Genomic DNA, 81,082 nt, shown 5'->3' on the forward strand with positions numbered 1-81,082 from the left:
TGCCGCCGGGCCAGGTGCAGCCGGGACTTCACAGTGCCCACCGGCACGTCGAGCAGCGCCGCGATCTCGGGGTAGCTCAGCCCGAGGACGTCGCGCAGGGCGATCACGTCGGCGAGGTCGGGGCGGACCGCGTCGAAGGCGTCGAGCAGGTCGAGGCGGGTGCCGGCGACCACACTGGTCCGTCGGGGGTCGGCCTGGTCGGGCACCGGTACGCCGCCGGCCTCCAACCGGCAGCGGCGGCGCAGCGTGCGGTACGTGGAGCGGGCCCGGTTGGCGGCCAGCCGGTGCAGCCAGGTGCGGAACGAGGAGCGCCCCTCGAAGCGGGTGATTCCGTTGGCCAGCGCCAGCAGGGTGTCCTGGCAGGCCTCCTCGGCGTCCTCCCGGTTGGGCAGGAACCGTGCGCACAGCCGCAGCACCTCCGGGCGCACCGCGACCAGCAGGGCGGTCAGCGCGGCCGGGTCACCGTGCGCGGCGGACCGGGCCAGGGCGTTGATGTCGTCCGCGTCGGGCATGCCGGATGTCCAATGCTCGCCGGTGCCGATCCCTGAGCGTACGACCGGTGTGGCCGCCGCGCCCCGCTACGGTCCGGCACCCGACGCGTCACTCGAAGCGGGACACGTCCCCGGCGCCCCGGCGCAGGATCTCCGGCTCGGGCCCGGACAGGTCGATCACGGTCGTCGGCTCCTTACCGCAGTCACCGGCGTCGAGCACCGCGTCGAGTTGGTGGTCGAGCCGTTCCTTGATCTCCCAGCCCTGGGTCATCGGCTCCTCGTCGCCGGGCAGGACCAGGGTGCTCGACACCAGTGGCTCGGCCAGCTCGGCCAGCAGCGCCTGGGTGACGGTGTGCCGGGGCACCCGCACGCCCACGGTCCGCTTCTTCGGGTGCAGCATCCGGCGGGGCACCTCACGGGTGGCCGGCAGGATGAACGTGTAGCTGCCCGGGGTGGACGCCTTCACCAGCCGGAAGACCGAGTTGCTGATCTGGACGAACTGGCCGAGCTGCGCGAAGTCCCGGCAGACCAGCGTGAAGTGGTGCCGGTCGTCGAGGTGGCGGATCTGGCGGATCCGGTCCAGCCCGTCCTGGTTGCCCAGTTGGATGCCGAGCGCATAGCAGGAGTCCGTCGGGTAGGCGACCAGCCCACCACCACGGATCAGCTCGGCGACCTGGCCGATGATCCGGGGCTGCGGGTTCTCCGGATGCACGTCGTAGTACCTCGCCATGCTGCTGAGCCTAGGCGCATTCGTGGCGCCGAGCAGGTGCGGGTACGAGTAGCCGCTGTCGTGCGGCTCCCAGCCCGCCTTGGGCATCGTTCGCTCCGACATCAGCGACGACCGTCCGCGGCGGACCGGGGTGCTGGCGTACAGCCGGATGAATTGCCGCGACCGGAGTTGGACAGAGCCATTCAATAGGGCAGCGAGTTGCTGCACGGCAATTAAATAGAAACGTCGCGCGCTCAATCTCCATCCGGAACGTGTTCTGAATATTGCAGAATGTGACGGACTCGCGCCGCGTCCACCGCCCCGGTCGGTCTTAGTGGTGGTGACGGTGGGTGCCGGTGGGTGGGAACCGCCCTGTTCAGGTTCCTTTCAGGGGTTACCCAAAGTAGCGCTGGGTGGTGCGGTTGACACGACCTGTCAATGATCCCTACCTTCATCCCACTTGAACACGGGGGAGGGCGACGTGCGAGGTCACGTTGTGGATATCGGCATCTACCAGCGGCTCGGGTGCGCTGGTGATGAGCCGGTCAGGCGAGATCCGAGCAGTCGGGCTTCGTCACCATTTCTTGGGCGGACCGGCAAGCGCCCATTCCGCTGAGCCTCTCGGCGACGGTTTGAGCCCTACTCTGGCGGCTTGCCGCGCTATCCGAAACGCCTCAATGGTGAATGGGTCGTGGCCGACCTTTCGTGAACGGCGTGGCCGCGAAGCTTTCCAACCGGGTAACCATTTCACTGTCCCGATGCGCTGACCGGCGTCATCGGCAGTCGGTCGTCGTACAGGACGGCCTCCCTGGCCTTCGGGCAATTCCACCGTGGGTGAAACCTGCGGCGAACACATCACTGTGACTCAGGAGATTTCGAGTGCAAGAACCTCATACAGCCGCCGTCGCTGCGTGGCGTCGGCTGGGGATGACCGTGGTCGCCACCGTGTTGGCCATGTCCACCGCTGCGGTCACGCCTGGGTCGGCCAGCGCGCGGGAACCCTCAGTGTCGGCAACCGACACAGCGAGCACCGAGCTCTCCGAGCCTGAAGCGATCGCCGCTGCGACGCGGTCGGGTCGGGCTGTCGAAGCCTCTCGTCTGAGGTCGGAGAACTCTCGCGTACTGGCGACGCCACAGGGAACGCTGGTCCTGGAGTCGTACGCCACCCCTCGCTGGACGAAGAAGTCCGATGGCGGCGGGTGGCGGGACATCGACACCGCCTTGCAGCGCAACGCCGACGGAACGGTCGCCCCGGTGGCGACGTTGGCCGACGTGTCCTTCTCGGCGGGCGGGGCCGCTCCAGCGGTTCACCTGCCGGTCGGGTCGGGGCAGGTCTCGCTGACGTGGCCGGGCACGCTTCCCGCTCCGCGGATCGAGGGCGACACCGCGGTGTACGAGTCGGTGCTGCCGGAGGTGGACCTCCGGCTGCGGGCCCTGGTCGACGGATTCACCTGGGTGCTGGTGGTCAAGTCGCAACAGGCGGCGGCCAACCCGGCGTTGGAGGCGCTGCGGTTCCGGCTCGACACCCCGGGGCTGACGAAGCGGGAGCGCGCCGGTGGAGGCTTCGAGGTCGTGGACACCTCGGGCCAGCCCGTGCTGTCCGCGGGTAGCGCACTGATGTGGGACTCCTCCGGTGTCACACCTGCGAAGGCGGCGCCGAAGGCTGGCGGCGCGGCGTCGAGGCTTCAGGCAGACCGGGAGGTCGTACGGTCGGCACCGGATCTGGCCCGCAAGGCGGAGTTGCCGGCGAGGATCCAGGGCAGCGATCTCGTGATCCGGCCGAACCTGTCCCTGCTGCGGAACAAGGACGCGGTGTTCCCCGTCGTCATCGACCCATGGTCGACGATCAACAAGTTGCGCTGGGGCTACACCGGTTCGGAGAACGCGACCCGGGACGACGGCGTCGCCCGGGTTGGGGCGGACCCATCCGGTAGTGGGACTTTCCGATCCTTCTTCGCATTCAATCTCTCCTCTCTGGGCGGCAAGAACGTCCGGTCCGCGAAGTTCCTGACTGAGATGACCCACTCCTGGGACTGCGCGAACACGCCAGTCAACCTCTGGCGGTCGGCCGACCTGGCCAGCGCCGGCAAGCAGAGCTGGGATGGTCCCAACCTGGCGCTGTGGCTGGAGGAACGGTCCGGGCACGCGCACAAGCCGGGAGGAGGAGCGGGGTGTTCCAACGATCCGCAGCCGGACCTGCCCATGGAGTTCTCGGGCAGCAAGCTGGCCGCGGACGTTGCCACCGCGCGAGGTGAGGGCAACTACACCCTCGCCCTGTCGACCCGGCAGTCGGACGGTTCCTCGGAGTCGACGAGCAACTGGTGGAAGAAGTTCGACCCGGGTGTCACCAAGCTGTCGGTCGAGTACAACACCAACCCGAACACGCCGACCGCGGCTCAGTTGACGACGCACGCGAGTTACACCGGGCCGGAGCAGTCCTGCGTCACGGGAACCTCGCGGCCCATGGTGCGATCGGACTACCCATGGCTCAAGGCGACCGTCTCCGACCCGGACGGCAGCAACGGCGGGTCGCTGAGCGGAGTCTTCACCCTCCAGAAGCTTGTCAGTGGCGCCTGGACCGGCGTGACCGGCTGGCCGAAAACCGATTCCGGAGTGGCGCCGGGAGCAACGGCGGAGGTGCAGCTGAGCGTCAAGACCACCGACGGCGAGGTCTACCGATGGCAGGTACAGACCAAGGACACCCTCGGTGGCGCGTCACTGGGCTCACCGTGGTGTGAGTTCTACATCGACTACTCGGCGCCCGCCCAGAAGCCCAGGGTGACCTCAGCCGGTGACGTGCCCTACCTGGAGTCGCCGCCCATGGGCACCAACCAGGACGTGCAGGGGTCGGTCGGCCTGTCCGGACGATTCACCTTCTCCGCGAACGGCGCTTCAGACGTCTACGACTACGTCTACCGGCTCACAAAGGGAAAGGAGATGACGGTGAGGGCGGCCACGCTGGGCGGCTCGGCTGACGTGTGGGTGACGCCGAATGTGATCGGCGAAAACGTTCTCACTGTTTACAGTCGCGACCAGGCGGGCAACTCGTCGGCCCCCTACGACTACAAATTCCTGGTCGAGAACTATTCGGCGCCGAAGGCCGTCTGGAAGATGGACGAGGGCACCGGCACCACGGCCGCCACGACGCCGGCGGGCGGCCCCAGCCTCACCCTCACCAGCAATGTGGGCTGGACGGGAAGCTGGACGTACGGCACCCGCAAGAACACCACAGCCGATCGCGCGTTGGGTTTCGGCACCAACAAGGGCTGGGCGGCCACCTCGGCGACTCCTCCGATCGATTCGTCGCGCAGCTTCAGTGTCGCGGCGTGGGCACGCATCACCAGCACGAGCACCTTCGGCTCGGTGGTGGCCGTGAACGGCACCAACAACGGTGCCTGGCAGTTGCAGAGGGACAAGGGCGGCAGCTGGTACTTCCACACCTTCTCCGCCGACAGCACCACCCACACCCGTACCTCGGTCGTCTCGAAGGAATGGGCGCCGATCGGCGTTTGGCAGCACATCGCCGGGGTGTACGACGCGGGCGCGAAGGAAATCCGGATCTTCGTGAACGGTAAGAAGGTCGGCACCCAGCCACTGAGTTCGCTGTGGAAGTCCACCGGCATCATGCAGGTGGGGCGGGTGCGCTACAACGCCGTCGAGAGCAACTACTTCGACGGCGACATCGACGATGTCCGGCTGTGGGACCGGGTCGTCGACGAGACGGAACTCGGCGAGGTCGTCAAGCCGAAGCTCACCGGCGAGTGGCTCATGGACGACCCGGATCTGGCCGCGGTCCAGCAGCAGGGCGACTCCTCGGGTTACAACCGACCGGTCAGCCTCACTGCTGCCCCGAGCGCGACCGTCTGCGAGAACGCCGGCCCGAACGGCGCCTACGCGCTCTGTTTGGACGGGATCACCGGCACCGCGAAGACGCAGGGTCAGGTGCTTCGGACCGAGGGGTCGTGGACGGTCGCGGCGTGGGTGAAGCCGTCGGCGTTCACCGGCTTCCACACGGTGCTCTCCCAGTGCGGGGTGTCGCGCTGCGCCTTCTACCTGCAACGTCAGGCCGGTTCCGTACCAGGTTGGGCCATCGTCGTGCCGGACAGGGACCAACTCGAGCCGAACGTCGCCTACACCACCATCAAGTGGAGTGGCACGCCGGTCCTGAACCAGGGCGTCCACCTCGCCGCGACCTACGAGTCGGGCACCAGGACGCTCGGGCTCTACATCAATGGCGTTCTCGTCGGTGAGAAGGAGGGCATTGCGCCGACCTTTGCCACCACTGGTTCCCTTCGCATCGGCTCCTCCGACAGCGGGGACTACGTGAAGGGCGCCATTGGCCGGGTCCGGGTGTGGCAGGGCGCCCTCAGCGCTGAGGAGATCCTCCCCCTCGCCAACGAGGCGTAGCGCTTCCCGATCGATCCGCGCCGGGGCCGCCTGCACGCCGCTGCCGGCCCCGGCGCAATCCCTTCCGCGCATGCCCTGAACCCCTAGACAGGAGTCCGCAGTGACGTTCCCTCGTGCACGCATCCGTGCCCGGTCGCGGAAGGGAGGGTACACACTTCTGGCGGCGGCGATCGCCGTCGCTGGTGTGGTCTCCGTACCGCAACGGGTGGAAGCCGGACCGGCGGAGCCCTCGCCCAACGCACCCCCGGTGGCTGCCGAACTCTCCGAATCCGAGGCTCTTGTTGCCGCCAAGCGTTCCGGCCGCGCCATCGAGGTAACGACGCTGAAGTCGGAGAACTCCCGAGTTCTGGCGTCCCCCAACGGGTCTCTGGTCCTGGAGTCGTATCCGGTTCCACAGTGGGTGAACCGCCGAGACGGTACGGGGTGGCGCACGATCGACACCTCGCTCCGGCAGGCGCCGGACGGGTCTGTCACACCGGTGGCCACGTTGGCGGACGTGTCGTTCTCTGCCGGTGGTACGGCTGCGGTGGTACGACTACCGCTCGGCGGTGGGGAGATGTCCCTCTCCTGGCCGGGTTCGCTGCCCCGACCCCGGGTCGAGGCCGACACCGCCGTCTACGAGTCGGTGCTACCTGACGTGGACCTGCGGATGCGTGCTCTGCGCGACGGTTTCAGCTGGGTTCTCGTGGTGAAATCGGCCAGCGCGGCGATGAACCCCGCGTTGGAGACGCTGCGGTTCCGCCTCGACACCCCCGGCCTGTCCAAGCGGCAGCGCGCCGGCGGTGGCTTCCAGGTTGTGGACGGCTCGGGGCGGGAGGTGCTCTCCGCCGGCAACGCGCTGATGTGGGACTCGTCCGGCCTCACGACGAAGGCCCAGGTGAACACCAACCGGACGTTGGCGACCTTCGCGGCTCAGGAGAGGCAGGATGCGCTGCGCACGGTGCCGGATCGGGCGCGCAAGGCAGAGCTGTCGACCGAGGTGCGGAACTCCGATCTGGTCATCCGTCCGGATCTGACACTGCTGCGGGGCAAGGACACCGCCTACCCGGTGGCCATCGACCCATGGACGACGATCAACAAGGCGTTGTGGGGATATGCCGGTTCGACGAACGCCACCCGTGACGACGGAGTGGCCCGGGTGGGAAAGAACCCGGACGGCTCCGGAAACTTCCGCTCGTTCTTCCGGTTCAACCTCTCGTCGCTCGCGGGCAAGACGATCCGGTCGGCCAAGTTCCTGACCGAGATGACGCACTCGTGGTCGTGTGGCTCGACGCCGGTCAACCTCTATCGCACCGCCGAACTGGGCGGCTCCGGAAAACAGACGTGGGACGGCCCGAACCTGGTGGTCTGGTTGGAGGAACGGTCCGGCCACGCGCACAAGCCGCCGGCCACGCCGAGCTGCTCCAACGACCCGCAGCCCGACCTGCCTATGGAGTTCTCCAAGCTGAAGGACGACGTCTCGTCGAACCGCGGGAATGCCAAATACACACTGGCCCTGTCGGCTCGGCAGGCCGACGGCACCTCCGAGTCCGAGTCGACCTGGTGGAAGAAGTTCGACCCCGCGCTGACCAAGCTGTCCGTCGAGTTCAACAGCAACCCGAACACGCCGACGGCGGCTCAGTTGTCCACGCACGGGGACTACACCGGAGCGGCGCAGGCGTGTGTGACCGGTGCGGCACGACCGATGGTGCGGTCGGACTACCCGTGGCTGAAGGCCACCCTCAGCGACCCTGACGGCAGCAATGGCGGCAGCCTGTCCGGCGTGTTCACCCTGCAGAAGCAGGTGAGCGGCACCTGGACGACGGCGACGGGCTTCCCGAAGACCGACGGTGGCGTCGCCCCGGGAGCCAGGGCCGAGGTCCAGCTGACCACCAAGACCGCCAGTGGCGACGTGTACCGATGGCAGGCGCAGACCAAGGACACCCTGGGGGGCAGCTCGGAGCAGTCGCCGTGGTGCGAGTTCTACGTCGACTACGCCGCGCCCACGTCGAGGCCGATGGTGGCCCCGGCGGACGGGCTCTACCTGCAGTCCCCGCCGCTGGGCACCAACCAGGACGTGCGCGGCTCGGTCGGCTACTCGGGTCGGTTCACCTTCTCCGCCAACGGTGCCGCCGACGTCTACGACTACGTCTATCGGGTAGACGGCGGCGCGGAGCAGGTGGTGAGGGCAACAACGCTGGGTGGATCCGCGACGGTCTGGGTCACCCCGGACTCGATCGGCGAGAACGTGCTGAGCGTCAGGAGCCGCGACCAGGCTGGCAACAGCACGGATGCGTACGACTATGTCTTCCTCGTCGACAGCCCTTCGGGGGTGAAGGCCCACTGGGCGATCAACGAGGGCACGGGGACGACCCTGGCCAACAGCGTCGAAGGTGGGCAGTCGGCCACTCTGACCGCCAACCCCTACTGGGCCGACTCCCGTCTCCGCGGCGCGCACCGGAGCCGGGGCAAGGACTGGGCGGTCAAGCTGCGCGGAGCCGCCGACTACGCCAGCACGTCCAGCTCGGTGATCGACACCTCGCGTAGTTTTTCGGTTGCCGCCTGGGTCCGGGCCGACGCCGTCGGCGGAGTGGTCGTTTCGCAGCCGGGCACGAACAAGAGCCCCTTCGAACTGCAGTACTTCCCCACCAAACAGCGCTGGTGCTTCGTCACCTATGGTTCGGACTACGCGAGCGCGGGCGCGACAGCGGCGCCCGCCTGCACGACCGACCCTGTCCAGGTCGGTGTCTGGACGCACCTGACCGGCGTATACGACGCCGGCGCGGCCAATCAGCTGAGCCTGTACGTCAACGGTGTTCGCAAGGGCACAGGTTCGACGTCGCCCGTCTGGTCCTCCAGCGGCCCGCTGCTGATCGGTGCCGGCCGCGCCGGGCTCCTCACCGGCTGGTTCAACGGCCCGATCAGCGAGGTCCGGGTCTGGGACCGCGTCGTCGACCCGGACATCGATCTGCGGCCACTGGTTGAACCCGTGCTCGTCGGGCAGTGGGAGATGGAGGACTACGACTACGACGCCCCGCGTCAGGAAGCGGACGGCTCCGGTTATCAGAGGCCACTCAACCTGAGCGATGCTCCCTCAGCCGACTGGTCAGCAACTGCGGGCTACAACTTCTCCAGCGGCCTCGCCGTCGACGGGCTCTCCGGTCAGGCGGTCACCGCAGCTCCTGTGCTACGCACCGACCAGTCGTACACGGTCTCCGCGTGGGCGCGCTGGAACGGCGGAGTCGGCCCTCGAACGGTCATGGCCCAGGACGGCGGCCAGATCTCGGGCTTCTTCCTGACGTGTCGCAACGACCCCAGCGGTCGTCCCAAGTGGTCCCTGTTGAGTCGGACCATCGATTCGACGTCGAGCTCGTCCCGGATCGTCTACGGCAGCGACTGCGTCGCCAACAGCTGGGTCCATCTCACGGCCGTGCAGGACGTCACCGCACAAAACCTCAGCCTCTATGTCAACGGACAACTGTCCGGCGCCGTCAGCGCCCCAACCCCGTGGAGCGCCGAAGGTGCCTTCACCGTCGGCCGCGCCAGATACGGCGTGCTCGCCGACTACTTCACAGGTGACATCGACCGGGTCCGTGCCTGGCAGGGCGCCCTCTCCGATGCCGACATCGCGGCGCTGTTCGCGGAGGCGTAACCGCGGCTGAACGGCCGAGGTGGAGTGGCGTCGCCCTCCACCTCGGCCGCCCCTCTGTCCACCGCGCCGTCCGACCCCCCGACGGCGTGATGTCACCCCTGGAAAGGAAACGATGAATACGGTCAGATCCAGTCGATCAAGCCGCCCGTGGCGGCGCAGACCGACGTTCGGCGCCGCGAGTGCGAGGGGCCGGAAGGTCATCGCCGCCGGCCTGCTCGCAGTGCTCGCCAGCACACTCACCGGTCAGGTGCCCGCACAGGCGCAGCAGGTCGCCGAGACCAAGCGGCTTGAGGCACAGCGGTACGAGTCCGTACCTGTGCAGGCAGTGAAGCCCACGAAGCCCGGCCCCGAGCCGGAGGAGGCCGCGGCCAAGGTGCGGCGCCCGGCGCCGGTCTGGCCCGCCGCCGGTGCCGCCGAGGTGAGCCTGGCCTCGGGCATTGGCGCCCGCACGACCGGGGCCGCCGTAGCGGCCCAGGCTGGGGCGCTGCCGGTGACGGTACGGCCGCTGAACACCGCGGCTTCCGCCCGGGCCGGGGCGGCCCCGCCCGGCAAGGTACGGGTCGAGCTGCTGCCAAAGGCAAAGGCCGAGGCGGCCGGCGTGCGTGGCGGCCTGCTGCTGCGCGTCGGACGCACGGACGGCGAGACGTCGGCCGGTCAGGTCGAGGTGGGCGTGAACTACGCCGGCTTCGCCTCGGCGTACGGCGCTGACTGGTCCTCCCGCCTGCGCCTCGTGCAGGTGCCGGAGTGCGCTCTGACCACGCCCGGCGCCACGGGTTGTGAGCTGTCGCCGCTGAAGTCGCGCAATGATGTGCGGTCCGGCACTGTGTCGGCCGCTGTGGCAGCTTTGCCAGTGCGGGCGGCAGTGTCCGCGGCGGACGCGCGACGGTTCGGAATGACGAGCACGGCCGCGACTGCGGGCACGCTTGTTGCGCTGGCAGCCGGTCCTTCTGGAGGTGCGGGAAGCTTCGCCGCCTCCGACCTTTCGCCAACCTCCCAGTGGAGTCACGGCGGCTCGACCGGGGGCTTCCAGTGGTCGTACCCGATGCAGGTGTCGCCGGGGCCGGGCGGGCCGACTCCCAGCATCGGGCTCGCCTACTCCTCGCAGTCTGTCGATGGCCGTCACGCCGCGACAAACAATCAGCCCGGAGCGATCGGTGAGGGTTTCGACTACTCGCCCGGCTTCGTGGAACGGCGGTACAAGGCGTGTGCCGACGACATGGGCAGCGGTGCCAACAACACCGTTGAGACCGGCGACCTCTGTTGGGGCCCGGACAACGCGGTGCTTTCCCTCGGCGGCTCGACAGTCGAACTGTTGAAGGACAGCAACGGAGGGTGGCACCCGCGTAAGGAGGACGGGTCGAAGGTCGAACTGCTGACCTCGCCTGCCTTCAGCAACGGCGACAATGACAACGAGTACTGGAAGGTGACCACGGCCGACGGTACGCAGTACTGGTTCGGCAGGCACCAGTTGCCCGGTTGGTCCGCCAACCGACCGACGACGAACTCGGTGTTGACGGTGCCCGTCTTCGGCAACAACACGGGCGAGCCGTGCCACGGGAGCACCTTCGCCACCTCCGACTGCGGGGGAAAGAAGCAGGCCTGGCGGTGGAACCTGGACTATGTCCAGGACGTTCACGGCAACACGATGTCGTTGTGGTGGACGAAGGAAACGAACCACTACGCCAAGAACAAGGTGTCCGGTACCCCGGTGGCCTATGACCGGGCGAGCTACCTGACTCGCATCGACTATGGCACCGACAACCGGGATGGCACCGAGTATTCCGCAACCTCCCCGTACATTCAGAACGCCCCCGGACGCGTCGACTTCACCCACCTCGAGCGGTGCCTGGCCAACTGCACCACGAAGAACGCCACCACCTGGCCGGACACCCCCTGGGACCAGGAGTGCACGGCGAACACCGCATCGTGCCTGAACGGCGCACCCACGTTCTGGTCGGCGAAGCGGTTGAGTGTCGTCACCACCACGGCGTGGAAGGCCACCAAGTCGGCCTATCAGCCGGCGGAGTCCTGGACGTTGCGGCAGAGCTTCCCAGATCCCGGCGATGGCACCCGTGCCGGCCTCTGGTTGGACGGGATCACCCACCGAGGCCTCAACGGAACGACGGTGACCGCTCCGGAGGTCACCTTCAGCGGTATGCAGATGCAGAACCGCGTCGACGCTGCGGGCAGTGACTGGGCGTTGGCGATGAACTGGTGGCGGGTCAACTCGATCCGTACGGAGGCCGGCGGCGAGATCTATGTGACGTACACCGGCAAGCAGTGCGCCAAGGGCGGGACCATGCCTTCCGCCCTGGACAACAACTCACTGCGCTGTTATCCGGTCAGGTGGGCTCCGCCGTCGTACACCGACCCGATCACCGACTACTTCCACAAGTACGTGGTGACCGAGGTCCAGCAGATCGACCACTCCGGTGGGTCCCGCCCGGTGCGGACCACCTACGAGTATTCCAACCCGGACAACTTGCCGCTCTGGCACCACGATGACGACGACGGTCTGTCCCCGGACGATCAGAAGACGTGGTCGCAGTGGCGTGGCTACCCGACCGTGGTCACCTACCTCGGCGAAGGCGCAGACCGGATCAAGACCGAAACCCTCTATTTCCGGGGCATGCACGGAGACAAGCTCGCCTCGGGCGGTACCCGTACCAGCACGGTGCAGGGTCGTGAGGGCGGCGCGGCGAACGACTACGACGAGTACGCAGGCACGCCGCGAGAGCAGATCTCCTGGTTGGGCTCGACAATCACGTCGGCCTCCGTCAATGAGATGTGGCGTTCGGACCCGCCCAGCGCGACCCGCGCCGGCACCCCTGTCGCCGAAGCTCGTTTCTCCCGAGTCAGGGCTGTTCAGAGTCGCACCACCACTGACAGCGGGGTTCGGCGAAGCACCACCACGACCACCTTCGACGGCTACGGCATGCCGACCAGCGTCGAGGACGGGGGTGACGCCGCCAAGACGGGCGACGAAGGATGTGTCAAGACCGAGTACGCCCGTAACACCACCGCCTGGCTCCTGACCCCCGTCATGCGTACTCACGGTTACGTCGGCACCTGCGCCTCTTCGCCTACCACTGCGCAGCAGATAACCGCCGACACCCGGTTCCGCTTCGATTCGCTCGCCTACGGTGCCGTACCCCAGAAGGGGTTGGTCACCGCTACCGAGGCGATCAAGAGCTTCACCGGTGGCACCCGTGAATATCAGCAGACGTCGACGACCACCCACGATGTGAGTGGCCGGGCCATCGAGTCCACCGACGCTGCCGGGGAGAAGACCACGACCGAGTACACCCCGTCGAGCGGGGGCCCGGTCACCAAGGTCGTCACCACCAACCCACTGCTCTGGACAACCACTGTCGAACTCGACCCGGCCTTCGGGCAGGCGGTCAAGACCACTGATCCCAACGGCCGGGTCACCGAGATCGGCTATGACGCGCTGGGTCGGACCACGGACGTCTGGGAACCTGGCAGGTTGCGAGAAACCTACCCGTCCGACCCGTCGACCAATTACAGCTACGCCTTGTCGAAGACGTCGGTCTCGTCGGTCACCACCCGGACGATCAATGCCCTCGGCGCATATGACACTGCGTATCTGCTGCTGGACGCGCTCGGTCGTCCCCGGCAGACGCAGGCGTCCGCGCACGGCGGCGGGCGCATCCTGACTGACACCTTCTTCGACGCGGCCGGCCGGGCCTACAAGTCCAACAACGCCTACTACAACGCCGGTAACCCGGGGACCACTCTGTATTCGGGCCTGGATCGGGATGTGCCGAGCCAGACTCGGACACTCTTCGATGCCACCGGCCGACCCATCCACTCACTCCTGCTCGCCTCCGAGGCGAGTGTGCAGGTGGAGTTGACCCGGACGTCAACGACCTACTTCGGTGACCACGTAACCGTCGAGCCGCCGGTCGGCGAGGCGGCCAGCACGGTGTGGACCGACGTCCAGGGACGAACTGAAAAGATCCGCCAGTACCACGGACGCTTCGCCACTGGCACGTATGACGACACCAACTACACCTATCACCCGACCGGTCAGATCGCCACGGTCAAGGATGCGTCAGGCAACAAGTGGTCGTACGAGTACGACCTTCAGGGCCGCTCGGTCTCCGTGAGTGACCCCGACTCGGGCGTCTCGACAATGGCCTACAACTCCGTGGGCGACCTGGAGAAGACGACCGATTCTCGGTCCGAGACGCCCGACCTGTACAACAGCTACGACCGGTTGGGCCGGTTGCTGACGGTTCGGGAAGGAAGCCTCACCGGGGCGAAGCGGGTTGAGAACACCTACGATCTGCCGCTCAAGGGCCTGACCAAATCCACCTCGCGGTGGATCGGGTCGGACGAGTACCGCGACGAGGTCGTGACTGTCGACGCGCAGTACCGGCCGACGCAGACGAAGGTGACGCTGCCGGCGACCCAGGCTGGTTTCTGCGGCGTCACTGCCACGACGTGCAGCTTCACGTCGAAGGCCACCTACCGTGCTGACGGTTCGCCGAACACGTTGACCATGCCGGCGGCCGGTGGCCTGGACGAGGAGGTGCTCACCTACAAGTACGACTCGACGGACGCGCTCCCGAACCAGTTGGCCACCAACTACGGTGACGTCAGCTACTACGCCATCCAATCCGGATACACGAACCTGAACGAACTGAGCACCCTGACCCGGTCGACCGAACTGACCGGGGCGAAGTTCGTTCAGTCGACGAACCGTTACGACAACGCGACCGGTCGGGTGACGAGCAGTGCCATCTTGCGCTCGACCTCGCCGTCGTACATCGCCAACACCTTCTACGAGTACGACGCCACCGGCAACGTGCTCAAGATCGATGACAATTCGGGCAGTCGTCCTCGCGACACGCAATGCTTTACCTACGACCACCAGCGGCGTCTCACCAAGGCGTGGACGCCGGCCTCGGCCGACTGTGCTGTGGGCCCCACCGAGGCGGGCCTGGGCGGACCGGCCCCCTACTGGAGCGAGTGGGACTTCGGCGCACCTGACGACCCCCGAGGACGGGTCGGCAACCGACTGACCCAGACCGAACGAGCAACCGCCACCGGAACGGTGACCACCAGCTACTCCTACCCGAATGCGGGCGCAGCGCGGCCGCATTCGCTCTCGGGTTGGAGCCGGACCGACAACACCGGCACGACGACGGGTTCGTACACCTACGATGCCGCCGGCAACACGGTGAGTCGCCCGGGGCCGTCGGGGGGTAACCAGACCCTGACGTGGGATGTTGAAGGTCGCCTGTCCACTCTGACGGACAGCGCGGGCGGCAACTCCTACATCTATGACGGTGGCGGCAACCGACTGATCGCGAAGGACAGCGCGAGCAGCACGCTCTTCCTTGGATCGACGGAGATCCGGCGTAACACGAGCACGGGCTCGATCAGCGCCACCCGGTACTACAGCTTCAACGGGGAGGTCATTGGTCAGCGCACGACCACCGGGATCACCTGGTTGGCCAGTGACCATCAGGGCACGGCGCAGGTCAGTGTCGGAACCGACGCCAACCAGACGATCGTCCAGCGCAGGCAAACGCCCTACGGGTCGACGCGCGGCGCAGGGGTCACCTGGCCGAACAAGCAGGGCTTTCTCGGCGGCTACCAGGATCCGACCGGTCTGACCCACCTTGGGGCTCGGGAGTACGACCCCAAGGTCGGCCGGTTCATCTCGGTGGATCCGGTGAACGACCCGGGGAACCCACAGCAGTTGCCCGCGTACACGTACGCCGCCAACAACCCGACGACCTTCAGCGATCCGAGTGGCAGGATCATCGCGGAGTACGCCGGCGTCGACACTCCGACAGGGCTGTGCCCGCACGGTTACGCGGGCGCGGCCTGCCAGGAGTATGTCGAGGGCAAGGACGGCGACACGAGCGCGCCGGTCCACAAGACGACCCGTCGTGATCCGGGGATGTTCAACAACAAGACTCTTCACGAGACTGCGACGGCCTTCTTCTGGATCCCCGGCGTTGACATCGCGGATGCCGCTCTGTATGTCCGTGAGGGCGACATGGACAGCGCCATGGAAACCCTCATGCCGGGGCCGCCGGGCTGCAAGGTGCTCAAGAGCGTCTGCAAGATGGCTGGTGACTGGCTCGGGAAGCTGGGCAAGGAGGCCCGGGGAGTCAGGAAGTTCCAGAACTTCAAGGTCAAGATCAACCCCGCCCAGGATGCGACGGAGATGGCCGCGATCAAGTCGGCCATCCGGGACAAGGTCGGTGTTGCTCCCACGCCGAAGCTCCCCAAGCCGCCGGACAAGAAGGCGGGTGGCGGCAGCGGCGGCGATACGCCAGATGGCGAGGTTGGTGCCTCGCTGCGTGACATCAACCCCACCGGAGGAGACAAGAACTGCGTCAGGTGCTCCATCGAGACCGATAAGATGTTGGCCGGCGAGTCGTGGTCGCCCGCGCCTACAGGTGGACCTTTCCCGACTGAGGAGATTACGACCTACTCGCGGGGGATTTTCCATCGGCGATCAGTGGACGATATCGTCAAGACCATGGCGAAGTTCGGCGACGGCAGTCGCGGCATCGTTGTTGGGGGACGAGGTCCGGGTGTTCTCGGTCATGCGTTCAACGTGGTGAACCAACGAGGGGTCGTGCGTTTCCTCGACGGGCAGTCGGGCACTGCCGCGAATTTGGATGACGGATTCATCGAATTCTGGGTGACTTTCACGCAGAAGGGCGCGAAGGGGAAGAAGTGAGTAAATTGGCGCGGGATGAGGCCCGCTTGTTGGCGGAACGCTTTCTGGATGAGCAGTTGCGCGTTCGCTTTCCCCACGAGATCGTGATCGTCGATTCCGGCATCAAGAAGGTGGACGAAGGTTGGTTGTTCCCCTACGACGGTAAGGCTTATGTCGAATCGCATGACGTTCGCGAAATAATGGCGGGCAACATCCCGCTCATCGTCAATGAGGTTTCCGGCGAGGTCAAGTACGCCGGCTAGTCGGCGAACTGCTGGTTGCATGAGGCGTTTCGCGGTGGGGTGGCCCCGGTTTGTGTCGGGGTCACCCCGCTGCCGTTGATATCGCCTGCCGCGGCGGACGTGGATGGTCGCCTCCCGGCCCGTGGTCGAAGCCGAGTTTCGAGGTGCTGCGGTCGAGGTCCACTGTGAGAACGGGTGCGAGCGGGCGACCGAGGAGACGAGGACCACGACCGTCGGCGCGGACGGTGGAGCCGCCGAGATCACCTCGGTAGGGTAGGTCCCGGTCGGCTCCGACCAACAAGATCCACACCGCCGGGGGGCGCCAGGCATGGCCGATTCGTTCGCGCATCTGCACGTGCACACCGAGTACTCGATGCTCGACGGAGCGGCCCGCCTCAAGGACCTGTTCGCCGAGGCCAACCGGCTCGGCATGTCCGCCGTGGCGATCACCGACCACGGCAACATGCACGGCGCGAACGACTTCTACAACCAGGCGATGGCCGCCGGGATCACCCCGATCCTGGGCGTCGAGGCGTACGTGGCGCCGGAGTCGCGCTACCACAAGGCGCGGGTGAAGTGGGGTCGCCCGGAGCAGAAGAGCGACGACATCTCCGGTAACGGCGCGATCACCCACAAGACCATGTGGGCGAAGAACGCGCAGGGCCTGAAGAACCTCTTCACCCTCAACTCGCGCGCCTCCATGGAGGGGCACTACGTCAAGTGGCCCCGGATGGACATGGAGCTGATCGCCGAGCACGCCGAGGGGATCATGGCGACCACCGGCTGCCCGTCCGGCGCGGTGCAGACCCGGCTGCGGCTGGGCCAGTTCGACGAGGCCCTCAAGGTCGCCGCCAGCTACCAGGACATCTTCGGCAAGGACAACTACTTCCTGGAGATCATGGATCACGGCCTCTCCATCGAGAGCCGGGTCCGCGAGGGGCTCACCGAGATCGCCCGCAAGCTGGACATCCCGCCGGTGGTCACCAACGACTCGCACTACACCCACGAGGCGCAGGCCACCGCCCACGACGTGCTGCTCTGCGTGCAGACCGGCAGCAACATCGACGACCCGAACCGGTTCCGGTTCGAGGGCGGCGGCTACTTCATCAAGAGCGCCGACCAGATGCGCGCTGTGGACTCGTCCGAGCTGTGGCAGGAGGGCTGCCGCAACACACTGCTGGTCGCCGAGAAGGTCGACCCGAAGGGCATGTTCGAGTTCCACAACCTGATGCCGCGCTTCCCGGTGCCCGAGGGGGAGACCGAGGAGTCCTGGTTCCGCAAGGAGACCTTCGCCGGCCTGGCCCGCCGCTATCCGAACGGCATCCCCGAGGGGCACGTCGTCCAGGCCGAGTACGAGCTGGGCGTCATCAACCAGATGGGCTTCCCGTCCTACTTCCTGGTGGTCGCCGACTTCATCCAGTGGGCGAAGAACCAGGGCATCGCTGTGGGTCCGGGCCGTGGTTCGGCCGCCGGGTCGCTGGTGGCGTACGCGCTGGGCATCACCGACCTGGACCCGATCCAGCACGGCCTTATCTTCGAGCGGTTCCTCAACCCCGAGCGCGTCTCGATGCCGGACGTCGACATCGACTTCGACGAGCGTCGGCGCGGTGAGGTGATCAAGTACGTCACCGACAAGTGGGGCGACGACAAGGTCGCCCAGATCGCCACCTTCGGCACGATCAAGGCGAAGGCCGCGATCAAGGACTCCGCCCGGGTCCTCGGCTTCCCGTACGCGGTCGGCGACCGGATCACCAAGGCCATGCCACCGGCGGTGATGGGCAAGGACATCCCGCTCACCGGCATCTTCGACAACAAGCACCCCCGCTACGCCGAGGCGGGCGAGATCCGCGGCCTGTACGACTCCGACCCGGACGTCCGCAAGGTGATCGACACGGCCAAGGGCATCGAGGGGCTGATCCGTCAGACCGGTGTGCACGCCGCCGGCGTCATCATGTCCGCCGAGCCGATCATCGAGCACATCCCGCTGATGCGCCGCGACGCCGACGGCGCGATCATCACGCAGTTCGACTACCCGACGTGCGAGTCGCTCGGGCTGCTGAAGATGGACTTCCTCGGCCTGCGCAACCTGACGATCATCGACGACGCGGTCAAGAACATCGAGCTGAACCACGGCCGGAAGCTCGACCTGCTGGGCCTGCCGCTGGACGACAAGGCCGCGTACGAGCTGCTGGCCCGCGGTGACACCCTGGGCGTGTTCCAGCTCGACGGTGGGCCGATGCGGTCGCTGCTGCGGTTGATGAAGCCGGACAACTTCGAGGACATCTCCGCCGTCCTGGCCCTGTACCGACCCGGCCCGATGGGCGTCGACTCGCACACCAACTACGCGCTGCGCAAGAACGGCCTCCAGGAGATCACGCCGATCCACCCGGAGCTGGAGGAGCCGCTGCGGGAGATCCTGGCGCCCACCCACGGCCTGATCGTCTACCAGGAGCAGGTGCAGCGCGCCGCGCAAATCCTCGCCGGCTACACCCTCGGTCAGGCGGACCTGCTGCGCCGGGCCATGGGTAAGAAGAAGAAGGAGATCCTCGACAAGGAGTTCATCCCGTTCCGGGACGGCTGCCGTGAGCGCGGCTACTCCGACGAGGCGATCCAGGCGGTGTGGGACGTCCTGGTGCCGTTCGCCGGCTACGCCTTCAACAAGGCGCACTCCGCCGCGTACGGCCTGGTCTCCTACTGGACCGCGTACCTGAAGGCGCACTATCCGGCCGAGTACATGGCCGGGTTGCTGACCAGCGTCGGCGACGACAAGGACAAGATGGCGCTCTACCTGGCCGAGTGTCGCCGGATGCGCATCCAGGTGCTGCCGCCGGACGTGAACACCTCGGCCGGGCCGTTCACCCCGGTCGGCAAGGACATCCGCTTCGGCCTCGCCGCCGTCCGCAACGTCGGGGCGAACGTGGTCGCCTCGATCATGCGCTGCCGGGAGGAGAAGGGCGAGTACGCCGACTTCTACGACTTCCTGTCCAAGGTGGACGCTGTTGTCTGCAACAAGAAGACAATCGAATCGCTGATCAAGGCGGGTGCTTTCGACTCCCTCGACCACCCCCGCAAGGGCCTGCTCGCGGTGCACGCCGACGCCATCGACGCGTACGCGGATGTCAAGCGCAAGGAGGCGGTCGGCCAGTACGACCTGTTCGGCGCCGGCTTCGGTGACGCCGACACCGGCAGCACCACAGTGATGCCGACCATCGGCGACAGCGAGTGGGACAAGCGCGACAAGCTGGCCTTCGAGCGGGAGATGCTCGGCCTGTACGTCTCCGACCACCCGCTGTTCGGTCTGGAGCACATCCTCAACGCGGCGGCCGACACCACGATCGCCTCCCTGGCCGAGGAGGGCGGGGTGCCCGACGGGGCGGTCATCACCCTCGCCGGCATCCTCTCCGGAGTGCAGCGCCGGGTCACCAAGCAGGGCCGTGCCTGGGCGTCGGCCACCCTGGAGGACCTGGCCGGTGGGGTGGAGACGCTGTTCTTCCCCAACACCTACGAGGTGATCGGGCAGTACATCGCCGAGGACGCCATCGTGGTGGTCAAGGGGCGGGTGGACCGCCGCGACGACACCCCACGGATCATGGCGATGGACATGTCGATGCCGGACGTCAGCACCAGCGCCACGAACAAGCCGGTCACCCTCACCATCCCTGTGCACCGCTGCACACCACCGCTGGTGGAGAAACTCAAGGAAACCCTCGTGCTGCACCCCGGTGACACCGAGGTGCACGTCAAACTCCAGAACGGCGGGCGCACCACCACCCTGCGGCTGGGTCCGTTCCGGGTGGCGGCCACGACCGCGCTGATGGGTGACCTGAAGAGCGTCCTCGGCCCGGCCAACGTGAGCTGAGAACGCATCGGTCCGGCCGGCCTGCGCCGGCCGGACCGCCGGGCTCACACCCGCTCGGGGGCGCTGATCTCGCGCAGCTTGCCGTCGGCCAACCGCAACCAACGCTGCACGCCGATCTCGGCGAGGAACCGTTCGTCGTGGCTGACCACCACGAACGCCCCCTGGTACGCCGACAGCGCGCTCTCCAACTGACCCACGCTGACCAGGTCCAGGTTGTTCGTCGGCTCGTCGAGCAGCAGCAGTTGCGGCGCCGGCTCGGCGCAGAGCACACAGGCGAGGGTGGCGCGCAGCCGTTCACCGCCGGAGAGCACCCCGACCGGCAGGTTCACCCGGGCACCTCGGAACAGGAACCGGGCGAGCAGGTTCATCCGCTTGGCGTCCGGCAGGCTCGGCGCGTACGCGGCGAAGTTCTCCGCCACGGTGCGGTCGAGGTCCAGCAGGTCCAGCCGCTGTGACAGGTACGCGATCCGCCCGTCGCCGCGCTTCAACTCACCGCCGGACGGTTGCAGGTCACCGTTGACCAGGCGCAGCAGCGTCGACTTGCCGACGCCGTTCGCCCCGGTCAGGGCGATCCGCTCCGGCCCCCGGATCACCAGGTCGGCGCCGTCGCCGCCGAACAGCTCCCGGTCGTCGAAGTGGGCCCGCATGCCCTGGCCGGAGAAGACGGTGCGCCCGCCCGGGACTGTGGTGTCGGGCAGGTCCACGACGATGCGGTCCTCGTCGCGTAACGCCCGGCCGGCCTCGTCGAGTCGGGCCTTGGCCTGACCGAGCCGGGACGAGTGCGTCTCCTGCGCCTTGCCCGCCGACTCCTGCGCGCTGCGTTTGAGCCCACCGGCGACGATCCGGGCCAGGCCGGCGTTCTTCAGATTCTTGGAGGCGTTGCTGGCCCGCCGGTCGGCCCGTTCCCGAGCCTGCTGCATCTCCCGCTTCTCCCGTTTGACCTCCTGCTCGGCGTTGCGCAGGTTGCTCTCGGCCACCTCCCGCGCCGCGTGCACCGCCTCGGTGTACGCGGTGAAGTTGCCCCCGTACCAGCGGATCTCGCCCTGGTCCAGCTCGGCGATGCGGTCCATCCGGTCCAGCAGTTCCCGGTCGTGGCTGACCAGCAGCAGGCACCCGGACCACTCGCTGAGGACGTCGTAGAGCTTGTGCCGGGCCTCCAGGTCCAGGTTGTTCGTCGGCTCGTCGAGCAGCAGCACGTCCGGGCGGCGCAGCAGTTGCGCCGCCAGGCCGAGGGAGACCACCTGGCCGCCGCTGAGGGTGTGCAGCCGGCGGTCGAGCGACAGCTCACCCAGGCCGAGTCGGTCCAGCTCCGAGCGGGTGCGCTCCTCGATGTCCCAGTCATCGCCGATGGTGGCGAAGTGCTCCTCGCTGGCGTCGCCGGCCTCGATGGCGTGCAGCGCCGCGATCCGCTCGGCGACGCCCAGCACCTGCGCCACGCTCAGGTCGCCGACCAGCGGCAGCGTCTGCGGGAGGTAACCGAGCACACCGTCGACGGTGACGCTGCCGCCGCTGGGCCGCAGCTCCCCGGCGATCAGCCGCAGCAGTGTGCTCTTGCCGGCGCCGTTGGGCGCGACAAGGCCGGTGCGCCCGCCCGGGACGGTGAAGGACAGCTCCGAGAAGACCGGGGTGTCGTCCGGCCAGGAGAAGGACAGGTTCGAGCAGACAATGAACGCATCAGACATGCGAGTGACCTCAAAGGGTGGGGTGGGCGCGCCTCAGCCGCCCGACGACAACGGGAACCGGTGGAACGACAAATGGCCACCTCGGCTGCGCGAGAGGCGCGCCGAACCGATGGCCGAACACGTCCGGTCTCACCCGGAGATGTCGTCGTCACCCGCCATGTCTGGTCTCCCTGGTCGTGCCACCAACCCAACGCGCCAAGTCTAACAACGGATCTTCGCCCCGCCACCGAGTTCGCCCCAACCCCGTCGATCTTGCACTTGCTGTCGGAGAAATGTCGCTGTTACCCCCAAAGGTCCCAGCAGTAACTGCAAGATCGACGCGGTGGGGGGCGTTCAGCGGGGGCGGTATTCGACCTCGGGGCGGCCGGGGGTGCCGTAGCGGGGGGTGCGGGCGGCCCGGTCGACAGTGACCAGGTACTCCAGGTAGCGGCGGGCCGTTACCCGGGAGATGCCGGTCAGCGCGCTCACCTCGGTCGCGGACAGCCCGACCCCGGCGCGGGTGCCGTCGGTGAGCGCGGCGCGTACCCGGTCGAGGGTCTGCGCGTCGAGCCCCTTGGGCAGGCTGTGCCCGGCGGCACCGCGCAGAGTGGCGAACATCTGGTCCACCTCGTGCTGGGCGGCGACCTCGCCGTCGGCGAGCGCCTGGGCGCGGTAGTCGGCGTAGCGCTCCAGCTTGTCGCGGAACGCGGCGAACGTGAACGGCTTGAGCAGGTAGTGCGTCACCCCGAGGGACACCGCGGTGCGCACCACCGCCAGGTCCCGAGCGGACGTCACCGCGAGCACGTCGACGCTGCTGCCGGCCGCGCGCAGCGCCCGGCAGACGTCCAAGCCGTGCAGGTCCGGCAGCCGAAAATCAAGGAGTACGAGGTCCACGTCGCCGCCGCCGCCCGCGCGCAGGGCCGCCATCGCCGCCCGCGCGGTGTGCGCCACCCCGACCACCACGAAACCAGGAACCCGTTCGGTGTACGCGCTGTGCGCCTCGGCCAGCAGCGGCTCGTCCTCGACGACCAACACCCGGATGGCGGTCATGACCGCTCAATTCTGCTCGGCAGCCGGACGGTGAACAGGCTGCCGCCGTCGTCGGAGCGACACACCTCGGCGCTGCCACCGTGCCGGCGTACCACCTGCCCGACCAGCGCCAGGCCGAGGCCCCGGCCAGTGCTCTTGGTGGACCAACCGCGCCGGAACGCGTCGGCGACCCGCTCCGGTGCCAGCCCGGGGCCGTTGTCGGCCACCCGGACCACCAGCTCGTCGTCGGTCGCGCCGACGAAGACCCGCACCCGGCGCGGCGCCGGCGTACCGGCCACCGCCTCCAGGGCGTTGTCCACCAGATTGCCGACCACCGTGAGCAGATCACCGGTCGGCAGTGGACTGTCGTCGAGGCGGCAGTCCGGCTCGACGACCAGATCCACCCCGCGCTCGCCAGCCTGTGCGGACTTGCCGAGCAGCAGCGCGGCCAACGCCGGCTCGGTCACCGCGCCGACCACCCGGTCGGTCAGCTGTTGGGCGAGCGCCAGGTCCCGGGTGCCGAGCCGGACGGCCTCGTCGGCGCGGCCCAGCTCGACCAGGGTCAGCACCGTGTGCAGCCGGTTGGCCGACTCGTGGGTCTGCGCCTGCAACGCCTCGGTCAACGCGCGCACCGAATCCAGCTCGCTGGCCAGGGTGCGCAGCTCGGTCTGGTCGCGCAGGGTCAGCACGGTGCCGAGCACCGCACCTTCGAAGCGGGTGGTCCGCTGGTTGGCGACGAGCACCCGGTCACCGGCGACGATCGGCTCGTCGCGGGCGTCGCGGCCGGAGTCGAGCAGCTCGGCCGCCGCGGGCGGCAGGTCGATCCCGGCCACCGGCTGGTCGATCACCGGCGCGTCCGCGTCGAGCCCCAACAGCCGGCGGCCCTCGTCGTTCACGAGCGCCACCCGACGATCGGTGGTCAGCACGACGAGACCCTCCCGTACCGAGTGCAGAACGGCGTCGTAGTACTCGTACATCCGCGTCATCTGGGCCGGCCCCAGACCGTGCGTCTGGCGGCGGAGCCGGCGGCTGAGCAGCCAGGAGCCGGTCGCGGCGAGCGCCAGAGCCGGCGTGACCACACCGAACAGCACAGGCAACTGGCCGAGCAGCTTCTTGTCGATCTCACGGGTGGTGATGCCCACCGAGACCAGACCGACGAGGCGTCGCCGCTCGTCGTAGACCGGAACGACAGCGCGTACCGACTCGCCGAGCGTCCCGACGTTTGTGGTGGTGAACGCGCGGCCCGCCAGAGCGGGCCCGATCTCACCGACGAACGGCTCGCCGATCCGGTCCGGGGTCGGGTGCGAGAAACGGGTGCGGTCGGGGGCCATCACCACCACGAAGTCGGTGCCCGTTGCCTGCCGGGTCGATTCGGCGTACGGCTGGAGCACCCGCGCGGGGTCGACGGTGGTGAGGGCCGCGCGGACGTCGGGGGAGCCGGCCACTGTCTGCGCCACGGCGAGCACCTCGTCCTGTGCGGCCTGGCGGGAGTCGCTGCGGGCCAGCCAGACGGCGCCCGCCGCCCCGGCCAGCACGAGCAGCGTCACCACCATCGCCTGGAGTGCGAAGAGTTGCCCCGCGATGCTCCACTGCCGTCGGGCCACCTCCACCACCTCCTCGTCGCGCCACCGTTCGCGCCACCGCGGTGAACAGAATGACCGCAAGGCTGTCAACGGGTGAGACGCGCTTCACATTGTCGACATGGACACCACCGCATCCGCCACCACCCCGGCACCGGCGGTCCGCCGGGACCGTACCCGTTACCTGTATCTGGCCGTCATCGTGGCCGTCGTCGCCGGCATCGTGGTCGGCCTGGTCGCCCCCGATTTCGGCAAGGAACTCAAGCCGATTGGCACCGGCTTCGTCAACCTGATCAAGATGATGATCAGCCCGGTCATCTTCTGCACCATCGTGCTCGGCGTCGGCTCCGTCCGGCAGGCCGCGAAGGTCGGCAAGGTCGGCGGCCTGGCCCTCGGCTACTTCCTGACCATGTCGACAGTCGCGCTCGCCATCGGCCTGGTCGTCGGCAACGTCATCCACCCCGGCTCCGGCCTGAACCTCGGCCCGGACCTCGCCGGCTCCGGCAAGGCCGCCGCCGGTGACGAGGCCGCCGGTACCGCTGACTTCCTGCTCGGGATCATCCCGACGACGCTGCTCTCCTCGCTCACCGAGGGCAAGGTGCTCCAGACGCTGCTGGTCGCCCTGCTGGTCGGCTTCGCCGTGCAGGCCATGGGTCGGCGGGGTGAGCCGGTACTCAGCGCCATCACCGTCATCCAGCGGGTCGTCTTCAAGGTTCTTGCCATGATCATGTGGCTGGCACCGATCGGTGCGTTCGGCGCGATGGCCGCCGTGGTCGGCGCGACCGGCGTGGACGCCCTCAAGAGCCTCGCCCAGATCATGGTGGGCTTCTACGCCACCTGTCTGATCTTCGTGCTGGTGTTCCTGGGCGCGCTGCTGTGGTTCGTGGCCCGGATCTCGATCTTCTCGTTGCTGCGTTACCTGGGCCGTGAGTTCCTGCTGATCCTGTCGACCTCGTCGTCGGAGTCGGCGCTGCCGCGGCTGATCGCCAAGATGGAGCACTTCGGTGTGAGCAAGCCGGTCGTCGGCATCACGGTGCCGACCGGCTACTCGTTCAACCTGGACGGTACGGCGATCTACCTGACCATGGCGTCGCTGTTCATCGCCGACGCGTTGGGCAAGCCGCTGGCCGTCGGCGAACAGATCTCGCTGCTGCTGTTCATGATCATCGCGTCGAAGGGCGCCGCCGGGGTCACCGGTGCCGGGCTGGCCACACTGGCCGGCGGCCTCCAGTCGCACCGGCCGGACCTCGTCGACGGGGTCGGACTGATCGTCGGCATCGACCGGTTCATGTCGGAGGCGCGGGCGCTGACCAACTTCGCCGGCAACGCGGTGGCGACCGTACTGGTGGGAACCTGGACCGGCGAGTTCGACAGGGAGCGGGCGGCCGGTGTGCTGAGCGGCAATGACCCGTTCGACGAGGCCACGATGGTCGACGAGCACGACGACGACGAGGCGGCGTCCCGCCCCGACGAGAAGGAGGCCACGCCGGCCGGAGCCACGGCCGGAGCCACGGCCTGAGCCCGGCCTGAGCCCGGCCTGAGCCCGGCCTGAGCCCTGGCCTGAGCCCCGGCCGGAGTCACGGCCCGAGTCACGGGCCGGAGCCCCGGCCCGAGTCACGGCGTGGACCGGGGTCGCGGCGGCGCAACGCCGCGGCCCCCTCCGGCGGTGATCCACTCCGCTTCCTGAAAGTCGGGGCGTCCGAGCCGCCGGGACACCGCGACGTCCTGAAAATCGAGTTGATCAGGGGGCGGTGGTCACCGCACCGTGTTGCCGTGTCTGCGTCCAGGCCGCGCCGGCCGCGACCGCTGCGGCGGCCACTCCGAGTATCTCCACCACGAGCATGCTTACCGACCATCGGGTCGCCTGCGCCCTATTCGACAGCGATCGTTGGGCGTACCAGGCCCGTTGGGCCTCGAGACGGCCGGTCAGGTACGCGGCACGGCGCTCATCGAGGGAGGCGGTCCGCAGTCTCCGCATTCCTTCCGTGATCTGTTGCCCAGCCACCGCTGGGGCCGCCAACGAGGCGGCCGACATGTCTCGGGTCAGGCCCAACAGTCGGTTGGTGAATTCCTCGGCGCTGTCGGAGTCGCTCCGGGTGCGGGGAAATGGGTCGGCCGCGATGGTGAATCACCACGTGAGCGACTTGATGGATTCGGAGAGGGCTCTGCCGACGTACCACCGTTCATTGGGTCGATTGGTGAGGAGGAAGACCTCGACGATCGCGGCCACCAGGAGCAGGGACGCCCGCAGCTCGACCACCGTTGGGGGGCGGACGACGATCCCGGCGAACAGCCGGTTCGTGGGCGGTCTAGACGGTAGACCCATCCGTCCACCCGGGCCGTCCGAGCGTGTGGGGCTAGGACGTGGCGGCCTTGTCGCAGGGGACGCCGATGCCGAGGTCGACGCTGTCGTTCTGGCCGTTCGACGTCACGATGAGCGGTACGCAGGCGGCCTGCGCGACCCAGGTGCCGCCGACGAAGGCCATCCACTGGGCCTGCCCACCCTCGGGTGTGCAGGCGTGCACCGTGACGGCCGCCGCGGGCGTGCCGGTGCCGCCCCAGCCGAGCCGGGCCCTGTCCTGCCAGCCCGGCGCCACCCGCAGGTCGACGACTGTGCCGGCGCGGACGATGAGCCCCCATTTGGCGAACAGTCGTGCCGCTGGCTCGGTCTCGCCGGAATCTTCCGCCGACATCACGGGGGCGTCGGGCACCGCCACGTCTTCGCCCACCAACCGGTAGCCCGCCGGCGGTGCTGGCAGCGTGTCGACAGATGGTGTGCACGGCGGCCCACCAGTGCTTGTGCCGGTCGTCGGCGCCGCGGGGTTGGCCGGCGGCGTGGCGTGCCGGCGTGGGTCACCTGGCGGTGTGCAGGCGGCCAGGACCACCGTCAGGCACAGGAAGCCCCACCCGGCCGTGGTCCGGCCGCTCCGGCGTTCGGCGGAATTCGAATTCATTCGATATTAATAGCAGGTTACCGATATACGCGTCGGTAACGTTGCGGTGGGCGACAGTGCTCGTGCCGATAGTGGAGTTATGTCTCAATGAACGATCGGTCAGCAGTCGATCTTGCGTGTGACATATCCGACTACCGCTTTTCCAGCCCCCACAGAAATTGGGCACGTAAACCTCGGCGGGTACCTTCCTTTCGTGCCAGACGCCTCTCGACAATTGATTGCCGACCGCTATCGGCTGGTCCGTCCGCTCGGCCAGGGCGGGATGGGCCGCGTGTGGCAGGCCCGCGACGAGACGCTCCAGCGCGACGTCGCCATCAAGGAGTTGGTGGCGCCGCCCGGCCTGCGTGACGACGAACGCCGCGAGATGCGCGAACGGTCCATGCGCGAGGCGCGGGCCGTCGCCCGCCTGGGCCACCCCAATGTGGTACGCGTCTTCGACGTGCTGCACGCGGGCGGCGACCCCTGGATCGTGATGGAACTCGTGCCGTCCCGGTCCCTGCAACAGGTGCTCGAAGCCGAAGGGTCGATGCCGGCGGACCGCGCCGCGCGGATCGGGCTCGGCATCCTGGGTGCGCTGAGCGCCGCGCACCGGGCTGGCGTGCTGCACCGGGACGTCAAGCCGGCCAACGTGCTGCTCGGCGACGACGGCCGGGTGGTGCTGACCGACTTCGGTCTGGCCACCCTCCCCGGCGACCCACGGATGACCCAGACCGGGATGGTGCTCGGCTCGCCGGCTTTCCTCGCGCCCGAGCGGGCCACCGACGGCGACGTGGGACCGGCGGCCGACCTGTGGTCGCTCGGCGCCACCCTCTACGCGGCGGTCGAGGGACGCACCCCGTACCACCGCTCGTCGCCGATCGCCACGCTGGCAGCCCTCGCCACCGAGCCGCCACCGCCGGCACAACGAGCAGGTCGGCTGACCCCGCTCCTGGAAGGACTGCTGCGCCGTGAGCCGGATCAGCGGATCAGCGCCGACGAGGCGGATCGTCTCCTGCGGGAGGCCACCGCACCGGACGTGCCAGCCGCCGAGGTGAGCACCACCGGTGGCGGGCCGTTGACCCGGATCACCGCCACGACCGCCACCGCCGACGATGGGCCCCGTCCGACGATCGTGCCCGAGTTCGTCACCGCCGAGCCCGGTCCCCCCGCCGCACCGGCCGTCCCCGCCGCGCCGGCCGTCACAGCCGCGCCGGCCGTCACAGCCGCACTGGGTTCCGGGTCGGGGCGCAAGCGTCGGGCTCGGCTGATCGGGTCGATCGGGGCCGCCGCGCTGCTGGTCGTCCTGCTGGTCACCGCGTCCCTGCTGAACGCCGGGCTTTTCGGTGGCGCGGGTGACGGCAAAGTGCCGGCACCGGCAGTGAACCCGTCGCCGATCGCCGAGACGCCGGTGTCCAGGGTGCTGCCGCCGCCGCCCGCGGGTTGGCGCTACTACCGTGACGATCCCCGCTTCCTCGTACCGGTGCCCGACGGCTGGCAGGCGCGGCGCGACGGTGAGCGCGCCGCGTTCCGCGAGCCGGACGGCAGCCGCGTGCTCGTCGTCGACGAGCTTCGGTCCATCCCAGCGGACCTGGTCGCCGAGTTGCGGGAGCGGGAGGGGTCGCAACGAGGGCGGTACGCCGACTACCGGCAGGTGCGGCTCGGCGCGTTGCGCTACCAGTTGCGGGCAGCCGAATGGGAGTGGGCGTACACCGACGAGGACGGCACGCCGATGCACACGTTGAGCCGTGTCTTCGTCGGCCACAACGGGCACGCGTACTCGATCGACTGGACCACCTCCGCCGCCGAATGGTCCGCGAGCGCGGCCGTCCTGGCGCTGATCACCGATGGTTTCCAGGGCCTGCCGGTGGCCGGTGTCCCGCCGTCCCGACCCGCCGGACCGCCACCGTCGGCGAGCGTGGGGCCGCCGTCGCCAGGGACGGGCAGCGGCACGACGACCGGCCCGGGGGATCCGACGCACCAACCGGCTGCCCCGCCGCCGCCGTCCCCCACGCAGGGCAGCACGCCCGCCGGGAAGCAGATCTCCAATTTCGCCAGTGACCGTTGCATCGACATCCCGGACGGCAACGCCGTCGCCGGTGCGCGGCTGCAGATCTGGGACTGTCGGCGGACCGCGAAGCAGCTGTGGACCTTCCCCGCGGACGGCACCGTCCGTTCGATGGGCAAGTGCCTGGATGTCGCGGGCCACTCCACGGAGGACGGCGCTGCCGTTCAACTCGCCGAGTGTTCCGGCGCGGCGTCGCAGAGGTTCACCCTCAACAAGGCGTACGACCTGGTGAACACCAGGGCGGACAGGTGCGTCGACGTGCTCGACTCGAACCCCGACAACGGCGCCCGGCTGCAGATCTGGCAGTGCAGCGGCAACGCCAACCAGAAGTGGCGTGCCAACTGAGCGCTGACGGCAGGGGCTGAGGTGGTTACGGTCGTGGATGCCGAGGTTCCCGACCGTTCGAGGAGTGATCGCATGCCCCCCTCTCCGTCCCGGCTCTTCGCCGAGATAGCGACGGCCGAACCGCCCGCCGAGACCAGAGTGGTCATGCGACGGGCGGTGGTGCTCGGTGGCAGCATGGCCGGGTTGCTGGCGGCTCGGGTGTTGAGCGACCACGCCGAGGAAGTGCTGATCGTCGAACGGGATCCGTCCGATGTCGGTGCCGGTCCACGGCCGGGCGTGCCCCAGGGCAGTCAGGTGCACGCGCTGCTGCCCGCCGGTCAGGTCCAGTTGGAGCGCTGGTTTCCCGGCATCGCCGACGAGGCGCTGACGCTCGGTGCCCCGCCGCCACCGCGTGACCCGGGCACGGCGAAGGTGTTCGTGAACGGCATGTTGGGTCTGCCGCCCGCGGCGACCGGCACCGGGCCGGCGCTGATCACCACGCGTCCGTTCCTGGAGGCGCTGGTCCGCCGACGCACCCTCGCCATCGACAACATCCGCATGGTGTACGGCCGGGCGGAGGGTCTGCTCTTCGACCAGCGGCGGGTCAAAGCCGCCCGCTACGTGCCCGAGGGCGGCACCGAGCCCGTCGTCGAGGCGGCGGACCTGGTGGTCGACGCGATGGGGCGGTCCAGCCGGTTGAGCGACTGGCTGGCCGAACACGGGTGGCCGCGCCCGCCGCTGCACCGCATGCCGATCAAGCTGAACTACGCCACGGCGCTCTTCACCCGCGACGAGAAGGTCAGCGACGCCTGGGTGGCGGTGTTCCACACCATGGCGGGCAAGGGGCGTACCGCCCGGATCGGTGGGATCAACTCGGTCGAGGGGGACCGCTGGATCATGCTGGTGGCCGGGTACGACGGTGACCGGCCCAGCCGCGACGTCGCCGACTTCACCGCCCGTTGCCGGGAGCACTATCCGCAGATGTTCGGCGACATCGCCGAACACGGGGAGATGCTCGGCGGGGTGGTCACGTACCACCAGGCGGACAGCCGACGCCGTGACTTCCACAAGCTCGACCGTCTGCCCGCCGGGTTGGTCGCCGCCGGCGACGCCGTCGCCTCCTTCAACCCGGTGTACGGCCAGGGCATGACCTCCGCGGCACTGCACGCCTCCTGCCTGTCGAAGTACCTGCGCTCCGGTCCCAAGCCGCACGACGAGCCCGCGCACGCGTACTTCGACCAGGTCCGCGTGGTGGTCGATGCCGCCTGGCAGATCTCCACCACCGCCGACATCGAGCTGCCGCACGTCGACGGGCCGTACCCGCCCGGTTACAAGGTCACCAAGTGGTTCGGGGACCTGCTCTTCCGGGCGTCGCTGACCGACCCGGTGCTCAACGCCCGACTGGGTCGGGTCACCACAATGCTCGACCACCCGGCCGCCCTGAGCCGCCCCGGCACCCTGTTCCGGGCCATCCGGCTCGGCCTGCTCGGCGGCTCCCGGCGGTGATTCGTCGGCAAACCCGCCGCCGATGGCGGGGTGCGGTGGAGAATGGTGGGCCGGGGAGGGGTGCTGCGACGAACCGGGGGAGCGGGCGTGCTCGGAACCAGCCTCCTTGGCCGGCTTCGCCGCCGTGACCCGGGTGACGCCATCCTGCGACGCGCGGCCCGGCTGACGCTCGTCGCGTCAGTCGTCTTCTACGGCTGCCAGTACGGCGCGGGCAGCTCGACGCTCGCCACGTACGCGTTGTTCGGCACCATCGCCGCCGGGTCGTTCGCCCAGCTACCCGGTCCGGCGCCGCAACGGGCGCGGATCCTCGTGCTGTCGCTGCCGGTGGTGTGGGCGCTGATCGCGGTGGGCTCGCTGTTGGCCTGGAGCACCTGGGCGGCGGCCGGTGGCATGCTGGTCGTCGGTTTCGTGGTGGCGTTCGCCGGGGTCGGCAACCCGCGCCTGGTGGGGTTGGCCAGCGCGTTCCAGCTCTTCTACATCCTGGCGTCGTTCCCGCCGTACCAGCCGGGCACCCTGCCGGAGCGACTCGGTGGGGTGACCCTCGCTGTCGTGCTGCTCGCCGCGGCCGAGGTGTTTCTCTGGCCCGACCCGGTGCCGGTCTCCTACCGGCAGCGCCTGGCCGAGGCGGCGGACGGCGTCGCCGCCTTCCTCGACGTCGCCGCCGAGCGGTTGACCGACCCGCACACCGCTGTGAGTGAGCGGGACGCGCGGCGCGAGCGGGCGTACGACGTGGTGGCGGCGATCGAGCTGAACCGCAGCCCTCCGGCGTGGGCGCCCACCGCGGCGGGTGCTCAGGATCGGGCGTTGCGGATCTGCGCGGCCGCGTTACGGGAGGTGCTCGCCGAGGCGGACCGGTTGGCGGCGGACGCCCCGCCGGAGCCGATCCCGGACCTGGCGGCGGCGCGTCTGCTGCGCTCCTGCGCGAACACCACCCGCGCGGCCGGCCGGAGCCTGTCGCCGGGTGCCCCGGCGGTGGCCCCGGACGACCTGGATGTGGCGGTCGGACGAGCCGAGGCGGCGTATCCGGTGGGATCCGGCCAGGTCCGCGACGCGCCGGACGTACCCCGGTTGTGCCGGGACGCGACAGCGCTGGCCCTCGCGGACCAGGTGCGGGTCTTCGTCGTCGGTTCCCGGGTGGCGACCGGGGCGCGCCTCGGCGGCGGCGACGCCTCCTCGGAGCTGTTCGCCTACGCCCGGCGCAGCCCGTGGACGCTGTACTGGTGGCAGTTCCGCTCCCACCTGGCGCCGCGCTCGGCCCACCTGCACAGCTCGCTGCGGCTGGCCGTGGCGCTCGCCATCGCCCGGGTGGCCGCCGGGGTGTTGCAGCTGACCCACGGCTTCTGGGTGCTGCTGGCCACCCTCACGGTTCTGCGCACGTCTGCCGCCGACACTCGCACGGCGCTGCGGCCGGCCGTGCTGGGCACCATCGTCGGCGCGATCGTCAGCGGCGGGGTGATGCTCGTCGTCGACGAGCCGATCGTGTACGCCGTCGTCCTGCCTGTCACCCTGCTGCTGGCGTTCGGCGTCGGCCGCCTGCTCGGTCCGGTGTGGCAGCAGGCGCTGTTCACAGTGCTGCTGACAGTCGTCTTCGCCCAGCTCAGCCCGGCAGGGTGGCGGCTCGCCGAGGCCCGCCTCGTCGACGTGCTGCTCGGCGCGGTGATCGGCGTGCTCGCCGGGGTGGCGATCTGGCCGCGCGGCGCGGGCCACGATCTGCGGTACAACGCCACCCGCTACCTGGCGGCCAGCGCGGACGCCGTCGAACAGACTGTCCAGTCGATGCTCGGTGACGCTCCGCCACCAGCGGGAGCGCTCAGGCGGGTACGGCACCGGATGGTCCTGATCGACTCGTCGTACTGCCAGTACCACTCGGAGCGGCACGATCCGCACCGTCAAGAGGTGAACTGGGACGCCGTGCTGAGCGCCGGGCACCATGTAGTGCCCGGAGCGGAGTCGCTGCTGCGCCGCAACCCGCCCGGCTGCCTCGCCGGTTGGCCCGGCGCGGCGGCGCTGCTGCGGGACTCCACCGGGCGTCTGCGGTCGGCGTACGACGCCCTCGCCGACGAGGTCGCCCACGGCCGGACACCGGAGCGGGCGCCGGTCCCGACCAGCTGTGTCGACCAGTTGGACCGGATCCGCCCGCTCCTCGGCGAGGCAGACCATCGGTCGGTCCGGCACCTGGTGGAGGTCGACAGGTGGCTCGCCGGCCTCGCCGACAGCCTCGCCCGGATCCCAGTGCCCGCCGCCGACGAGTCGGTCGGGCGCCGACGGCAGCCGTGACACCGGTGCCGCCGACGTCGATGTGACCGATCCGGTGCCCCAACCAGTCATGACCTGTGGAAGCCCACCGGGGCCACGGGAGGAAACATGGATCAGAACCTACGGGCGCTCTTCGACCGCGCCGTCGCCGACGAGCCGGAACTACCCCTGGTCGACCTGGTCGGTGACGCGGTGGCCGCCGGCACCGGCCTGCGTCGACGGCGGCAACGGCTGGTGGCGACAGGTGTTGCCGCAGTGATCGCCGTCGCTGCGGTGGGGGCGGTGAACGTGGCGACACCGCCGCAACGATCGGCGCCGCCACCGACGACGGTGCCGGCAGCGTTCGGCATGCTCGTGAACAGGGCGTGTCAGGCCCCCGCTGACGAGACCGCGACCGACGCCGCGGTCTACCTCGCTCCCGAGATCACCGACCAGCAGCGCAGCGCGATCAACAGCGCGCTGGACGCGGACCCGGCGGTCGGGACAGTGGCGTATGAGAGCCGCGAACAGGCGCTGGAGAAGTTCAAGAAGCTGTACGCGGACGCACCCGAACTCGTCGGCAACATCGTGCCCAGCCAACTGCCGGAGTCATTCCGGATCACGCTCGTCGTGCGGTCGAAGTACGTGGAGCTGGCCGAGCGCGTCAAACGCCTGGACGGGGTCGACGAGATCATCGGCATCGACTGCCCTGCCGGCACGAGCGCGTCGGCGGTCGACTGATGGCGGCTGCCCGCTGGGGCGCGGCTCGACGGCGTGAGCAGACCGCCCAGCAGGCGGAGTTCAGCGCCTTCGTCGAGACCACCGCACCGAAGCTGCGGCGTACCGCCTACCTGATGTGTCGCGACTGGCACCTCGCCCAGGACCTTACCCAGACGACCTTCGCGAAGATGTACGCGAACTGGGGCCGGATCCGGCACACCGCGAACCTCGAGGCGTACAGCCGTCGGGTCCTCATGAACGCCGTCTTCGACCAGAACAAGCGGCGCAGCACCGCCGAGGTCGTGCTCGCCGAGCTGCCCGAGGGGTCGCCGCAACGGCCCGACGACACCACGGAGCTGCACGTCGTCCTGCTCCAGGCGTTGGCCACCCTGCCGATCCGCGACCAGGCCATCGTGGTGCTCCGGCACTGGGAGGATCAGAGCGTCGAGGCGGTCGCCAGCACCCTCGACGTCTCCGTGTCGGTGGTCAAGATGCAGAACGCCCGCGCGTTGACCAGGCTGCGGGCGTTGCTCGGTCAGGACTTCGTCCGCATCTGACAGGCCGCCGATCGCCGATTGGCAGTGCCCGTCGCGCGTCGTTCGGCCTAGCGTCGACGGCATGGAGATCGAGCAGGCGCAGAAGCTCTGGCAGCCGGAGCCTGGCTGGTTGAACACCGCCAGCTACGGGTTGCCGCCGGAGCCGGCGTGGGCGGCGTTGCAGGAGGCTCTCGCCCTCTGGCGGGTTGGTAGTACGTCGTGGGAGGGCTGGGGCGAGTCGACGAGCAGGGCTCGTGTCACCTTCGCGGGCCTCATCGGGGTGCCGGTCGGTGACGTGGCGGTCGGCGCGGCGGTGTCCCAGCTCTTCGCGCCGGTCGCGGCGGCGCTGCCCGCCGGTGCCACTGTGGTGGTCCCCGAGGTCGAGTTCACCTCGAATCTCTTCCCGTGGCTGGTTCAGCAGGAGCGTGGCGTCACGGTCCGCACCGTGCCGCTGGAGTCGCTGGTCGACGCCATCGACGCCGACACCGACCTGGTGGCGTTCAGCCTGGTGCAGTCGGCCGACGGGGCGGTGGCGGCGTACGACGAGATCGTCGCCGCGGCCCGCGCCCACGGCGCGCTGGTGGCGGTGGACGCGACCCAGGCGTGCGGCTGGCTGCCGTTCGACGGCAGCCGGGCCGACGCGGTGGCGGTGGGCGGCTACAAGTGGCTGATGAATCCGCGCGGGACCGCGTACGCCTATCTGGCCCCCGGGCTGCGCGAGCGGCTGCGTCCCGACGCGGCCGGCTGGTACGCGGGCCGCGACCCGCACGCCTCCTACTACGGACCGCCGCTGCGGTTGGCCGACGACGCCCGCCGGTTCGACATCTCACCGGCCTGGTTCAGCTGGGTCGGTGCGGCACCCGCCCTGGAGGTGGTCGCCGAGATCGGCGTGCCGGCGATCGGGGCGCACAACGTGGCGTTGGCCAACCGGTTCCTGACCGGGCTGGGCCGGGCACCGGGGGAGAGCGCCATCGTCAGCGTGGACGTGCCGGACGCGGAGCAGCGCCTCGCGGCGGCCGGCATCCGGGCGGCGGTGCGCGCCGGACGGGTCCGGGCCTCGTTCCACATCTACTCCACCGAGGCCGACGTGGACGCCGCGCTGACGGCGTTGACCGGCTGACCCGTCGCCGAGGACGGCCGGCGCGCAGCCGGCCGTCCTCAGCGGCATCACGAGCAGACGCTGAAGGTCGCCGCCGTGTACGAGAGGGTTCGCCACTCCAGGCCGACCCCGAGGCTCATGTCCCACGTGCCGTCGGCGAGGCGACCGAAGTGAAGGATGTTGGTGCCGGCCCCGTCGTAGTAGAACCAGCCCTCGCCCTCGTACACGGCGAGTCGGGTCGCCGCCCTGGCCAGCGTCCGGGGGCCGACGACGCCGTCACCGACGAGGCCCCGGGCGGTCTGCCACTTCTTCGTGGCGGCGGTCGTCCCCGGCCCGAACCGGCAGTCGACGCCCGAGCGGGCGAGGTAACCATCCGCCCAGAGGATCAACTGCCACATCGCGACGACGTTGTTGTACGAGCGGGTCGTCGCCGAGATCGGGCCCTCGTCGCCCCAGTCGTCAGTCCAGGTGCCCGAGCCCATGACGTACCCCTGGCTGACGTTGGCCGATGCCGGCGCGGCCGGGATGGCGACGGCGCCGACCGTGGCGACGACGATCGCCGTCGCCACGGCCCTGATTCGTAGGTGCATGGAACATCCCCCTTTGGCTGAGTGGCAGCTGTCATGGGGGTAGATGGCCGGCGGGCCTACTTTGTTCACGAGGGCGGACACGATGTCAGGCCAGGTGGCCACCGATCTTCGTGTAGCCGCGCAGCAGGTCCCGCGAGATGATCAGCCGTTGCATCTCGTCGGTGCCCTCGAAGATCCGGTAGAGCCGGACCTGCCGGTACCAGCGTTCGATCGGCAGCTCTCGGGTGTAGCCCATGCCGCCGTGGATCTGGAGCACCCGGTCGACCACCCTGTTGACCATGCCGGCGCCGTAGAGCTTGCCCATGGACGAGGCGTGCCGGGGGTCCAGGCCCGCGTCGACGGTCCACGCCGAGCGCAGCACCAGCCAGCGGGCCGCCTCCAGCTCCGTCTCGGAGTCGGCGATCATCCACTGGATGGCCTGGTTGGTGCCGATCTTCGTGCCGAAGGTCTCCCGGGTGTTCGCGTACTCGATGGCCATCTGCAACACCCGCTCGGCGATGCCGATGGCGTGCGACGGGATGGTGTAGCGCCCCTTGCCGATCCACTCCATGCCGAGCGTGAAGCCCTGCCCGATCTCACCGAGGATGTTGCGGTGCGGCACGCGTACGCCGTCGAAGATGAGGGACGCGGGCCCGCCCTCGCCCATCGTCTGGATGAACTCCGAGCGCCAGCCCATCGACCGGTCCACCAGGAACGCTGTGGCGCCGCCGTTGCGGGCGCCCTTCTCCCGATCGGTCACGGCGACCACGATGGCGAAGTCGGCGTCGTGACCGCCGGTGATGAAGGTCTTCTCGCCGTCGAGGATCCAGTCGTCGCCGTCGCGGCGGGCGGACAGCCTGATGTTGGCGGCGTCGGATCCGGCGCCCGGCTCGGTGATCGCGAAGCAGGAGCGTCGCTCGCCCTCGATGGTCGGGATGAGGAACTCCCGCTTCTGCTCCTCGGTGGCGTGGAACAGGATGTTGTCCGCCTCGCCGCCGAAGCGGAACGGCACGAACGTGCGGCCCAGCTCGGTCCAGATCAACGACTGGAGTACGGCTGGCAGGTTCATCCCGCCGTACTCCTCCGGGGTGGCCAGGCCCCAGAAGCCGAACTTGCGCGCCTTGAGTTGCAGTTCCCGCACCTCGGAGTGGTCGAGGCCCGGCTGGTGCGCCCGTTCCCGGCGGAGCACCTCCGCTTCCAGGGGCATCACCTCGCGGGTGATGAACGCGCGCACGGTGTCCCGGACGGCGCGTTCCTCGTCGGACAGTGCGAAGTCCACGGTTCCCCCTCGGTTGGCGTGGTGGTGCGCCGCCACGGGCCGCGGCGGTCCCTCATAAACTAGCGGTGTAAGTTTTCATTCGTCCAGACCCCTTCTCCGGCCGACGTGGTGACGCCTGCCCGCAGGCGGTCCCGGATAGGGTGCGTGAACAGGTGGTTCCCACGGGGAGGGACACCGCAGACCGAGGAGTTCCGACGTGCCCCGACCTCGACGGCCTCTGCTCACCCGCGACCGGATCGTCGAGACGGCGCTCGCGCTGATCGACGCCGACGGGCTCGGCGCGCTCTCCACCCGCCGACTCGCCGCCGCGCTCGGCGTGCAGGGTCCCTCGCTCTACAACCACTTCGCCACCAAGGACGAGATCCTCGACGCGGTCGCCGACACGGTCACCGGTGCTGTCGACACCAGCGGCTTCGCCAGCCGGGACTGGCTCGCCGCGCTGCGGGACTGGGCCTGGTCGTACCGTCGGGCGCTCACCGCGCATCCGAACATCGTGCCGTACCTGGCGCAGGGGCCGGGTCGTCGACCGGCCGCCCTGGCCATGGCCGACGCGGTCTACGGCGGTCTGGTCCGGGCCGGTTGGCCGCCGGCCCGCGCCACCCACATCGGCGCGGCGCTGCGGTACTTCGTGGCCGGATCGGCGCTCGGCTCGTTCGCCAGGGGTTTCGTCGAGGACCCGGAGCTGTACGCGGCGCACTACCCACACCTGCGCCAGGCCCACCGGCTCGCCGAACACCAGCAGAGCGTGGACGAGGGCGCTTTCGCCCTCGGCCTGGACGCCCTGCTGCACGGTCTGGCCGCCGAGTACGCCCACACCGTCGAGACGGTGGAGTCCGCAGGGTCCAACGGGTAGCGTCCAAACTCCCAGCGCTAGTTTCATCGCCCGTCGCGACCCCCGTCGCCATCGCCCATCGCCCACCCTCGAAGGGACGACATGGACCTCGCCGCCCCGCCGTCGCTGTTGCCCGACCCCCTGCGCCTGCGGCGCCACCTGCACGTCGGCGGGGAGTGGACGCCGCCCGCCGACACCGGTCTCATCGACGTGGAGAACCCGAGCACCGGGGAGCTGATCGGGCAGGTGCCGGCCGGCACCCCGGCCGACGTGGATCGCGCCGTCGCCGCGGCCCGGACCGCGTTTCCCGGCTGGTCGGCCGCGACCCCCGCCGAGCGCTCCGCCCACCTCGACCGGCTGCACGCGGCGCTCACCGCTCGCGCCGACGACCTCGCCCGCACCATCGCCGTGGAGCTGGGCTCGCCGCTCAAACTCGCCACCCGGGTGCAGGTCGGGCTGCCACTGACAGTGCTGCGCGACCACATCGCGCTCGCCGCCCGCGCGCCGGTCGAGGAGAGCATCGGCAACTCCCTCGTCGTCCGCGAGCCGATCGGCGTGGTCGGCGCGATCACGCCGTGGAACTACCCACTGCACCAGGTGATGGCGAAGCTCGCACCCGCCCTGGCCGCCGGCTGCACGGTGGTGCTCAAACCCAGCGAGCTGACCCCGTTGACCGCGTACCTGCTCTTCGACGCGATCACCGAAGCCGGCCTGCCGCCGGGCGTGCTCAACCTGGTCCCCGGCACCGGGCCGGTGGTCGGCGAGGCGCTCGCCGGGCACCCCGACGTCGACCTGGTCTCCTTCACCGGCTCCACCGCCACCGGCGCGCGGATCATGCGGCTCGCCGCCGACCGGATTGCCCGGGTCGCGCTGGAGTTGGGCGGCAAGTCCGCCAACGTGATCCTCCCCGACGCCGACCTGGCCACCGCCGTCAAGGTGGGCGTCGGCAACGCCCTACTCAACTCCGGGCAGACCTGTACCGCCTGGACCCGGATGCTTGTGCACAACGATCGATACGACGAAGCCCTGCACCTGATCGCCACGGCGGTGGCCGGCTACCGACTCGGCGACCCGTTCGACCCGGCGACCCGGCTCGGCCCGCTGGTCTCCGCCGCCCAGGCCGAGCGGGTGCGTGGTCACATCGACAGGGCCCTCGCCGACGGCGCCCGGCTGGTCGCGGGCGGGCCTGAGGCCCCGGTGCCGACCCGGGGGCACTTCGTCGCCCCGACCGTCTTCGCCGATGTGCACCCCGACAGCGCGCTCGCCCAGCAGGAGGTCTTCGGCCCGGTGCTCGCCGTCATCCCGTTCGCCGACACCGACGAGGCGGTCGCCATCGCCAACAACTCGAAATACGGGCTGGCGGGCGCGGTCTGGTCCGCCGACACCGACGCGGCGCTCGCGGTTGCCCGGCGACTGCGTACCGGCGCCGTCGACATCAACGGCGCCCCGTTCAACCCGCTCGCCCCGTTCGGCGGTTACAAGCAGTCCGGCCTGGGTCGGGAGTTGGGCGTACACGGGCTGGCCGAGTTCTGCGAGCTGAAGGCGATCCAGCGATGACCGACCCCGAGCTGTCCCCGGCCGCGCCGGGCCGCCCCGAGCTGTCCCCGGCCGCGCCGGGTGGCGGTAGCACCGAGCCGGTCATTGTTCGCGCGCTGGTCGCGCGCGGGCCCGGCGCCGAACTGCGGGTCGAGCGGGTACGCCTGCCCGCGCCCGGCCCCGGCGAGGTGCGGGTGAGGATCAGGGCGGCCGGTGTCTGCCACTCCGACCTGTCCATGGTCAACGGCACCCTCGCCGCGAGGTTCCCGCTGGTGCTCGGGCACGAGGCGACCGGCGTGGTGGCCGAGGTCGGGCCGGGCAGTCAGCTGACTGTCGGCACCCCGGTGGTGCTCAACTGGGCACCGGCCTGCCGGGCCTGCTGGTGGTGCCGGCGCGGCGAGCCGTGGCTCTGCGCCGACACCACGGCACCGACAGTGCCGCGCGGCGAGACCGACGACGGGGTCCCGCTGCACCTGACCCTCGGCCTCGGTGCGCTCGCCGAGGCGGTGGTGGTGCCCGAGCGTGCCGTCATCCCGATCCCCGCCGGGCTGCCGCCCGAGCAGGCCGCCCTGCTCGGCTGCGCGGTGCTCACCGGCGTCGGCGCGGTCCGGAACACCGCGCGGGTGGCACCCGGCGAGTCGGTGGCTGTCGTCGGGCTCGGTGGGGTCGGGCTCGCCGTGCTCAGCGCGGCCCGCCGGGCCGGTGCCACGACGATCCTGGCCATCGACGTCGCCGAGGCGAAACGGGACCTGGCGCTTGCCGCCGGGGCGACCGACTTCCTGCTCTCCGACGACCGGCTCTCCAAGGAGGTGCGGGCGCGCACCGAGAGCCGGGGCGTCGACCACGCCTTCGAGTGCGTCGGTCGGGCCGCCACCATCCGCGCCGCCTGGCGGCTGACCCGGCGCGGGGGAGCGGTGACGGTGGTCGGCATGGGCGCGAAGGACGACATGGTCAGCCTCGGCGCGCTGGACATCTTCCACTCCGCGCGCACGCTGCGCTCCTCGGTGTACGGCTCGTCCGATCCGGACCGGGAGGTGCCGGTGCTGGCCGCCGAGCTGGCCGACGGCGCACTGGATCTGGGTGTGCTGGTCAGCGGGACGGTTCCGTTGGACGAGGCGCCGGCGGCGTTCGACCGGTTGGCCCGGGGCGAGGGCGCCCGCTGGGTGGTCACCCTGGACTGACGCTGGTCACAGCCGTGCTCGCAGCGTCGGGTGCCCCGGGCCGACCCGGGAAGGGTCAACCCTGGGCACCCGGGCGACGAGAGCCGGGCGACTGGTCAGAAGGGTGGGGCGTCCTCGCCCATCAGCGCCAGCACGACGCCGCCCTTGCCGCTCTTGAGACCCTGCACCACTACCTTGCCGGTGCTGCCGTCCGGCAACTCCAGGGTGAAGGTCTTTCCTACCGCGTTCTTGGGGCCGTTGCCGGCGCTGTTGGCGGGCCGGAAGTCGCCCGCCCACGGCGGAATTCCGCCTCTACGGGCCGGCTCGGCGAAGAGCGCGGCGGTGCCGGGGGTCCTGGTGCCGTCTGAGGAAAGGAGCACTGAGGCGCTGCGAAAGGTAGCCATATGCGCCAAGGCTAACCCGGAATTGCCCGATCGCGGCACCACAGTTGCCCGTGACGGCGATTCGGCCGGCGTCTCGCTCCCGGCCGTTGCGCCGGGAGTCATACCTAGCGGTACTATGCATCGTACTTCTAGGTTTAGGGGTGGGAGGTTCCGTGAAGGTCGCCAAGGATCTGGTCGCCGCCTCGGCGACGCCGATGGTGCTCGGCATCCTGGCCGAGGGCGAGAGCTACGGCTACGCCATCCTCAGGCGGATCAACGAGCTGTCCGGGGGTGAGCTGGACTGGACCGAAGGGCTGCTCTACCCGTTGCTGCACCGGCTTGAGCGCCTCGGTCACCTGGAGTCGAGCTGGCACGCGGTCGCCGGTGAGCGGAAGCGCAAGTACTACCGCATCACCGACCGGGGCCTGGCCGAGCTGGCCGAGCAGCGCCGGCAGTGGGACACAGTGGTGGGCGCGCTCAAGGAGATCTGGCACGACCGCGCGCCGCAGACGGTGCGCCCGTTGGAGGGCCTCGCATGACGGCGCACGAGGGGCCGCAGGGATTGGAAGCGCAGTTCGAGCAGTGGCGTCAGTACGTGCTGCGTCGCCGGGAGATGCAACCTGTGGACGCCGACGAGCTGGAAGACCACCTTCGTGGTTCCGTCGACGAACTCGTCGCCGCCGGCCTGAGCCCGGACGAGGCGTTCCTGGTCGCCGTGAAACGGATGGGCAGCCTCGACGACCTCTCCCGCGAGTTCGCCCGGGAACATTCCGAACGGTTGTGGAAGCAGTTGGTGCTGACCGGCGACTCCGGCAGCCCGGTCGGCGGCGCTCGCTCCCGCCGGGACCTGTGGGTCATGCTCGGCTGTGCGGCGGGTGCCGTGGTGTCCGTGAAGGTGCCGGCGTTGTTCGGGCTGAGCTTCGCCGACGACGGCTCGTTCTACGCGCGCAACTTCACACTGTTCGCGCTGCCCTGGCTGGCGGCGTACCTGGCCTGGCGTCGGGGAGCCCGACGGACGGTGATCGCGGCACTGGCGGCGCTCTTCGTCCTCGGCGCCGTGGCGGCCAACGCCTACCCCCTGGCGGACGACTCGCAGTCAGTGGTCGTCACCAGCATCCATCTGCCCATCGCCCTGTGGTTGGTGGTCGGCCTGGCCTATGTCGCCGACGACTGGCGCTCCTCCCGTCGACGCATGGACTTCATCCGGTTCACCGGCGAGTGGTTCATCTACCTGGTGCTGATGGCCCTCGGCGGCGGTGTGCTCGCCGCGTTCCTGTTCAACACCTTCGCTGCCATCGGGATCGTCCCGGAGGCGTTCATCTCGCAGTGGCTGCTGCCCGGTGGCGCCGCGGCCGCGGTAGTGGTGGCCGGGTGGCTCGTCGAGGCCAAGCAGAGTGTCGTCGAGAACATCGCGCCGGTCCTCACCAGGCTGTTCACACCGCTCTTCACTGCCGCCCTGCTCGCCTTCCTGGTCGCTGTCGTCTGGACCAGCCACGGCATCGACGTCGAGCGGGAGGCGCTGCTCCTCTTCGACCTCCTGCTGGTCGTGGTGCTGGGGCTGCTGCTCTACTCACTCTCGGCCCGTGACCCGCTGGCCCTGCCCGGCCCGTTCGACAAACTCCAACTCGCGCTCGTGGTCAGTGCGTTGGCCATCGACGTGCTGGTGCTGCTGGAGATCACCGGGCGCATCACCGACGAGTACGGCGGTACGCCGAACCGGGCGGCGGCGCTCGGCGAGAACGTGATCCTCCTGGTCAACCTCGCCTGGTCGGCGTGGCTGCTGCTGTCCTTCATCCGTCGGCGCACCCCGTTCGCGGCGCTGGAACGGTGGCAGACCGGTTACCTGCCGGTGTACGCCGCGTGGGCCTGGATCGTGGTCCTCGTGTTCCCGCCGCTGTTCAGCTTCGCCTAGTCGGCGCGATCGACCCGCCGTGCGGTGGCGGTCGGTGCGCTGCTCGGCGTGCCGCCCCGGCCGCACCGATGTCGGCGCACACCGGCCAGGCGGGCCGTGACGCGCGAACCGGCCCACCCGTAGTGGGTGGGCCGGCTCGTTGTCACTTACCGGTGACGATGCCCGGGTTGATGCAGAGTCCCGGGTTCGCGCCGTTCTTCTCCGCGATCTCCAGGCAACGGGTCACCTTGTCGACTGTCGCGTTGGTCTCGGTGATCTGCTTGGAGATCTCGGCGTTCTTGCGGTCCTGCTCCAGGTTGCGGGTCTGCGCCAGCTTGTCCTGGAACGCCTTGATGTTGCCCTCGGTCTTGTCGTCGTGGTTCACCCGGGTGATGGTCACCGAGAGGATGTCCACGTCGGTGGTGAGGCGGGTCTCCGCGCTGGTCTTGATGTTCGCGGCGAACGGCTTCAGGTCGACGTTGAGGTCGCCGGTCTTGGCGTCGATCTTCTCCAGCGGGTTGTACGCGGCGAAGGCGTCGTTGACCGCGCTGTCGAGCTGCACACCGACCCGCTGACCCCGGAAGCTGCCGAAGTCGCCCTTGTAGTCCATGAACTGCTTCGGCGCGTTCTCCGGCTTGACCTGCCATTCGACGAGCACCTCGACGCAGGCGTCGGCGAGGGTGCCGGTTCGCACTCGTACGCAGTTGTCGCCGCCGATGTGGTCGTACTTCTGGCGGCCCGCGTCCCACTCGCCGACCTTCTGCCAGGGCGCCACCCACTTCAGGCCCGAGCCGGTCACCTCGCCGGTGGGCTTGCCGAAGCTGGTGACGATGCCGACCGAGCGGATGGGCACCGAGTGGGCGCTGGAGGCGATGCCGACCAGAAGCGTGAGGGCGAGGAAGCCGAGCGCCGCGAGGGCGGCCATCCGCTTGAACGACCGTGCGGGGGCGACGAGTGCGACGACGGCGCTGACCGCGAGGGCGACGGCGAAGACGATCGCCATGGTGAAGCCGACGGGCATGGGGTGGGGACCTTCCGATGGGCTGTGTGGATCATCAACCTAGGGGGTCCGGTCAAGTCGACGGCGCGGGGGAGTGGAGTTCACGCACGTCAACCGCGGGTCGAAACTGGGTCCCATCGACATGGTTCGAATCCGGTGGCCCGCCGTAGGTCTCGTCCACGCGATGATCGGCCCGGTGACCGGTGGCATCTTCGTCCTCGTCGTGGTGCTGTTCCGGCGCGGCATCCGGGGCGGCGTCCCGCGCTGGCCCACCGGCTGGCGGCCCGCCGCCGCTGAAAATTCACCCGACGGCGCATCCGCCACGCGCCCTCCGAGCGAACCCCCGGGTAGAGAACGTCTACCCGGGGGTACGTCTGGTGCTGACCGATCCGATGCCGGCGGAGGCCGTGGAGATCGCGCACAAGCAGGTGTCGCTGGCGGCCGAGGACCTGGACGCCAACGGCGTCGCGACGCTGGTGCTGGACCTGGTCGAGGCGTGGGGCGTGCCGGCGCTCTGGGAGCAGGTCTGCCGTCCGCTGCTGGCCCGGCTGTCCGGGCGCACCGCCGCCGAGATCGTCATCGAGCATTCCCTCTTCGAGGGCGTCCGGGTCGGGTTGGACGCGTACCGCCGGGAGCCGGGCCGTTCACTGCCCACCGGCGGGGTGCTGCTGGCCGGCGCGGAGAAGGAGGCGCACAGCCTGGGTCTGCTGGCGCTCGCCGCCGCGCTGCGCGAGCAGGGCCGCGGCTGTCTGAACCTCGGCCCCGCGCTGCCCTGGTCCGCGCTCACCAGCGCGGTGCACCGGGCCCGCCCGCGCACCGTCGTGCTCTGGTCGCAGACGCCGCTCACCGGCCGCGCGTACCGCCTGGTGCGCTTCGCCCGGGACTTTCCGCTCCTTCGGGTGTACGGCGCGGGGCCGGGCTGGATCGAGCCGCTCGGCGGTCCGGCGGTCCGTCTCGGCACGTTGACCGAGGCCGTCGACGCCTGCCTGGCGATCACGTCCGGGCGTGATGCCCACCACATACGATACGGATCGGTGCCGTATCGTTAATACGCGTCGTAGGCTGACCCGCGTTACGAGTCTGACCCGTATCGTATTTCGTCGCGGGTGATCAGCGTGGGGGGAAAGCCAGGCATGGAGCTGCACAACAACACCGGACACCCGAGGCGGTGGGCGATCCTGGGGGTGCTGGTGATCAGCCTCCTCGTGGTCGTCCTCGACAACACGATCCTCAACGTCGCCCTGCGCACCCTGGCCGACCCGGTGCACGGTCTCGGCGCCAGCCAGGGCGAGCTGGAGTGGTCCATCAACTCCTACACGCTCGTCTTCGCCGGGCTGCTGTTCACCTTCGGGGTGCTCGGTGACCGCGCCGGCCGCAAGCGCTTCCTGATGATCGGTCTGGTGCTGTTCGGCCTGGCGTCGCTGCTCTCCGCGTACGCCCAGAGCCCCGGACAGCTCATCGCGGCCCGCGCCCTGATGGGGGTCGGCGGCGCGGCCATCATGCCGGTTACCTTGTCGATCATCTCCAACGTCTTCGACCCGCGCGAGCGTGGTCGGGCCATCGGAGTCTGGGCCGGCGCTGTCGGTCTCGCCGTGGCGATCGGCCCGATCCTCGGCGGCGCGCTGCTGGAGCACTTCTGGTGGGGCTCGGTCTTCCTGATCAACGTGCCGGTTGTCGTCGCCGGGGTGGTTCTGGTGGCGCTGCTGGTCCCCGAGTCGCGTGACCCGCGGCCCGGCCGGATCGACGTGCTCGGCGTGCTGCTCTCCGTGGTCGGCCTGGTCGCCCTCTCGTACGGCATCATCGACGGCGGCGAGCACGGCTTCGGCCGCCCGCTGGCCTGGGGCTCGATCCTGGTCGGCATCGCGGTGCTGGCGTGGTTCGTCCAGCACGAGCGGCGCAGCGACCACCCGTCGCTGGACGTCCGACTGTTCAAGGTGCCCCGGTTCGCCGCGCCGGTCGCCATCGTCGGCCTGGTCTTCTTCGCCGCGATGGGCTCGATGTTCTTCGGCTCGTTCTACCTGCAACTCGTGCGCGACTACAGCCCGTTGCAGACCGGTCTGCTCTTCCTGCCCTTCGCCGGCGCCCAACTGGTCTTCGCGCCGCGCAGCGCCGCGATGGTCCGTCGCTACGGCGGTAAGGCCGTCGCCACCGTCGGGTTGGCGCTGACAGTGGTGTCACTCGGCGCGTTCGTCTTCATCGGCGCTTCCACCCCGATCTGGATCGTGCTGCTCGTCTTCCTCATCCAGGGCGCCGGGATGGCCAACATCATGCCTCCGGCCACCGAGTCGATCATGTCGGCGCTGCCCCGGGAGAAGGCCGGAGTGGGCTCCGCGGTCAGCAACACCATCCGCCAGGTGGCCGGCGCGCTCGGCGTGGCAGTCCTCGGCTCGGTGCTCTCCGCTGTCTACCGCAGCGACATCGGTGACGCGCTGACCGGTCTGCCCACGCAGGCCCAGGACGCGGCCAACGAGTCGATCTCCGGTGCGTACGCGGCGGCGGGTCAGCTCGGCCCGGCGGCGCCAGGGCTGATCTCGGCGGCCAACGACGCCTTCGTCACCGCCATGCACTGGGCGGCCGGGCTCTCCGCGGTGATCGCCGCACTCGGGATCATCGTGGTGCTGCGCTGGATGCCGGGCAAGGAGGAGACCAGCGTCGCCCCGGCGGCGCCGGTCGCCGAGCCTGAGCTGGCCGGTACGGCATAGGTTCGGGGAGAATGACGGACATGACGTCCACTGCTGATGCTCCGCGGTCGCCCGGTCGACCGCGGAGCATCCGCGCCGACGAGGCGATCATCGAGGCCACCCTCGACCTGCTCGCCGAGGGCAGCACCATCGAGGCGCTCTCGATCGAGGCGATCGCCACCCGCGCCGGGGTCGGCAAGGCCACCATCTACCGCCGCTGGGCGGGCAAGGACGCGTTGCTGCTGGACGCGTTGCGCCGCCTCAAGGGCGTCCTGGCCCAGCCGGCGGGCCACTCCGTCCGCGACGACCTGGTGCTCCTGGTCGGCGCGATCGGCAAGAACGTCGACCCGCGAGCGGCCAAGATCATGCCCTGCCTGGCGCCCGCGGTGAACCGCAGCGCCGACCAGTTCCAGCTCTACCAGAACATCATCTCGCCTCGGCGGCAGCTGATGCGCGAGGTGCTGCGGCGCGGCATCGACGAAGGGGTGCTGCGCGCCGACATCGACGTCGAGGTGACAATGGCGCTGCTCACCGGGCCGATGCTGATCCAGCGGGTGCTCCAGTGGAACCCGGACCTGGACGAGCAGGCCCTGCCCGAACGGGTCGTCGACGCCGTGCTGGAGGGCATCCGGGCCCGCTGACGCCGAGCGCTCGGGCGGCGGCGTCAGTGCCTGGCTGGCACTCGGTCAGCGGCTCCTGTGCCGGTCCGGGGGGCTCGGCCGGCGGGGTTCGTACCCGCCGGTGTCGGCCGGCGGCGTTCGTGCCGCCGGCCGGCCCCGGTCAGCCGGCCGGCGTGCGCAGTCGGTGCAGGCGCAGCGCGAGCTGCACCTCCAACGCCCGCTCGGGCCGCTGCCAGTCGACGCCGAGCAACTGCCCGACCCGCTCCAACCGCTGCGTCACAGTGTTGACGTGCACATGCAGTTGCTCGGCGGCCCGGGCCAGGCTGCCGCCCACCCCGAAGTACGCCTCCAGCGTCTTCACCAGAGCCGTGCCGCGCCGGGCGTCGTAGTCGAGCACCGGCCCGACTGTCGCGCCGAGAAACTCGGTCACGTCCTTCTCACCCCGGTCACCGACAGTGCCCAGCAACAACCCGACGAAGCCCAACTCCACTGTGCTCGCGCCCTGCCCGGCGCGGCCCAACGCACCCAGCGCCGTCAGGCACCGGTCCGCCTCCTGGAACGTCCCGGCCAGCGCCCCCGGCGTGTCCGACGGGCCACTCGCCCCGGCGGTCACCGGTCGACCGGTCACCCGGGACAGGTCCCGGGCCACCGCGCGGGCGCTGCCGCCCGCGTCCAACCCCGGCAGCATCAGCACCACCCGGCCGTCGCGCGCCGCGGCCAGCCCGCCGCGCGCCGAGGCGTACGTGGTGGCCCAGGAGAGCACCCGCTGCCGAGCCGAGCCGGTAGCGGCGATCGCGTCGTCGCCCACCGCCACCAGCACGTGCGGCGCGTCCAGGTCCACCCCGAGCCGACGGGCCCGACTGCGCAGCGCGTCGGTGTCACGCAGCGGGCGGGCGATCAGGTCGTCCAGCAACTCGCCACGCACCCGCCCCTCCGCCTCAGCGACAGTCCGGCGGAACAGCAGCAGCAGCGCGGTCACCAACGCCGCCCGCTCCAGGATGCGCTGGTCGGCGTCGACCAACTCGTCGTCCGGGCGGAGCACCAGAGCGCCCAGGTTCTCCGCGCCCGCCACCACCGCCGCGTACCAGAGGGGACCCCGGCGTACGCTGCGCCCCTCGGTCCGCGACGCGGCCACCGCCTCGACGATGTCCGCGCGGTCCGGCTCCTCGATCTCACCCACCCGGGCCAGCAGGCGGCCCTCGGCGTCCAGCGCCAGCAGCGCGCCGCCCAACACCTCGGTCACCGCAGCCGCCACGTCCTCCACGCCGCCGCCGCGCAGCACCAGCGCTGTCATCCGGTCGTGTGCCGCCGCAGCCCGCTCCACCGAGCTGCTGTGCGCCCGGATGGTGGTGTTCGCCGCCGACAACTCGGCCAACGCCGAACGGGTCTCGGTCAGCAGCCGGGCGGTGTCGATCGCCACCGCGGCGTGCGCGGCCAGCGACACCAGCAGCGCCACCTCCTCCCGGACGAACGGTCGCGCCGAACGGTTGGCCGCGTAGAGCACACCGATCGAGGTCGAACCGAGCCGCAGCGGCACCCCCAGGATCGCCACCAGACCCTCCTCGCCCACCCCGGCGTCGATCTCGCCGGTGTGGTGGAAGCGGGCGTCCTCGCCGTAGTTGGCGGTGACGTACGGGGCGCCGGACTGGGCCACCAGGCCACCGAGACCAGCGCCCATCGGCAGGCGCAGCCGCTGGAAACGGGCCGACACCGACCCGTCGGTCACCCGCATGTAGGTGTCGCCACGTTCGTCGTCGTTGAGCGTCATGTACGCCACGTCAGCGCCGAGCAGATGACGGGCCCGGTGCACGATCGCCCGCAACACGTCGTCCAGATCGCGCAGCCCGGCCAGGTCGCTGACGGTGTCGTACAGGCCGGACAGCTCGCTCTCCCGGCGGCGGCGACGCTCCAGCAGCGCGCGGACCCGCAACGCCACCGACTTGGCCTGCTCCAGCTCGGCCAGCCGGTCCGGTGGCAGCCCGGCGGCCCGCGCGGCCACCAGCGGTCCCTCGAACTCGACCGCCGCTGCCTCTCGGGCGAGCAACTCAAGGAACTCCACCGGCGAAGACATGGTCGACATTGTGCTCAGCCCCACTAGTTGGCCGTCCAGCCCCCGTCGAGGGCTATCGACGCCCCGGTGATGAACGCCGCCGGCGGCGAGCAGAGGTACGCCAGCAGCTCGGCCACCTCCTCCGGCTCGATCAACCGCTTGATCGCGGCCCGGGCCAGCATGATCTTCTCGATCACCTCGGCCTCGTCGATACCGTGACTGGCCGCCTGGTCGGCGATCTGGCTCTCCACCAGCGCGGTACGCACGTACGCCGGGTTGATGCAGTTGGCGGTGACACCGTGCGCGGCGCCCTCCAACGCGACCACCTTCGACAGCCCCTCCAGGGCGTGCTTGGCCGAGACGTACGCCGCCTTGTACGGCGAGGCACGCAACCCGTGCACCGACGAGATGTTGACGATCCGCCCCCAGCCCCGGGCGTACATGTGCGGCAGCGCCCGGCGGATCAGCAGGAACGGCGCCTCCACCATCACCCGCTGGATGTACTCGAAACGCTCAACGGGAAAGTCCTGCAACGGTGCTACGTGCTGGAGCCCGGCGTTGTTCACCACGATGTCCACGTCCACGTCGAGCGAATCCACCGCCGCGACGTCGGACAGGTCCACACCCTCGGCCCGCCCACCGGCCTCGGCGGCCACCGCCTTGGCCGCCTCCAGGTTCTGGTCCACCACGAGCACCTTGGCGCCGGCCGCGCCCAGCCGCAGGGCACACGCCCGCCCGATGCCGCCGCCGCCCCCGGTCACCAGGGCGGTCCGACCGGAAAGGTCGACCTGTACGACGTGGGGGACCACCACGGGTTCTGCCGTCATGGCGCAAGAAGTTACGAGCTGTGTGCCCCCCGGCACATGGGCCAGCGACACATACTCCGTACCAAAGCTGTGTGGCCCCACCCGCCCCTGCCGCCCGCTCCCACCCCACCGGGCGTCTTCCCGCTCGCCCCGCCGCCGCCCGCTCCCGCCCCCGGGCTGCCGTCCGCACCGGCTCCCGGGCTGCCGTCCGCTCCCGGCTGCCGCCCGCTCTCGCTCCCGGGCTGTCGCCCGCATCGGCTCCCGGGCTGCCGCCGGCACCCGCCCCCGGGCTCCCGCCCGCACTCGCCCCCGCTTGCATCCCGCCGCGCCGTGCCTTGCGCGGCAAGATCGCGCAACATCCTGGTTGTAGTGGCTTCCCGGTGTTTCGTGGCCACTACATCCTGGTTCGAGCACGATCTTGGCGCGGGGCGCGGGGCGCGGGGCGCGGGGCGCGGGGCGCGGGGCGCGGGGCGCGGGGCGCGGGGCGCGGGGCACCGGGACACCGGGACGCGAGCGGGGCGGAGGTGGTTGGGAGGTCGCCAGGCCGGAGATGGGTTTGGCGGCGGGCTTGTCGATCCGGTTGACTGTTCGGGTGCTGAAGGTGGGGTTGACCGGCGGGATCGGGTCAGGCAAGAGCGCGGTGGCCGCGCGGCTCGTCGAGCGGGGCGCGGTGCTGATCGACGCCGACCGGGTGGCCCGGGAGGTGGTGGCACCGGGGACGGACGGGCTGGCCGAGATCGTCGCCGCCTTCTCCGACGCGGTGGTGGACGCCAACGGGGCACTGGACCGTGCCGCACTGGGAGCTGTAGTGTTCGCCGACGAGGCCGCCCGCCGTCGGCTGGAGGCGATCACCCACCCCCGGGTCCGGGCCCGCACAGCGGAGCTGACCGCCGCGGCGGCACCCGAAGCGATAGTCGTCAACGACGTACCGCTGCTGGTCGAGGTGGGTCTCGCGCCGACGTACCACCTGGTGGTCGTGGTGCAGACGGCCGTGTCGATCCGACTGGAGCGGCTGGCGCGCGACCGGGGGATGGGTCGTGCGGAGGCCGAGCGGAGGATCGCCGCGCAGGCCGACGACGCCCGCCGCCGGGCGGCCGCGGACGTGGTGCTGACCAACGACGGGAGCCTGACGGCGCTGCACGACGCCGTCGACAGGCTCTGGCAGCAGCGGCTGGTGCCCTACGAGGACAACCTGCGCCAGCGGCGGGTGGTCCCGCCGGACGCGGCCGAGCGGGCCGGGGCAGACGCGAGCTGGCCGCAGCAGTACGCGCGGCTGGCCGCCCGGATCCAGCACGCGCTCGGCTCGGATGCCCTCCGGATCGATCACATTGGTTCGACGGCGGTGCCCGGCCTGGCCGCCCAGAACGTCATCGACGTGCAGGTGGCGGTCGCCAGCCTCGCCGACGCCGACGGGCCGTTGGCCGATCGGCTGGCGAGCGCCGGGTTTCCGCGGGTGCCGGGGCACTGGTGGGACGACCCGCGCCCGGCCGGCCGGGGCCGGTGGGAGAAGCGGCTGCACGGCAGTGCGGACCCGGCCCGCCCGGTTCGTCTGCACGTGCGGGTGGCCGATTCACCAGGTTGGCGGTACGCGTTGCTGATGCGTGATCACCTGCGTGCCGATCCGGATCAGCGGGCCACGTACCTGCTGCTCAAGCGGGATCTGGTCGACGCGGCACCGGAGGCCGGCGATTCCGGCACGGCCCGCAACCCGTGGTTCGACGAGGAGTACCTGCGGGCCGAGCAGTGGGCCGCGCAGACCGGCTGGCACCCCTGAGGCATCAGCGGGCACCCGGCCGAGGGGTCGGAGACCGAGGGGAGGGCGGCCGAGGGTTGGCAGCCAGTCGGGGCACGACGGCGGGCCAGAGATCCAGGTGTGCCCACGCGCCGCCGTCGGTCCGCAACTCGAGCCGGCGCAGAGACCCGTCCCGGTCGAGCCAGTAACGCAGCCGCGCGTCGGCCGGACCCGACTCGATGACGTCCACGGCGCGTCCGGCGGCAACGTCCTCGCGTACCCGCACGGCCGCGCCGCGCTGTCCGACCGACCCGGCGGCGATTGCGGCGTCGACCAGCACACTCAGGTCGTCTCGGGCGGACCGGGAGACCCGCCATCCCCCGGCCGGGGGCGGCAGCGGCGGCCGGGCCGGCGCCTCCGCGGTGCCGCCACCGGCATCGGCCGCCGGCAGGTCCGCCCGGGCCAGACCGGCGGCGTCGCGGCGCAGCAGGGTCCGGCGATCCGGTACGCCCAGGTCGGCGACCGCGAGGTACGCGGTGCCCGCCGTCCAGCTCAACCAGCCGGCGCCCCGCAGGTTCGTGTCCGTGCCCACCGGCGCGGTCAGCGTCACTGTGGCACCGCCGTGGGCGCGGAGCCGGGCCGGCAGCCGGTCGAGCCGACGTTGCTCGGCGTCGGTCAGCGCGCGGGGGAGACCGGGGCGGCCGCCGAGCGCGTCCACCGGCCGTAGTGTCGGCCGGTCCGCGCGGTTGAAGATCATCGTGACCGGACCCGCGCCGGGCAGCCGGGTCACCAGCTTGTGCAGCCGGGCGTCCTGATCGAGCCAGTACCGGGTCTGCCCGTCCGGGGCGGGCGTCGCGGCGCTGGGTGTGCCGATGGCCGTGCTGGCGGCCGGCGCGCCGGTGGGCAGTGGTGCCTGTATGACGTCCAGTGGGCCGGCCGGCACTGTCTCCCGGGCGATCCAGCGCGCCGCGTCGGACGGCGCCGTCCGGGTCGTGGTGTCCGGCCGGTCGGCGGCAAGATCGAGGAGCAGGTCGAGCACCGGTGCCAGGTGCGCCCCGGGTGCCAGTCGGTGCAGCCGCCACCGGTCCGCCGGGGGCATCAGTGGTGGGGAGGCGGGAGTCGGCACCGCCGCCGGATCGGGCCGGATCACCAGCACCGGACCGCTCTTCTGCAACAGCCCGCGCTCGGCGCCCGCTCCCGGCCCGCCCACGTCGAGGTAGAGCAGTGACCGGGACCAGTCCACCCAGCCCACCAGTTCGATTCGGGCGGCGTCGGTGCCGGCCGTGACCCGTACGCCGGCGCGCAGGTCCCGCAGGTTGGTGACCCGCACGGCGGCCAGCCGCTCGCCTTCCGTCACTGTCAGCGGCCGGGCCGGCTCGGGCGGGTCGGGCGCCCAGCTCAACAGCCCGAGCACCAGCGCCGTCGCGGACGTCACCGCCGTCAGACCGAGCAACAGCAGCACCGTACGTCGACGACGGCCGGCCCTGGGCGGCCCGGCGGTGTCGATGGTGTCGACGGTGTCCGGGGTGTCGTCGCGTCCTGTGGTGTCGCGGTTCTCCGCGAGGCTTCGCTCGGCGGCGGCCCGCCGCGTTTCGGCGGTCTTGCGGCCGGCGGTGGCTCGCCGCGCGCCGCCGGCGGACCGGCCGGCTGTGGACGTGTTCCCGGTGTCGTTGGTTCGGCCGGCCGTGGACGTGTTCTTGGTGTCGTTGGTTCGGCCGGCCTTGGACGTGTTCTTGATGTCGTTGGTTCGGCCGGACGCCGAGGCGCCAACGGCCGAGCCGGTGCGGTGCCGCCCGCTGCCGTTGGCCGGGCCACTGCCGGGGCTGCCGGCCTCCGGTCGGGGCGTCGCGGTGCGGGCGGCGTCGGGCGCCGGGGTCGGAGAGGTGTCCACGGAGATGAAACGGGCGGGGAGGCACCGGGGTGACGAGCAGGGGCGCTCGCGGCGGCCGGTCTGCGCCTCGAGCGCGACCACACGGGTGCGCACGCCGGACGAGCCGGGTGCTGCGACCGCAGTGCCGGGGGCGACCGGCCGTGATGTTGGCCTGGCCACCGGCCCGGTCGGCCGCCGCGAGCGGCCTACATGAAGAGGGTAGTCCCGGTGACATGGGGCACACAATGGGAATATTGAAGCCGATCACGTACCTGGCGTGACGGCCGTTCCTGTCGGACCTCCGGCGTACCGTTGACGGCATGGCGCTCGACATTCCCCGGCTGGACAGCCGCTTCCAGGTCGTCAGTGACTTTCAGCCGGCCGGCGACCAACCGGCGGCCATCGATGAGCTTGAGCGTCGGGTGCGACGCGGCGACCGCAACACGGTGCTGCTCGGCGCGACCGGCACCGGCAAGAGCGCCACCACCGCGTGGCTGATCGAGCGGCTGCAACGCCCCACCCTGGTGCTCGCCCCGAACAAGACGCTCTGCGCGCAGTTGGCCAAGGAGTTCAGCGAGCTGCTGCCGCACAACGCCGTCGAATACTTCGTCTCGTACTACGACTACTACCAGCCCGAGGCGTACATCCCGCAGACCGACACGTACATCGAGAAGGACTCCTCGATCAACGAGGAGGTGGAGCGGCTGCGGCACTCGGCGACGATGTCGCTGCTCACCCGCCGCGACGTGATCGTGGTGGCCACCGTCTCGGCCATCTACGGCCTGGGCACCCCGGAGGAGTACCTCAACCGGGCGGTGAAGATGCAGGTCGGGCAGGAGCTCGACCGCGACCAGTTGCTGCGCCGGCTGGTCGACATCCAGTACACCCGCAACGACATGGCCTTCCAGCGGGGCACCTTCCGGGTCCGCGGCGACACGCTGGAGATCATCCCGGCGTACGAGGAGCTGGCGATCCGGATCGAGCTGTTCGGTGACGAGGTGGAGAAGCTCTACTACCTCAACCCGTTGACCGGTGACGTGGTCCGCGAGGTCGACCAGCTGGTGATCTTCCCGGCCACCCACTACGCGGCCGGTCCGGAGCGGATGGAACGGGCGATCCGTGACATCGAGGTGGAGCTGGCCGAGCGTCTCGCCGAGCTGGAGCGGCAGGGCAAGCTGCTGGAGGCGCAGCGGCTGCGGATGCGCACCACCTACGACATCGAGATGATGCGGCAGGTGGGCTTCTGCTCCGGCATCGAGAACTACTCGATGCACATGGACGGGCGGCTGCCCGGCAGCCCGCCGCACGCCCTGCTCGACTACTTCCCCGACGACTTCCTCACTGTGGTCGACGAGTCGCACGTGACCATCCCGCAGATCGGCGGCATGTACGAGGGCGACGCGTCCCGCAAGCGGATGCTCATCGACCACGGCTTCCGGCTGCCCAGCGCGGCCGACAACCGGCCGCTGCGCTTCGACGAGTTCCTGGAGCGGGTCGGCCAGATGGTCTACCTCTCCGCGACCCCCGGCACGTGGGAGATGGACCAGGCTCAGGGCGAGTTCGTCGAGCAGGTGATCCGCCCCACCGGGCTGGTCGACCCGGAGGTCGTGATCAAGCCGACCAAGGGTCAGATCGACGACCTGATGCACGAGATCAAGCTGCGGACCGACCGGGACGAGCGGGTACTGGTCACCACACTGACCAAGAAGATGGCCGAGGACCTGTCCGACTACCTCCTGGAGAACGGCATCCGGGTGCGCTACCTGCACTCGGAGGTCGACACGTTGCGCCGGGTGGAGCTGCTGCGTGAGCTGCGCAAGGGCGACTACGACGTGCTCGTCGGCATCAACCTGCTCCGGGAAGGTCTGGACCTGCCCGAGGTGTCGCTGGTGGCGATCCTCGACGCCGACAAGGAGGGCTTCCTGCGCAGCGGCCGGTCGCTGATCCAGACCATCGGGCGGGCCGCCCGTAACGTCTCCGGTCAGGTGCACATGTACGCCGACAAGATAACCCCGTCGATGGCGGCGGCGATCGACGAGACCGATCGGCGTCGGGCCAAGCAGATCGCGCACAACGAGGCGAACGGCATCAGCCCGGAGCCGCTGCGTAAGAAGATCCACGACATCCTCGACGACATCTACCGCGAGGCGGAGGACACCGAGAACTCCCGGGTCGGCGGCGCGGTGCGTCAGCTTTCCCGAGGCAAGGCGCCGGTCAAGGAGACCCGCAGCCGGAGCCGGTCCGCCGCGACCACCACCTCACGGGAGGGGATGGCCCGCGCCGACCTCGCCCAGCTCATCCAGGAGCTCAACGACCAGATGTTGGCCGCCGCCCGCGAGCTCCAGTTCGAGTTGGCGGCCCGGATCCGCGACGAGGTCTCCGACCTGAAGAAGGAGCTGCGCGGCATGGACGCCGCCGGCGTGAAGTGACGGCCACCCGGTCGGCCCCGCCCAGCGCACCGCTCGGGCCCGGCCGACCGGGGCACGCGAAGGGCGGGCACTGTTGACGGCGGTGGCGCCGATCGGCGAAATGGTCCTCGGGCTGCCCGACGCCAGCCTGCGTCCGTTCGTCGACAGGTACGTGGGCTATCGGGAACGGGCGGACGTGCCACTGGTCCGCCGGGAGTCGGCGGGCGTCTTCGTGGTGCTGATCCTGGGCTGGGGCGCTCCGCTGGACGTGACCGATCCGCGCAGCGCGCAGCGTGGCGTCACCGCCGTCGACTCGTTCGTGGCCGGCACCTTCGACAGTTGGTGCACCACGCGCACCGTGGGTGTGGGGGAGGGCGTCGAGTTGGTGCTCGCCCCGCTGACCGCCCGCCGGCTCCTCGGTCTGCCCCTGAGTGAGCTGACCAATCGGGCCGTCGGCGTCGGGCAGCTCCCGGGCCGTTGGCTGGATCGGCTGCGCGGCCGGCTCGCCGAGGCCCCCGGCTGGCCGGAACGGTTCGACCTGCTCGACCGGGTGCTCGCCGCCCGGCTGGCGGCGTCCCCGCCGGTGGACCCACGGCTCGACTGGGCGTGGCGGTGGCTGACCGCCAGCGGTGGGCGGGGGAGCGTCGGTGTGCTCGCCGACGAGTTGGGCTGGAGCCGCCGGCACCTCGCGTCCCGGTTCCGGCGGGAGGTCGGGCTGCCGCCCAAGATGGCGGCCCGGCTGCTGCGTTTTCAGCAGGCCCACGCCGCGTCGAGCCAGGCCGGCGGGGCCGGGCGGGGAGTCGACTGGGCCGCCGTGGCTGCGGGCTGCGGCTACTACGACCAGTCCCACCTGATCCGGGACTTCCACGAGTTCGCGGGGGCCACGCCGGCCGCGCTGCTCGCCGGCCGCTGACGACGGCCGGCCGGCCGGAGCCGGGTCGTTGACCCGCCGAGCCGGCCGGAGCCGGGTCGGTGACCCGCCGAGGTCACATTCGTCCAATCCGGATCCGCGCCGCCGCGCACAGAATGGGTCATGCGAACCATCTATCCGATCTTCCGCTATCCCGATCCGCGCGCCGCGATCGACTGGCTCGGTGCCGCCTTCGGCTTCCGGGTGCATGCCGTGCACGAGGCGCCGGACGGTACCGTCGCGCACGCCGAGCTGGTCCTCGACACCGGCATGATCATGCTCGGTGGGCGGGCCGACGCCCGGCCCCGGCCGGCCGACGACGACTGGTCGGTCTACGTGGCGGTGCCGGACGTCGACGCCCACTGCGCCCAGGCCCGCGCCGCCGGCGCCGAGATCATCCGCGAGCCGTTCGACACCGACTACGGCTCCCGGGACTACGCAGCCCGCGATCTGGCCGGCAACGTCTGGTCCTTCGGCACCTACCGACCCTGAGCCCGGCCACGCCGACCCGGGACGGGTGGCCCGCCGGGATCAGCCTCAGCGGCTCTGGACCGCATTGACCTGCGGAAATAGTGTGCTCGGGCTGGCCCGGCCGGCCTGCGGCGGCGAATGCCCTGATTGCGGTGTGCGAGCGAGCTATTGCACTGGGTGATCGTCCTGCGTAGTCTCCCTCGGTGGGGAGGCCGGGATGCCGCTGCCAACAAGTCCTGTCATTCGACGTGCACGTCTCGGCGCAGAGCTGCGCCAACTCCGTCGGCGCGAGTCGCTGACCCTGGAGCAGGTCTGCGACCGGCTGGGCTGGGCCTCGACGTCGAAGCTGTCGCGCATCGAGCTGGGTCAGAGTCGCCCGGACCTCGCCGACGTGCTCGACCTGCTGGATGTCTACAAGGTGCCCACGCCCGCCCGGGAGGCGCTGATCGTCATCGCCCGGGACGCGGCGACCAGCCGAGGCTGGTGGAAGACGCTGGGCGAGATGAGCGAACGGCAGCGCACCTACGCCGAGTTGGAGGCGGGTGCCGCCGACATCGTCGAGTACCAGCCGTCGGTGGTGCCGGGGCTGCTCCAGACGCCCGCGTACGCCCGGGTGTTGGTCGCGGCCGGCGCCCAGCTCACGCCGGAGGTCGATGTGGAGGCCGAGGTGCGCGCACGGGCACTGCGGCAGGAGGTGCTTCGGCGGGCCTACCCGCCGCGCTACACGGCCGTGCTCGCCGAGGCCGTCTGCGACCCGGGTGACCTGCCGGTGGCGGTCTGGCGTGAACAGCTGCGTCATCTGGTCGCGGTGACCGGGCTGTCCCACGTCACGGTGCGGCTGTTGCCACGCGGGGCGGCCGGTGGCGGGCTGCATCCGCTCACGCCGTATTCCTGCTACGCCTTTCCCGACCCGGCGGACCCGCGCACCGTCATGCTCGAGGCGCTGACCACCGACGTCCGGTTGGCCACCGTGCTCGACGTGGACCGCTACGAGCGGATGACGGCGGCGCTGCTGGCCGCGGCGCTGTCACCGGAGGAGACGGTCACCGTGCTGGCCCGCCGCGTCGGCGAGTAACGGTTGAGGGGTGCCGACGGTGACGCGCCGCGCGGCCACCGGGCCCGGCGCCCCCGAGCCCGTCGGGACCGGCGGCCGGCGCGTGCGTCCGGCACGATAACCGTGGGGTACGACAGCTCGGCTCAGGCCGGTACGTCGAGGAAGTGTTCGACAACGGGCGGCCCCGCGAAGTGCGGCCCGATCAGCGCCCGCCACTTGTCGAACCGTTCGGTGGCCCGGAAGTTCTTCTCGTGCGCCTCGACCGAGTCCCATTCCACCAGCAGCACGAAGCGGGTCGGCGACTCGATTCCTCGGGTCATCCGCACCGACCGGCAGCCGGTCGCCCCGGCGAGCACCGGGTGACCCTCGGCGTACGCGGCGGCGAACGCGTCCTCGTGTCCGGGTAGTACGTCGATCAGCGCGACCTCAAGCACCATGTCGGACAGCCTCCCACGGCTGTCCGGGCAGTCGGCGTCGCGGGGTCTGTTCCGATGTCGGCGACACCCCTAGGGTCTGTGTCGTGATCATCGATTGGCTCACCGGCACCGCGTTTCGGGTGGCCGGTACGGGCACCACCTGGGCGGAGCTGCTGGGGTTCGTGACCGGTGTGCTCAACGTGTGGTTGGTGGCCCGACAGAAGATCGCCAACTGGCCGATCGGCATCGCCAACGTGCTGCTGCTCATGGTGCTGTTCTGGACAGCCGGGCTGTACGCCGACGCGGGGCTCCAGGTCGTCTACGTCGCGCTCGGCTGCTACGGCTGGTGGCACTGGCTGTTCGGGGGCGAGCGGCGTACCCGGCTCACTGTCAGCCGGACGGGGCGGCGGGAGTGGCTGGCGCTGGCCGCCGCCGGGCTGCTGCTCACCGGCGCGCTCTGGGTGCTGCTGGACCGGGCCACCGACTCGACGGTGCCGCTGCCGGACGCTGTGACAACGGCGCTGTCCCTGCTGGCCACGTACGGGCAGACCCGCAAGCGGGTGGAGAGTTGGTGGCTCTGGATCGCCGCCGACCTGATCTACATCCCGCTGTACGCGTACAAGGGGCTGCACCTGACGGCCGTGCTCTACCTGGTCTTCCTCGCCCTGTGCGTACTCGGGTTGCGGGCCTGGCGCGCCGATCTGCGTCGGGCCGCCCGGCCGGCCGCGGTCCCGCCCGGCCCGGCCCCGGCCACCGTGTGAACGCCGAGACATCCGGCCGTGCGCCGGCGCCACGCGGGCCGGCGCGTCCGGCCGCCGCGGAGTTCGGGCACGGGATGGTGGTGGGCAAGTTCTATCCACCGCACGCCGGGCACCACGCGCTGATCCGGGCCGCCGCCGCCCGCTGCGCCGAGGTGACAGTCGTCGTGGCGCCCTCGCGTCGGGAGTCCATTGCGCTCCCGCTGCGCCTCGACTGGCTGCGGGAGGTGCACGCGGACACACCGTGGGTCCGTTTCGTCGGCCGGTACGACGACCACCCGGTGGACTACGCCGATCCGACGGTCTGGGACGCGCACTGCGCCGTGTTCCTCGAGGCGGTCGGGTCCGCGTCGGTGGACGTGGTCTTCTCCTCCGAGACGTACGGCGCGGAGTTGGCGCGCCGCTTCCACGCCGTACCCGTGTCGGTGGATCCGGACCGGCGGACCGTGCCGGTGTCCGGGACTGCGGTGCGCGCGGACCCGGCGGGTCACTGGCGGTGGCTGAGCCCGCCGGTGCGGGCGTGGTTCGTCCGGCGGGTGGTGGTGGTCGGGGCCGAGTCGACAGGGACCACGACGATGGCGGCGGCGCTCGCCGGGCACTACGGCACGTCCTGGGTGCCGGAGTACGGCCGGGAGTTGACGGCTCGCAAGTTGGCCCGGTTGCGGGAACGCACGCCGGGGGCGACAGTCTTCGACGTCGCCTGGGACCGGGACGACTTCCGCGCTGTGGTTCGCGAGCAGCAGGCGGCCGAGGACGCGGCGGCCCGGTCGAGTGGGCCGCTGCTGGTCTGCGACACCGACGCGCGGGCGACCGCGGTGTGGGAGGAGCGCTACCTGGGCAGCGCGTCGGAGGAGGTGCGGGCGGCGGCGCGTCGGCCGGCGCTGTATCTGCTGACGGATCACCGGGGCGTGCCGTTCACCGATGACGGGCTGCGCGACGGTGAGCACCTGCGGGCTTGGATGACCGAGCGCTTCCGGGCCGAGCTGGCCGGGTGCGGGGTGCCGGTGGTGGAGTTGGCCGGGTCGCACGCCGATCGGTTGGCCCGAGCGGTGCGGGCCTGCGACGACCTGCTCGCCGCCGGCTGGTCGCTCGCCGACCCGATCGCCGCACCAGACGTGCACTAGCCTCCTAGGAAGCCCTAGGCGGTGTGACGCGTCGGGCGGTGTCCGGCGCCCCCGGACGCCCGGGGTGTGATCACGGGGCGTGGTGGGCAAGAATGGTCACCGAGGAGGGGAGTATTCCCCCGCAACGGAGTCGTCAGCACGGTCGATCGCCGGAACCACGGTGCCCGACCCGGCCCCGTAGGTCGCCGCCCCTGTTCGGGGCGACGGCGGAAGAGACCTCCGACAGTCACCAGAGTGAGCGACAGCGGCACGCCGGCTCCCGCAGGGGCGTACGGTGTGCCCGACGCCGCGTGTCTGCCGGAGGAATGAACGTTGGACGTGTCCGGATTGGTGTGGGCGGGGACGCTTGTCGCACTGACTGCGGTCCTGCTCGTCGACCTGTTGATCATCGGTCGACGCCCGCACGAGCCGAGTGTGCGGGAGTCGAGCCTCTGGGTCGCCTTCTACGTCGGTCTCGCACTGCTCTTCGGCGCGGGTGTCTGGTTGGCCTCCGGAGCCAGCGCGGCCGGCCAGTTCTACACCGGCTGGCTCACCGAGTACAGCCTCTCGGTGGACAACCTCTTCGTCTTCGTGATCATCATGGCTCGCTTCGGTGTGCCTCGGCAGTACCAGCAGAAGGTGCTGCTCGTCGGCATAGTGCTGGCGCTGGTGATGCGCGGCGGGTTCATCGCCGCGGGCGCGGCGCTGATCACGCAGTTCTCCTGGGTCTTCTACATCTTCGGCGCGTTCCTGATCTACACCGCGGTGAACCTGGCCCGGCAGGGTGAGCCGGACGAGGACGAGTTCTCCGAGAACGTGCTGATCCGGTGGAGCCGCAAGGCGCTGCCGATCTCGAAGGACTACGACGGCGCGAAGCTCACCACCCACGTGGCCGGGCGGCGGCTGTTCACCCCGATGCTGATCGTGATGATCGCGATCGGCACGACCGACCTGATCTTCGCGTTGGACTCGATCCCGGCGATCTTCGGCATCACCCAGGAGCCGTACCTGGTCTTCACCGCCAACGTCTTCGCGCTGATGGGCCTCCGGCAGCTCTACTTCCTGCTCGGTGGCCTGCTGGACCGGCTGATCTACCTGAGCTACGGCCTGGCCGTCGTGCTCGGGTTCATCGGGGTCAAGCTGGTGCTGGAGGCGTTGGCCGACAACAACCTGCCGTTCATCAACGGTGGCGAGCACGTCGGCTGGGCGCCGCACATCCCGATCTGGTTGTCACTGCTGGTCATCATCGGCACCCTGGGCATCGCCACCGCCGCCAGCCTGATCAAGTCCTCCCGGGACCGGCGTCGCGAGTTGACCGACGCCCGACGCTGACCGGTCGCCGGCCGGGTGCGGACACGCGCCCGGCCGGTGCGGGGCGTGCTCCGGAAGTGCTGCCGGCTCGATAGACACTTGCGATACGCCCTAGACCCGGTGCGCGCCCACCAGCGTGGCGGTCCGGTCGGCCGGCAGTTCCTCTTCGATGACCCGCCGCCGCCGGTAGCAGGCGTGCAGCATCCGGCGCTGGCCGCCCTCGCCGGGGGCGGCGGTGACGATGCCGATGTGGTGGATCTTGCGGCCGGGTCGGGCGAAGAAGTAGAGATCGCCGGGGCGTTCCGCGCCCAACGCCAGCGGGGTGGTGGCCACGGCCTGATCGTCGGCGTCGCGCGGCAGCAGCACCCCGAACCGCCGCCAGGCCAGATGCACCAGGCCCGAGCAGTCGATGCCGTGCGCGGAGAGACCGCCCCAGATGTAGACCACGTCGAGCAGGCGCTGTGCCACCGCGAGCGCCTGCGCGGCGGCCGGCGACGCGGCCGCCGACGGCACCAGGTGGCGGTCGGGCAGCCAGAGCGGGGTGGCCCGACCGGGGACGTGCACCGGCCGCCAGTCGTCGAGCGCGGGGCCGGCCGGGACGAGCCGGGTGCCGACGACGACGCCGGGCAGCACCACCGGCCCGTTCGGGGTGGCGTGCAGCCCGGTGACAGTGGCGTCCACCACCAGCGGGTGGTCGGTGCTGGTGTGGGTCGGGTCGAGAACGGCCAGCTGCTCGGCGGGGAGCCAGCCCGGATAGCCGCGGGGGTCAAGCTTGGCGGCTGGTTGTTCGACGGCGACGACCCGGGCCCAGCCGTCGGGGCGCAGCTCGCTGACGAGGACCCGCTCGCCGAGCAGGAGCTGGCTCAGCACACAGTCGCCGACCTGCTGGTCGGTGTCCAGGCCCGAGACCCAGGTCGGAATGTCGACGCCGGCGGTCAGCGCCGGACGGTCGACCGGGCGGACTGCCTCGGGGGAGGTCCACAGCGTCGCCACGGCGACCCGGACGACGGCCTCGCGGCCCGGTTGCAGCTCCACGTCAACCCCCCAGATCGTGTCGGCTGTCCTGGGGAACCCTATGAAAGAAACCGACGGCCATCAACCACGGGCCTGCACTTTTGCTTCAGCGATGCCGGAGATGCCCAGGCCAGGGGAGTCCGGCAGCACCACCGTCGCCCCGTCGTAGCGGATGCCGCCCTGCACCGGTGACCAGGCCAGCCACCAGGCCGCGTCCAGGTCGGGGACCGCTGTGGTGCCGTACGCGGCGACCAGGCTCGCGGCCGCCCCGATGCCTACCTGACTCTCCATCATCGAGCCGACCACAGTGCCGAGCCCGTGCGCGGTGGCCAGGTCGAGGAGAGTACGGGCCGGGTGCAGTCCACCGCACTTGGCCAGTTTGACGTTGACCAGGTCGGCGGCACGGCGGCGGATCACCTCCACCAGGTCCCGGACCCCGAAGACCGCCTCGTCGGCCAGGATCGGCACTGACACCCGGTCGCTGACCCAGGCCAGCCCGTCCAGGTCCCAGCGGGCCACCGGCTGCTCGACCAGCTCCACGTCGAGCCCGGCGTCCTCGATGCCGCGGATCACCCGGACCGCCTCCCGGGGCGTCCAGCCCTGGTTGGCGTCCAGCCGGATCCGGGTGCCGGGGCCGACGGCCGCCCGTACCGCGCGCACCCGGTCCAGGTCACCGGCCGCGTCGGTGCCGACCTTCAACTTGAGCACGCCGAAGCCGTCGGCCTGCCGCTGCCGTGCCGCTGTCGCCAGGTCCACCGCATCGCCTGCCGCCAGCGTGACGTCCGTCGGGACCCGCAGCGTGGTGCCCCCGAGCAACCGCACCAGGGGTACGCCCAGTCGGCGCGCGGCGAGGTCGTGCAGGGCGACGTCCACCGCCGCCTTCGCCGCCTCGTTGCCGACCACGGCGCGCTGCACCTCGGCGCAACGGGTCACCAGGTCGTCCGGGTCACGGCCGACCAGCTGTGGGCCGAGCAGCTCGCGGACGCACGCCTGCGCGCCGGCGACCGACGCGCCGGTGACCTGCCAGACCTGCGGCGCCTCACCGAAGCCGGAGCGGCCGTCGCTGTCGACGAGCTCGACGACAAGCGTGTCCACTGTGGTGGTACGACGCAGTGCGGTGACGAACGGGGTGTGCAAGGGGGCGGAAACCCGGTGGGTGCGTACCGCCGAGATCGTCATGTGAGGCACCCTATACGGAGGTTCACGGTGGGAGGGGAGACCGGATGACCGGGCAGGGCTGGGAGCTGGTGGGTGCACCGAACGCGCGTGACCTGGGCGGGCTCGTCGGCGCGGACGGGCGGCGGGTCCGGGTCGGCCAGTTGATCCGCACCCCGGCGCTGGGACGGCTGACCGACGAGGACCTACCGGTGCTGGCGAAGCTGGGGCCGGCGTGCGTGGTGGATCTGCGTGACGGCTCGGAGATCGCGGTCGCGCCGGAGGACAGGTTCGCCGGTGAGCCACGGGTGGTGCGCCTGCCGGTGCACGACGCGGAGCACCCGGTCTTCACGTACGTCTCGGCGGTGCTGCTCGGTCACGACCTGAACGCGTACGCGGAGCTGGCCCGGCAGGGCACGGCGGGGGCGATGGCGGCGATCTACCGCTGGTTCGTCACCGGTGAGTCGGCGCGGGTCGGTTTCGCCGAGGCGGTGCGGCTGGCGTCCCGGCCGGAAAATCTGCCGCTGCTCTACCACTGCTCCGCCGGCAAGGACCGCACCGGGTGGCTGACCGTCATCCTGCTGACGGCGCTCGGGGTCGACGAGGCGGCCATTCGCGCCGACTACCTGCGCAACAACGAGCTGACCGACAGCCTGCGGGCGGTGATCGTCGAGGCGATGCGTCGGCGGAACCCCGAGTTGGACGTCGACGCGGTGTTGCCGGTGCTGGAGGTCCGCGCCGAGTACCTCGACGCCGGTTACGCCGAGGTGCGTCGGGTGCACGGCTCGTTCGACGCGTACCTGCGCGACGGGTTGGGGCTCACCGACGCCGACCTCAGGGCGTTGCGGGCGCAGTTGCTGGAGTGACAGGGGCGTCGGTGGGTGTGCTGGTGTGGGCGGCCCGACCGGTGACGATCAGCGCCTGGCCGGCGGCGTAGGTTGCCATGACCAGCACCGGCGCGCCGGGGGGCTGGGCCACCTCTGCCACCCCGGCGGCGATCAGCAGGTCGGAGCCGAGGAAGAGCGCGGCGCCGAGACCGACCCGCCAGCCCTGGGTGGTGGCGGTGCTGGCCATGGCGGCCAGCGCGATCGCGTAGCCGGCCACCGGTACGGCCAGCCCGGCGTCGGTGAGCCCGTTCCACATCCAGGTGAGGGCGATGACGGTCAGCACCGCGTACCCCAGGGGGACGGCGACCAGCGGCGTGCGGCGTAGCGCGGCAGCCGCGCCGTGTCGGGTGAAGGCTGCGAGGTAGCAGAGGTGCGTGCCGAAGAAGCAGGCCATGCCGGCGAGGAACCAGTAGGTGCCGTCGATCATCAGGGCGACGTCGCCGCCGGTGGCGAACGCCAGCGCGGCGAGCAGCAGCCGGTCCGGCCGGGCCGCGCGTTCGGCGCTGACCCGCCAGAGGTACGCGGCCAGCAGCGGCATCAGCAGCGGCTTGGTGAGCAGGAAGGCCAGGCCGCCGCCGGTGGCGTTGGCCAGCAGGTTCGCCGCCGTCACGACGAGGAAGGCGATCAGCACTGTGCGACTGCGGGGCATCGGCGGCTCCGGGGTGGGGGTGCGAGCAGCGTAGCCGCAGTCTGCGGCGCTGTCCTCGCCGCCGAGGCTGTCGGGTCAGAGCTGGTGGCGGGCCGCCCAGACCTGCGCCGAGATGTGCGCGAGCAGCAGGCAGGCGTCGTCCTCGACCTGGTCGTCGCCCCCGGCCAGGTCGGTGGTGGTGCAGACGGCGATCAGGTACGGCGGGGCGTCGTCGGGCAGCACCAGGCCGGCGCCGTGGCGGACGCCGCGTACCCAACCGTTCTTGTGCGCGATGCGGGTGCCCGCAGGCAGTCCGGCGGCGAGGTCCTCGCGGTGTTCCTGAGCGAGCAGGACGTCCAGCATGGTGGCGCAGGCGGCCGGTGAGGCGAGTGGGCCGGGGGTGTCGGCCCCGGTGGCCAGGGCACCGAGCAGGGCGGCCAGGTCGGCGGCGGTGACCGTGTTGGTGATGCCGGCCTCGCGGGCGGCGAAGTCCTCGATGCCGCGGCCGGTGACGCTGTTGCGGGCGCCGGCGAGCGCCCAGGTTTCGGCTACCGCGGGCAGCCCGACGTGGCCGAGGACGAGGTTGGTGGCGAGGTTGCTGGAGCGCACGATCATCCGGTCGGCCAGCCAGCGCAGCGACGCGGTGCCGCCGATGCGGTCCCAGACCGCGTCGTCGTTGTCGTAGGGCTTCGCGTTGGCGAAGCGGGGTGCGCCGGGCTGGGCGGAGTCGAAGTCGTTGACGACCGGGACCGGGGTGTCCAGGTCCAGGGTGCCTGCCTCGGCGGCGCGGTGCAGCGCGGCGAGCACCGCCACCTTCATGGTGCTCGCGGCGTAGTGGCCGGCGTCCGCGTGGCGGGTCCAGGTCGGCGGCGCGTCGAGCCGCCCCACGTACGCGGAGACGGTGCCGGGCACCCGGTCCAGGTGGGCGTCGAGATCATCCCAGGTCATGCCGGTGACCGTAGCGGATCAAGCGTGGGCGGGCCCGCGTACCCGTCGGGGGAGAAACGACGGGCGCGCCGCCCGCAAGCGGCCGGCGCGCCCGGTGTCGGGTGCTGGTGGGTCAGCCGGCGTGCTTGCGGCGGGCGGCGGCGCGACCCCGCAGCTGCTGGTCGAGCACCACCTTGCGGATGCGCACCGCGGTCGGGGTGACCTCGACGCACTCGTCCTCGCGGCAGAACTCCAGGGCCTGCTCCAGCGAGAGCTTGCGCGGCGGGATCAGCTTCTCCGTCTCGTCGGAGGTCGACGCCCGCATGTTGGTGAGCTTCTTCTCCTTGGTGATGTTGACGTCCATGTCGTCGGAGCGGGAGTTCTCCCCGACGATCATGCCCTCGTACACCTCGGTGGTGGGGTCGACGAAGAGCTGGCCGCGCTCCTGAAGGTTGATCATCGCGAAGGCGGTGACCGCGCCGGCCCGGTCGGCGACCAGCGAACCGTTGTTGCGGGTGCGCAGCTCGCCGAACCACGGCTCGTACGACTCGAAGACGTGGTGCAGGATGCCGGTGCCCCGGGTGTCGGTGAGGAACTCGGTGCGGAAGCCGATCAGGCCGCGCGCCGGCACCAGCCACTCCATCCGGATCCAGCCGGTGCCGTGGTTGACCAGTTGCTCCATCCGGCCCTTGCGGGTGGCGAGGAGCTGGGTGATAGCGCCCAGGTACTCCTCCGGGGCGTCGATGGTCAGCCGCTCGACCGGCTCGCAGGTCTTGCCGTCGATCTCCCGAGTGACCACCTGCGGCTTGCCGACGGTCAGCTCGTAGCTCTCCCGGCGCATCTGCTCGACCAGGATGGCCAGCGCCAGCTCGCCGCGGCCCTGCACCTCCCAGGCGTCCGGCCGCTCGGTGGGCAGGACCCGCAGGGACACGTTGCCGATCAGCTCCTTGTCGAGCCGGTCCTTGACCATCCGCGCGGTGACCTTGGAGCCCTTGACCCGGCCGACCAGCGGCGAGGTGTTGGTGCCGATGGTCATCGAGATGGCCGGCTCGTCGACGGTGATCAGCGGCAGCGCGACAGGGTTCTCGACGTCTGCGAGGGTCTCACCGATCATGATCTCCGGGATGCCGGCGACGGCGATGATGTCGCCAGGGCCGGCGGTCTCGGCCGGCTTACGCTCCAGGCCCTCGGTCATCAGCATCTCGGAGATGCGGACCCGCTGGGTGCTGCCGTCGGTGCGGCACCAGGCCACCGTCTGACCCTTGCTGATGGTGCCCTGACGGACCCGGCACAGCGCCAGCCGGCCGAGGAACGGCGAGGCGTCCAGGTTGGTGACGTGCGCCTGCAACGGCGCGCCGTCCTCGAAGGCGGGTGCCGGGATGGTGTCCAGCAGGGTGCGGAACAGCGGCTCCAGTGAGGTGCTGTCGTCGGGCACCGAGCCGTCGGCGGGCTGGGTCAGCGAGGCGATGCCGTCGCGGGCGCAGGCGTAGACGATCGGGAAGTCGATCTGCTCCTCGTCGGCGTCCAGGTCGAGGAAGAGCTCGTAGGTGTCGTCCACGACCTCCTTGATCCGGGCGTCCGGACGGTCCACCTTGTTGATCACCAGGATGATCGGCATCCGGGCCCGCAGCGCCTTACGCAGCACGAAGCGGGTCTGCGGCAGAGGGCCCTCGCTGGCGTCGACGAGCAGCACCACACCGTCGACCATGGTCAGGCCGCGCTCCACCTCGCCACCGAAGTCGGCGTGGCCGGGGGTGTCGATGATGTTGATGGTGACCGGGTCGGAGCCGTCCGCCGGCAGGTAACGCACACCGGTGTTCTTGGCCAGGATCGTGATGCCCTTTTCCCGCTCCAGGTCACCGGAGTCCATCACCCGCTCGGTGTTCTCGCCGCGTGCGCCGTACGCGCCGGCCTGCCGCAACATGGCGTCGACCAGGGTGGTCTTGCCGTGGTCGACGTGAGCGATGATGGCGACGTTGCGGAGGTCGGTGCGAAGCTGCATACCCTCTATCCTTCCGCCTGCGCTCGCGCAGGCTGCGTCGGGGTCACCCCCAGGTGCCCCTGATCTATGGTGAAACGGCTGTGCCGGTGGTTCCCCCGGCTGGCAGGCTGGCACCCGTGTCCCGGGGGCCTGAGTGCACGACCTGCTGACCTGGGTGCAGGGTCTGCCCACCCTGTGGATCTACCTGGTCGCCGCGCTGATCGTGGCGGGCGAGACCGCGGTGATCTTCGGTCTGCTCGTGCCGGGTGAGGCTACCCTGCTGCTGGTCGGCTTCCTCACCTACAACGGTACCTTGCGGCTCGGGCCGGCGTTGCTCGCGATGATCGTCGCGGCGGTCCTCGGCGATGGCCTGGCCTTTCGGGCCGGACGGCGGTACGGCTCCCGGCTGCGCGCCGGGCTGGGGCACCGGGTCGGGCCGCAGCGGTGGGCCCGGGCCGACGCCATGCTCGCCCGCCTCGGTGGGCGGGGGGTGTTCGCCGCCCGATGGGTGGCTTTCGCCCGGACCCTGGTGCCTCGGCTGGCCGGTGCGGCCGGCATGCCGTACCGGCGGTTCGCCCTCTGGAACCTGGCCGGGGTGGTGACCTGGGTGGGCGGCTCGGTGCTGCTCGGTCACCTCGCCGGTGAGTCGTACGACACTGTCTCCCGCCTTCTCGGCCGGGCCACCGGGGTGGCGTTCCTGCTGCTGGCCGGCCTGGTGGGTGTGGTGCTCGTGGGTCGGTGGCTGGGCCGTAACCCCGACCCGGTGCGCGCGCTGCTGTCCCGGGCCGGCGCGCTGCCTCCGGTGCGGTGGCTCACTGCCCGCTACGGGGTGCTGTTCTTCCTGGTGGCCATGCGGATCGGCCCGGCCTGGACGCTGCTGCTCAATCTGGCCGCCGGGTTGCTGCTGCTGTTCGCCGCCGGGCTCGCCATCGCCGGTCTGCTCGCGGTGGCGGTCCGCAACAGTGGGTTGGCCGCGCTGGACGGCGCCATCGCCGGGTGGTTCGCGGCTCGGCGTACCTCGGACGCCGCCGACGCCACACTGGTGGTGGTGTCGGTGGTACGCGGGTCGGTGCTGATTCTGTTGGTGGCGCTGGTGGCGGCGGTGCTGGCGTGGCGGAACCGACCCTGGCGGGCGGACCTGCTCAGCGTGGTCGGCACGGTGGGCGCGTTCGTGCCGCTGGTGGTGCTGGCGGTGGTGGCCGAACTGACCGGCCCGAACGGGACCGCCCCGGGCGGCGGTGAGGCGGCTGCGCTCTCGACCCAGAACGCTGTGGTCGCGGCGAGCTTCTGCACCCTGGCCTGGCTGGTGTCGCGCAGCGCCCGCTGGCCGGTGGCGGTGGCCGCCTGGACCGCCGCGGCGGCGGGGGTGCTCGGAATCTGCGGCGCGCGGCTCTACCTCGGACTGGACACGGCGAGCGGGACGGCCGCGGCGGTGCTGCTCGGGGTGCTGTGGACTGTGGTGTTCATGGTCGCCTGGGCGACCCGGGACCGGGCGGTGGGCAATGGTCAGCCCCCGGTGGACCAGGCCCCCCGGCGTCCGTCGCAGGGGCAACGCCGCCCGGTCGAACCTTGTTAGGGTGCGGCGACAGTCACACGGGGGAGGCAACGGCATGGTTCGACGCATCGATCGGCTGGGCGCCGCAGTGCTCGCCGGGCTTCTGCTGGCGGGCACGCTGGTCGGCTGCGCCGCCAAGGGGGAGACCCCATCGGGCCTGGCCGCGCCGGTCGCCGTCACCGACGGGCCGACGGATGCCCCGTCCGACGAGGTCGACGGGGAGTTGAGCCCGTCGGTGAGTGCCGTGGAATCGATGGGTTCCGCGCCGAGTCGTAGCGCGACCCCGAAGCCGAAGCCGACGAAGAAGCCGACCCGGGCGGCGCCGAAGCCGCGCACGGTGCCGAAGCCGCCCACCGAGACCGAGGTTCCGCCGGCACCGCCGAAGCCGGCGCCGAGCTCCTGCAAGCCGACCTACAAGGGCAACCAGGCGAGCCGGTCCGAGGTGAAGGCGGCGCTGACCGATGCCGCCAACCGCACCTACTGGCCGGTGTCGGCACCGGACATCAAGATCCCGCTCAACCTGCTCAAGGCCACCGCGTGGCAGGAGAGCGGCTGGCAGTCCAACATCTACGCCTGCGACGGCGGGGTCGGGCTGTTGCAGGTGATGCCGGAGACCGCGACCTGGATGAACCAGCGGTTCGAGAAGAGCTACGAGATCGACGCCTACCAGGACAACGCCTACCTCGGCGCCACCTACCTGGCCTGGGCGACGAAGTACATCGGCGACATGTACTTCGAGTCCGACTTCCGGCTCGACCCGGCACTGTGCACCAGCGAGCTGAACTCCTGCCTGCTCAACGCCGTCATCGCCGCGTACAACTTCGGGCACGGTGCGGTGGCTCAGGAGGGGAAGCCGCTGGCCATCCCCAACCCGTCGTACGTGCGCAACGTGCGGGCGCTGATGAGCGAGTGCGTCTGCCTGGCGTACTGACCTCGACGGGGGCCGTGGCGGGATTCACCACGGCCCCCGTCGGGTCGGTCAGTCGCGCGCGGCGACCGGCTCGGGCGCGCTCGGGGTGGCCTGCATCGGGTCGCGCGTGATGCGGCCGGGCCACCAGAAGCGGTCACCGAGCAGGAACGCCAGCGCCGGCACCAGGACCGTACGGACCAGCAGGGTGTCGAGCAGGACGCCGATGCAGACGATGATCCCGATCTGGGTCAGGGTGATCAGCGGCAGCACACCGAGCACGGCGAAGACCGCGGCGAGCAGCACCCCGGCGCTGGTGATCACCCCGCCGGTGACCCGTAGGGCGGAGAGCATCCCGGCGCGGGTGCCGGCGCTGCGGGCGTCCTCCCGGGCCCGGGTGACCAGGAAGATGTTGTAGTCCACCCCGAGCGCCACCAGGAACACGAAGGCGAGCAGCAGCACACCGCTGTCCAGGGCCGGGAAGCCCAGCACGTGGTCGAAGAGCAGCCAGGCCGCGCCGAGGCTGGCGAAGTACGACGCGATCACGGTGAGCACCAGCAGCAGCGGCGCGAGCAGACCGCGTAGCAGCAGCACGAGCACGGCGCCGACCAGCAGCAGGATGATCGGCAGGATGAGTCGCAGATCCCGGTCGTTGGCCTCGTCGGAGTCGTACGTGGCGGCCACCGAGCCACCGACGATCGCCCCGGACGGGGCGTCGGCGCCGGCGGCGGCCGGCGGCGCGGAGTCGGGAACGGCGGCGACCGCCGCGCGCAGCGCCTCGATCGCGCGGTCCGAGGCGGTGGTGCCGGGTTCGGCGTCGAGGACCACGTCGACCTGGGCGACGGCGGTGCCGGCGTCGCCGGGGCGCGCCGAGGCGACACCGGGTACCGCGGTGGCGGCGTCGGTGACCGCCCGCACCGCCGCCGGGGTGGTGATCACGGCGACGGGTTGGGTGCTGCCGGCGGGGAAGGCCCTGGCCAGGGTCTGTGCCCCGGTCACCGCCTCCGGCTCGGCCCGGAACTGTTCGGTCTCGGACAGGCCGGTACGGATGCCGAGCCCACCCAGTGCCAGGCCCCCGAGCAGCACTGTGGCCAGCGTCGCGACCACCACCGGGCGGCGTTGCACGGCGGCGCCGAGTCGACCCCAGAGCCGGCCCTCGCGCACCGGGCCGCCGACGCGGGGTACGAACGGCCAGAACAGGCCGCGACCGAAGAGCACCAGCACGGCGGGGAGCACGAACAGGGCCGAGAGGATGGCGAAGACCACACCGGTGGCGCAGGCCACGGCCAGCGCGCGGTTGGTCTCCTGCTCACTGAGCAGCAGTGTCAGCACGCCGAGCACGACGGTGCCACCACTGGCGAGGATCGGCTCCGCGGTGCGGCGCAACGCGGCGCGCATCGCCGCGAACCGGTCCTCCTCGCGGCGCAGTTCCTCCCGGTAGCGGGCGATGAGCAGCAGCGCGTAGTCGGTGGCGGCGCCGAAGACCAGCACGCTGGCGATGCCGGTGACCTGACCCTGCTGGAGGTTGATGCCGACGCCCGGCACGATGACGTCCACCGCGCGCAGGGTGAGCTGCTCGGTGGCGGCGACCACGACCAGCGGCACGATCCACAGGAACGGGCTGCGGTAGGTGATCAGCAGGAGCAGCGCGACCACCGCGGCGGTCACCACGAGCAGTGTGACGTCGGCGCCGTCGAACACCGAGGAGAGGTCGGCGGTGAAAGCCGGGGCGCCGGTCACCTCGGCGGTCAGCCCGTCGGGCAGGTCGGCGAGGGTGGCGCGCAGCTGGGTCACCGCGTCGGTGACGACCTCCTGCCCGCCGGCGGTGTCCAGCGGCACGGCGACCAGGGCCACCGCGCCGTCCGGGGAGACCTGGGCGGGGCTGACCTGCCCACCCACCGCGAAGCGGCGCAGACCCTCGGCGCGAGCGCCGACCGTCGCCCGGTCGGTCTCGCTCAGCGCGCCGCCGTCGCCACGACTGATCACCACGATGGCCGGCTGCACGTCGCTGGAGGGCAGTTGATCCTGGAGACGTTGCACCTGGGTCGACTGCCACTGCACCGACAGGCCGGTGGCGGAGACCGGCGCCGGGTTGTCCGGCTGGGGTGTCCCGAAGACGGCAGCGCCCACGACGATCGCGGCGGCCACGGTGAGCCAGGCGGCCAGCCGGCCACGAGCGACTCTGGTGAACACAGACATCAGGTGACCTCAAGGTCCTTCGAAAGACAAGTATCTTGATAACCGAGATTATCCGGGGCTGTTCTATGCTGCAACCCGGGGGACCGACGACGAGAAGAGCGGCGCGAGGTGGCGACTCACGGCATGTACCGACGGCGCGACACGCGCCGCGAGCAGCTGGTCGCGGAGATCACCAACAACCTCCGGCGGTACGCGGCGGACGCCCAGCAGGTCGGCCACGCCTTCGCCAACCTGCACGGTCTCAACCCGACCGATTTGCAGGCGCTGATCGCGGTGATGGACGCCGAGCTGCTCGGTGACCCGATCACCCCCGGCCGTCTCGGCGAGCAGCTGAACCTCTCCTCCGGCTCGGTCACGGCCCTGATCGACCGGCTGGAACGGGCCGGGCACATCCGCCGCGACCGGGACACCGTCGACCGGCGCAAGGTGCTGCTGCACTACGCCGACCAGGGCGCCGCCCTGGCCATGGAGTTCTTCCGGCCGCTGGGCGCCCGTACCGACACGGTGATGGCCCGCTTCAGCGAGGACGAGCTGGAGGTGGTGCGGCGGTTCATGGCGGAGATGAGCGAGTCGCTGCGGGGGCACCGCGACGCGGTGCGCGCCGCCCGGCCGGAGTCACCGCGCCGCCCGACGGGCTGACCGGTGCCGGACCTCGTCACCCGCCTCGCCAGCGCCGCGCTGCGCCTGCCACCGAGCCGCCCCGGCCCGGTGCGGGTCAGCCGCGACCTCCCGGTGCGGGCCCGCGACGGTGTGGTGCTGCGCACCGACCACTACGCCCCGGCCGTCCGCGGCGCGCCGACCGTGCTGATCCGCACCCCCTACGGGCGCGGTGGACCGCTGCGGCTGCTCGGTCGGCTGCTCGCGGCCCGGGGTCGACACGCGGTGATCCAGTCGTGCCGGGGCACCGGCGGCTCCGGTGGAACGTTCGCCCCGCTGGTGCACGAGCGCGACGACGGCGCTGACACACTGGACTGGCTGCGCCGCCAGCCCTGGTGGTCGGGGCAACTCGGCATGTTCGGTGTCAGCTACCAGGGCTTCGCCCAGTGGGCACTGGCCGCCGACGCCGGCGAGGAACTGCGCGCGATGGTCGCCGTGGTGACCGCCTCGGCCACCCGCGACTCGACGTACGCGGGGGAGTCCTTCGCCCTGGACACCGTGCTGACCTGGGCGGAGCTGCTGCACGCGCAGACAGCGCCGTGGCTGGCCCGGCAGTGGGAACTCAAGCGCGGGCAACCCCGGCTGGCCGCCGCGCTGGAACACCTCCCCCTGGCCGAAGCCGACCGGGTGGCCACCGGCGTGACCATCCCGTTCTTCCAGGAGTGGCTGCGCCACCACACACCGCAGGCCGCGTACTGGCGGACCCGGGTCTTCGCCGACCAGGTCGCGAAGGTGCGGGCGCCGGTGGTCATGGTCACCGGGTGGCACGACATCTTCCTGCCCGCCCAGCTCGACGACCACGCCGTGCTGCGCGCCGCCGGCACACCGCCGCGCCTGGTGATCGGTCCGTGGACGCACGGCAGCCCCGGACTGTTCGTGGCCGCGCTGCGCGAAGGGCTGGCCTGGCTCGACGAGCATCTGCCGGCCGCGCCGCGATCGCCCGTCCCGGCGGGACCAGCACGGCCGCCCGTACGCATCTACGTCAGCGGCGCCGGTGGCGGCTGGCGGGACCTGCCGGACTGGCCACCCCCGGCGGTCGAGACCGCCTGGCACCTGCAACCCGGTGGCGAACTGGCGGCACGCCCACCTGTCGCGTCGACACCGGACGCACTCCGCTACGACCCCGCCGATCCCACCCCGTCGCTGGGCGGTCCGCTGCTCGTCGCCCAACGGGCCGGCCCGGTCGACAACCGGCGTGTCGAGGCCCGCCCCGACGTGCTGACCTACACCAGCGCCCCACTGACCGCGCCGGTCGAGGTGATCGGCCCGGTCCGCGCCGAGATCCACCTCCGCAGCGATCTGCCGTTCCTGGACGTCTTCGTTCGTCTGTGCGACGTGGACCGCCGGGGTCGCTCGTGGAACGTGTGCGACGGCCTGGTGCGGGTCACGCCCGAGCGCTTCCCGGCCGACCCTTGCGGGGCGCTGCGGATTCCGGTGCCGCTCTGGCCGACCGCGTACCGGTTCGCCGCCGGGCACCGACTGCGGGTGCAGGTCTCCGGCGGCGCCCATCCACGGTGGGCCCGCAACCCCGGCACCGGGGAGCCGCTCGGCACGGCGGTGACGCTACGTGCCGGTTGGCGGCAGGTTCTGCACGATCCGACGCACCCTTCGGCGCTGCTGCTGCCGATCGTCCACTCTGCCCCGCCACCACGTCCAATCTGAACAGACCCATCCTGAGCTGGGCGTTTGTCGAAAACGCGGGCTATGGTTGAGTCAACGCCCGGCGCCGTGCACCAGTAGGCCGGGCTCGCCCGAAGCCCAGCACCGCGTACGCGGTGTGACGCCGTGCCCGGTCCCCGCCTCTCGGAAAGGGGGACCCCATGACCCGGGCCCCGGCTAATCTTCTCGCCGTCCGAAGCCTGCTCCTCACTCACCTCGACAACGCCCCCGGGCCGGACGACCTGGATCCGGGCGAGGTCGGCATCGTCGGCGACTCGGCCCACCGGGGTGGCTACCACTGCGGATCGGACCGGGTGGTCCCCAACGACTACTCGGTGGTCGAGTCCCCCCGCGACCGGGCCGGACTGACCCTCGACGCGGCGGCACTCGACGTCGGGCAGTTCAATGTCCGCTCCGGCGGTCGGGCCAACACGCTGCCCAGCTTCTCGGTCTGGTGTGTCGCGCAGTGCGCCGCGAACGCCGCCGACACCCGGGACATCCGGGAGATCATCTACAGCCCCGACGGCACCACCGTGAGGCGGTGGGATCGCCTCGGCAAGCGCACCAGCGGCGACAGCTCCCACCGTTGGCACACCCACTTCAGCTTCTTCCGCGACGCCATCAAGGCGGGCCGCGACCAGCGGCCCCTGTTCCGCCGCTACCTCAGCTCCATCGGACTCCTGGAGGACGACGACATGACCCCCGAAGAACACAACTGGCTGGCCACCGTCCACAAGAACCTCACGATGCTGGACGGGCGCAACCCGGTCGGGCAGATCTACACCCGGATGGCGATGGGCGAGGATGCCACAGTCCCGAACTTCGTCTCGGCGCACCCGACGCTGACGTCGCTCGCTGCCCAGGTGAGCGCGTTGCAGGCGGCGCTGACAGCGCTGTCCAACCGGGACTTCACCGACGAGCCGGCGATCGTCCAGGGCGTCCTGGCCTCGCTGACGCCGGAGAAGATCGCCGCAGCCATCCCGCCCACGATGGCCAAGCAGGTCGCCGACGAGCTGGCCCGCCGGCTGGTCGCCTGAGCGAGGGGCGGCCCGAGGCCGCCGGGCCGCCCCTCTTGGCGCATTCCGCAACGACTGTTGAGCAATGACTGTTGCGCAAGAGTTGTTGCGGATGCCATTCTGTCGGCATGGACAGCTCCGACGCACGCCAGATCACCGACTCCCGGGTGCTGGCCGCCATGTCCCACCCGCTGCGCCGCCGGCTGATGGACGTGTTCAAGGTCCACGGGCCCTCCACCGTCGGGCTGCTCGCCGAGCGCACCGACCAGGCCCCGGCGAACGTCAGCCACCACCTCAAGGTCCTCGCCGCCGCCGACCTGGTCACCGAAGCCCCCGAGTTGGCCCGGGACCGGCGCGAGCGGTGGTGGCGGCTCGTCACCCGAGGGGTGCGCTGGTCCAACACCGACTTCGACGCCGACCCCGCCGCCCGGGCGGTCGCCGACGCCGCCACCTCGCTCAACCTGGACCGGCACGTCGCACTGGCCCGGGCATGGCACGCCGCCGACGAGGCCGAGCAGGCATCCTGGCAGGACGCGGCGTTCTCCACCGACCACTGGCTGCGCCTCACGCCCGAGGAACTGGCCGAGCTGAGCCGCGAGATGATCGACGTCCTCAAGCGCTGGGCCGACCGGGAGTCACCCGACGACGACGCCGACCGCAGGCCGGTCTTCGTGTTCGTCCACGGCATACCGGCCCGACCGTGACCGCCGCCACCCGCAGCGACCCGACCCCCGTCCGCCAGGCCGGCGGATTGCTGCGGCACCGCGATTTCCGGTTGCTCTGGACCGGCCAGACGGTCAGCAGCATCGGCAGCAACGTCACCACTGTCGCGCTTCCGCTGGTTGCGGTCGCCGTCCTGGACGCCGGCACCTTCCAGGTGGCGGTGCTCACCGCCGCGGCCTGGCTGCCCTGGCTGCTGATCGGCCTGCCGGCCGGCGCGTGGGTGGACCGGCTGTCCGGCCGACCCGTGATGGTGGCGTGCGACCTGTTCCGCGCGCTGCTCTTCCTCAGCGTGCCGCTCGCCGCCGCACTCGACAGGCTCACCGTCTGGCACCTGCTCCTGGTGGCGCTCAGCGCCGGCGTCGCCCGGGTCTTCTTCGAAACAGCCGACCAGGTGTACCTGCCGGTGCTGCTGCGGCCCGAGCAACTGCCGGAGGGCAACGCCAAGCTGCACGCCGCCCAGACCGCGAGCTATGTCGTCGGCCCTGGTGTCGCAGGTCTGATCGCCCAGCTCATCGGTGCGGTCACCGCTCTGCTGCTGGACGCGATCAGCTTCCTGGTCTCCGCGGTGTGCCTGCTGCGGATCCGTACCGTCGAACCGCGCGTTCGCCGAGTGGACCAGTCGCGGTCACTGCGCCGCGACATCGCCGAGGGGGTGCGCTTCGTCGCCAGAGACCCGTACCTGCGGGTGCTGACGGTCTTCGGCGCGGCCAGCAACATCGGGCTGACCGGCTACCAGGCCGTCCTGGTGGTCTTCCTGGTCCGTGAGTTGCGTCTCGAACCGGGCCTGGTGGGTGTGCTGATTGCCGTGATGAGCGCCGGGGGGATCATCGGCGCGCTGCTCGCCACCACTGTGGCCCGGCGCTGCGGCACCGCCCGGGCAGTGCTGATCGCGGCGGCGCTCACCGGCCCGCCCGCGCTGCTCATCCCGCTCGCCGCACCCGGCGTCGGGCTGGCCTGGCCAGCCGTCGGCGGGCTGCTGATCGGTCTCGGGGTGGCCATCGGCAACGTGGTCAAGGGCGCCTTCCGGCAGACCTACACGCCGTACCACCTGCTGGGCCGGGTGACGGTGAGCATGCATCTGCTCAACTACGGCACGATCCCGCTGGCGGCCGTGCTGGCCGGTGCCATTGGCGCGCGTTACGGCGTCCAGACGGCAATTGTCGCGATGACCGCCTGGTTGGCGTTTACCCCGTTGATTCTGCTGATGGGGCCAATCCGGAGGCGGCGGGACCTGCCCGCCGCCCCGGCGGCGTCTTGAGTGCGCTGCGACGGCGGCCGGAGACCGGCCGCCGTCACCGGCACGGAGCTACATCGGGCGGACGTTGTCCGCCTGCGGACCCTTCTGCCCCTGGGTCACCTCGAACTCGACCTTCTGGCCCTCGTTGAGCTCCCGGTAGCCGCTCGAAGCGATGGCGGAGTAGTGGACGAACACGTCCGGCCCTCCACCGTCCTGCTCGATGAAGCCGAAGCCCTTTTCCGAGTTGAACCACTTAACCGTGCCGGTTGCCATGCATCTCTCCCTGTTCAAAGCGGCTGACCCTCGGCCTCTGGCCGATGATCGCCCGTACCTGTTCGACAGTAACGGGCAAAACCCCGATCCGCTGGCCGAAGTGCCGTAGGTATTTGACTGAACTCGGGTGAACTCTGCGCGGCGGCATGCGAAACCCGCCCCGACCAACCGTCGCTGGGGCATGCTTGCGCCGATGAAGGATGCCGCAGCCGACGCGCTGACCGAGCTGGAACGCGAGATCCACGCACCCGGCGCCGGTCTGGACCGGCTCCGGTTGATGCCCACCCCGTTCGTCCCCGAGGTGCGGCTGCACCTGGCCGAGGACGCGATCGTCTGGTGGGCCCGGATGGAGGCAGCCGCCGGACACGCGCTGCCGGCGCCGTACTGGGCGTCCGCGTGGGCCGGGGGACAGGCATTGGCCCGCCACCTCCTGGACCACCCGGAGCTGGCCGCCGGCCGCCGCGTGCTCGACCTCGCCGCCGGGTCCGGACTGGTAGCCATCGCCGCCGCGCTCGCCGGCGCCGCGGAGGTGATCGCCAACGACATCGACCCGTACGCCGTCGCAGCCGTCACCCTCAACGCGCGGGCCAACCACGTCACCGTCGACGCCACCGGAGACGACCTGCTCGACGACACCGAAGCGAAGGTCGACCTGGTCGTCGCCGGAGACGTCTTCTACGACCGCGCGATGGCCGACCGGATGCTGCCCTTCCTGCAGCGGGCCGCAGCCGCAGGTGCCGACGTGCTGGTCGGCGACCCCGGCCGCGGACACCTGCCGACGGACCGGCTGACCGTGCTGGCCGACTACCCGGTGCCCACCACCGAACCGTCGGTCGACTCGTCGCTACGCCACGTGCAGGTGCTGCGCCCCGACTGAGGCGGACCCTGACTCAGGGGCGACCCCGAGGCGGATACCAGGGGTCACTGGGGGCTACGACCCGATGTCCGAAGTGGCGCCACGGCCATAGCGTCGACGCATGACGCAATGGCTGGCCCAGATCGGCGAACTACCGATTCTGCTGCTGATGGGTGCGCTCGGGCTCGTCATGCTCTTCGACGCCGTACCCCTGCTGGGTGTCCTGGTCCCCGGCGACGTCGCGATCCTCGCCGCCGTCGGCGTCGGCCGCCCGAGTACCGGGCTGGCGACCTTCACCGCGGTGCTGATCGGCTGCCTGGCCGGCTGGTCGCTGAGCTTCCTGGTCGGCCGTCGCTACTCCGAACGACTGCGCGACAGCCGCGTCGGCGGCTGGATCGGCGAGGCACGCTGGACAGCGGCTGAAGGAATCCTGCGTCGCGGCGGCGGCCGGATGATGGTGGTCGCGCCGTTCCTGCCGGTCTTCAACGCGCTGCTGCCACTGGCCGCCGGCGGGCTGCGGATGTCGTACCGCCGATTTATCGGCTGCGCGACGATCGGCGCGGCCGCCTGGGCCGGTCTCTACCTCGCCCTGGGCACCGCGTCACGGTCGGTGGCCGGGCTGCTGCCGGGCGACCCCAGCCCGCTGCTGGTCACGATGGGGGTCGGGCTGGTGCTGGCCTCCGTCGCGTTGCTGGGGGCGCGGCGGCGGTTGTTCTCCGTCGTTGGCTGAGCTTTGTTCGCGCTCTGGGGGGGGCGTGGGGGCACTTGGGGTCGGGTTGCGGTGGGTGGGGGGCGGGGGCCCGCCGCGCCCGGCGGACGTCGACGACTGTGGTCT

Annotated in this window: 59 protein-coding genes and 1 pseudogene (1 of these 60 cut by a window edge); 38 read left to right on the forward strand and 22 right to left on the reverse strand. The window is 70.8% G+C overall.

The genetic code is table 11. The annotated features are described in order from the left end of the window. A protein-coding gene (locus AB0B98_RS07090; RefSeq protein WP_357361350.1) for an RNA polymerase sigma factor crosses the window boundary here: on the reverse strand, nt 1-512 show its 5' portion. 28 nt of this gene lie to the left of the window's left edge; 512 of the gene's 540 nt are visible here — the first part of the coding sequence; it begins with the start codon at nt 510-512; its stop codon lies off the left edge, out of view. Between the two features lie 88 nt (nt 513-600). Continuing rightward, nucleotides 601-1,221, reverse strand: coding sequence for an L-threonylcarbamoyladenylate synthase (locus AB0B98_RS07095; protein WP_357361407.1), 621 nt, complete (start codon nt 1,219-1,221; stop codon nt 601-603). Between the two features lie 984 nt (nt 1,222-2,205). On the opposite strand from AB0B98_RS07095, the gene AB0B98_RS07100 reads away from it, so the two are divergent. The 5 genes from AB0B98_RS07100 to dnaE all read left to right on the forward strand — a co-directional run bounded on the left by AB0B98_RS07100 (nt 2,206) and on the right by dnaE (nt 20,045). Next, a complete protein-coding gene (locus tag AB0B98_RS07100) occupies nt 2,206-5,607 on the forward strand; it encodes a LamG domain-containing protein (protein WP_357361351.1) in 3,402 nt (1,133 codons plus the stop codon). Nucleotides 5,608-6,103: 496 nt separating this feature from the next. Beyond that, on the forward strand, nt 6,104-9,238 hold the full coding sequence (locus AB0B98_RS07105; RefSeq protein ID WP_357361352.1) for a LamG-like jellyroll fold domain-containing protein: 3,135 nt from the start codon (nt 6,104-6,106) through the stop codon (nt 9,236-9,238). 112 nt (nt 9,239-9,350) lie between these two features. After that, nucleotides 9,351-15,965, forward strand: a complete 6,615-nt coding sequence (locus tag AB0B98_RS07110) for an RHS repeat-associated core domain-containing protein (RefSeq protein ID WP_357361353.1) — start codon at nt 9,351-9,353, stop codon at nt 15,963-15,965. Beyond that, nucleotides 15,962-16,207 carry a YrhB domain-containing protein gene (locus AB0B98_RS07115; RefSeq protein ID WP_357361354.1) on the forward strand — a complete coding sequence of 82 codons (246 nt, stop codon included), beginning with the start codon at nt 15,962-15,964 and terminating at the stop codon, nt 16,205-16,207. Before AB0B98_RS07110 ends, AB0B98_RS07115 begins: the two co-directional genes overlap by 4 nt. Before the next feature lie 307 nt (nt 16,208-16,514). Continuing rightward, on the forward strand, nt 16,515-20,045 hold the full coding sequence (gene dnaE / locus AB0B98_RS07120; RefSeq protein ID WP_357287509.1) for a DNA polymerase III subunit alpha: 3,531 nt from the start codon (nt 16,515-16,517) through the stop codon (nt 20,043-20,045). Nucleotides 20,046-20,089: 44 nt separating this feature from the next. Here dnaE and abc-f read toward each other — a convergent pair whose 3' ends face one another. The 3 genes from abc-f to AB0B98_RS07135 form a co-directional block, all read right to left on the reverse strand. Beyond that, nucleotides 20,090-21,727, reverse strand: coding sequence for a ribosomal protection-like ABC-F family protein (gene abc-f / locus AB0B98_RS07125; protein ID WP_357361355.1), 1,638 nt, complete (start codon nt 21,725-21,727; stop codon nt 20,090-20,092). Nucleotides 21,728-22,060: 333 nt separating this feature from the next. Continuing rightward, nucleotides 22,061-22,756, reverse strand: a complete 696-nt coding sequence (locus AB0B98_RS07130; protein ID WP_238670781.1) for a response regulator — start codon at nt 22,754-22,756, stop codon at nt 22,061-22,063. Beyond that, the gene (locus AB0B98_RS07135; RefSeq protein ID WP_357361356.1) at nt 22,753-24,339 is read right to left on the reverse strand and encodes a sensor histidine kinase; all 1,587 of its coding nucleotides are present in this window, start codon (nt 24,337-24,339) and stop codon (nt 22,753-22,755) included. The genes AB0B98_RS07130 and AB0B98_RS07135 overlap by 4 nt, the downstream gene beginning before the upstream one ends. Before the next feature lie 97 nt (nt 24,340-24,436). On the opposite strand from AB0B98_RS07135, the gene AB0B98_RS07140 reads away from it, so the two are divergent. Then, a complete protein-coding gene (locus tag AB0B98_RS07140; protein ID WP_357361357.1) occupies nt 24,437-25,834 on the forward strand; it encodes a cation:dicarboxylase symporter family transporter in 1,398 nt (465 codons plus the stop codon). A gap of 222 nt (nt 25,835-26,056) precedes the next feature. On the opposite strand, the pseudogene AB0B98_RS07145 reads toward AB0B98_RS07140, so the two are convergent. Further along, nucleotides 26,057-26,641: pseudogene (locus AB0B98_RS07145) on the reverse strand (DUF4231 domain-containing protein). Between the two features lie 31 nt (nt 26,642-26,672). Further along, nucleotides 26,673-27,269: a hypothetical protein gene (locus AB0B98_RS07150; RefSeq protein WP_357361358.1), complete on the reverse strand. Its 597-nt coding sequence runs from the start codon at nt 27,267-27,269 to the stop codon at nt 26,673-26,675. 193 nt (nt 27,270-27,462) lie between these two features. Between AB0B98_RS07150 and AB0B98_RS07155 the strand changes: the two genes are divergently transcribed. From AB0B98_RS07155 to AB0B98_RS07180, 6 genes are all read left to right on the forward strand, one after another. Further along, the gene (locus AB0B98_RS07155; protein ID WP_357361359.1) at nt 27,463-29,658 is read left to right on the forward strand and encodes a serine/threonine protein kinase; all 2,196 of its coding nucleotides are present in this window, start codon (nt 27,463-27,465) and stop codon (nt 29,656-29,658) included. Nucleotides 29,659-29,730: 72 nt separating this feature from the next. Beyond that, complete coding sequence (locus tag AB0B98_RS07160; protein ID WP_357361360.1) at nt 29,731-31,143, forward strand: FAD-dependent oxidoreductase; 1,413 nt, start codon at nt 29,731-29,733, stop codon at nt 31,141-31,143. An 87-nt stretch (nt 31,144-31,230) separates the two neighbouring features. Continuing rightward, nucleotides 31,231-33,420 (forward strand): FUSC family protein, encoded by a 2,190-nt coding sequence (locus AB0B98_RS07165; RefSeq protein ID WP_357361361.1) that lies wholly within the window; start codon nt 31,231-31,233, stop codon nt 33,418-33,420. Nucleotides 33,421-33,507: 87 nt separating this feature from the next. Then, entirely contained in the window at nt 33,508-34,119 is a 612-nt protein-coding gene (locus AB0B98_RS07170) for a permease-like cell division protein FtsX (protein ID WP_357361362.1), read from the forward strand. Further along, complete coding sequence (locus AB0B98_RS07175; RefSeq protein WP_357361363.1) at nt 34,119-34,655, forward strand: SigE family RNA polymerase sigma factor; 537 nt, start codon at nt 34,119-34,121, stop codon at nt 34,653-34,655. Before AB0B98_RS07170 ends, AB0B98_RS07175 begins: the two co-directional genes overlap by 1 nt. 61 nt (nt 34,656-34,716) lie before the next feature. Continuing rightward, a complete protein-coding gene (locus AB0B98_RS07180) occupies nt 34,717-35,754 on the forward strand; it encodes an aminotransferase class V-fold PLP-dependent enzyme (RefSeq protein WP_357361364.1) in 1,038 nt (345 codons plus the stop codon). Nucleotides 35,755-35,801: 47 nt separating this feature from the next. On the opposite strand, the gene AB0B98_RS07185 is transcribed toward AB0B98_RS07180, so the two are convergent. Together AB0B98_RS07185 and AB0B98_RS07190 are read right to left on the reverse strand one after the other, a co-directional pair. After that, entirely contained in the window at nt 35,802-36,323 is a 522-nt protein-coding gene (locus tag AB0B98_RS07185; RefSeq protein WP_357361365.1) for a peptidoglycan-binding domain-containing protein, read from the reverse strand. A gap of 85 nt (nt 36,324-36,408) precedes the next feature. Beyond that, nucleotides 36,409-37,581: an acyl-CoA dehydrogenase family protein gene (locus tag AB0B98_RS07190; RefSeq protein ID WP_238670770.1), complete on the reverse strand. Its 1,173-nt coding sequence runs from the start codon at nt 37,579-37,581 to the stop codon at nt 36,409-36,411. 196 nt (nt 37,582-37,777) lie between these two features. Here AB0B98_RS07190 and AB0B98_RS07195 point away from each other — a divergent pair, with 196 nt between their 5' ends. The 3 genes from AB0B98_RS07195 to AB0B98_RS07205 all read left to right on the forward strand — a co-directional run bounded on the left by AB0B98_RS07195 (nt 37,778) and on the right by AB0B98_RS07205 (nt 41,130). Next, nucleotides 37,778-38,434 carry a TetR/AcrR family transcriptional regulator C-terminal domain-containing protein gene (locus AB0B98_RS07195; RefSeq protein WP_357361366.1) on the forward strand — a complete coding sequence of 219 codons (657 nt, stop codon included), beginning with the start codon at nt 37,778-37,780 and terminating at the stop codon, nt 38,432-38,434. A gap of 81 nt (nt 38,435-38,515) precedes the next feature. Continuing rightward, the gene (locus AB0B98_RS07200) at nt 38,516-39,970 is read left to right on the forward strand and encodes an aldehyde dehydrogenase family protein (RefSeq protein ID WP_357361367.1); all 1,455 of its coding nucleotides are present in this window, start codon (nt 38,516-38,518) and stop codon (nt 39,968-39,970) included. Further along, a complete protein-coding gene (locus AB0B98_RS07205) occupies nt 39,967-41,130 on the forward strand; it encodes an alcohol dehydrogenase catalytic domain-containing protein (protein WP_357361368.1) in 1,164 nt (387 codons plus the stop codon). The genes AB0B98_RS07200 and AB0B98_RS07205 overlap by 4 nt, the downstream gene beginning before the upstream one ends. Before the next feature lie 95 nt (nt 41,131-41,225). On the opposite strand, the gene AB0B98_RS07210 is transcribed toward AB0B98_RS07205, so the two are convergent. Further along, complete coding sequence (locus tag AB0B98_RS07210; RefSeq protein ID WP_030488337.1) at nt 41,226-41,513, reverse strand: hypothetical protein; 288 nt, start codon at nt 41,511-41,513, stop codon at nt 41,226-41,228. Between the two features lie 152 nt (nt 41,514-41,665). Here AB0B98_RS07210 and AB0B98_RS07215 point away from each other — a divergent pair, with 152 nt between their 5' ends. Then, on the forward strand, nt 41,666-42,031 hold the full coding sequence (locus tag AB0B98_RS07215) for a helix-turn-helix transcriptional regulator (protein ID WP_357361369.1): 366 nt from the start codon (nt 41,666-41,668) through the stop codon (nt 42,029-42,031). Next, a complete protein-coding gene (locus tag AB0B98_RS07220) occupies nt 42,028-43,404 on the forward strand; it encodes a permease prefix domain 1-containing protein (protein ID WP_357361370.1) in 1,377 nt (458 codons plus the stop codon). The genes AB0B98_RS07215 and AB0B98_RS07220 overlap by 4 nt, the downstream gene beginning before the upstream one ends. 142 nt (nt 43,405-43,546) lie before the next feature. Here AB0B98_RS07220 and AB0B98_RS07225 read toward each other — a convergent pair whose 3' ends face one another. Then, nucleotides 43,547-44,404, reverse strand: coding sequence for an SPFH domain-containing protein (locus tag AB0B98_RS07225; protein WP_357361371.1), 858 nt, complete (start codon nt 44,402-44,404; stop codon nt 43,547-43,549). A gap of 356 nt (nt 44,405-44,760) precedes the next feature. Between AB0B98_RS07225 and AB0B98_RS07230 the strand changes: the two genes are divergently transcribed. The 3 genes from AB0B98_RS07230 to AB0B98_RS07240 all read left to right on the forward strand — a co-directional run bounded on the left by AB0B98_RS07230 (nt 44,761) and on the right by AB0B98_RS07240 (nt 47,705). Beyond that, nucleotides 44,761-45,432, forward strand: a complete 672-nt coding sequence (locus tag AB0B98_RS07230) for a transcriptional regulator (protein WP_357361372.1) — start codon at nt 44,761-44,763, stop codon at nt 45,430-45,432. A gap of 84 nt (nt 45,433-45,516) precedes the next feature. Then, nucleotides 45,517-47,085, forward strand: a complete 1,569-nt coding sequence (locus AB0B98_RS07235) for an MFS transporter (RefSeq protein ID WP_357361408.1) — start codon at nt 45,517-45,519, stop codon at nt 47,083-47,085. Nucleotides 47,086-47,096: 11 nt separating this feature from the next. Next, a complete protein-coding gene (locus AB0B98_RS07240; protein WP_238669203.1) occupies nt 47,097-47,705 on the forward strand; it encodes a TetR/AcrR family transcriptional regulator in 609 nt (202 codons plus the stop codon). 139 nt (nt 47,706-47,844) lie between these two features. Here AB0B98_RS07240 and AB0B98_RS07245 read toward each other — a convergent pair whose 3' ends face one another. Both AB0B98_RS07245 and AB0B98_RS07250 read right to left on the reverse strand, forming a co-directional pair. After that, complete coding sequence (locus AB0B98_RS07245; RefSeq protein WP_238669204.1) at nt 47,845-49,764, reverse strand: helix-turn-helix domain-containing protein; 1,920 nt, start codon at nt 49,762-49,764, stop codon at nt 47,845-47,847. 14 nt (nt 49,765-49,778) lie between these two features. Beyond that, entirely contained in the window at nt 49,779-50,561 is a 783-nt protein-coding gene (locus tag AB0B98_RS07250) for a 3-hydroxybutyrate dehydrogenase (protein WP_357361373.1), read from the reverse strand. A gap of 571 nt (nt 50,562-51,132) precedes the next feature. Here AB0B98_RS07250 and coaE point away from each other — a divergent pair. Continuing rightward, complete coding sequence (coaE, locus tag AB0B98_RS07255) at nt 51,133-52,314, forward strand: dephospho-CoA kinase (protein ID WP_357361374.1); 1,182 nt, start codon at nt 51,133-51,135, stop codon at nt 52,312-52,314. 4 nt (nt 52,315-52,318) lie between these two features. Here coaE and AB0B98_RS07260 read toward each other — a convergent pair whose 3' ends face one another. Then, nucleotides 52,319-54,256: a hypothetical protein gene (locus AB0B98_RS07260; protein WP_357361375.1), complete on the reverse strand. Its 1,938-nt coding sequence runs from the start codon at nt 54,254-54,256 to the stop codon at nt 52,319-52,321. 206 nt (nt 54,257-54,462) lie between these two features. Here AB0B98_RS07260 and uvrB point away from each other — a divergent pair, with 206 nt between their 5' ends. The 4 genes from uvrB to AB0B98_RS07280 all read left to right on the forward strand — a co-directional run bounded on the left by uvrB (nt 54,463) and on the right by AB0B98_RS07280 (nt 59,006). Beyond that, entirely contained in the window at nt 54,463-56,571 is a 2,109-nt protein-coding gene (gene uvrB / locus AB0B98_RS07265) for an excinuclease ABC subunit UvrB (RefSeq protein WP_357361376.1), read from the forward strand. 82 nt (nt 56,572-56,653) lie between these two features. Further along, the gene (locus tag AB0B98_RS07270) at nt 56,654-57,463 is read left to right on the forward strand and encodes a helix-turn-helix domain-containing protein (protein ID WP_357361409.1); all 810 of its coding nucleotides are present in this window, start codon (nt 56,654-56,656) and stop codon (nt 57,461-57,463) included. A 120-nt stretch (nt 57,464-57,583) separates the two neighbouring features. Continuing rightward, nucleotides 57,584-57,952, forward strand: coding sequence for a VOC family protein (locus AB0B98_RS07275; RefSeq protein WP_357361377.1), 369 nt, complete (start codon nt 57,584-57,586; stop codon nt 57,950-57,952). 196 nt (nt 57,953-58,148) lie between these two features. Beyond that, complete coding sequence (locus tag AB0B98_RS07280; RefSeq protein WP_357289355.1) at nt 58,149-59,006, forward strand: helix-turn-helix transcriptional regulator; 858 nt, start codon at nt 58,149-58,151, stop codon at nt 59,004-59,006. 122 nt (nt 59,007-59,128) lie between these two features. Here AB0B98_RS07280 and AB0B98_RS07285 read toward each other — a convergent pair whose 3' ends face one another. Next, the gene (locus tag AB0B98_RS07285) at nt 59,129-59,422 is read right to left on the reverse strand and encodes an antibiotic biosynthesis monooxygenase family protein (protein ID WP_210785904.1); all 294 of its coding nucleotides are present in this window, start codon (nt 59,420-59,422) and stop codon (nt 59,129-59,131) included. A gap of 83 nt (nt 59,423-59,505) precedes the next feature. Between AB0B98_RS07285 and pnuC the strand changes: the two genes are divergently transcribed. From pnuC to AB0B98_RS07300, 3 genes are all read left to right on the forward strand, one after another. Then, nucleotides 59,506-60,162, forward strand: a complete 657-nt coding sequence (gene pnuC, locus AB0B98_RS07290; protein ID WP_357361378.1) for a nicotinamide riboside transporter PnuC — start codon at nt 59,506-59,508, stop codon at nt 60,160-60,162. Beyond that, nucleotides 60,159-61,283 carry an AAA family ATPase gene (locus AB0B98_RS07295; protein WP_357361379.1) on the forward strand — a complete coding sequence of 375 codons (1,125 nt, stop codon included), beginning with the start codon at nt 60,159-60,161 and terminating at the stop codon, nt 61,281-61,283. Before pnuC ends, AB0B98_RS07295 begins: the two co-directional genes overlap by 4 nt. Nucleotides 61,284-61,595: 312 nt before the next feature. Continuing rightward, nucleotides 61,596-62,594: a TerC family protein gene (locus AB0B98_RS07300; RefSeq protein WP_357361380.1), complete on the forward strand. Its 999-nt coding sequence runs from the start codon at nt 61,596-61,598 to the stop codon at nt 62,592-62,594. A 90-nt stretch (nt 62,595-62,684) separates the two neighbouring features. Here the strand turns inward: AB0B98_RS07300 and AB0B98_RS07305 are convergent, their stop codons facing one another. After that, entirely contained in the window at nt 62,685-63,608 is a 924-nt protein-coding gene (locus AB0B98_RS07305; protein WP_357361381.1) for an NlpC/P60 family protein, read from the reverse strand. Between the two features lie 60 nt (nt 63,609-63,668). After that, nucleotides 63,669-64,766 (reverse strand): dipeptide epimerase, encoded by a 1,098-nt coding sequence (locus AB0B98_RS07310; RefSeq protein ID WP_357361382.1) that lies wholly within the window; start codon nt 64,764-64,766, stop codon nt 63,669-63,671. Nucleotides 64,767-64,810: 44 nt separating this feature from the next. Between AB0B98_RS07310 and AB0B98_RS07315 the strand changes: the two genes are divergently transcribed. Further along, entirely contained in the window at nt 64,811-65,608 is a 798-nt protein-coding gene (locus AB0B98_RS07315; protein ID WP_357361383.1) for a tyrosine-protein phosphatase, read from the forward strand. On the opposite strand, the gene AB0B98_RS07320 is transcribed toward AB0B98_RS07315, so the two are convergent. From AB0B98_RS07320 to typA, 3 genes are all read right to left on the reverse strand, one after another. Further along, a complete protein-coding gene (locus tag AB0B98_RS07320; protein ID WP_357361384.1) occupies nt 65,577-66,278 on the reverse strand; it encodes a lysoplasmalogenase in 702 nt (233 codons plus the stop codon). The two genes, AB0B98_RS07315 and AB0B98_RS07320, sit on opposite strands and share 32 nt — an antisense overlap. A 75-nt stretch (nt 66,279-66,353) precedes the next feature. Further along, entirely contained in the window at nt 66,354-67,205 is an 852-nt protein-coding gene (locus tag AB0B98_RS07325) for a serine hydrolase (protein WP_357361385.1), read from the reverse strand. Between the two features lie 112 nt (nt 67,206-67,317). Then, nucleotides 67,318-69,186, reverse strand: coding sequence for a translational GTPase TypA (typA, locus tag AB0B98_RS07330; RefSeq protein WP_357289323.1), 1,869 nt, complete (start codon nt 69,184-69,186; stop codon nt 67,318-67,320). Nucleotides 69,187-69,319: 133 nt separating this feature from the next. Between typA and AB0B98_RS07335 the strand changes: the two genes are divergently transcribed. Both AB0B98_RS07335 and AB0B98_RS07340 read left to right on the forward strand, forming a co-directional pair. After that, nucleotides 69,320-70,741 (forward strand): DedA family protein, encoded by a 1,422-nt coding sequence (locus AB0B98_RS07335; RefSeq protein ID WP_357361386.1) that lies wholly within the window; start codon nt 69,320-69,322, stop codon nt 70,739-70,741. Between the two features lie 34 nt (nt 70,742-70,775). Next, nucleotides 70,776-71,651, forward strand: coding sequence for a lytic transglycosylase domain-containing protein (locus AB0B98_RS07340; protein WP_357361387.1), 876 nt, complete (start codon nt 70,776-70,778; stop codon nt 71,649-71,651). A gap of 48 nt (nt 71,652-71,699) precedes the next feature. Here the strand turns inward: AB0B98_RS07340 and AB0B98_RS07345 are convergent, their stop codons facing one another. Then, on the reverse strand, nt 71,700-73,826 hold the full coding sequence (locus AB0B98_RS07345) for an efflux RND transporter permease subunit (RefSeq protein WP_357361388.1): 2,127 nt from the start codon (nt 73,824-73,826) through the stop codon (nt 71,700-71,702). Nucleotides 73,827-73,949: 123 nt separating this feature from the next. On the opposite strand from AB0B98_RS07345, the gene AB0B98_RS07350 reads away from it, so the two are divergent. The 5 genes from AB0B98_RS07350 (at nt 73,950) to AB0B98_RS07370 (ending at nt 79,139) form a co-directional block, all read left to right on the forward strand. Further along, nucleotides 73,950-74,465 (forward strand): MarR family transcriptional regulator, encoded by a 516-nt coding sequence (locus AB0B98_RS07350; RefSeq protein WP_357289311.1) that lies wholly within the window; start codon nt 73,950-73,952, stop codon nt 74,463-74,465. A gap of 3 nt (nt 74,466-74,468) precedes the next feature. Beyond that, a complete protein-coding gene (locus tag AB0B98_RS07355; protein WP_357361389.1) occupies nt 74,469-76,145 on the forward strand; it encodes a CocE/NonD family hydrolase in 1,677 nt (558 codons plus the stop codon). Nucleotides 76,146-76,303: 158 nt separating this feature from the next. Next, nucleotides 76,304-77,179 (forward strand): hypothetical protein, encoded by an 876-nt coding sequence (locus tag AB0B98_RS07360; protein WP_357361390.1) that lies wholly within the window; start codon nt 76,304-76,306, stop codon nt 77,177-77,179. A gap of 107 nt (nt 77,180-77,286) precedes the next feature. Next, a complete protein-coding gene (locus tag AB0B98_RS07365) occupies nt 77,287-77,862 on the forward strand; it encodes a helix-turn-helix domain-containing protein (RefSeq protein WP_357361391.1) in 576 nt (191 codons plus the stop codon). After that, nucleotides 77,859-79,139 (forward strand): MFS transporter, encoded by a 1,281-nt coding sequence (locus tag AB0B98_RS07370; RefSeq protein WP_357361392.1) that lies wholly within the window; start codon nt 77,859-77,861, stop codon nt 79,137-79,139. Before AB0B98_RS07365 ends, AB0B98_RS07370 begins: the two co-directional genes overlap by 4 nt. 48 nt (nt 79,140-79,187) lie before the next feature. Here the strand turns inward: AB0B98_RS07370 and AB0B98_RS07375 are convergent, their stop codons facing one another. Next, nucleotides 79,188-79,391, reverse strand: a complete 204-nt coding sequence (locus AB0B98_RS07375; RefSeq protein ID WP_007462771.1) for a cold-shock protein — start codon at nt 79,389-79,391, stop codon at nt 79,188-79,190. 193 nt (nt 79,392-79,584) lie between these two features. Between AB0B98_RS07375 and AB0B98_RS07380 the strand changes: the two genes are divergently transcribed. Together AB0B98_RS07380 and AB0B98_RS07385 are read left to right on the forward strand one after the other, a co-directional pair. Continuing rightward, a complete protein-coding gene (locus tag AB0B98_RS07380) occupies nt 79,585-80,268 on the forward strand; it encodes a 50S ribosomal protein L11 methyltransferase (protein ID WP_357361393.1) in 684 nt (227 codons plus the stop codon). 100 nt (nt 80,269-80,368) lie between these two features. Then, a complete protein-coding gene (locus AB0B98_RS07385) occupies nt 80,369-80,977 on the forward strand; it encodes a VTT domain-containing protein (protein ID WP_357361394.1) in 609 nt (202 codons plus the stop codon). Nucleotides 80,978-81,082 lie beyond the last annotated feature (105 nt).

It is taken from the genome of Micromonospora sp. NPDC048947 (genome assembly GCF_040649495.1).
Classification (GTDB): Bacteria; Actinomycetota; Actinomycetes; order Mycobacteriales; family Micromonosporaceae; genus Micromonospora; species Micromonospora alfalfae.

What these genes read in the sequence shown, in the direction of transcription:
- AB0B98_RS07095 (WP_357361407.1), bottom strand. Translation starts at nt 1,221, where the DNA reads ATGGCGAGGTACTACGACGTGCATCCGGAGAACCCGCAGCCCCGGATC.
- AB0B98_RS07110 (WP_357361353.1), top strand. Translation starts at nt 9,351, where the DNA reads ATGAATACGGTCAGATCCAGTCGATCAAGCCGCCCGTGGCGGCGCAGA.
- dnaE (WP_357287509.1), top strand. Translation starts at nt 16,515, where the DNA reads ATGGCCGATTCGTTCGCGCATCTGCACGTGCACACCGAGTACTCGATG.
- abc-f (WP_357361355.1), bottom strand. Translation starts at nt 21,727, where the DNA reads ATGTCTGATGCGTTCATTGTCTGCTCGAACCTGTCCTTCTCCTGGCCG.
- AB0B98_RS07130 (WP_238670781.1), bottom strand. Translation starts at nt 22,756, where the DNA reads ATGACCGCCATCCGGGTGTTGGTCGTCGAGGACGAGCCGCTGCTGGCC.
- AB0B98_RS07140 (WP_357361357.1), top strand. Translation starts at nt 24,437, where the DNA reads ATGGACACCACCGCATCCGCCACCACCCCGGCACCGGCGGTCCGCCGG.
- AB0B98_RS07150 (WP_357361358.1), bottom strand. Translation starts at nt 27,269, where the DNA reads ATGAATTCGAATTCCGCCGAACGCCGGAGCGGCCGGACCACGGCCGGG.
- AB0B98_RS07160 (WP_357361360.1), top strand. Translation starts at nt 29,731, where the DNA reads ATGCCCCCCTCTCCGTCCCGGCTCTTCGCCGAGATAGCGACGGCCGAA.
- AB0B98_RS07170 (WP_357361362.1), top strand. Translation starts at nt 33,508, where the DNA reads ATGGATCAGAACCTACGGGCGCTCTTCGACCGCGCCGTCGCCGACGAG.
- AB0B98_RS07175 (WP_357361363.1), top strand. Translation starts at nt 34,119, where the DNA reads ATGGCGGCTGCCCGCTGGGGCGCGGCTCGACGGCGTGAGCAGACCGCC.
- AB0B98_RS07180 (WP_357361364.1), top strand. Translation starts at nt 34,717, where the DNA reads ATGGAGATCGAGCAGGCGCAGAAGCTCTGGCAGCCGGAGCCTGGCTGG.
- AB0B98_RS07185 (WP_357361365.1), bottom strand. Translation starts at nt 36,323, where the DNA reads ATGCACCTACGAATCAGGGCCGTGGCGACGGCGATCGTCGTCGCCACG.
- AB0B98_RS07200 (WP_357361367.1), top strand. Translation starts at nt 38,516, where the DNA reads ATGGACCTCGCCGCCCCGCCGTCGCTGTTGCCCGACCCCCTGCGCCTG.
- AB0B98_RS07205 (WP_357361368.1), top strand. Translation starts at nt 39,967, where the DNA reads ATGACCGACCCCGAGCTGTCCCCGGCCGCGCCGGGCCGCCCCGAGCTG.
- AB0B98_RS07210 (WP_030488337.1), bottom strand. Translation starts at nt 41,513, where the DNA reads ATGGCTACCTTTCGCAGCGCCTCAGTGCTCCTTTCCTCAGACGGCACC.
- AB0B98_RS07220 (WP_357361370.1), top strand. Translation starts at nt 42,028, where the DNA reads ATGACGGCGCACGAGGGGCCGCAGGGATTGGAAGCGCAGTTCGAGCAG.
- AB0B98_RS07225 (WP_357361371.1), bottom strand. Translation starts at nt 44,404, where the DNA reads ATGCCCGTCGGCTTCACCATGGCGATCGTCTTCGCCGTCGCCCTCGCG.
- AB0B98_RS07235 (WP_357361408.1), top strand. Translation starts at nt 45,517, where the DNA reads ATGGAGCTGCACAACAACACCGGACACCCGAGGCGGTGGGCGATCCTG.
- AB0B98_RS07240 (WP_238669203.1), top strand. Translation starts at nt 47,097, where the DNA reads ATGACGGACATGACGTCCACTGCTGATGCTCCGCGGTCGCCCGGTCGA.
- AB0B98_RS07245 (WP_238669204.1), bottom strand. Translation starts at nt 49,764, where the DNA reads ATGTCGACCATGTCTTCGCCGGTGGAGTTCCTTGAGTTGCTCGCCCGA.
- AB0B98_RS07250 (WP_357361373.1), bottom strand. Translation starts at nt 50,561, where the DNA reads ATGACGGCAGAACCCGTGGTGGTCCCCCACGTCGTACAGGTCGACCTT.
- uvrB (WP_357361376.1), top strand. Translation starts at nt 54,463, where the DNA reads ATGGCGCTCGACATTCCCCGGCTGGACAGCCGCTTCCAGGTCGTCAGT.
- AB0B98_RS07275 (WP_357361377.1), top strand. Translation starts at nt 57,584, where the DNA reads ATGCGAACCATCTATCCGATCTTCCGCTATCCCGATCCGCGCGCCGCG.
- AB0B98_RS07280 (WP_357289355.1), top strand. Translation starts at nt 58,149, where the DNA reads ATGCCGCTGCCAACAAGTCCTGTCATTCGACGTGCACGTCTCGGCGCA.
- AB0B98_RS07285 (WP_210785904.1), bottom strand. Translation starts at nt 59,422, where the DNA reads ATGGTGCTTGAGGTCGCGCTGATCGACGTACTACCCGGACACGAGGAC.
- AB0B98_RS07310 (WP_357361382.1), bottom strand. Translation starts at nt 64,766, where the DNA reads ATGACGATCTCGGCGGTACGCACCCACCGGGTTTCCGCCCCCTTGCAC.
- AB0B98_RS07315 (WP_357361383.1), top strand. Translation starts at nt 64,811, where the DNA reads ATGACCGGGCAGGGCTGGGAGCTGGTGGGTGCACCGAACGCGCGTGAC.
- AB0B98_RS07320 (WP_357361384.1), bottom strand. Translation starts at nt 66,278, where the DNA reads ATGCCCCGCAGTCGCACAGTGCTGATCGCCTTCCTCGTCGTGACGGCG.
- AB0B98_RS07325 (WP_357361385.1), bottom strand. Translation starts at nt 67,205, where the DNA reads ATGACCTGGGATGATCTCGACGCCCACCTGGACCGGGTGCCCGGCACC.
- typA (WP_357289323.1), bottom strand. Translation starts at nt 69,186, where the DNA reads ATGCAGCTTCGCACCGACCTCCGCAACGTCGCCATCATCGCTCACGTC.
- AB0B98_RS07340 (WP_357361387.1), top strand. Translation starts at nt 70,776, where the DNA reads ATGGTTCGACGCATCGATCGGCTGGGCGCCGCAGTGCTCGCCGGGCTT.
- AB0B98_RS07345 (WP_357361388.1), bottom strand. Translation starts at nt 73,826, where the DNA reads ATGTCTGTGTTCACCAGAGTCGCTCGTGGCCGGCTGGCCGCCTGGCTC.
- AB0B98_RS07350 (WP_357289311.1), top strand. Translation starts at nt 73,950, where the DNA reads ATGTACCGACGGCGCGACACGCGCCGCGAGCAGCTGGTCGCGGAGATC.
- AB0B98_RS07360 (WP_357361390.1), top strand. Translation starts at nt 76,304, where the DNA reads ATGACCCGGGCCCCGGCTAATCTTCTCGCCGTCCGAAGCCTGCTCCTC.
- AB0B98_RS07365 (WP_357361391.1), top strand. Translation starts at nt 77,287, where the DNA reads ATGGACAGCTCCGACGCACGCCAGATCACCGACTCCCGGGTGCTGGCC.
- AB0B98_RS07375 (WP_007462771.1), bottom strand. Translation starts at nt 79,391, where the DNA reads ATGGCAACCGGCACGGTTAAGTGGTTCAACTCGGAAAAGGGCTTCGGC.
- AB0B98_RS07380 (WP_357361393.1), top strand. Translation starts at nt 79,585, where the DNA reads ATGAAGGATGCCGCAGCCGACGCGCTGACCGAGCTGGAACGCGAGATC.
- AB0B98_RS07385 (WP_357361394.1), top strand. Translation starts at nt 80,369, where the DNA reads ATGACGCAATGGCTGGCCCAGATCGGCGAACTACCGATTCTGCTGCTG.